Below are 115343 nucleotides of genomic sequence, written 5' to 3'. Positions count from 1 at the left end.
GTTTTAGTTGGTGGTGGTATTGGGATTACACCGTTAATTACCATGGCTTATGATTTATTGAATAAGAATAAGTCATTTGAATTGCATTATTGTGCAGCCTCTAAACAAACCGCTGCATTTGTAGATGAAATCAAGCAAGGTCCCTTAGCGAGTTATACAACTTTCCATTTTAAAGATGATGGTGCAAATCATCGTGAATTTTTTGATCACGCAATGAAAGATATTGCCAAAGATTCACATTTATATACCTGTGGTCCTAATGGATTTATGGATTGGATTATTAATCTTGCTGAGTCTAAGGGTTTTAGTTCCGATCAATTACATAAAGAATATTTTCAGGTAGATATTGATTTAGGTGGCGCTAGTTTTGAAGTTGTTGCACAACAAAGTGGTAAAACGATTCAAGTAGCTCCAGAGGAAACTATTCTGCAAGCTTTAGCGCGAGAAGGGATTAAAGTCGAGTTATCGTGCGAACAGGGCGTTTGTGGAACGTGTATGTGTGATGTACTTGAAGGTGAACCCGATCATCGAGACGTCTACTTTACTGACGAAGAAAAAGAAAGTAATGAGCAGATTTTAGTGTGCTGTTCTCGATCAAAAACACCAAGATTAGTTTTAGATATTTAATAGTTGAATTGCCATCATGGAAGGTCATTTTGGGATTCAGGAGAAGGGAATGAATAGTTATCAAAAATCGGAAGAACAAGCTATTGATCCGATGAAATTCCGCAGAGCACTCGGTAATTTTGCAACTGGGGTTACTATTATTACAGCGCAAAATGCGCAAGGTGAAAAAGTGGGTGTAACTGCCAATAGTTTTAACTCAGTTTCATTAGACCCACCTTTAATCTTGTGGAGTATTGATAAAAAATCGACCAGTTTTGAAGTTTTTAAAAACTCTAGTCATTTTGCAGTCAATATTTTATCTGGATCACAAATCGAGGTATCGAATAAATTTGCTAAACGCAATATTGATAAATTCGAAGGAGCAAACTACCGTTTAGGTGTAGGTAATGCTCCAGTTCTGGAAAATTGCTCTGCTGTTTTTGAATGTGAATTATTTCAAATTGTAGAAGGCGGGGATCACTGGATTATTATTGGAAAGGTCGTTAATTTTCAAGATGAAGGTCGTAGTCCATTAGTATATCACCAGGGTGCGTACTCAGCAGTAACACCACACCCAATGTTAAGAATTAAAGATTCAAATCCGGTCCAAACTGATGATTTGGGTCAACTATATCAAGGTAACTTATATAATAATGTTGCCTATCTCATGAGTCGAGCATTCAAGTTTTATCAAAATGATTACATCCCAAAGCAATTAGTCACAGGTTTTAGAACGAGTGAAGCTCGAATGCTTTTAGTGCTAGGCAGTGGTGCAAGTTCATGCAAAGATGATTTGCCACGTGATATAGCAATGCCTATGCGAGAAATAGAAAGAGCAGCGGAAATCCTTAAGAAAGATGAGCTACTAGTCGAAACAGAAGAATTCTACCAATTAACGGATAAAGGTAAAAAAACCGCACATTATTTATTTGATATAGCTGATGAGCATCAAAATGAAGTATTTGCAAAATACAGTGACCAAGAAAAGAATACTTTTATCACCATTCTAAAAGATATTGCGGGTATTCATTAAATCAAATTGGGCTAAATGTTAGAACATTTGGCCTTTTTTTCAATCTATAAAGATTTAAAAGGGATTTAATTATTAATTAAGGTATATAAATATACTTAAAAGAAAATTGAATTTTCTATGGAATTGGAAAAGAATTGGGTTGAATATATGAAATTTCATATAGCTGAATAGAAAAAATTAAACAGGGTTGAGTGAGAAAATCAGTAAAAAACTAAGGGGAAGTTGAGTGAAAAAGTTACCTACATTTGCAATACTAGCAATTTGCTGTAATACAGCAGTTTATGCGGACTTGGTAAAAGATAGTCAAACGACAATAAATTTAAGAAATTTCTTTATTGATCGAAATAACACAACACAGCCTGATGTTGGTAGTTGGTCACAAGCATTAGGTCTAAAGTTTAGTTCAGGTTATACCAATACACCCGTTCAGGTGGGTTTTGACGTGACTTCAAGTTACGCACTAAGATTATCAAATCATAATGCTGAAAGGTCTGATTCGATCTTACCATTTGATCCCATAAAAAATGAGCAAGAACGTAGTTATAATAAATTTGGTGCAACCTTAAAGCTGAAATATAAAGATTCTGAGCTATTAGTTGGGGAACTTTCGCCAAGAACACCTGTTGCATTTATTGATGATTCACGTCAGTTGGTGACAACATATGCTGGTGCGGCATTTGAAACGAAAGCGATTCAAAATTTAAAATTTTCAGCTGGAAGAATCACTCATATAAACGCGCGTAATGATGATGAATTTGAAAAACTAAGCTTGTTTGCACCAGGTAAAGCAAGAATAGAAAGTAATGGTTTAAGTTATGTTGGTTTAGACTATAATTTTAGCCCTAAAATTTCAGGCTCTTACTGGTTTGGTCAGCTCGAAGATATTTATAACCAACATTATTTAAATGCAGCATATAACACTCAAATTGGCGACTCTAAAATCAAATTAGATGCACGTTATTTCCATAACAGTGAAGCTGGTGACAAATACTATGGAAACATAGATAGCAAAACATTTGGCGTTCAGGCCAACATTCAAAATGGCTCACATAGTTTTGCTGCAGGTGTTCAAAAAAATTCCGGGGATACCAATTTTCCAACATTTGATGGATTCGCTCCTCAACCTTTCCTACATACTTGGTCAACTTTAGGTTTCATCAAACCTGAAGAACTTACTTATCATGCACTTTATTCTTATGACTTTAAAAATGTTGGTTTGCCGGGTTTAAGAACGACTTTGCGTTATTTATATGGTACGAACATAGAGCGTAATGGCCTACCAGATAATAAAGAAACTGAAGCTAATTTCATTGTCGGCTACACCGTTCCAGAAGGGTCTTTTAAAGGGTTGGGTATAGAATGGAGGTATATCGACACGACTACTAAATATGGTGCAGGAACAACCAATGGTAATGATTTTGTTGAAAATCGAATCATTACTACATATAGCTATAAATTCTAATTACATAAACAGTTAATGGACAAACTGGAGATTATATGATGTTTAAAAAATTATTATTATCAACAAGCTTAATCGCAATTGCCACTTATGCTCAAGCTGATATCACGATTGGAGTTGTGACATCATCATCCGGACCTGTAGCAATGGTAGGTATACCACAAAAAAATACAGTTGCTTTATTACCTAAAAAAATTGGTAATGAGAATGTTCGATATATTTCTCTTGATGATGCGAGTGATCCTACAGCATCTGTCAAAGCTGTCGAGAAACTAATTAAAGAAAACAAAGTTGATGCAATCATTGGTCCTTCTGGTTCACCAAATGCTTCTGCTGTGATTGGGACGATTGCTAAAGCGAAAGTACCTCTTCTTGCACCGGTTGGAACTTCTACGATAGTCATGCCAATGACGGATCAAAAAAAATGGGTGTTTAAGACCACTCAGAATGATGAAATCATCGCAGAAGCGCTTGTGCAAGATATGGTGAAGCGAAAAATTACAACTCTAGGATTTATCGGTACTGCTGATCCGTACGGAGAAAACTGGGGAAAAGTCTTAGCGAATTTAGCAAAGAAAAATGGGATTAAAATCGTTGCTCAAGAATCATTTCAACGTCAAGACACCTCTCTAACTGGTCAAGCGTTAAAACTCATAAGTAAAAAACCACAGGCAATTCTAGTTGCAGCACCAGGCAGTTCAGCAGTGCCCCCACAAACTGCTTTATATGATCGAGGCTATCGAGGGCAAATTTATCAAACGCATGGTGCGGCTTTAGATCAATATTTAAAAATGGGTGGCAAGAAAGTAGAAAATACGATTTTAGCTGCCAGTTTAATGCTTGTTTTAAATGAAGTATCTAATACACATCCTTCTAAGAAAATTGCTACTAAATATATCAATGATTATAAAGCAAAATATAAACAAACACCTGCAACCTTCGGGGCAAATGTGTATGACGCAGGTATTTTGCTTGAAAAAGCTGTACCGACTGCTTTGAAAAAAGCAAAGCCTGGCACCGTGCAATTCCGTGAAGCTCTACGTGATGCATTGGAATCTACAAAAGAAGTCGCAGGAACTCAAGGCGTGTATAACATGAGCCCATCTGATCATAGTGGATTTGACAAGCGTGGGCGTGAAATGATCATTGTTAAAAATGGTCAGTGGAAACTACTGAAGTAAATTTAGCTTTTCATAAATGAACTCAGAGCGATATGCATATATCGCTCTAGGTAAATTCATCCTCAAAAAAGGGTAGGAAGATGTTATGGATTTAAATATCGCGTTAATTTTGGGGCAGGATGGTATTACCAGTGGTGCTATTTATGCATTATTAGCGCTTTGTATCATTTTAGTTTTTACTGTCACTCGGATATTACTTATTCCATTGGGTGAATTTGCTGTGTTTGGTGCATTGACTTTGGCATCCATTCAAGCAGGTATTCCAAGCTTAATAGTTTGGCTGGTCGTTGCGTTTTTTATTGTCAATACAAGTCTGGATTTATACGCTAAATTTTTTAAAAATCAAATATTTAATATCAAAATTTTTATTGCATCAATAATTTATATTTCTTTGATCGTTATCGCGATGTACACACTACCTTTAGCGACGCTTCCAATGCCAATTCAAGTTTTATTGACTTTGGCTGTGATTACACCGCTTGGTCCTCAAATGTATCGCACTTTTTTTCAACCTTTAGTGGCAGCCAAACCTTTAGTCTTATTGATAGTGTCGATAGCGGTTCATGTGGCATTAGTCGGTTTAGGACTCGTGATATTCGGTCCAAATGGTGCTCAAACACAACCGTTTAGTGACAAAAGCTTTGAGATTGGAACTCTTGTTTTAAGTAGTCAAACTTTGATCATTATCGCTTCATTCTTTGTGATGATTTTAGTGCTTTGGTATTTCTTTGAAAAAACACTCTATGGCAAGGCTTTGCATGCAACCGCTGTCAATCGAATCGGTGCACAGCTCATGGGTATTTCTCCAATCTTTGCGGGCAAACTGACTTTTGTTTTAGCTACATTTATCGGAACCTTATCAGGCATTTTAATTGCACCGATCACAACCCTGTATTACGACTCAGGATTTATTTTAAGTCTGAAGGGATTTGTAGGGGCAATCATTGGAGGACTAATCAGCTTCCCAGTCGCAGCAATTGGTGCCGTGATTGTTGGTGTTATTGAGTCTTTCTCCATGTTTTGGGCAAGTGATTACAAAGAAATCATCGTCTTTACATTAATTATTCCTTTCTTACTTTGGAAATCACTCACAACTCGTCATGTTGAGGAGGATGAAGAATGAAATCAAAAACTTATTTCTTTATATTTGCGCTAATTGTATTCATCAGCCCATTTTTTTTACCGACCTATCAAGTCACGTTATTGAACTATATTGGTCTAAATGCATTAGTCGTGTTAGGTCTTGTATTGGTGACAGGCGTTGGAGGCATGACTACATTTGGTCAAGCAGCCTTAGTTGGAATTGGCGCATACGCAACTGCTTACTTAACTGTGACTGAACAATTACCAAGTTTCCTCGCATGGACAGGTGGTAATCCTTGGTTTGGACTTCTGCTCGGAATAGTCATTACAGTCGCATCTGCGATTTTGGTGGGTGGCTTAACACTTAAACTTTCAGGGCATTATCTGCCTTTAGGTACGATCGCTTGGGGCATTTCACTTTATTATTTCTTTTCGACCATTGAAACTTTAGGTGGGCATTCTGGAATTTCGAATATTCCATCTATTTCTATCGCAGGATTTGCCTTTGATAACGGCAACAAAATGTTCTACCTCATTTGGCTCATTGTATTTATTGCCATTATTTTGACAAAAAATCTTTTAAATTCTCGAGAGGGGCGAGCAATCCGTGCTTTGAAAGGCGGACAAGTAATGGCTGAGTCTATGGGAGTAAATACGTTTAGAGCAAAAATGATCATCTTTGTGATTGCTGCAATTTTTGCATCAATTTCAGGGTGGCTTTATGCACACACGCAAACTTTTATTAACCCGACACCTTTTGGACTCCAAATGGGTATCGACTACTTGTTTATGGCGTTGTTAGGCGGTGTCGGTAGTATTTGGGGTGCAATATTAGGTGCAGGCATATTCACCATGGTACGCCAATGGTTGCAAGACGCTTTGCCTATTATTTTTGGCGGACAAGGTCATTATGAAACAATCGTATTTGGATTAATCATTGTTGTATTGATGCAAAAAGCACCATCAGGGATTTGGTCATTTATTACTAAGTTGATCCCAAATAAATATAAGCCTGTAGATTTATATCCTTCAATCCACCCCATTCCTCAAATGGACAAAGTAGAAAATCAAATCAACAAGGGTGAATTGATATTAGATGCGAAGAACATCACGAAAAAATTTGGTGGCTTGGTTGCGAACAATGAAATGAATCTGAAAATTCACGCTGGAGAGGTTCTCGCTTTAATTGGTCCGAATGGTGCTGGTAAAAGTACCATGTTCAATCAAATATCAGGTGTAGATGTTCCAACAAGTGGTGAAGTTTTATTTAAAGGTAAAAAAATAAATGGCATACCATCCAGAGAAATTGCCAAATTAGGATTAAGTCGCACATTCCAACACGTAAAAATATTGCCTGAAATGACTGTATTAGAAAATACAGCCATAGGTGCACATTTGCGCGGAGAAAAAAGTGTCATCTCATCCATGTTACTTCTTGATCGAGTTGAAGAAAATGAACTTCTCAATGAGGCTAAATATCAACTAGAACGTGTAGGGCTTGGAGAATATTTGTATGTCGAAGCTGGCAGTTTAGCACTCGGGCAGCAACGTATTTTAGAAATTGCACGTGCTTTATGTGCGAACCCAAGCTTATTACTACTTGATGAGCCCGCAGCAGGATTAAGATTTAAAGAGAAACAAGCCTTAGCTGAACTTCTATCTAAATTACGTGCTGAAGGTATGGCAATTCTCTTGGTCGAGCATGATATGGACTTTGTCATGAATCTCGCAGACCGAATTGTGGTCATGGAGTTCGGTCAAAAAATTGCTGAAGGATTACCAGAAGAAATTCAAAAAAATGAAGCTGTATTGGAAGCTTATTTAGGAGGTGCTGCATGATCACAATGCTTGGAAATCAAGAGGGCACGCCTCTGCTAGAAGTAAATAATTTGAGTGTTGCTTACGGAAAAGTCGAAGCGCTTTCAAATTTTAATATGCGTGTTAATCAAGGCCAAATTGTTTCTGTTGTTGGTCCAAATGGTGCGGGTAAAACAACTTTATTGTCTGCAATTATGGGGGTGCTGGGTTCTAAAGGACACGTCGATTTCGATGGACATGTGGAGCAATGTCCACAGGTTGAGCAAATGGTCATTCGTGGGCTTGGATTAGTGCCTGAAAAACGAGAGTTATTTGGAACAATGTCTATTGAAGACAATCTTATGCTTGGCGCTTTTCAACGCTATCGCCAAAGAGACAAAGAGATTTTGAGCACTTTAGATGAAGTGTATGACATTTTTCCTCGTTTGAAAGAAAGACGATCACAGCAAGCAGGAACACTTTCTGGTGGTGAACGACAAATGCTTGCAGTGGGTCGTGCACTCATGGCTAAACCTAAATTGTTGATGCTAGACGAGCCGAGTTTGGGATTAGCGCCACTCATCACCCGAGAAATTTTTAAGGTGATTGACCAATTAAGAGGACATGGCGTGTCTATCTTGTTAGTTGAGCAGAATGCTAGAGCTGCTTTAAAACTTGCAGATTATGCTTATGTCTTAGAAATGGGAGAGCTTTCAATGGAAGGAAGGGGCTCTGATTTAGTTGAAGATCCAAGAATCATCGAAAGTTACTTAGGAATTAATAGTAAGCATCAAGACGTATTAGCTATTTAGAACATAACTACTCATACGCTTTTCAGGGATTTGAATGGATGTCAAAAAAAATTTTGGTATATGGTGCTGGAGCCATAGGCTGTGTAGTTGCTGCTAGATTAACGCTAGCAGGACACCAAGTCACTGTTCTCGCGCGAGGGGAAAAAGTCGAAACGCTAAAGCAAAAAGGGATTCACTTAAAAGATGTACTGGGTGAATTCCAAGTACATCCATCTCGAATTGTGGATACAGAAGAATGCATTGAAAAACAAGATTTTATCTTTATAGCAACGAAGTTTAACGCTTTATATGAAATTTCAACTCAGCTGAAGCGTTATATGCATAACGCGACAGTCATTGTCCCGTTAATGAATGGAATACCCTTTTGGTATTTTTACGGTTTAGAGAATAACTCTAAAAATTCAAGGATAAATTGTTTAGATCAACAGGGCGTTTTAAATGACCATTTTCCATTAGAACATTTAATTGGCGCTGTTGTATTTATTACAGCGCAAAGTGTCAATGAAAATGAGGTCAAATCAGACAATCCGTATTTGTTGATCTTTGGTGAGCCGAGTCATCAAATGACTGAACGATTAGATGCGCTTGTTGAATTGTTTGAAAATACAAGTATTGAAGCACGACCCGTAGAAAACATCCGAGATCAAATTTGGACCAAGGTTATGGCTAACTTGAGCTCCAATCCATTATCGGTTGTGGCTGATGCTCCGCTAAGTAAAATTTATGCTGATCAAAATTTAATTCGAATTACTCAACAAATTTTATATGAAGTTCGAGCTGTTGCGGCTTGCTATGGCGCTCGTATCAATATCGACCCAAACACATTTTTAAAGTTAGGTTCAGAGATGGGGGAAACATATACATCAATGTGGCATGACTACAAAAATCGTCGCCCTTTAGAGTTAGCACCCATAGCAGAAGCTGTATTTGAATTGGCAGATGCTTATGAATGTCCGATGCCGACATCCAAACTTATATATGAATTAACGGTCTATTTAAGCGAACAAGCCAGAACAAGGAATAATGAAGATGAAAAATAATGTATTGAATGTCTCTGAAGCTGAATGGGCGCTCAGAGTTAAATTAGCGAATTGTTATCACCTTATTGATTATTTTGGTTGGACGGAAACAATTTTTAATCATGTCTCAGCGCGCTTACCAGGAGCTGAACACTATTATTTAGTAAATCCTTTCGGCTTGAACTATACGGAAATCACACCCGAAAATTTATTAAAAGTAGATTTAAACGGTAATAAAGTGATTCATTCTGAATATGATGCCAATCCTGCAGGATTTGCTTTACATAGTGCTGTTCATGGTGCTCGTGATGATATTCGATGTTTAATACATACACATACCACACCAATCAGTGCTATTGCACAAAAGAAAGATGGCTTTAAAAATGACAATTTTTATGGTGCGCAGTTATATGGGCGGGTAGGTTATCACGCCTTTGAAGGCATTACTCTATTCGAAGAAGAAAAACAAAGAATGATCAAAAGTTTAGGTGATCATCACATTCTGGTACTTAGAAATCATGGTGTAGCTGTGGGAGAGAGTACGATTGAAAAAGCTTTTTTCCTACTCTGGACAGTTCAACGAGCCGCAGAAATACAATGCCAAGCGGATTCAATGCGTGGTGACGATGTTGAATTAGATCATATCGTAAAACAGAAGTGTGCAGACTTAACTCAAATGTTAATTCAAGAAAGTGCTTTCGCAGATAAATTTTTTAATGCAATGGTTCGAAAAATGCAGGAAAACAAACACTAGTTCAGGGATAGATTGCGATGAATACGATATTAAAAGAGAAAATCAGTCATAAGTCGGCATGGGTGGGCAAAGACCTAAAAAATCAGACAGATTGGACTTATTATTTAAGCGAAGAAATGCTTCATGAATTAAGCCAAAATTTGCAATTGATAGAACAACAAGATCTAGAAATTGATCAATTGAATAACACGCATTTAACGATTAATAATCCACAAGTTTTATCTGAATTTAAAAAATATGCCGATGAGCTTGAGAATGGATATGGTTTCTTTCTATTAAAAGGTTTGGATGTCTCTAAATTTAGTGAACGCCAATTGGCGATTATTTACTATTTAATAGGCATGTATATGGGTCAACCCGTTACCCAAAATCCTAAAGGCGATTTATTGGGTAAAGTAGAAAACGTTGGTGATCTTAACAACAAATCAACGCGAGTTTATGAAACAAACGCATATCTCCCTTACCACACTGACTTATCTGACGTAGTTGGATTGCTATCAATTAGAAAAGCAAAGAGTGGAGGATTGAGTAGTCTCGTCAGTGCTGCCACAGTCTACAATAGAATTTTAGAAAATTATCCTGAATATCTTGGTTATTATTATCATCCAACATATTGTGATCATTTGGGAGATCTAGAACCTACCTTGACACCAATTTTTAGTTATTATGAAAACAAATTAAGCTGTCGCTATTTAAGAGCTTATATTGAGCTTGGGCATGAGCGAAAAGGAATACCTTTATCCAAAGTTCAAGTCGATGCACTTGATATTTTCGATCAGTACATACAAGATCCTGATCTCAGACTAGATATGATGCTTGAACCGGGTGATATGCAGTTCTGTAATAACTATTGTGTAATGCATTCACGATCATCATTTATAGATGATGAAGACATCTCAAAGCGAAGAAAATTATTAAGATTATGGTTAAAAATGCCTAATGCTCGATCTTTAGCAAAGGATTTCCCAGGTAGAAATGGTATTCAAAAATTAAATCTTTCATAAAAAATGCTCAATATTTGACTATAACCTGACTCGGCCTTTTAAGGTCGAGTCTTTTTTTGCAATTACTCAAAGGTTTTAAGACGTGTCTGATTTAGAGCTGAGTATAAAAATAATTACAGTCTAATTCGATTGATCACCTAAACAATATTCTTTTTTTGTTAGCGCTATATGGTTCGGCATCATATCTTCAAACAATAATCACAATTTGAATGAGTTAAGTTAAATCAGCTTCTGGAAGTGAATTTTCCTTATTCAGCAGTCCTGAACGCATTTTAGTAAATTTGAGAGTGATTTCTATTCAAGTTGTTGAGGGAGAATAATCTGCTCTTCAAACGAAAAATGTTGAAAGCCTAGACCTAACAGGGGATACGTCGTTAATCTTTATTTAATCGGGCATCGTACATGGGTCATCATCATAATGCGGCTTTGGCTTGCAAGAAGTAGACGTTGATTATTTTTTTCTACATCTAGACTTTTCACAAAATGTTTACATCCTGTTTTGAGTAAAATAATAGTCAATAACGCTGAGAAACCACCTACGATTGAAATTGAATAACCCACCATGTTGGTATCCCCGAATACTTTATCGGTAATTAATGCGACTAAAGTTGCTCCAATACCTAAACCAATTAAGCTACTGATTAACAAGAAAATTGCAGAAATTTGAGCTCGTAATTGATTTGGAGCTAAAATTTGCATAGCTGCTGTTGAGGTTGGCATTGGGAAAGATGCAAAGAACATAGCCACTGTAAAAATAGCAACAGATAACCACAGTGAGTCTACTAATGTATAGCTAATAATCGGTAAGATAATTCCTAAACCACCTAAATAACCAGTATACATTGCAGCATCACGTCGACATTTACTTGTCAGATTAGTTAGTTAACCAGCCTACAAAGAAAACGCCAGATGTGTTTGCGATAGGTAGAATCATTCCTAATATATAACCTGTTTCAACAGGACTTAGACCAAAGTTACGCATATAAAATGCAGGTGACCAGCTCATGACACAAAACAATGCCATTGCATAGAATGTGAAGCCCATGTAGTGACAAGTAAATGTCTTAATATGCTTTTTTAAGAATTTAAACGAATCCGTAAATTTAACTTTTACGACATTACCTGAGGCATCGAGTTTCTGTCCTGTTCGTTGCGGATTTCTTACTGTTAAAATAAATAAAAGACCAATAAAAACGCCTGGCAATCCAACAAGAATAAAGGCAACTTGCCAAGCCTTTATCATGCCGAGTAGAGGAACATCAATAAACGTTGCATCTTTTAATAAGCTGATCACATAGCCGCCAACGAGAAAAGCCATCCCTCCACCGATAAAAGAACCAATGGAGTAAATATCAACGGCTTTACCTAATTTGTCTTTACTGAACATATCACTAAACATGGAATATGCTGCGGGTGATAATGCTGCTTCACCAATGCCAATCCCCATTCTTGAAAGAAAAAGTTGAATGAAGTTTTTACTTAGACCACAAGCCGCTGTTGCTAAGCTCCAAAAAATAATGCCAATTGCAATAATTTTTGGTCGGGAAAATCGGTCTGCTAAATAAGCGATTGGCAATCCCATAAATGCGTAAAATAGGGAAAAAGCTAAACCGTGCAATAGACTAAACTGAGTATCAGTTAAATTTAAATCTGCTTTGATGGGTTCAATCATCAAGACTAAAATTTGTCGATCAATATAAGAAAATATATAAGCCAACATACATAGTGTGACTACGTACCAAGCGTATCTCGTATTTTTTTTGACCGAAGCGGGTTCTTCAGCATTTAGAGTATTCTGCATTTTTGTGTCCTATATCCTTAAGGGTTTGATTTTTATTCCATTATTTTTGTAGTTGAACTGTGACTGGGTATTCAAATTTAAGCAGCATTAGTCATATATAATGCAAAGTTAAACTCAAATACTTTTTATCAGTATGCTGATAATATTTATGATTTTATAAAAGGGCAATAGGTATGTTTAAAAAAAATACGAATTCACCTGAAATATTTGATAATGAATCGGGTTACCTTGGATTTTTATTAAGAAAGACATCCCATGTATATCGTTTAAAAATGGAGCGTGTACTTGTTGAATATTCAATCACTCCACCACAGTTCACAATTTTGAAAATTATTTTGACTTACCCAGGTTTCACAAATGCGGAAATAGCACGTTTTGCTTCATTAACACCACAAACAGTAAATTTGATGATCTCAAAATTAGAAAAACAAAATATTCTCTACAAAACTTCTCATTCTACGAATAAGAAAATTCAATTAATTGAGATATCAGATTTAGGGAAAAAACTTATGGAAGATTGTGGTGATGCTATTGATCGTTTAGAAGATTCTTTAGTCGATGGTTTTAGTGAAAGTGAAATAAGAATCGTCAGGAAATGGATGAAAAAAATTAATGAAGAATAATTTTCTAAATTTTTTGGTTTTTGAACTTGCATAATTATCAGCACACTGATAATTTTTAAGTACATTAAAAAAACTGAATGGATTTAGAGGAAAACAAAATGATCAAACCTTATGGTGTAGTAGGATTAGTTCCAACAATATGGGGCACAAGTTGTAGAGCAGATATTATGAAAAATATCTCTCATTTAGAGGAACTTACATCCGGTGCATTATGGTTGAGTTCTTTAGATATTCCAGTAAGACTGTTGGTTCTCCCAGAGGGAGCATTACAGGGCTTCAACGATGAAGCACTCGATGTTGATATTCAAGAATTCTTAGATGATGGTGCGATCGATATACCAGGCCCTGAAACAGATCGTTTAGGTAAGTTAGCTAAAAAACATAATGTTTTTATCATGGCGCAAGCCAAAGCTAAAAATGAGGATTGGCCAGGCATTATGTTTAATGTCGGGTTTATTATAAATCCTCAAGGCGAAATTATTTTAAAACACCACAAAATGTCTGCTTTATTGCCATGCGAGCGTTCAGCATCACCTCATGATTTGTATGATGAGTGGGTAAAAAAATATGGCGAAGAGCTTCAATCATTTTGGCCAGTAGTTGATACGGAAATTGGTCGATTGGGCATAATGATGGCAATGGAAGGTAATTTTCCAGAAAATGGTCGAGGCCTAGCGATGAATGGTGCTGAAGTCGTCTATCGTGCATCTTTACCAGCTTCATTTACTGAAAATGATGTATTTGAAATCTCCAATCGTGCTCGTGCTTTAGAAAATAATATGTACGTAGTAGCACCTAATATTGGGGGGATGTATCTTGATGAAAATACATTAGCACCGATCGATTGTGGTGGTGGTCTTTCTATGATTGTGGACCATAAAGGTAAAATAGTGGGTAAACAGCATGATACCAATGGATCTACCTATGTGACTGGTGTAGTTGATATAGAGGCACTTCGTTATCATCGTACACACGCTCAGGTGACCAATTGGATGAAAGATATACGTGCAGAATGCGCACAATTAATTTATAAAAATAATATATATCCTAAAAATTTGTATTTGCAGCAAAAACAGGGACATCACGACGAATATAAAGCGGAAGTGATTGATAAGCAAATTCAGAAGCTTATTGATATGGGTGTCTGGAAAAAAAGCGCATATGATGAATCTTAATCAATGCACTAGCTTAAAAACCCAATAATGTATTGGGTTTTTTTGGGTATATATTTTTTAAATGATCTTTTTTTACATAAATCAAAGCGCCAGAAGCACCTGCTTTGAATTCAATACGATGTTGAGTCGGAAACCTCATCCACGAACCAGCTGAATAATTTCGTTCATTCATCACCAATTCACCTTCGATAATGAAAATTTCAATACCGTTATGATGTGTTGATTCTAAAACCTGTTGGCTTTCGAGTTTTTCGAGAAAGGTGTCTTCATACTCAGATTGAAATAGTTGGCAAATCTTTCTGTTGTTAAAATAGGTCCAGTTTCGCTCGTCACGAGTATCAATTCGTGTAGCTAATTTTTCTTCTTCAGACATTTGCATGAGTTTCACCAAGATCAGACATCCATCTAAGCTCGAGACAATATGTTTAGAAAGGTGAGGATTTCGCATATACCATCCAGATGGATAGTGCTGATGATCATCTTCAGTAAAAGTCCCGTTTAACACTAGAACTTCTTCACCGAAGGGGTGTTGATGCTCTGGGAACTGAGAATTTGAAGGGAACTCAACTAGGCTGGTTGCTCTTGCTTGTTCTAAGCCAACACGATCAAACATCATTCGTTTAACTTCGCCTCTTGGGGATTGAATCCATTGATAATCCTCTGGAGTAATTATTACAGGTTGAGAGAAGTCAGCATTTAATCTCATGCTTTTAGCCTAAAAAAGAGCATTAAAGTAATTAATATTATCAAAAAAAGCGTGAATTTAAGATGAAAACCTGTTCAAGTTCGAGAGTGATTGGGTGTGGAGCAACTTTGACTTTGGTCGGCTAGCTTCTCTTTTCTCTTTCGAATAATTTAATCTAGGTCGACTTTATTTGAGAATCTAAGTCAATAAAAAAAGCCTCAATCTTTCGACTGAAGCTTTTAAAATTTTGGAGCGGGAAACGAGACTCGAACTCGCGACCCCAACCTTGGCAAGGTTGTGCTCTACCAACTGAGCTATTCCCGCAATATGGTGTGAATTATAGTGATTTTGCACACCCTGTCAACACTTCCAAAACTTAATTGATGAATTAATCAGCACGTCGCCATAAAGTTCCTTGACGCGTATCTTCAAGTACAATGCCTTGATCAAGAAGATTTTGGCGAATCTCATCTGCACGTGCAAAGTTTTTCTCTTTTTTGGCATCTTTGCGTTGTTGAATGAGATCTTCAATTTCATCATTACTCAAAGATGAGCTTTCTTGACCAATATCTGATTTTAGGAATTCATCAACATTATGTTGAACAAGACCTAAGATATTGGTCAGATGGCGCAAGGTGGCATAATATATGGCCGCCTGTTCAGCAAGTTCGTCTTTTACGGCACGATTTAATTCTTTATTGATTTCAAAAAGTACGGCAATCGCTTCTGATGTGTTGAAATCATCCCGCATTGCTGCATTAAACTTTTCAACGAGTGCTTCATCGTATTGCGAATTAATTTCGGCACCATATATCTGTTGATATGCTTTAAATGAATGATAAAAACGACTTAATGTGTTTTTAGCTTCTTTAAGCGCAGTATCAGAAAAATTCACAGGGCTACGATAGTGTGATGAAACGATAAAGTAACGAATAACTTCAGGATGGAATTTTTCCATGACATCGCGAATCGTGAAAAAATTGCCTAAAGATTTAGACATTTTTTCACCATCGACATTGATAAAGCCTACGTGCATCCAATAGTTTACATATTGTTCGCCAGTTGCAGCTTCACTTTGTGCGATTTCATTTTCGTGATGGGGGAAGGTTAAGTCAGACCCACCACCATGAATATCAAAATGATTACCAAGGCAACATGTAGACATTGCTGAACATTCGATATGCCAACCTGGACGACCATTCCCCCAAGGAGATTTCCAAGAAGGTTCATTTTCTTTTGCATGCTTCCATAGCACAAAATCGAAAGGATGTTTCTTTTCAACTTCAACATCGACTCGTTCGGAAGCACCTGCTTGCATGTCTTCGAGTTTACGACCAGATAGACGCCCGTATTTTTTAAATTTTTCAACTTCGAAGTACACATCACCGTTTGACGCAGGATATGCAGTGCCATTATTGACCAAAGTACCAATCATATTTTGCATTTGATCGATGTACTCTGTCGCACGAGGTGCTTCATCAGGTGCCAAGCATCCTAAATTGGCAGCATCTTCATTCATTGCCTGAATAAAGCGATCAGTGAGTGCTGTAATGCTTTCACCATTTTCATTTGCACGTGCAATGATTTTGTCATCAATGTCAGTAATATTGCGAATATATTTAACTTTCCAACCTTGGCTACGAAGAAAACGAATAATATAGTCAAATGCAACCATAACCCGAGCATGACCGATATGACAGTAGTCGTAAACTGTCATCCCACAGACATACATATCAATATGTCCTTCTTTGCGTGGTACAAACTCAACTTTTTTTCGTTGCTCTGAGTTATATAGAACAAATGGTTGCATAGGTCTTCAAAAAGCTAAAAAAATGGTGGTTCATCTTAACCTAAGGCTTATCTTTCACAAAGTTTTATGCGTAAAAAATCTATGCAAATGAAATTTATACATTTAAGAAAAAGATACTTGCATGCTTATGTTAATATATGAAGAATAATTTAATGATTGAAATTGTGGCTGAATCCAGCCTCAAGGTGCCCAGATTTGAATTCTGAAAATACTACATATCCAATTGATTTTCAAAAGGTTGCAAAACAAACCTTGGAGATTGAACGTCAAGCTTTATCGGTACTATCTCATCAGATTGATGATCGCTTTTCCCAAGCATGTCAAATTATCCTACGGTGCCAAGGTCGTTTAGTGGTCACTGGTATGGGGAAATCTGGTCATATCGGTCGAAAAATGGCTGCAACATTTGCATCAACAGGAACTCCGTCTTTCTTTATGCATCCAGGTGAAGCTGGTCATGGTGATCTCGGGATGTTAGTCCGTGGAGATGTGCTGATCGCGATTTCGAACTCTGGTAAAAGTGATGAAATCATGATGTTAATGCCACTCATCAAACATTTGGGTGTGCCATTGATAACAATTTCAGGTGATGACCGTGGACCAATGCCACAGAACGCTGATGTTGCGCTTACACTTGGTCATATTCAAGAGGCATGCCCATTAGGTTTGGCACCAACTTCAAGCACGACAGCGACTTTAGCTTTAGGTGATGCTTTGGCTGTTGCTTTACTTGAAGCGCGTGGATTTACTGCAAATGATTTTGCCATGTCACATCCAGCTGGTGCACTCGGTAAGCGATTACTGTTGCATGTTAAACATCTGATGCACGTGGGTGACTCTCTACCAAAAGTTTCACCAGATACACCAATGAATAAAGTTTTATACGAAATATCAAACAAACGTCTCGGATTAACCACAATTGTGGATGAAAATGATGTTCTGTTAGGTATATTTACGGATGGTGACTTACGACGTCTCATTGATAAGCAACAAGGTTTTGATGTTAATCTTGCTGTATCAAAGGTTATGATTGAAAATCCTCAAACCATTTCACAAGAAGCAAGAGCGGTTGAAGCGCTAGAGCAAATGAATGCTAAAAAAATCAATCAATTTGTAGTAGTCAATGATGCCAAACAAGTGATTGGTGTGATTAGCATGCACGATTTAATTCAAGCTGGGGTAAATTAATTCATGGCATCTTATGTATTGTTAGAACAAGCACGACATATCGAAGCGTTGGTTTTGGATGTGGATGGTATTCTAAGTGATGGTTTTGTAACGTTGACGAACTCAGGTGATGAAATTAAGTCATTTGATATTCGTGATGGACTTGGGATGAAACTTGTTCAGCAAGCTGGAATTAAAGTTGTCATTATTACCGGTCGCCAAAGCAATATTGTGACAAAGCGTATGAATGATCTAGGTGTAGACTTAGTTTATCAGGGGCGTGAAGACAAAGGGACTGCCTTACAGCAAGCTTGTACGCAACTGGGTTTAAAACCAGAAGATTGCTTGTATATGGGGGATGATTGGCCAGATTTATCAGCTTTTGCGATTGCGGGAATGAAAGTAACAGTGCCAAATGGTCATGTTGAAGTTCGTCGTCGTGCAGACCTTGTAACCCAAGCTTATGGTGGTCGTGGCGCTGTGCGTGAAATTTGTGACATGTTATTGTTGTCAAAAGGGGTTTACCATGAACTTCTTGAAAAATATTTGGCTGTAACGCACTAATACGCAGTTGATATGAACGCTGAATATAGTTGATGATTTATGGATACTAAAGTTTTATATATTACTGCTGTTATTGTCGCTGCTATAAGTGGTGGCTATTATTATTACAGCGGTAAAGGGAAAAAATTAGAGGGTTCATCCGCTCAATCGATGACATATTCAGCAAAGAATATTAATCTTTTGCAAACTGATGAAAAAGGCATGCTTTATGTTAAGGCTACAGTGGATGAGCTGAACCAAGATATGAAACAGAAAACATCAAGCTTGCAGAATTTAAATGCCAGCATGTTTACTAATAATGTAGAAGACGCTACGTTTTATGCTAAACAAGCACATGGTTTCAATGACAATGAGAAGATTGTGTTATCTGGAGATGTTGTTGCAACCAAGCAAGGAGAAATGGGCAAAATGGTTTTTCGAACCGATGCGCTTACAGGATATCCAAAAACAAGAAAGCTTGAAACATCTGAGCAAGTTACTGTACAAACACCAAATGCAGATTTTGTCAGCCAAGGCTTAGAAGCAGATTTGAATGAAGGTCAGTACGATTTTAAAAATATTCGAGGAAAGTATGCACCAAACTAAACCTTCTTATTTATCAGGTTCAAAAATGCTTAAAGCAATAGCAATGGTGGCACTCAGTTCTATTTCTGTTATGGCATTTGCATTGCCAAGTGATCGTAATCAACCCATCATGCTTTTAGCTGATCGTGCGACCTATAATGACAAAACAGGTATAACGACCTATGTGGGGAATGTTTCTGTTGAACAAGGTACTTTCAAGTTAAATGCAGCCTCTATAGTTGCTAATCTCAATGCCAATCGCCAAATTAGCTCAGTAAATGCGTCAGGTTCCCCTGCAAAATTCCAACAGCAATTAGAGTCTAAACGTGGCATTGCACGTGGTGAAGCCTCTAAAATTGTATATAACGCTGATACAGGCATTATTACTTTGTCGGGTAATGCATACTTGTATCAAGATGGCGCAAGTATTCGTGGGAACACTTTGCGTTACAGTATGAATAAGGGTGATATCGAAGTTGTAGGCGGTGGCAGTAGTGGCACAGGCAGTTCGAAAGGTCGTGTACAAATTATCATTCCACCTTCTGCCTCAAAATCATTCTCTGGAGTACGTGATTAATGAGTGTCAATGAATCACAAATCCAAACATTAAAAATTAAACATCTTGCCAAAGTTTATAGTAAACGCTGGGTGGTGAAAGATGTTTCATTTAGCATGCAAAGTGGTCAAATTGTGGGTTTGCTTGGACCGAACGGGGCGGGAAAAACGACAAGCTTTTACATGGTAGTCGGACTGGTTCGAATGGATAAAGGTGAAATTCATTTAGATAATCTTGATCTTTCGGACCTTGCAATGCATGAGCGTGCTCGTCATGGAATTGGTTATTTGCCACAAGAGGCTTCAATTTTTCGTAAATTGAGTATTTCAGATAATATTATGGCGATTCTTGAAACGCGGAAGGATCTTAATAAGCAACAACGTAAAGAGAGACTTCAAGAGTTATTAGAAGACTTTAAAATTACACATATTAAAGATTCTTTGGGGATGAGTGTGTCAGGGGGGGAACGTCGCCGTGCTGAAATCGCTCGAGCATTAGCCGCCGATCCTAAGTTTATGCTCCTTGATGAGCCTTTTGCTGGGGTAGATCCAATTTCTGTAGGTGATATCAAAGATATCATTCGCAATTTAAAAGAACGTGGTATCGGTGTGCTCATTACAGACCATAACGTTCGCGAAACGCTCGCGATTTGTGAGCATGCTTATATTGTCAGCGAAGGATCTGTCATTGCGGAAGGAACACCAGATCAAGTACTTATGGATGAAACTGTCCGTAAAGTTTATTTAGGTGATGATTTCACAGTTTAAAAAAATAGTGTGATATCTATAAAATAATGTTGTTTTATAGATATTTAGACTGTAAATTAACTCAAACAAATCGTAAGTTTACAATTGACGCAGAAATAATATAAAAATCATTGTAGAATACGATTGATTTTATGTGACGTAGTTCACACTTTTTAATAGAGATTACAAGTGGCTAAACATCAATTAAGTCAGAAGGATATGGGGTATATCACGCTGTTTGCGATCAGTTTATGTACGACACAAGTACATGCTGAAGATGCAATCGCTCCTCTAGCAATTGACGATACCCAACGTGCACTATCAGCAGAATTACAAAAACCAAAAATCAACTTTAGTTTGGAAAAAAAGACTGTTGAAGATATACCTGAACAGCTTGAAAAGCCACGTTTTAAATTATTCCAATCGAAATCCAAAATCTCGAAAGAGCAAGTGAAAGAACAGGTTCTTGTTCCTAAAGTTATTGAACAAGTTCCTGATTTAGACGACATAGTCGAAAATGAAATTGCTCAAGTTAACACTATACCTTTATCTAATTCGCAGTCTCAGAATGAGTCGAAGGAAAAGACTCAAAAGAAATCTTTCTTTGCATTTGTTAAGCGTGAAAAAGCGGCATCTGAACCAAAAATATTGCTGCCAAAGGTAAAGCAGGTTATTGAAGAGGCTTCAGCGCCAAATGTTCTAAAACCTACTATTTCATCTACTGTACAACCCGCTACTAAAGACACTCGTCAGGTTTTAAAACCGCTTAAACCAAAGATCCAAAATCAACTAACAGAATCTTTAATTGACGCGCAACACGCAAAATTACTAGAAAATGAAACATCGGTTTCAGAAGACAAAACAGAAAAACCAAAAAGTAAACTCTTTACATTTATTGGGAATATAGGCAAAGATAAAACTAAGTTGGATGAGGGTCATCACCAAGCTACTGGCAATGTTTCAAATACAAAAGTTTTGACACCGACTTTACAAAAATCGGTGAGTGAATCTTCATTGAAAGTGTCTAGTACACCAAAACCGAAGATTGTTAATGATCAACAAATTAACAGCCAAAACAACTTGCTACAAGCTCCACCTTCAACTGTAGCGAAAGTTGAACATCGTCAAAGTCTTGTATCTAAAGCCAAAGCTTTTTGGCCTTTTAAATCAGGTTCTCATAATAAGTTAGAAACACAGAATGTAATTGAGCGTCCAAACTTGATCGTTCAGCAACCGACTAGTGCTTTGGCTGTAAATAAACCTACAATTGTTTATTCAAAACCAATAGAGCAGAAAGCGAAAATATCTGAACAATCGCAGTCGATTAAGCCAGTTGTAAATATTAAGCCTAAAGCTGATCAAGTCGTCTCAGAACAAAAATACAATACGGTGAATGCTGAAACTCAAGCAAAGAAAAAATTCAGTTTAACTGCATTAAAATCAAATATGGATCAGTTTTTTAAACCTAAAGCTGATGATGACTTTAGACAAGTTAAGTTAAATGAACTGAGTGATTTTAGCTTTGATCCTAAACAGGTCGAACAATTGCCTGTGATAACGACACAAGCTTCGCCTAGTGCTCCAGTATCTTTGATGCCACTTGTGAATGGTACGGCTGATAAACAAACGTTAAGCTTATACGATGCGATTAAGATTGCAGTAGCTAGACATCCTGAAGTGACACAAAGTGTTTCTTCACTCGCATCACAAAATGCATTTATTGATGTTGCTAAAGCCGGTTATTACCCACAGTTGAGTGCAGGTGTTTCAACTGGAGATATGACTTCAGGAGAAAGAGGGCGTCAATTATTTAATGTCAATGCGACACAACTACTTTTTGACTTTGGTAAACAAAAATCACTAGTGAGTACAGAAGAAGCCAAGTTGCAGTTTAGCCAAGCTCAAGTTCTTGTCACAATTGACCAAATTGCTCTTGAAGTGGCTTCTGCCATCGTAAATATTAAGCGATATGAAGAAATTACACGTATTGCACGTGAGCAAATTGCTGGTATATCACGAATCCGAGAAATTGCTAATTTACGTGCAGAGGCAGGTATCAGCAGTCAGGCCGATCCAATTCAAGCGCAATCATATTATGAATCTGCACAATCAAATTTAATTCTGCAAGAAACACAGCTCAATGTATTTAAACAACGTCTTAGAACTTTGATGGGAACAGATATATCAAAATATAACTGGGAGATACCTGAGAGTTTAATTAAGGCTTCAGATATTTATTCAGAGCCAAAGTTTAACGAAATTCCGAAAATGATGGCTGCCAAAGCAGAAGTTGATGTTGCAGAATTGGAAAAAAAACAAACTCAATTGAGTCGTTATCCTACGTTAAATGTTAAAGGTACATTGAGTCAAGCAGTCAACGGACGTAATCCGAATAACAATCAAGACGATGGAACAGATAGTTCTATTATGCTTGAAGCAAATAGTACTTTCTTCCAAGGTGGTGCAATTAGTTCACGCAGTCGTGCGGCATCGTTTGCAGAAGAAGCTGCTAAAGCAAAAGTAAATGCAGTTTATTTAGAAACAATTGATGAAATTCGTCGCGCTCAAGAACAAGTTGAAAATAAACAGCGACAAATGAAAGTATTAATTGATCAACAAGCGACATCAGTCAGAACAAAAGAGTTATATCAAGAACAATATAAACTTGGCACTCGTACAGCTGTTGATCTTTTAAATGCTGAGCAAGCGATTCACCGTTCAAATTCAGATATTGAAACGGCACGTTATGATATTTATGAAAACTTAGTTCAATATATTGCCGCTTCTGGTAAGAGCCGCGATGTATATCAACTTAATAATTTGACCATTCAAGGGGTAGAATTGAAACCATGAATACAAGAATAAATTATCAACCATGGTTACAAGGTGTCCTGACGGTTGCACGTCACTATCGAATTGAAACCTCTGCTGAACGTATTCGCTTAGAACTAAATTGGAATCAGAACCAGTCAGTCGATGACATCTTGGCAATTATGACACGCCAAGTAGGTTTGCATGTCCGTAAAGTGGATTTTAGCCCCGATATTTTAAATCCGTGGCGTTTACCGGTATTGGTCGGATTTAAAGATGGGCAAGTTGGCGTCATTGATCGTGCAGATACACAAGGTAACGCAAGTGTTCAACTGAGCGGTGATGAAGGGTTAGCACAGACATTTTCAGTAGATACATTATTAGATGTCATCGACTCAGTCTATATTTTAAGACCAGAAACCTCAGTACCTGATGCGCGTATTGACGAATACATTAAACCGTACGAAAAAAATTGGTTTTGGGAAATTGTATTACGCGATTGGAAACGCTATATCGATATTATGTTTGCATCATTGCTTGCAAACGTATTAGCACTCGCGACAATCGTATTCTCGATGAATGTGTATGACCGAGTTATTCCAGCACAATCTATTCCAACCTTGTGGGTATTGGCAGGTGGTGTATTACTTGCTGCAATCTTTGAATTCGCATTGAAATACTCACGATTAATTCTTTCAGATATGATTGGTAAGCGTGCGGATTTAAGAGTCTCAGATCGGGTCTTTGGTCATGCCTTACGTATTAAAAATAGTGAACGATCTAAATCCACGGGAACGTTTATTTCACAAATTCGTGAACTAGAAGGTGTACGTGAGCTTGTAACATCTACAACAATTACCGCCTTTGCTGATTTACCATTCTTCTTCCTGTTTCTTGGTATTTTTTGGCTCATTGGTGGCAATCTTTTCTGGGTAATTTTGGTGGTTGTACCGCTGATGATTATTCCAGGGCTTTTGGCGCAAAAAAAATTAGCGCAATTGGCTAAAGAGGGTATGCGTGAGTCATCAATACGAAATGCGATTCTTGTTGAAGCCGTTCAAGGTATTGAAGATATTAAACTGTTACGTGCAGAGTCTCGTTTTCAAAATCAGTGGAATCACATGAATGATGTTTCAGCTTCTATCAGCATGAAACAACGTAAAATAGTAGGCGTATTGAATCTCTGGACTCAAAAATTACAGGGGTTGACCTTTGCAATTGTAGTATTGGTGGGTTGTTTTGCGGTAATGGATGGAGAAATGACCACTGGTGCGTTAGTGGCATGTTCGATTCTATCTTCACGTATGTTAGCGCCAATTGCACAGGTAACTGGTGTTCTTGGTCGTTATCAGCAAGCCAAAACGGCGAAAGAAAGTCTTGATGAATTAATGAGTAAACAGGTTGACCATCCTGAGCGTTCACAATTGATTCAGCGATCAGTACTCAATGGTCATTATGAATTAAATGGTGTGGTCTTTAAATACGGCGAAGAAGATCCTAAACCAAGTGTTGTGATTCCTAAACTTGAAATTAAACCAGGTGAAAAAATTGCGATTCTTGGGCGTAACGGTGCAGGTAAATCGACCATTCTTCAATTACTTTCTGGTATGCAAACCGCAGTTCAAGGTAAAGTTCAATTAGATAATATTGATATTACCTTGTTGGACCCATCGGATGTTCGTCGTGACGTAGGTTTGTTGAATCAAAATGCGCACCTATTCTTTGGTACAGTCAGAGAAAATTTAACGTTAGGTGCACCATTAGCTACCGATGATGATTTATTAAAAGCACTTGCTGTAACAGGTGCACTCAACTTCATTCAAGAAAAGAAAGAAGGACTAGATCATATTATTTTAGAAGGTGGTGTCGGCTTCTCAGGTGGACAGCGTCAGGCACTTTTATTGTCAAGACTCCTCATTTGTCAGCCGAATATTCTGTTGTTAGATGAGCCTACAGCTGCGATTGATGATGTATCTGAAAAACAATTAATTGATCATATGAAGAACTGGCTTGGACATCGCACATTGGTTGTGGCAACCCACCGCCGTGCAGTTTTAGAGTTAGTGGATCGAATTATCGTGGTGAATGATGGTCGTATCGTTATGGATGGCCCACGTGATCAAATTTTAAATAATTCTGGCCAGCAACAAGCAAATTCAGGGGCTAAATCATGAGCGAAGAATTAAAACAACAACGTTCATTAAAAGTGTCTCAGTTAGAGCCACCATTACCGAAGGTCAGTATTACGATTTGGATTATTGGTCTGGGTTTGCTTGCACTCATTATTTGGGCAGCTATTTTCAAACTTGAAGAAGTTTCTAATGGTACAGGTAAAGTGGTTCCAACTTCTAAGGAACAAGTGATTCAATCTTTAGAGGGCGGGATTCTAACCAAACTTGAAGTTAAAGAAGGTGATATTGTTGAAAAAGGGCAAACCCTTGCTCAACTTGATCCGACACGATTTGCTTCAAATGTGGGTGAATCAGAATCGTTACTACTGTCATCGCAAGCAACAGCTGCGCGTTTACGTGCGGAAGTGAATGGTGGTCCACTGGTATTTCCAGAATCAGTTCAAAAAATTCCAAAATTGGTTGCTGAAGAAACTCAGCTTTATCATTCTAGACGTGCCAATATGGAAGAATCTATTGCTGGCTTAACGCAAGCACTTACGTTAGTTCAGCAAGAATTGAGAATGACAGAACCGCTTGTTGCCAAAGGTGCTGCGAGTGAAGTTGAAGTTTTACGTTTAAAACGTCAAGCAAATGAATTGACCAACCAAATTAACGATATTCGTAACCAGTACTATGTGCAGGCACGCGAAGAGTTATCTAAGGCGAGCACTGATGTCGAAACTCAACAACAAGTGATCAAAGGTAAATCTGATAGTCTGAATCGTACAATCTTTAAAGCACCAGTCCGCGGTGTGGTAAAAGAAATTGATGTGATGACTTTGGGTGGTGTTATTCCTCAGAATGGTAAGTTGATGACCATTGTCCCTTTAGATGAACAACTTTTAATTGAGGCGCGAATTTCACCGCGTGATATTGCATTTATTCATCCTGGACAGGAAGCTTTAGTTAAAATCACTGCTTACGATTATTCAATCTACGGTGGCTTGAAAGGAGAGGTAACAGTCATTTCTCCTGATACGCTACGTGATGAAGTTAAACAAGATCAATTCTATTATCGTGTGTATATTCGTACTGATTCAGACAAGCTTTATAACAAAGCTGGGCAAGCTTTCCCAATCACGCCGGGTATGGTATCAACGGTTGATATTAAGACAGGTCAAAAAACGATTCTTGAATACCTGTTGAAACCATTCAATAAGGCGAAAGAAGCGTTACGCGAACGATAATCTCTATTTTTTCAGTCTGTTTAAAACCCAATCAATGATGTTTTGATTGGGTTTTTTAATATGATTGAATCACGCATAATGTATTTGAGTTCAACCTTTGTAATTTACCATGCCATTTACTCTTGCTCAGACTTATATCTATGAAGAAGATATTAAGAAAAGCCGTTTTCAGGCGATCACCGCACCTGTGGAAAATGAACAGGATGTAAAAGAGTTTTTAAACCAGTATTTTGATGCCTCGACGACCCATCAATGCTGGGCATGGAAAATTGGGCATCAAGTCCGTTTTAATGATGATGGAGAACCTTCAGGAACAGCTGGAAGACCCATACTTGCAACGATTGAAGGGAATGAGCTCACTAATATTATTGTATTGGTAAACCGCTGGTATGGTGGTATCAAACTCGGAACTGGAGGCTTGGTACGAGCATACGGAGGTGTAGCAGGGCAATGCTTATTACAGGTCGAAAAAATTGAACTCATCGAAAAGAAAACTGTAAATTTTAAATGCCAATTTAATGAGTGGTCGATTTTTCAATACGAGCTAAATCAACAAAAAATTGAATATATTGAAGAATATGTTGACTCTGGAGTATTGATTACTGCACGTATGCAAATTCATGAAATTGAGCCGTTTAAACTGAAAATCCAAGATGTGACTCGTGGACGTGAACAATTGAATATAGAGGATGTCGAACGTGACGGAACATGATCCTTTACTCAAGTATCGAGAACAACATAAACATCGTTTGAATTACATGCCTTGGTTATATTGGTCACTCAAGGCAAAGCATCGTGAATGGGCTGAAGCTTGGCAAAAAGATTATCAAGCCTATTTAATGGACATGGAGACTGTTGAAATTGGAGAAAATTGTTTCATTTCCCCTTTAGCCCATATTTTTGCTGAGCGTGGTCGGAAGATCATTATTGGAGATAATACTTTTATTGCCGCGGATTGTACCTTGCATGGTCCTTTAGAAATTGGGTCTGAAGTCGCCGTTAATCATCATTGTATTTTAGATGGTGGACGCGTTGGGATTAAGATTCATGACCAAGTACGGATCGCAGCTTATTGTCATCTTTATGCATTTGACCATGGCATGAGTTTAGATCAACCTATTTACCAGCAAGCAGTACGCTCAAAAGGCATTGAGATTCATCGTGATGTTTGGTTAGGGGCGCATGTGGGCATTAAAGATGGCGTGACCATACATGAACAGGTGATTGTAGGTATGAATAGTATGGTTACTAAGGATATTCAGGCAAGAGAAGTTGTTGCAGGGAATCCAGCTCAATTTATACGAATGCGTGAATAATTCGTAACGCTAAAGATTGAATTAAATTACATAAACCATGTTCATTTGCCCGAAAGCTATGATAGTTTAAAGAAAAGAACAATCAGACATCATGTCAAAGTGAGGCAATCATGAACCGTGTAATTGCGTGTATTGATTCATCCCCATGTATTCATGCCTTAGCTGAAGCAGCAGCCTGGATTGCGGATCGAACTAAACGTGAGTTAGTCCTTTTACAGGTTTTAGATTACTATCCTGCAAGTTATCATCTGGGTGAAATTAGTGGTGTGATTGGATTTGAAAGTAATGCAATGCTCTTAAAAGAACTCGCGGAATTAGAACAAAAACAAAGTGAATTAGCCTTAGATTATAGTAATAATCTTCTTTCACATATTTCAGAAGTGATTGAAGAAAAATATGGTATTACGCCGATAAAAATTCAAGAAAAAGGTGATTTCCTCGAACAGAGTTTCAATGTTTTAAATGAAAATGACATTGCGATTATTGGTCGAGTGGGTGAGCGCTCCGCAGAAAAACACAAAAGTTTAGGGAGTAATGTAGAGAATTTTATTCGTGGTGCCCGTTGTACGGTTCTAACTGTTGGTGAAACCTTTAAGCCACCAACACGTTTTATTTTTGCCTATGAAGATTCTCAGACTTGTAAAGAAATGATGCATCGTGTTGCTAAAAGTGATTTATTAAGAACACTTCAGTGTCATTTGCTTTATGTGGGTGATCATCCCGAAATTCTTGATATCCCAGCTCAGTATTTACGTGAAGCTGGATTGGATGTGGTTGTTGAATACCGTTTTGGAGATGTCGCTGAGAATATTTTAGATTATCAGCAACAACATCAAATTCAATTAATTGTGCTAGGCGCTTATAGTCGCAGTAAAGTAAAACAATTTTTCTTGGGCAGTATTACGACTAATATATTTAGAAATTCAGTCGTTCCATTGTTGGTTGCTAAATGATCAATCAATTTTGATTAATTTTACTTGATAAATATTGGTTCAACTTTACTGGTAGAAGGTGGATAAATTTTTAGAACAGTAGGGTTTTATGGTTTGATTATTTTATAATCTTTTGATTAAAGCTTATGAAAATCAGGTGTTTGCCATAATATTTTATTTTTATCCACAGGAATACAAACAGGAATCGGGGATAACTTTTTCAGGGCTTTAGTGCAAGAAAAAGGAGTATTCAAATTGATGAATACTCCTTTAAGTGATACTAATGACTAGTATTAAGATTTATTTGACAATCGCCAGTGCAAAACCATCATGTCCTTTACTGCCGACGGTTTGTAAGGCTGTACTCGACAATAGTCGAGGATGATTCTGCATAAGGCGGTACATTTCACGAATACCTTCGATGCTTGGTTTGACATTTTTTTCATCCAAAATATCACCAGCGCGAATCACATTATCTAAAAAAATAATGGTACCTGAGCGTGAAAATTTAAGTGATAGTTCTAAATACTCTGGGTAACTTTGTTTATCAGCATCAATAAATATAAAGTCAAATGGCTCAAAATTTTCAGGTAAAGATTTGAGAATATCCGCAGCGCGACCAACTTTTAATTCAACCGTTTGCTTTAATTTCGCATTGTCGATATTTTCTTGACCGAGTGCTGCATGTGTATCACGACCCTCAATCGTGAGAATATATCCATCCTCAGGAAGAGCTCTTGCTAGCCACATGGTGCTATAAGCCGCAAAGGTTCCAAGCTCTAACACACGCTTACACTGATTCATTTGAATCAACATTTGTAATAACATGCCTTGGTTAGCAGCAACTGCTAGATGGTCAGGAAAACCCTTATCAGCTGTATTTTGTAGAGTCTGAGTTAAAATTGGATCTTCTGGCATCAGATGAGATTCAATATAAGCATCAATATCTGACCATTGTTGTTGCATAACTGAGTACCTGTAGGGAGTTCAGTGCATTGTAATCGTTTCGAGTGAATGTGCAAATTTCTGATGCTTTGATGCTGAAAAATCAGTCAAAAAAAAGAGGTCAAAGACCTCTTAATTAAATGTGATCATCTAAAATTAGTAATGGCATAAAGATGTATTTCGAGTCAGATCGGGTCCCCAAGTTCGGTAACCTTGAGTATCAATATGTATTTGACCAGTCGCATACAAACCTAAGCCCATATTTAAGCTTTGACCATAATTTTGCCAAAATTGGCACAATTTAAATTTAGAATTTTCGATGAATGCATAATCTTCAGCCTGAGGAAATTCAGGACCGATTCTGAAATCAATGGCTGAGTTATACAAGTGTCGAGACGAACCTGCGCCACCAGCACACTGATTTAATGGAAGGTCACGATATACAGATGTAACCTCAAAATCAGTTAAAATCCTTGCTGCAACGAGATATTTAAATACTTTCAGTGTTGGTAACTGATTCGACCATAGCTCACGGTTTGGAACCATATATTCAGATTTACCACATTTCTGCCAAGCACGTGCTGATTTAAATAATTCAAAACTTGGGATAATATTGCCAACATTATTACGTTCTAAGTATTGTTCATATTCTCGTGCTTGAGCTTGGTTATTACCTTGCATCAGCCAAACACGATAAGAATTCGGAATGACTTTTGGTCGCGTTGGACGTTCATAGGTTATTTTTTCTTGTGGAATATATATGCGTTGACCATCATTGGTGACGATTGTTCGTCCTTTTTGAGGGGAGGACGTACATCCAATCAATATCAACGATATTGCACTGATTGAGCACAAGCCCTTCAAAATTAATTTCATTATAAATAAATTTTACTAAAGCAAATAAGTTTCTATTTTATGCTAATTGATTATCAAGAATGCGTATAAATTGCAAATAAATGTACCAATTGGGTATAAAAAAGATCAGCCGAAGCTGATCTCTCATTGGATTATTTTTCTAAATATTGCAATTTATTTGGTTTGCCATTCCATTCTTCACGGTCAGCTGGCTGATCACCAATCTGAGTAATATTTGGCCATTTTTCTGCAAGTTCAGCATTGAGTTCGATAAAGACTTCTTGACCTTCAGGCAGTTCATCTTCCGAGAAAATGGCATTTGCAGGGCATTCAGGCTCACATAACGCGCAGTCAATACACTCATCTGGATTAATGACTAGAAAGTTTGGACCTTCATAGAAACAGTCAACTGGGCAAACTTCTACACAGTCTTGATACTTACATTTAATACAATTTTCAGTGACAACAAAGGTCATGGCGTCAGCTACCTAAAAAATATGGTTCTAATAACGAATGCTGTATTTTAGGCAAATTGAACGAAACTAACAATTCCTTTTCTTGATATTTAATATAGGGGATGCTACTAAATCAGTAATATTTATGATGAGACCTCTTGGATTTCCAATTTCTTAGGCATTTTGTCTCTGAATTTCAAAAATCATGAATAAAAAAAGCCAGCAGTTGACTGGCTTATTGATTGAGTGTGCTTGAACTAAGATTTTTGGAGTAATTGTTTGAGTTGGTAGAGTTGGTCTAAAGCCTGTCTTGGACTTAAGTCATCTACAATAATTTCTGAAAGAAGTTGTTCAACTTGAGAAGGTTGATGAATTTCAACCACTTTTTCAACTTCAATAATTTTTTCTACAGGGTTACTATTTGAAAATAAATCTTGAGAGAACAAATCTTTTTGCACAGGTTGGGTTTGCAGTTGGAGTTTCTCTAGTTTTTTAAGTTTAGCTTGAGCCTCTTTAATCACGTTTTGAGGAATACCTGCTAGTTTAGCGACCTGTAAACCATGACTTTGACTTGCAGGACCTTTTTGAACCTTATGCAATAAGATGAGATGACCATTCACTTCTTGCGCAGTGACATGATAATTATCAATACACGGATCCATGTCTAATTCTGTTAATTCAAAATAGTGCGTTGCAAAAAGACATAAACATTTAATGCGATGCGTCAAATCAAGAACACAAGCCCAAGCTAATGACAAACCATCATAAGTGCTTGTGCCACGACCTACTTCGTCCATCAATACCAAAGATTGTTGTGTGGCATGATGTAAAATTTGAGAAGTTTCCGTCATTTCCACCATAAATGTAGATTTGCCAGAAGAAAGATCGTCTGCTGAACCGATACGCGTAAAGATCCGATCAATAGGTCCCAATTTGGCAGATTTCGCTGGAACGAAACTACCGCAATATGCCAATAGCGTAATTAACGCCGTCTGACGCATGAATGTAGATTTACCACCCATATTTGGGCCTGTGATAATCGACATACGATGCTGCTCATCTAGATAAGTATCATTTGGGGTGTAAGGTGTTTTAATCAGTGATTCAACAACGGGATGGCGTCCTGCTTGAATGTGTATTCCAATTTCAGGGCTAAATTCCGGACGATTCCAATTATATAATCTTGATAGATGTGCGAAGTTTGTCAGTACATCCAGTTGAGCAATAGCACTCGCCATAATTTGAAGATTGGCAATATCTTGACGTAATTCATCCAATAACATTTCAAACAAAAGTTTTTCACGAGCCAATGCACGCGATTCACTTGAAAGCACTTTATCTTCGAAAGACTTCAATTCAGGGGTGATGTAACGTTCAGCATTTTTTAATGTTTGACGACGAATATAATGGGCAGGAGCTTGTTCTGCTTGCGCTCTGGTTAATTCAATATAATACCCACTCACTCGGTTATAACCGATTTTTAGTGTGTTTATACCTGTTGTTTCTCTTTCTTTGATCTCTAAATCAATTAAAAATTGTCCTGCATGATCGCGTATTTGACGGAGTTCATCTAACTCATGATCGAAACCATTTGCAATGACATTGCCATCTCTGAGTAGAACAGGAGGGTTTTCCACAATGGCTGACATGAGGCGATGATGTAAACCATTAAAGTCACCCAATTCCTCATTCAGTTGATTGATTAAAGTGGATTGCTGTGTTGAGGTCATTGGTGCTAATGCATGGCGTAAATACGGAATCTGAGCACAGGCTTGACGTAGTTGAACCAAATCACGCGGTCGTGCACTTCCTAATGCCACACGGCTGAGTACGCGTTCGATATCACTGATTTCTTTTAATAACAGACGAATCGGAGCTTCATGATAGCCAGATAATATGGTTTGTATCGCATCTAAACGCTGATCTAACAACGCAGTATCACGAATCGGTTGCATCAAGGTTCGACTCAGCAGTCGGCTACCCATAGCCGTTTGGCATTGGTTGGTCAAATCAAATAATGAAGTGCCATGCTCAAACAAAGGCTCAATAATCTCTAGATTCCGACGCGTTACAGGATCAAGAGCGATAAAATCGGAGCTTTGTTCAAGTCGAATTGAACGAATATGTGGCAACGCTGTCTTTTGGGTATCTTTAGCATAATGAATTAAAGCTGCCGCGGCTGCTTTCGCTAACTCAAGATGTTCAATTCCAAAGCCAGATAAAGTACTTACGGCAAATTGATCACATAAAGTTTTTTGCGCATTATTCAGATTGAAGTCTACATTTGGGCGGTTAGTAACGGGACAATCAAGAATTTGCTTAATCTGTTCAACCACTTCTGGATGCTTGAAATCTTCATCAATCAAAACTTCACTTGGCATAAGACGCGCAAGTTCCAGAGGAAGCTGTTCAGCTTGAAAACTTTGTTGTTGGACTTTAAAAATACCTGCACTGAGATCTAATAGGGCGATACCAATTTCATCAGATTTAATACAGATGGATACTAAATTTGAACTCTGATGGGCATTTAGCAATGCATCGTCTGTCAATGTACCCGGTGTAATAATTCTGACTACACCACGTTCGACAGGTCCTTTACCAGTGACTTCCCCAAGTTGTTCACAAATAACAACGGTTTCACCTTTTTTAACTAAACGCGCTAAGTATCCTTCTGCTGCATGATAAGGAACCCCAGCCATGGGTATCGGTTGTCCATTCGCTTTACCACGGTGGGTTAACGTAATCCCTAAAATTTTGGCGGCTTTATGCGCATCGTCAAAAAATAACTCGTAGAAATCACCCATACGATAGAACATTAACGAATGCGGGTGCTGTAATTTCACCGTCATGTATTGCTGCATCATTGGCGTCAATGTTGAAAGATCGATATTGGATTGATCTAAAGTCATCTTTGAAAAAAACCTGTAGTTAAATTTTGAAACGAAGAAGTACTGCTCAAGCTTAGCATGAGAAAAAATGCGTAAATCGATTATAAGATCTATTTTTAGCAAAAGATAAATGAGTCGAACCAATATTATAACCAACGACTCAATTTCGTTCATTGAATAATTAAATTCGATATCCATTTATGCAAATTCTTTGTGTAAAGAATCAGCAGTCTCTGGATAGTCTCCGCATTTTTTGGACAGTTTGTTATCGCATTTCATTTCATGATCAGATCATATTCGATGTCTTAGGGAAGAAAAAATGACAGGTCAAACGATTGAGATCACTACCAAATCAGGGAATCGCTATTCAGGGTATTTGGCAGTCCCAGAAGCGAAGAAAGGTCCAGGGATTGTATTGTGTCATGAAATATTTGGTATCAATGCAGCGATGCGAGCAAAAGCTGACTTTCTCGCAGAGGAAGGCTATACCGTTTTAGTCCCTGATCTATTTTGGCGTACTGCACCAAACATTGAGTTAGGTTATACACCTGAGGATTTTGAAAAAGCTTTTCAACTTTATCAACAATATGATGAAGATCAGGGTGTAAACGATATTCGTGAAAGTTTAGATTTTTTAACGACTTTAGATGCGTGTGACACGACTTCGGGTCAGTCAGTGGTGGGATATTGTCTTGGTGGAAAACTTGCATATTTGGCGGCATGCCGTATTGATAACTTAGCGTGTTCGGTTGCTTACTACGGTGTAGGCATTGAAAAAGCGCTCGATGAACTCTCGAATGCGAAGGGTAAGCTTGTGTTACACATGGCTGAACTTGATCAATTCTGTCAAGCAGAAGCGCGAAATCAAATTACTGAAGCATGCGCACAATTTAAACATGTTCATGCTTATGTTTATGAAGGTGTTGATCACGCATTTGCACGACCGAACAGCGATCATTATCACAAACCATCGGCGCGATTCGCCCATGAACGTACCGTAACAGCATTACATGAAACGGTTGGCCCTCACTATGACTTAGTTGCATTGTGGGAAGAGCATATCAGACATGAGTTCGACACGCGCGATGTACCAGCAACCATGGCAACGATGGTCGCTCAACCGTATGTGAATCACATTCCAACATTGACAGGTGGTGTGGGATATAGCCAGTTAGCGCGATTCTATCGATATCATTTTGTACATCAAAACCCTCAAGATATGAAAATCACCTCAATTTCTAGAACTGTGGGATCTACTCAGGTTGTGGATGAATTCATCATGAGTTTCACTCACGACACTGAAATTGATTGGTTATTACCAGGTGTAAAACCGACTGGAAAATATGTCGAAATTCCAATGTTGGGGGTCATTCAGTTTAGAGGTCCAAAACTTTGTCACGAACATATTTATTGGGATCAAGCTTCTGTACTTGTCCAAATCGGATTACTTAATCCAGAAGGATTGCCTGTCGCAGGCGTAGAAACAGCGAAAAAACTTTTAGATGAAGATATTCCTTCAAATGGCTTGATGCCAAGTTGGGAGTCAAGTGCTGGTAAGCCAATCGAATAATCAAAATATTTGGGGCAAAAAATGGAATTAAATATTAAAGATAAAGTTGCCATTGTCAGTGGTGGATCAACGTTGATTGGACAGGCTGTGGTTCAAAGTCTCGTGAATTTAGGGGCTAAAGTTGCCATTTTAGACATTGATGACTACGGAAAAACCATAGCTGCGCAACATCCTTATGAAGTGATGTTTATACAAACTGATCTAACTTCAGACATTGCAATTCAGGAAGCGGTGAACAGCATCAGAAATCATCTAGGTGAAGTCAGTTATTTGGTGAACTTGGCATGTACCTATCTTGATGATGGCTTCAAATCACCACGATCAGATTGGTTAAAAGCATTAGATATCAATTTGGTGTCTATTGTTGAGCTAACGCGTGCCGTATATGAAGATTTGCAAAAAAATAAAGGGTCAGTGGTGAATTTCACCTCGATTTCAGCGCAATGTGCTCAAACGGGACGTTGGTTATATCCAGTTTCTAAAGCGGCAATTTTACAACTGACCAAATCGATGGCAATGGATTTTGCGCCAGATGGTATCCGTGTCAACTCAGTTTCACCAGGTTGGACTTGGTCGAGAGTGATTTCTGAAGTGAGTGGACAAAATCGTGCGAAAGCTGATGCTGTAGCAAGTGATTATCATCTCTTGGGACGTTTGGGTAATCCGGCAGAAGTGGCAAATGTAGTGACATTCTTATTGTCGGATGCTGCAAGTTTTGTGACTGGCGCAGACTATGCAGTAGATGGTGGGTATTCAGTCATGGGGCCTGAAACGAATCAACCCGCAATACCACGTTTAGCAGAATAAATTAAATATTGGAGAATAAAGATGAGAAAAATTGCAATTGTTGGTGCAGGTCAGTCAGGACTTCAACTTGGATTAGGACTGCTGGATAAGGGATATGACATCACGATTTTATCGAATAAAACTCCTGATGAGATTCGTCAAGGTAAAGTCATGTCTAGTCAATGTATGTTCCATACTGCGTTACAGACTGAGCGTGATTTAGGATTAAATTTTTGGGAAGAGCATTGTCCAGCGGTAGAAGGTATTAGTTTTGCTTTGGTTGATCCAGCAAGTGGTGAAAGAGCATTTAAATGGAGTGCGCGATTAGAGCGTTATGCTCAATCTGTTGATCAACGTGTCAAGATGCCTTATTGGCTTGAAGAGTTTCAGCGCCGTGGAGGCAAGTTTGTTCTCCAAGACGTTGGTCTAAACGAATTAGAACATTTGGCTGACGAGTATGAATTAGTGCTCTTGGCTGCGGGTAAAGGTGAAGTGGTTAAAGAGTTTGTACGTGACGCAGAACGAAGTACTTTTGACAAACCTCAGCGTGCATTGGCTTTGACTTATGTGAATGGAATGAAGCCAATTTCGCCATACTCGAGAGTAAGCTTTAATATTATTCCTGGGGTGGGTGAGTATTTTTGTTTTCCTGCGCTTACAGTAAATGGTCCATGTGACATTATGGTTTTTGAAGGGATTCCTAATGGTCCTATGGATTGCTGGGCTGAAGTTAAAACACCAGAAGAACATTTAAATAAAAGCTTAGAAATTCTGAAACAACATTTGCCGTGGGAATATGAGCGTTGTAAAGACGTAACGCTGACAGATCATGGCGGATATTTAGCAGGACGTTTCCCACCAACGGTACGTAAACCTGTCATGACATTGGCTTCTGGTAAAAAAATATTTGGTATGGCAGATGCATTGGTGGTGAATGATCCAATCACAGGTCAAGGATCAAATAATGCAGCTAAGTGTAGCAAGGTTTATTTCGATGCGATCTTAGCACACGGTAATCAAGCGTTTACTGAAGATTGGATGGAGTCAACGTTTGAGAAATATTGGTCATATGCTGAAAAAGTCGTGAGCTGGACAAATAGTTTATTGGTTCCACCTCAACCTCATGTTGTTGAGCTACTGGGTGCAGCCTCTCAGAATCAAAATTTAGCTTCTCAGATCGTTAATAATTTTGATGATCCACGTAACTTTTCACCGTGGTGGTTTGACGAAAACGCAGCGAAAGAATTATTAGAAACAGATCAAGTTTCTCAAGTGGCTTGATGGAACTGAGGTGTTAAAAATGGATGTATTAGATAAAATTAATCTGCAAGAGATTGACATCAGTAATCCTCGCGAGATTCGTAATCTTCTTGGTCAGTTTGCCACAGGTGTTACCGTAATCACCACACGTGGAACGGATGGACGAAAAGTGGGTATGACAGCCAATTCATTTTCTTCGTTGTCATTAGATCCACCGCTTGTGTTGTGGAGCTTGTCGAAAACAGCACCAAGTTTGCCCGATTTTGTTGCAGCTGAGCACTTTGCAATTCATATGTTAACGAAGGAGCAGCATCAGCTTTCTACCCATTTTGCCCGTGGTGCACAAGATAAGTTTGCCACAGTTGATCATGGTGAATGTGATACAGGTGTTCCATTACTGAACGAAGCACTTGCTACACTTGTCTGTAAAAATGTACAGCAATACGAAGGTGGCGATCACTTGATTTTTATCGGTGAAATTCAAAAATATCAACAAACTGCTGGTGAGCCCTTAGTGTTTCATGCTGGTCGTTACCAAATTGCAGCGAGCCATCCAGACCTTTAATGATTGCTTTAAAAACCACGATGAACAATCGTGGTTTTTTATGGGAAATACACATGAAAAATAAAATTATATTAAGTGCTTTAACCTTGTTTACTACAGCAAATTCATCACATGTTTTTGCTTATGATTTACCGACTGTGAATTTGGGTATGACCAGCTTTCTAGATGGTGGACTACCAGCTGGAGCTGGTTGGTATTCGCAAACGTATTTTCAACATTATGACAGTGATAAGTTGAGAGATACGAGTGGACAAAAGCTTCCGCTGCCCAAAACAGATTTAAATTATCAAGTGATTGTCGAGCAATTAAGTTACATGTCGACCTATAAACCGACTGCTCATTCAAGTCTAGGTCTGAATTTACTTATCCCTTATTTAAGTAAAATCAGTGTTGACGATGGTTTAAATAATCAAGCTTTAAAAGCTAAAAGTGGATTTGGAGATTTGATGATTGGTCCATTTCTCCAGTTTGATCCAGTCATGGGTGAACAGGGACCAAAATTTGTCCATCGAATTGAATTACAGCTAAATCTGCCGACAGGGGAATATCAGCAAAACCGTGATATTAATCCGGGTAATAATGCATTTTCCTTCAATCCATATTGGGCTGCAACGTATTGGTTTAATCCGAAATGGACAGCTTCGACACGCGCTCATTATTTGTATAATTTTAAAAATGATGATCCAACTTATGGTTTTGGTGCTGCTGATGACATCCAAGCGGGGCAAGCAGTACACATTAACCTAGCATCTGAATATGCTGTACATGATCAGATTCGATTGGGTTTAAGTGGGTACTATTTAAAACAGCTTACCGATACTAAAGTTGATGGTGTAAAAGTCGATGGTCGCAAAGAAAGTGTGTGGGCAGTTGGACCTGGACTTATGTATAGTCACTCGCCAAAAAATCATGTCATCGCAAATGCATATTTCGAGCATGATGCAAAAAATAGAACTGAAGGCGATCGATTTCAAATTCGATACATTCATCATTTCTAATCAAATAAGCCTGTGATTTCACAGGCTTTTTTATTGACAGACATAAAATTAAGAGAAGAGTGAATTTTGTGTAATCTTACGCGTTGATGATGGCAGCTCGCCATAACGACGTTTGTACTCTTGTGAAAAACGACCTAAATGAGTAAAGCCCCACTTAAATGCAACATCAGTGACCGTGGCATGTTCATTATTCATCAGTTCAAGATGAGCTTGTTCAAAACGAAGCTCACGTAAATATGCCATAGGGGTAATGCCAAAATGGTTTTTGAATCCTGCAAAGAGTGTTCGTGCACTTACACCTGATTGTTCAGCCAAGACTTCTATGTTGAGTGGTTCATGTAAGTGGTGGTGAATGTATGCTTCAGCACGTTTGATAAAGTAGGGCGCTAATTTTTTCTTATGATGAGAATTTGCTTTAAAAAAAGCATTATTTGGTTGTCCATAAATTAGCGCATTAAATAGATTTGATTCAAACTGCTTAAATGCAAGTGGGTGGTGGAGAGGATGATGCTCACATTTAAGTGCATCCATCATGGTTCTCAAAAGTTGCAGAAAATATCCACCAGATTGGGTGGTAAAATCAAGTCGAGGATTAAAAATTACATTTTTTTGTTCAGATTTCACGATATGTTGCTGACAATGATGTGCAAAATCATCTTTTGAAATTTTGAGAATGAGTTGAGGGGAGTGAGCACGCCAGCGCATTCTGAGTGACTGGTCAGGTGAGATAATTGACGCTACTTCTGAGTATGAAATAAATTTATCTTGACCAAATTCAATTTCAGCATAGCCTCGAGTAGGAATCTGAATAAGATAAAACTTTTCAAGTTGATCTGGTTCGATCAATACATCTGCGCCATATTCCAAGCGGCTGATAGAAAGAGCCCCAGTTTGAACATGATGCATGCTTGCACTAAAATTTTTAGCTGATTTTAACACTTTTAGAGCATGAGGCTTAAAAATTTGCCCTACATTTTTACAAGTTTCGCTCAAATCTGCTTGATTGAAGACCAAGTTTTGACTGTTGAAAATTGATTCATTACTAAAATTTTGCCCAGTTAGCTGAGAGGAATGAAGCTGGTTCATTGTGAATCCTTTTGGCTCATTAGTAGTCCGTACCATGACAGTAGTGTTAAATTGATATCATGGAATGAGATTTACGATATAAATAAATGAAGCAATATTCAGACCAGAAATAATAATTTTAAAATTTAATAGCTATAGTGGTAATTGAAAAAAATTACATTTATTTATATCAGTCCTATCCTTAGGACGTTATTTAAAAATCTATCTCTATAATCGCTGAATGTCAAATAAAACCGAATTTTTTATCATTGTGATTTTAATATAAGTTAATGAAAAATAATAAAAAATTAAAATACCTATTAAGTAATATAAGATACCAAATTAGTATTTTTTAATTTACTAATCTATGTTCAAAAATATATTTAAATATTTAGTCGAAGCAAAGAGACTTTATTTCGACATTATTATTAAAAATGTTTTATAGTATTTATCATGATTCAAAATAGCTAGGTGAACAGGATGATCACACTCAGCCAACATAAGGATCTTAGTCACGCATCGCGTGAATTGAATGTTGCTCAACGATTAATGAGCCTTATTTGTGGTTCACATCAATTAGAAACTGCTCGTAAAGATCAGCTTGATTTTCATTATTCAGGTATACGCTTGCCGAGTAAAAAAATGGCAATTGGCTGTATCAGTTATGGCACAGATGTGTCTATTCAAATTCAGCAGCTAGGTGCATACAGTATCAGTTTGCCTATTCATGGACAGCAAACATTGCGTATGAATGGAGAAACTCATTTATCACACAGTAATAATGGAATCATTGTTTCTAGTCAGGATCAGCAAGAACTCATCATTCACCGTAATTGTAAAAAATTTCAAGTGGTGATTCCTGAAGAAAGTGTCAAATCTGTACTTTCCAATTTGCTTTCTAAACCTGTTAAAGAGCGGGTGATTTTTGAGCCAGATATGCCATTTAGTGAAGATAACTTCCTAAGATTGTGGTGGAATAATATTCAACAATGTTTATCGCTCAGGCAAGATTATTCTCGTTTTGATGGTTTAAATCTGCTTTCTCAAGATTATGAAAGTTTTTTGATTAAGGCTTTGCTTTTAACCCAGCACAATAATTATTCCAATGAATTAAGATCGCTCCAAGAGTATCAGCTTCCGAAGCCAGTCATGTTGGTCAGAGAGTTTATCCATCGTTTTGCTGATCAAGAGTTGGATGCATCAGATTTAGTCATGATATCGGGAACTTCAAAATCGACTTTATACCGTGAGTTTCAACAAGCGCTGCATATGAGTCCTATGGATTATTTAAAAAACTATAGACTTGAACAGATTCATCATGCTTTGCTGCAGAACAATGCAAATATTTCCATTTCGAGATTGGCTTATGACTGGGGATTCAGACATTTAGGACGATTTTCTCAAGAATACAAAGCCAAATATGGGGTTCTCCCGAGTGAAACACTTAAAATAATGGTTTAAAAAAAAGCCCCTTGATTGGGGCTTTTTAATGACTGAGTTGAGATTACTGCGTTACCTCTGCAGTTGCAGTATTGGCTGATTCAGGTTGTTTTAGTCCTTTTAATGCGAGCGCAATAAACGAAATAAATGTCGGAATTGCTAGGACATAGAAAATACCTGCAAGAGATAATTCAAAAGTAAAAATCAGTGATCCGTAGAACGCACCTAAGATCGCACCGATACGACCAATACCATGCATCCATGAAACACCTACACCGCGGCACACTGAAGGGTAGAACAGTGCTGTTAATGGAAGTAGTGATGATTGAGCACCCACTAATAATGCGCCAATTAAGAAAATTGCAATACCGAGTAAAACAATACTTTGGCTTACGAATGCTGCAACGAAGAACAATACAAATGCTGCGAGATAAGAATATTTAATCACAGTATTTGGATTAACTTTATCCATATACCACCCCATAAAGCATGCACCTATTACACCACCGAATGGGAAAATCGCTGCAATTAAACTAAACTGCTCTGTTGTAAATCCAGCGGTTTTAAGAATAGTTGGCATCCAGCTGGTTAACAGATAAAACACCATTAGGCTGGTAAAGCAACACAGCCAAAGCATTGCCGAACCCCAAAAGTATTTGCTAAACAAAATTTTAACAGGGCTTTGTTTAGGATCTAATACTTCTGCTTCAGGTAGAACAAATACAGTACTTTGATCAAATGTTTGACCGTGAATCTTCTCAAGAATTGGTTTTGCTTTTTCTTGACGATTTTGTTTGATGAGGTATTGAGGTGATTCAGGTAACTTGGTAATCAAAAATACCAATACAATGAGTGGGATTACACCGCCAATAATAATGACATTTGCCCACCCTTGATTCTCTAATAAGAACGCAGATAAGACACCGCCACTTGAGATCCCTAACATAAATCCGCAACCTGCTAATCCGGTCAGGAATGCTTTACGTTTTAGAGGCATGTATTCGGATACCATTGTGCTGATATTCGGCATAGCCGCACCAAGTCCGACCCCTGTAATAAAACGATAGATCATAAGTTCTTGTGTGTTAGAAGCAAATCCACACATGATGGTGAAAATTGAAAACAACAAAGTCGTCATTACGATGACACCCTTGCGTCCAAATTTATCAGATAATGGTCCTGAGATAATGGCGCCGATCGACATGCCTACTAAGGCCGCACTCAGCACAGGTGCTAGATCTGGTTTTGAAATCCCCCAATCATCTAACAATGCTGGTGCAATAAAGCCTAAGATGCCAGTGTCTAATCCATCACAGAAAAAAACCAAAAACCCCAGAAAGAAAACTGTCCATTGTAAAGGGGACATTTTTTCCCGATCAATAACGTCATTTACAATTATTTTTTGCATTTAAAATTTCCATATATTCAAACGTTAGAACAAAAAAGGACTATCGTTTGCAAAGAATATTAACGATAGTCCTTAGTGATTGTCATCAGCTCATTTAATTATCTAGAGCTATGACTTTGAATAAACTTCTCACTGTAAACACGTCCGTTGTCTATCTGGTGATCAGCTAACCAATTTTTGACAGCATCGATCATTGGTGGCGGACCACACAAATACATATCGAATGCTGATTCGCTTAATTGCGATTGATCTAAATGTTCGTGGATAAATCCTTTTTTTCCAGTCCAATCATTAGAAGGTTGTCCGATTACGGGATGATACTCAAAGTGTGGAATCTTAGCTGAGTATGCTTTTAACCTTTCTTGTTCACACAAATCTTGCTCTTTGTTTACACCATAATACAGATGTACTGGTGGAATTTGAGGTTGTTTCACAATTTGATCTAGCATTCCTAAAAATGCTGACAATCCAGTACCTCCTGCGACAAAGACTAATGGCTTTTCTTTTTCCACTTCGCGAAGATAAAAACTTCCTAAAGGTGCTTCGAGTAAAATTGTATCCCCAACTTTTGCTCGATCTCGCAGATAGTCACTCATGAGACCTTGCGGGAGTAAGCGAATTAAAAACTGTAATTGATTACCTTCATTGGGTAAATTGGCAAAGGAATAAGAACGCCAATCATTTGCACCAGGAATTTTTAATCGAGCATATTGACCCGGTAAATAATCAATTTTCTGCGTATGTTGACTGGCATCTACATGAATGATTGCCGTAGTTTCAGAGACTAATTCTACGTGAGTCACTTTGGTTTCGAGTTGAAGTGTTTCACCAGCATTACAGAAACTTGAGTCATGATCGAAATAGAATGCAGCATTCGATTGCACTCGTGTTTGACAAGCTAAAATTTTACGCTCTGCCAGATCACGTTCGGTTAATGCTTCTTCATCGACATAATCTTGAGTGTAATTGCCACTTTCACATTGCCCTTGACAGGTTGCGCAAACGCCTTCACGGCAGTCTAAAGGCAATGTGATACCTTGACGGAACGCAGCATCAAGTAAAAGCTCATCATTATTCACAGAGATAAAGAACGTTTTACCATCTGCAAAGTTGAGTGCAACAGAATGACTCATTCTTTTACTCCTTAAACGTGATAGAAGTCGAGCACAGAATCAATTTTGTCATTCAACAAAATGGTGTGCTGTTTACGAATGCGGAAAGTGTCTTCATGTTGACGAAGGATATAAGTGACATGCCCGTAAAAATAGCCTTCTAAACCTTGGCGGTTATAGAATGTCGACCAACCCGCTTTAACTTCTAATAATCCGTCTTCAAGTGTTTTTACACGGATGTTGTGAATCGCATGCATGAGACGCGGAAGGGGCGTAGCTGATGCAGCTTTACCAGTTCCTATACGGAATACGCGATCTTCAAGGCCAGCACGGTTTTCATAGTAGATATATGAAAGCCCTTGGTTTGGATCAGTGACGTATTCATGGTCACTAATCCATTGTGGAATGTGGTATTCGCTGTCTTCGTCATAGAGTTCTAGATATGCGTCCCATTCATAGTTGTCACAAAGCGCAGATTTTTCATATAAAAATTGAGAAACTTGATGTACAAGAGCTTGTGTCATGATTAAGCCTCCTCAGTTGTCGCTTGTGATGCAGGGCATTCGTGTGGTTCAAAAGTATCTTCAGTGAGTTTAAGTGCTTTATTTTTTAAGCCTTTTAACATGAGATCGCGCCAAACTTGGTGTTGATTGACATATAAACCTTCTTGAGTGATTTCAGTACCCGTGATGACTGGTTTGATCCCTAATGTTTGAGCATTCGGGCTGTCGCCATAATTCCACTTGTGATAACCGCGCGAAATGTCACTCCAGCGTTCTAAACGAGCTTGGAAACCACGCTGTTGTTCACGGAATTCGACTAAATCGTCAGGTGTGCCTAAGCCCGATACGTTGAAGAAATCTTCGAATTGACGAATACGGTTACGACGTGCTTCAGCCGACTCACCTTTAACACCAATACACTGGCTAATGACTTCAGTTTTATTCCACGCAACTGGACGAATAATACGAAGTTGCGAACTGATTTGATCCATAAAGAAAAGGCTTGGGTATAAGTTCAAGTTTCTGAGACGATGCATTGCCCATTCAGCACGTTTTTGACCATATTTTTCAACCAGATATGGCATCACAGTTGCGTAACCAGGACGTACAGTTGGGTTAGGCATGTCACTAAACAAAACGTTATGACCATTTTTAAATGAGAACCAACCATCATCAGTTGTGTCATCACCAGCACCTAATTTACTGTAATCAAGTGTGTCCTTTGGTCCTGTCCCTTTTTGTGCATTCAGTTGCTGACGATATTGAACTGTAGAGACATAGTTATAGTGAACAGTACTTACGTGGTAGCCATCTACACCATTTTCATTTTGTAGCTTCCAGTTTCCAGCAAAGGTATATGCTGATTTACCCGGTAAAACTTCTAATTCACCTGTAGGTGATTGTTCAACCATAAGATCAAGGAAAACACGTGTATCTCCTAAATAATCTTCTAAGGTGTCTGTAGCTGTTGTATCTAAACTAACGAAGACAAATCCTTTATAACTTGCAATACGTGCTTTTTTTAGACCTCGTGATGATTTATCAAAGTCATCACAATACTCACCAGGAGCTTTAACTTTTACGAGGCGACCATCCGATTTGTAACACCAAGCATGGAACGGGCAGGTAAATGTGGATTGATTACCTTTAGCAACTCGGGTCAATGTAGCACCACGGTGCTCGCAGGCATTGACCATTGCATTTAAATTACCTTGACCATCACGGTTAATGATGAGCGGTTGGCGACCAATTTGAACAGTGACAAAGTCATTTGGTTTTGGAATTTCACTTTCATGACACGCGTAGATCCACACCTTTTCAAAGATCAATTCCATTTCTAGATCAAAAAGTTCTGGTTCAGTAAACATGTCACGTGCGATACGATAGACGCCATCCTCTGGTCGAAAATCGATACATCCTTCAATAAAATCATGCCATTCGATGCTGCTACGAGATCCCATGGTCTAACTCCTTATATCACTTGATTTCATTTATCTTTGAATCTATTGAACAGTGATTAACGGAGTCAGGCTATCCAGTTTGTTCTAATCGTTATCCATTTTTTCTCAAATATTTTATGGAGAAGGTAGTTAAAATATGAGTGGGATTCAAAAGTCGTACTTTGGGACTATAAAAACAAAAAGCCGATGCATCTTTGATACATCGGCTGATAAAAGCTAAAGGAAATCGTTATTTGGCAATTCCAAGCTCTGTCAAATGAAGTCTTAGGATTCGTCTTAATTCCAAAACAGCTTCAGGCGTTTCCTGAATTGAGTGACCACCTTTGATAATAATCTCAGATTGTGCCCCTTTAAGATGCGCACTCTGATAAGGCACGATCCCATCTGACATAACAGTAGGATCTTTACTCTCAGTCACATTCCCCATGATGGAGTGAAATTTAAACCCTTTAACTGGCGTCACAGGTGAGGTTAATTTGGTGAAAGGAGAGTTGTGACTCAGATCACTCGGACCATTTTGAATCAATCCATGACCTAAGTCTTTGACAAAATGTTTAATATTAATATCTTTATCTGAGAGCGATTCAGCAAATGCACCCAAAAATGCACCTGGCAACTTGATCACTTTACGCGCAGCTCGTGTAAACCAACGATCAGCATAATCTGTACCTCGATGAGGTGCTGCTAAGAAAATAGCACGATTAAACTGCGGCACAGGTTTGATTTGTAAACGAGCTTTAAATAAAGGTTCATTCTTAAAGCGGCTAATTTGAGAATTTTTTAATTGAGACAATGCAGGTTGTGTTAAATCAGCTTGGCTCACCAATAATCTTGAAATAATACCACCCATACTATGTCCAATCAGAACTGCATCTTTAGCTGACGCCGTAGATTGATCAAGTGAATTAAATGCTTGTTGAATGATCGCATTCACCTGAAAGCGACTTTCTAAAATTGGCATATTGGTTGAGTAAAATACTTGCCAAACTTGATAATGCTCTCTTAGAACATTATCTCCCATAATGTCATTCGTTAATGCAATCCAAGCTTCTGGACTGCTTGCAAGTCCATGCACCAAAACAATAATTTTTTTGTTTGGATTATAGGGTTCGAGCATAAAGAGATGGGGCATTGTGATTGTATTGTCACGATCAATCAAACTCAAATATGCAGCAGCACCTAAGTTATTTTCGGCAAGCCACAAACCATAAGGTGCAGAGTAATTCGCAGCTAAAGGATAAACTTTTCCACCTACTTTTAATTGATCTAATCCATAAGGATCATAAATATTCAGGGTGAAATGCGGTTCATTCAGAATATCCTCTACATTAGTTTGACGCGCAGGCTCAGCGGTCATCGTGACTGAAAGATAACGTGGTGGATGAATATTAGGGTTACGACCATTTTTATAAGCGTGATTTAATGGATCTACAATATATTTACCTGAATCGCTATTTCGCTCTGGCGCTGGAAGCGTTGCGACAAATTCCGCACCGAAACCATCCCGACGGTTAATCGAACGCAAGCCACTAAAATTGAGGTTGTAGCTTGAAAGCAGGCTATCTAATTTTTGATTAGCAATCTGAGGGTAATGGTCATAGTTGATGGTATAAATGCTTTCACCAATTTTTATTTGTTTGGGAACTTTTTCACCCGTATAGCGCATACCATAGGTCATCACCATTTTCGCCAAGGCTTGATTGTAGAAATCTCGTATTTGAACTTGTCTATTATCGAAAATACGGTCGCTTGGTTGGCGTTTTGTCTTGAATAGATAGGCATAACTATAACGAATACTTTTATCAAGCATTGCTAACTGTTGGTCAAGACATTGACTATAGTTTTCTTGATGAATTTTTTTCTTTTCTTCTGACTGATATTTATTAATTAAACTGGTATTACAAGCAGAAGAATTACTGAGGGCTAATGCCCGTGTCAAATATGCTTCACTTGCAGTTGAATAAAGTTGTTCATCTTGAATTTGTTTAATTTTTTTTAGATCAAATACACATTTATCGGGATCATTAGAACAACTTTCAGCCTCACTGCCTGTCATTGAGAGAACATTCAGACTCGCTTCACTCATTTTTTTACGCGTTAATATGCTATCTCGTTCATTCGCGATCGAGACATTAAGCGCTTGATTTTTTACACTGACGACTTGGCAACCTGTCATAAATAGTGGTGTTGCGATCAGTAGGGAGCCAATGTATTTATTGTTCATCATAAACATATTTTCAACTGTCAGCATGAATCATTAACGCTGAGCATACGTTATTTTTTTGGATATAAAAATAAGCTCCAAAAAAAATAGACTGAATGATCAGTCTATTTTTTTTTAATAAGATTATGATTTCGCTGGATTGTTTAAAATTTGCCAAACATTGTAACGACCTTGTTTCTCAATTTCTTGAATCAAGCGGTCAGCAACTTCAGTTTCTTCAGGATATTTCACTTTGTAATTTTTTAAAGTTGTGATTGCATTTTTCTTTTGGCTCAATGCGAGGTAGTTATTAACAGCTACGAGATAAGCTTCTTGAACACCCGCTTTGATGGCCTTATCGATATATTGAATAGCTTCTTTTTGACCACCACCTTCAGACAAAGAGAAACCAAACCAGAAGTTAGCTTCAGCGTCTTCTTTGTTGATCTTAAGGATTTGTTGTGCATATTTTAATGATTTAGTGGTATAAGCAGAACCAAGATCAAGGTTACGACCCAATATACTTGCTTTAAATGCACGAATTAAAATATCGAATGACGCGTTATCTTTGGCTGCTAAAGTATCTAGTTGAGCTGAAACTTCACGTAATTTAGCTTCAAAACCACGACGTTCTTGACGATCTGTAAAGCGAGGAGGATAGTGACGTGCTTTACCTTCAACCATCTGGAGGAAGTCATCAATTTCTGTAATATCGATTTCATTTTGACCCGCTAAAACCGTGTATTTCATCGCACGTTGTGAACTATTCACAGTCGGTACGATTAATTTGTTTTGTTCGAGGATCATCTTTCTGTTTGGATTATTTGGATCAGTCACCTCAAGTTTTTGAAGTGGTGCAGCAGCAGCTTTTTTTAGTTCAAGCTCGAATACTGGAGGTTGGCTATAATTAAAAGGATTTAATGCATAAAATGGCGCACTTAAATCAGGCTCAGAAAAGACGATTGGATCGTTTGTTTTAGATTGTTTTTTAACTGCTGGAGAGCTACAAGCACTCAATAATGAAACAGCGATCATGGTGGCAATAAGGGGCTTAATCGTCATATTTTCTTCCAATATTATGTTTTTAAATTCTAGTTCAGGTTGTATCTGAGTCTATGAAAAGTCGAAACAACATGCAACTCAGATTCACCTAACTTAGTCAAACTTATACATTAAGCTTTTGATTGTGCAGTTTGAGCTTCGCACTCACGACGAACTTCGTCAATGATTTTTAACTCTTCAGCGCTAAATGGTTGTCCATTACTTTGAGCGTTATTAAATGTTGGATCAAGTAATGAAAGTCGCTGACATAGAGTGTTCATGCGCTTTTCATTGTGCTGTATACGATCCAACAATACCCGCATACCTTCTAACATAGGATCTGATTGATCTTGGGTTGTCGCATAAGGCTGAAAACCGATGCTTTCTGCATAATTGCGTCGTTCAGATTCTTTGTCCAAATCTTTTTGCTGATTTTTGATAATAAATCGCGCTGGGTTACCTACGGCAGTAGCACCTTCAGGGACTTCTTTAGTGACCACAGCATTTGAGCCTACTTTCGCATTCTTATGCACGGTGAATGGTCCCAAAATTTTCGCACCTGCGCCAACGACTACACCATCTTCTAAAGTTGGGTGACGTTTGCCTTTATTCCAAGTGGTGCCACCTAATGTCACGCCATGATAGAGCGTCACATCATCACCAATTTCAGCTGTTTCCCCAATGACCACACCCATACCGTGATCTATAAAAAAACGTTTGCCAATTTTGGCACCTGGGTGAATTTCGATACCAGTTGCAAAACGACTAAAAGAAGACAGCATGCGGGCTGAAGTTTTACACTCTTTTTTCCAAAGCTCATGCGCAACACGATGCATAATCAGTGCGTGAATTCCTGGATAAGTGGTTAAAACTTCAAATGTGTTGCGCGCCGCAGGATCGCGGGCAAACACAGCTTGAATATCTTCTTTAAGCTGTTTAAGCATCTTTTGATTTCTCTTTAGAATCTGACTTTTTCCATGTGCCATTGTTCAATGCCTGAACACGACTGAAAATACCTCTAAGAAGATGGTACTCCATACGATCTAATTGTATACGTCCGAATAAGCGACGCAAGCGTAAAGGCAATAATCGTGGGTTTTCTGGGTCTAAAAACTCGATTTCGTGCAACATTTTTTCAAAATGAGGATAAAATTGTTCCATCTGTTGATGTGTTACCAACGACTCATCCCAATGCATTGAATCTTCATCAGTCACTTTCATAACTGCTTGAGGATCTTCAACTTGTTCCATGAGAGCCGTGGTCGCCATTCGCATTTCATAGCAAATAATTTGAATGGCTTGAGCGACATTGAGTACCCCATAGTCTGTATTCACAGGGATGGTCACATGGTAATTCGCCAAAGCCAACTCTTCATTGGTTAATCCTCGATCTTCACGCCCAAATATTACGGCAATTTCTTGTTGTTCTTTGATCACCGCTTGCATCGATTTATCAGCAGCAGGCCGAGCATCTAATAAAGGCCATGGAATAGTTCGGCTACGAGCACTTGTACCAAAGACTAAATGGCAATCTGCGATGGCTTCTTCAAGCGTTTCTACAATCTGAATTTGATCAATTAAATCGGTTGCACCGGCTGCAAGTGCATCAATATCAGGATGAGGATAAGTTTTAGGTGCAACTAAAACCAATTTTGAAAGCCCCATGGTTTTCATTGCTCTAAGTGCGCTACCGATATTCGCAGGCAGGGTAGTATTCACCATGACAATACGCACATGAGACAAATGCGCTGAGACAGCAGCATTATCAATTAAATTCATAAATCTTCCAAAATTAAGAGTATTGACTGACTTCCGTCATGTATTGATCCATTGCTTCATCCATACTGATCTGGTCAGGTGGAGAGGCCTGTGATGTGATGACTGGTTCTGATTTTGGTTCTGCGGCGTGGGAACGTGCAGCTTTTGACTTGACATGATACTCCACATGTAAGGCCTCTTTACCAAAATAGTCGCGCAGTTTGAACAATAAGTCATCGAGTGGTGCGACATTCCATTGTGGTGGTAAATGAAAATCAGCCGTTGCATATGGAAAGTCGAGTTGTACTTGTAATGGCACATGCTGACACATATCTACATCACAAAATGGTTGAATGATCTGTGAAAGCTCTTGACCAAGATTTGGCTGAATATGCTCAGGTTGTAATTTGATGAGGATGTGATTCGCACGTTTTTGACGAATTTCGTTTAATGTAAACGCCTTAGTAAGGCGTCCCATCGGACGATCGAAGCCTTCACGTTCATATATTTCTCCTTCAATCACAATCACTCTTTCATTCACAATAATATCTTTAAAACGTTGGAAGCGTTCATGATTTGCTGAGACTTCAATTCGAGCAGTACCATCATCGAGTGTGATCATCATACGGTTAGGGAAATTTGCGACATCCACAACCAAGCCGGCAAATACTGTAGTCACACCACGACGTGTTGGAGTCAGCTCATTAATTTTGTTAGAAATAAACGCTTTTAACTCGGGGCGATACACATCAATCGGGTGTCCCGTTAAGTATAAACCTAAGGTGTCTTTTTCACCTTTTAAACGGACTTCATCAGACCAAGGTTTTACAGGTTTAGTGGGCTTACGTTGAACTTCTTCAACTTCACCAAATAAATCCATAATGCCTGTTTCGCGGTTTGAACGAGCTTGTTCGGCTGCTTGTACAGCTTCAGGCAATTGAGCCATTAAAGTCGCGCGTTCAAGGCCGAGACAATCTAATGCTCCTGAGCGAATCAAAGCTTCAAGTGTACGTTTATTGATTTTCTTCAGATCAATGCGATGGCAGAAATCAAATAAATCTTTATAAGGTCCAAGTTGCTTACGTGAATCAATCACAGATTGCATAGCTGCTTCACCAACACCCTTGATTGCACCTAGACCATATACAATGGTTTTTTCATCAATTGCATGGAATTGATAAATCGACATATTGACGGAAGGTGGTAACACGTCGAGACCATTGTTACGACAGTCATCAATCAAGAATACGATACTATCCGTGTTTTGCATTTCCGAAGTCAGTACAGCGGACATAAACTCAGAAGGATAGTGTGCTTTTAACCAAGCCGTCTGATAAGCCACTAATGCATAGGCTGCAGCATGTGATTTGTTGAAACCATAGCCTGCAAATTTTTCCATATAGTCGAAGATATGGTTCGCCGTTTGCTCATCGATATCTTTTTTTGCAGCACCTTCAATAAAGATTTGGCGTTGTTTAACCATCTCTTCAGGTTTCTTTTTACCCATCGCACGACGAAGTAAGTCCGCACCACCTAGACTATATCCAGCACAATACTGAGCTGCTTGCATAACCTGTTCTTGATATACCATAATCCCATAGGTAGGTTCTAAGACACCTTCTAATAGGGGATGTAAGTATTCGAACTCTCCACCATGCATACGATGAATAAAGTCTGGAATTAGATCCATTGGGCCCGGGCGGTATAATGACACGAAGGCAATAATTTCTTCAAATTTACTTGGGCGTGCTTCCTTGAGCATTTTTTTCATGCCCACGGATTCAAATTGGAATACCGCAGTGGTATTTGCTTCGGCAAATATCGAATATGCAGCTTTGTCATTTAGCGGAATATTCTCAATCTTTAGAGGTATATCAAACTTTAATCGTTGGTTAATGTGCTGAATAGCATCTTCAATTACAGTAAGATTTCGCAACCCCAAGAAGTCAAATTTAACAAGTCCTGCCGCCTCAACATCGTCTTTATCAAATTGAGCGACACGACCGGTACCATCTTCGTCACACAGTACAGCTGAGAAGTCCGTAATCTTGGTCGGTGCGATTACAACACCACCTGCGTGCTTACCAGTGTTACGCGTTATTCCTTCAAGTTTAAGCGCCATTTCCCAGATTTCTGATGCATCTTCATAATCTGGGTTGGATGGGTTGGTTACAATATCTTTAAGTTGTGGTTCGGCTTCTAAAGATTCTTCTAAACTTAAACCCAAAGGTTTAGTCGGGATCATTTTAGAAATACGATCTGCTAAGCCGTAAGACTTACCTAAAACTCGTGCAACATCTCGAATTGCACCTTTCGCTGCCATCGTACCAAATGTTGCAATTTGAGATACAGCGTCACGCCCATAAGTTCGTGCTACATAATCAATTACACGATCACGACCTGCGATACAAAAATCCACGTCAAAGTCTGGCATCGAAACACGTTCAGGGTTTAAGAAACGTTCGAAAAGAAGTCCGTATGGTAGTGGATCTAAATCTGTAATTTTTAAACTGTATGCAACTAATGAGCCTGCACCTGAACCACGGCCCGGGCCTACAGGTACGCCATTGTTCTTGGACCACTGAATGAAGTCCATGACAATCAAGAAGTAACCTGGGAATCCCATCGAGTTAATGATCTTGATTTCGAAATCTAATCGATCGTCATATTCTTTCCGAATTTCAGGCCAGTCTTCTCCACGTTTCTCCACAGGATAGAGGTGATTAAGACGTTCTTCTAATCCTTCTTTAGACAAATGGGCAAAGAAGGTATCAATTGTATGACCTTCAGGAATTGGATAGTCAGGTAAAAAGTATTTACCTAAGCGAAGTGTCACATTACAGCGTTTAGCAATTTCAACTGTATTTTGAATAGCACTGGGGATATCAGCAAATAACTCCACCATTTGCGCTGTTGTTTTGAAATATTGCTCAGGGCTGTAAGTACGTGGACGACGATTATCACCTAAAACATAGCCATCTGCGATGCAGACGCGCGCTTCATGGGCTTCAAAGTCTTCTTCTCTAATAAAATGAACATCATTATGAGCGACAACACCGATTTGATATTTTGCGGCTAATTTAACAGCTTCAATAATAAAATCTTCTTCTTGTGGGCGATTGGTGCGCGTGAGTGCTAAATAGACACGATTGCCAAATTTTTCTATCCAAGCTTCAAGTAAGGGTTCAGCTTTTTCAGGGCTACTTGAACACAGCATTTCTCCAACATCACTTTTAATCCCTAAAAGTGCAATCATGCCCGGCGCTTGTTCTAACACCCATTCTTTTTTTACACACGGGATACTGAGTCGTTGTCCTTCAATAAAGCCGCGCGATACTACTTCAGTTAAACTACGCCAACCCTCATTATTCATCGCCAGTAAAGTCATACGATGTGATTCATCATTCAAACGAATCACACTTCCTAAAATAGGTTTAATCCCTTTTTTAAGACACGAGGTATAAAACTTCACTGCTGCATGTAAGTTCGATAAATCTGTCATCGCGAGTGCAGGCATAGAATCCTGTACAGCAGACTTCATTAGATCAGGTATACGTACGATTGATTCAGTAATAGAAAATTCTGTATGAACACCGAGATGAACAAACTGCATAGATGAGTCCTTTACAAGAGCAGAGCGTATTTTATCATGCAAAGTGATTTAGAGCTGAGAATCCACGATATTTTATATGATTCGCACAAATTATCTTCGATTTGAATAAAGGCGATTTTATATCAATCAAAAAAAGTGCCATTCGGCACTTTTTTATAACATGAAAATTGGGCTTAATATTCCCAGAACATGCGTTGTATTTCTTTTGCATCTTTGGTTTTGGTTAAAGCAAGCGCGGTTAAAATTTTAGCTTTTTGAGGGTTGAAGTCATGTGCAACTACCCAACCATATTTGTCATCTGGCTGTTCGGCATTACGGAGAACGAATCCTTGTGGCACTCGTGAAGAACGTACAATTTGTATACCACTTTGCTGAAGTTGATTCAGCGTGGGAACAATATTTTTCGCGACTGAGCCGTTTCCTGTACCTGCATGGACAATGGCTTTAACCCCAGCCTTGGCATACGCTTGATAAGCATCAGGAATCATGTTGCCAGAGCCATAGACAATTTGAACTAATGGGAGTGTATCACCCTTAATATTCTCGATATTAAATTCTGACCGCTGATTAAATCGCTTAACAGAACTTCGGAACCAATAAGGTTTAGATTCTACCAACGTCCCTAAAGCTCCCCATTGGCTTACAAAGGCATTGGTATGAATATTAATGCCTTTAGTCACATCTCGAGCTGCAAAAATACTATCGTTCATAAGGATGAACACCCCCTTATTTTTTGCACTCGGGTCTGCTGCCAGAGCAACTGCACTATATAAATTTAGTGGGCCATCCGCAGATAAAGCCGTCGATGGGCGCATTGAGCCGACAACAACAATAGGTTTTTCCGTTTGTACGACTAGATTAAGAAAAAAAGCGGTTTCTTCTAAAGTATCTGTGCCATGTGTAATCACAACACCATTTACATCTGACTTTTTAACCAAATCATTGACTTGGCGGGCAAGGGAAAGTAATTCTTTGTCCGTAATACTTTCAGAAGCAACTTGCATTGCTTGTACGCCACTCACATTGGCTAAATCTTTAATTTGAGGGACGGCATTCAGTAAGTCATCCACTGGAACTTTTGCGGCAGTGTAAGTGGCGCTGTTGGTTGAACTAGCACCAGCACCAGCAATCGTTCCCCCAGTTGCAACGACGACAACGTTATTTTTAGCAAAGCTCGCTAGGGGTAATAACAAGCCAATCGATAGAGTCAGTGCGGTTAGCGTCTTTTTCATCTTTTTTCCTAAATGTTTTTTATAGTATTGTGCATGGATAATGCTTAATCACGATAAAGGAAAAGAGGGGTGCTTGTATATAATCAAAATGAAATTAATATCATGAAATAATCAAAATATTAAATATAAAACCCCCAGATTTCAATCTGGGGGTTTTAAATACATCATTCACATAAAACGACCGAATTAACGCATTTTCGCCAAGAATCTTCCTAAACGATTGATTGCTTCACGTAATTCATTTTCTGCAGGCAAGAACACCACACGGAAATGATCAGGGGTAGGCCAGTTGAATCCTGTGCCTTGTACCAATAACACTTTTTCTGCTTTGAGGAAGTCAAGCATAAACTGTTCATCATCCTGAATCGGATAAATTACAGGATCAAGTTTAGGGAAACAATACATTGCACCTTCAGGTTTAACGCAACTTACACCTGGGATTTCATTCAACATTTGCCAAGCAATATTGCGTTGCTCATACAAACGACCACCTGGACGAATTAAATCGTTGATAGACTGGTAGCCACCCAATGCAGTTTGAATAGCGTATTGAGCTTGATGGTTAGCACACAGGCGCATTGACGCGAGCATATCTAGACCTTCAATATAATCTGCCGCACGAGTCTTATCACCCGTAATTGCCATCCAGCCTGAACGGTATCCAGCAATTCGATAGGATTTAGATAATCCGTTAAATGAAATACATAGTTGATTACCCGCAAGGGCAGCGACCGATACATGTTCGATTCCATCGTAAACGATCTTATCGTAGATCTCATCAGCAAATAAAATCAGGTCATATTTTTTTGCAAGAGCGACAATTTTTTCTAAGACATGGCGTGGATAAACAGCACCCGTTGGGTTGTTCGGATTGATAATCACGATCCCACGAGTATTAGGCGTAATTTTGTTTTCCATATCCTGAATATCAGGATACCAATTATCTTCTTCATCACATTTATAATGAATTGCTGTACCACCAGAAAGATTAACGGCAGCAGTCCATAATGGATAATCTGGCATTGGTACCAGCATTTCATCGCCGTCATCTAACAGGCCTTGCATAGCCATTACAATCAGCTCAGAAACACCATTCCCAATATACACGTCATTGACATGCATATTGAAAATACCTTTTTGTTGATAATACTGACAAACCGCTTTGCGGGCAGGGAAAATCCCTTTTGAGTCTGTATAGCCGATTGCATTTGGTAAGTTCAACGCAACATCATTGATAATTTCTTGAGGTGCTTCAAAACCGAAGGGCGCTGGGTTGCCGATATTGAGTTTAATTATCTTATGTCCGGCTTCTTCCATTTCGTTGGCGGCGCGTAACACAGGTCCACGAATGTCATAGCATACATGCTCGAGCTTAGACGATTTCTTAATTTCGCGTGGAGTAGTGTTACCTAAAACGGACATATTCCCATCCAATTATTTTTGAGTGAATAAAAATAGATTACTAAATATCACAATCTATGTAGAAATTTAGCTAGAAATTTTTCAAGCTCTAGCGTAAATATGAAGGTACTGAAGCATGACATTGAATGTCAAAGATTTAAAGGAGTTAATCATGGGAAAACTCAATAAAACAGACCGAGAATGGCAAAGAGAGTTATCACCAGAGGAGTATCAAATTACCCGTCAAAAGGGAACTGAGCCTGCTTTCACAGGGCGATATTGGAATACCAAACAAGAAGGAACTTATGTTTGTCGTTGCTGTGGCGAACCTTTATTTACTTCAGAAACCAAATATGACAGTGGTTGTGGATGGCCTAGTTTTTATCGTCCAATCAACCAAACAGTCATTGAAGAACATGACGATCACTCACATGGTATGATTCGTACTGAGATTGTTTGTCATCATTGTGACGCACATCTAGGTCATGTTTTTGAGGATGGACCTGAACCTACAGGTCTTCGTTATTGTGTAAACTCAGCTTCATTAGAATTAAAAACCCAAGAAAAAAATGATGAGGAAACCTATCCATGACCAATATTTATCAATTTGAGGCAGAATTGCTAGAAGGGGAAAATAAGCAATTTTCGGATTATGAAGGTAAAGTGCTATTGATAGTCAATACAGCCAGCAAATGTGGATTTACGCCACAATTTGCAGGTTTGGAAGCGCTGTATGAAAAGTATAAAGATCAAGGTTTTGAGGTATTAGGATTTCCGTGTAATCAATTTGGTGGGCAAGATCCGGGTACGCACGAAGAAATTGGTAGTTTTTGCCAGAGAAATTACGGTGTATCCTTTCCGATGTTCGCTAAAGTGGATGTAAAAGGTCCTGAAGCCCATGTGATTTTTCGGTATCTCACCAACAACAGCAAAGGCATTTTAGGAAGTGGAATTAAGTGGAACTTTACCAAATTTTTGATTGGAAAAGATGGCAAAGTGCTTAATCGATATGCACCTACAACTAAACCAGAAAGCATTGAAGATGATATTCAAAAAGCGCTGGCTCAGTAAAAAAAATCAGCTCAATTGAGCTGATTTTTTTATTCATTTAATTCAAGAAACGGTAATCGGCTAGATTTGCATTTTTGGTTTCTAGCCAATACTTCCATGTATAACTCGGCCAAAGTGAAAAATTCTTTCCGCCTTCTTGCTGATACCAACTCACACAGCCAGATTGCCAAACTGTGCCTGCAAATTTTTCTTGGATTTTACGGTTGAATTCTTCTTGGACTACATCTTTGACCACGATTGCTTTGGTTTTGGATTTTTCTACAGCTTCAATCAGTTGTAGAATGTAATTCACTTGAGATTCGATCATAAAAATTACAGAGTTATGACCTAAAACAGTATTCGGGCCTAAAAGTTGAAAGAGATTTGGAAATCCTTTGGTAGAAATTCCATAGTAGCTTTCAGCACCCTCTTTCCATGCTTCTTTCAACTCAATACCATTTTCACCATAACATTTAAAATCTTTTAAATAAATTCGTGGATCAGTAATAAAACCAGTACCGTAAATTAAGCAATCTATTTCTCGTACTTGCCCATCTTTGGTAACAATCGCATTTTCAGTAATTTCTTGGATGCTGTCCGTCACGAGCTCTACATTCTTGCGATTAAATGTTGGGAAATATCGATTTGATACCAAAATTCTTTTACACCCCATGGTGTAATCTGGTGTCAATTTTTTTGCTATTTCTTTATCTTTGACTTGGAAGCGAATAAAAGCTTCTGCAAGTTTTTGACCCAGTCGCATCATTTGAGGTTTTACAATCGGAACTACGCGTGATTCATTTGACCAATACAAGCGCGCTCGATGCAATTTTCTAAACCAGTCGTATTGGGCAAACAGTTTTTTGTCTAAAGCATTATAAGCACGTTCATCGCGCGGTATTACCCATGCAGCAGTTCTTTGAAACACGTATAACTGTTTGGTTTTTGGTGCAATCTCAGGAATATATTGAATTGCACTTCCACCTGTGCCGATACTGGCTACACGTTTACCATTCAGGTCATAAGCATGATTCCAAGATGATGAGTGGAATACTTCGCCTTTAAATTTTTCGATACCTTTAATCTTTGGAATTTGAGGAATATGCAATGGACCAGAGGCAAAAATAAGGAATTGACTGCGTAGAGCACTTTGATTCTTGATGGAGATTTCCCACGCATGAGCTTGCTCATCGAAGCGTGTCGAAATGACTTCGGTATCATATTGAATAAATTTTTTTAAATCATATTCTTGAATAAGATCTTGAATATATTGAAAAATTTCAGGTGCTTCAGCATATCGTTTTGTCCAATCAGATTTAGGTGCAAAAGATAATGAATACATATGAGACTGCACATCACATGCAGCACCCGGGTATTGATTTTCACGCCAAGTACCACCTACATCTGTAGCTTTTTCAAGAATAACAAAATCTTTGATACCGCGTTTAAGAAGTTGAATAGCTGTGGCTAATCCTCCAAATCCGGCGCCGATAATCGCAATTTTAGTATTTTTCATGATGAGTTGCGTTTCAGTTAAGTCGACTGAATTTGTATCTAGCTGATCTGATGTAACTTCCATTTTAATACTCGTTTATATTATTTGAAGCTATCATAAGCAGTCTGGACTGAAACTGACATGATTTCATTGACATTTAATATTGATATTTTCGGCAATATTCTTTCCCTTTTTTTTAGGGTAAAACATATGCAACTTTAATTTTAAAATTCTGTTTTATGAAAAGGTCGATTCTCGGTTTGTTGTATCTCATACAGGGCATGCGACAGGTCGGAATAAATGTGGACGAAAGATTGGAAGCTGTCGGTTTAAAGGCGGATGCCTTAGATCCGAGTTCAACGATTCAACCTGAATTAGAACAAATCATTCAAAGAATTATTGCTAAAGGGGTTAACCCGCTGCTTGGTTTGGATGTCGGTCAACATTATGCGCTCGCAGGCTATGGTCCGCTTCTCATGCTGTTGGTCACAAGCTCGAATGTCGGTGCGGCTCTCACAAATGGAATACGCTATCAAGCGCTTACCCATTTATCGGGTAGGCTTACATTAGAGCAGACGAGTGTCTATGCGGCTTTATGTTATGAGCCACTCAATTTACAAAGTGAAGTTGATGAGTTCAGGGCTCAATGTGAAATTTCAGGTACGGTTAAATTCGTGCAAGATATCTACAAAATGATAGGATTGCCCTTTCCTGAAGTGCAGATTGAATTGCCGTTTTCACGACCGAAAGAATCCATTTTTTTGAACAAGTATTTGAATTATTTCGGTGAACAAGTTCGGTTTGAACAAGAGAAATTTCGACTGATTTTTGATGCTGAAATTTTAGAATTGAAGTTGCCTTCAGCTGATCAAATCACATTTAATGTCCATCAACAAAGATGTAATGCTGAAATCGAAAGATTGAATGCACAACAATTGAATCAACACCAGTTGATTCAAAGAATTCACGATTATTTGGATTTACAAACGGGGCAGATTCCAACAATGGCAGAAACTGCTCAAGCATTGAATATTCCAGAGCGTACTTTGCGACATCAGCTTAACCAACTGGATACAAGCTATAAGCAAATACGGGAGCAACTCATTCGAGAGAAAGCGCTTCGATTAATTGAGTACAAAGAGTATTCAATCGAAGTAATAGCTGAAATGCTTGGATATTCAGAACCTGCAGCATTTAACCATGCTTTTAAAAGATGGTTTGGACAAAGTCCACGACAGTATGGGAAATAACCTCAGCATGTATGCTCAAATGGTATATGCCAAAGTGTTATTTATCATTTTTTTAAATATTCGTTATACTTCCGACGGCCTAAAAAAGTAATCAATATCTATGTTCCATTCTCATTCTTCGCAAAATAGTTTAAGTCACACTCCGCAATCACCTGCAGAACGTTATGCTCACGCAATTTCGTCAGGACAATTTATGCCTGATGATGCTCAAGCTCAAGCTGTACATGAACTTAATCGTGTTTGGGAAGAACTGATCTTACGATATAAAGCTTCTAAAAAAGCGTTTCGACGTTTTCGCCGTCAAACAGCCCCGAAGGGTGTTTATATGTGGGGTGGTGTTGGGCGTGGAAAAACTTGGTTGATGGACCAGTTTTATGATGCGATACCATTCCGTCGTAAGACGCGTATGCATTTCCATCATTTTATGCAATATGTGCATAAAGAGTTAAATAAAAATTCAGGACAGCAAAATCCACTCGACATCGTTGCTGATCAAATTTACAAAGATGCGGTTGTGATCTGTTTTGATGAATTCTTTGTATCAAATGTCACGGATGCGATGATTTTAAGTGATTTATTCCAAAAGCTATTTGTTCGTGGAATTACACTTGTTGCGACATCAAACATTGCACCAGATGGTTTATACAAGAACGGTATTCATCGCGACCGCTTTATTCCAACGATTGAAATGGTAAAAAAGAATTGTGTCATTTTGAATGTGGATGCAGGTGTTGACTATCGTTTGCGTGTACTGAAACAAGCGCAATTGTTCAAATCACCTTTAAGCCATGATAATCAGGTATGGATGGCACAACGTTTTTCAGCATTAACCAGTGCTCAAAATGTGAGTGAAGAACCGATCATCATTAATGGACGTAATGTCGATACAATTGGTCATACTGAAGATGTATTATGGTGTGAGTTTTCTGAACTCTGTATGAAGCCACGAAGTCCTGCGGACTTTATCGAAATTGCGAACACTTATAACACTGTCCTAGTCAGTAATGTTCCCGATCTGAATGATTATTTATCAGAAGGAACACGCCGATTCATTTATTTAGTCGATGAGTTCTATGATCGTGGTGTTAAATTATTACTAACCTCACATGCCAGTATCATTAATATATATAGTGGCGAAAAATTAGCGTTTGAAATCGAACGCACACGTTCACGCTTACTCGAAATGCAATCAGATGACTATTTACAATCTGCGCATCGACAAATTGATATGCCTGCAGAATAAATGTGAAAATTCAAAAACGAACCCAAACAGATGATGTTTGGGTTTTTTTATTTGGAGTGGAATAAATTTGAAATCGTCGCTTAAAAGCGTAGAGAAAATAGACATATTGGTTTAAATTAAATCAGATTTGATGGAAATTGGCACTTAAGTCTAATTTCTACCTTTATAAAACTTTATACACTGTAATTAGATTGTTGAATTAAGACGACTCAATAAGTAATAGATCAAAAGTCTCAGCTGATTGGTGTCTATAATAAATGATCACTATTTAGCAATGTGATATTACTATTCAGCAATTTATAAATGGGTATACTAGATTCTCTTGTATAAAAAGTAGCAATATCAGGAAAGACAATGACTGCACGTATTCAGAAAGGCAAGTTAGCGATTGCTAAAGAACTCTACGATTTCATCGAAAATGAAGCACTACCAGGTTCTGGTTTAGACAGTGAAACTTACTGGAAAAACTTTGAACAAGTCGTTGTTGATCTTAGCCCAAAAAATAAAGCACTCTTGGCTAAGCGTGATGACATTCAAGCGAAAATTGATGAATGGCACCGCAATAATAAATTTGAATTAGGAGCTTACAAAGCTTTCCTGACAGAAATTGGCTACTTATTACCAGAAGTAGAAGATTTTCAAATTACAACTGAAAATGTAGATGAAGAAATCGCACTATTGGCGGGTGCACAATTGGTTGTGCCTGTACGTAATGCACGTTACTGCTTGAACGCTGCAAATGCTCGTTGGGGCTCTTTATATGACGCATTGTATGGTTTCGATGTTATCTCGGAAGAAGGTGGTGCGGAAAAAGGTAAGGGGTATAACCCTGTTCGTGGCGAAAAAGTTATCGCCTTTGCTAAAAATTTCTTAAATGAAACTTTCCCTTTAGCAAATGGATCACATGCGGATGCTACGAAATACGCTGTTGAAGCAAAAAAATTAGTGGTAACGCTTAAAGATGGCAGCACAACGAATTTGGCTAAAGAAGCTCAATTTGTAGGTTTTAATGGTGAAGAGTCTGCGCCGACAGAAATCGTTTTATTAAATAATGGTTTGCATGTCATCATTGAAATCGATGCGACAAGCCCAATTGGTCAAACGGATGCTGCTGGCGTAAAAGATCTTGTTTTAGAATCTGCGGTAACAACGATCCAAGATTTGGAAGACTCAATTGCTGCGGTTGATGCTGAAGAAAAAGTTGAAGGCTACCGTAACTGGTTAGGTTTGATGAAGGGTACTTTGGAAGAGAAAATCGAGAAAAATGGTAAAACCATTACTCGTGCTTTAAACAAAGACCGTACCCACAAGAATCTGATCGGTGGCGAAACAACTTTACACGGTCGTTCATTGATGCTTCTTCGTAACGTTGGTCATTTGATGACGAACCCGGCGATCCTTGTGGATGGTCAAGAAATCTATGAAGGTATCATGGATGCATTGATCACACCGTTGTTAACGTTTGCTGACATCAAAGGTCAAAACGAAATCAAGAATTCTCGTAAAGGTTCTATGTATATCGTTAAACCTAAGATGCATGGCCCTGAAGAAGTTGCATTTGCAGTTGAACTATTTGAGCGTGCTGAACAAGCTCTAGGTTTGCCAGCAAAAACGCTTAAAATCGGGATCATGGATGAAGAGCGCCGTACTTCTGTAAACTTGAAAAACTGTATTGCTCAAGCGAAAGATCGTACCATCTTCATTAACACAGGATTCATGGACCGTACAGGTGACGAAATCCATACCTTTATGGAAGCAGGTCCATTCGTTCGTAAGGGTGAAGTTAAATCTCAAATTTGGTTCCCTGCATATGAAAACCGTAACGTGATGGTTGGTTTACAAGCAGGCTTACGTGGCAAAGCACAAATTGGTAAAGGCATGTGGCCTAAACCAGATATGCTTTTAGATATGTATAAAACCAAAATTGAGCATCCTGAAGCTGGTGCGAGCTGTGCTTGGGTTCCATCACCATCTGGTGCTGTAATTCATGCGATTCACTATCACCAATGTAATGTTTCAGCGCGTCAACAAGAGTTGTTAAAAACTGAAGCATTACCTTTAGATGATTTATTAACTCCACCATTAGCGACTGATACGAATTGGACTGATGAAGAGAAAACCAAAGAGTTAGAAAATAACCTTCAGGGTATTCTTGGTTATGTTGTTCGTTGGGTTGATTTGGGTGTTGGTTGTTCTAAAGTTCCAGACATCAACAACGTTGGTTTGATGGAAGACCGTGCAACTTTACGTATTTCATCTCAACACGTTGCTAACTGGTTACGTCACGGTATCGTGACTAAAGAGCAAGTTGAAGAAGTAATGCAACGTATGGCTAAAATTGTAGATGAGCAAAATGCGAACGATCCAGCGTACACACCAATGGCGCCTGGGTTTGACGGTTATGCTTACCAAGCAGCATATGATTTAGTGTTTAAAGGTGCTGAACAACCATCAGGTTATACAGAACCATTACTTCATGCTTACCGCTTGAAGCTTAAAGGTTATACTGGTGACTAATTAAAATAAAAAAGCCTCTCCGGAGGCTTTTTTTACGACTGTGTAAAATAGTTGACCATTGGGTAAAAAGTGGCATGAAGAGGGACATAAAATGACGCGATATTCAAATTTAAATCAACAGTATATTAACGGTTCTTGGTTAAAAGGCTCTTCAGAGCGTGTCATACAAAATTTTAATCCATTTGATTTAAAAGAAATACACCAAATTCAAGCGGCGAATCAGTCTGATGTTGATCTCGCTTTTTCTGCAGCACAACAAGCATTTGATCTTGGCTTAATTACCTCTGCTATAGATCGCAAGAAAATCATTCAGAAGCTGCATGACATCATACAATTACGTAAAGACGAAATTATAGATTGGCTGATTACCGAGTCTGGAAGTACGCGTCTCAAGGCAAATATTGAAGTAGGTGCTGCGCTTGGTATTATCTCAGAATCATTCACTTTTCCTGATCAAATCCAAACTGTTCAGCTAGAAAGTAAAGATCCTGCGAGAAAAAGTTTTTATCAACGCAAAGCGTTGGGTGTTATTGCTGTCATTAGCCCTTGGAATTTTCCATTTCATTTGTCAATGCGATCGGTTGTTTGCGCAATCGCATGTGGAAATACAGTGGTACTAAAACCTGCGAGTGACACACCTGTTACAGGTGGAACATTATTAGGGAAATTGTTTGAAGAGGCGGGTGTGCCCGCTGGTGTACTGAATGTCATTGTGGGTAGTGGTAGTGAAATAGGGGATTATTTTGTCGAGCATCCTATCCCGAAGATGATTTCATTCACTGGCTCTACAGAAGTAGGACAAAATGTTGGTGCTAAAGCGATGGCCAGCTCTAGAATCAAACGACTTGCTTTAGAGCTTGGGGGGAATGCGCCATTATTAATTCTTAAAGATGCAGATTTAGATTTGGCAGTCGATTTGACGATCAAGGGGCGCTTCCTTCACCAAGGTCAAATCTGTATGAGCACTAATCGTGTCATCGTAGATCAATCGATTCACAATGAATATGTTCAAAAGCTTTTAAACAAAGTAAAAGATATTCCTGTGGGTGATCCTAATCTTGATGAGACGCTTATAGGACCTATTATTAATAATACACAAGTGAAACAGCATCAACGAATCATTGATCAGGCTCAAATAGAAGGTGCTAAGTTGGTCTATGCTGGGGGTATTGAGAATAATTTGGTTTCACCTCATGTGTTTATCGATGTATTGCCGACATATGCAATTGCTCAAGAGGAAAGCTTCGGACCAATTCTGCCGATCATCAGAGCAGATGATGAAGCACATGCAATTCAAATCGCCAATGACACACCGTTTGGTTTATCTGGTGCTGTATGTACATCTGATATTGAGCGCGGAGTAGAAATCGCTTCAAAACTCGATATTGGAATGACACATATTAATGGTATAAGTGTCGCGGACCATGCTAATGCACCATTCGGTGGAGAAAAGAACTCTGGATTAGGGCGCTTTAATGGGCATTGGATTATGGATGAATTCACGCGTACACACTGGATGACAGTACCAATATCATCATAATGAACTGAATTGGATCAGCTATAATAGCCTAAGTTTTTTATAGTATTGAAAATTATGCTATGTGTGCCAACTTTAAGCCAATACAAGCGCATCAAATCCAAGCATTAGAACTTCCACATATTTCATTTGAATATGTGGAAGAGGTTTATCCAAGCTACGAAACCCCGTTGTTATTTAAATCTGATCATAGCTACGAGTGGAGGTTAGTTAATTTTGGTTTTATACCAAAATGGGCAACTGATACAGAAATAGCGAAGAAAACCTATAATGCACGCAATGAAACATTAAGCGAAAAAAGAAGTTTTCAAGAAGCATTTGAAAAATGTAAATTTGGTGTAATTCCAGTAACTGAGTTTTATGAAGCAAAATATATTAATGGACGACCGCAACGATGGGGTGTGAGAAGAAAAGATGGTCAGGCATTTTTTATCGCAGCGTTGTATGAAATCACGAAAATTGATCAAATTATTTATCGTTCAGCAACGATGATTACCATGGATGCTATTCATCACGAAATGATGAAGGATTTTCATGAGCCTGGAGATGTTAAACGGTCAGTAATTATTATTCCGCACCATAAATTAGATCAGTGGTTGAGTTTAAAATCCCCCGACATTCAGAACTTTGTTGAAGGCTTTCCAGTAGGGGAATTTGAATGTTTTTATTGTCCAAAACCACGGCAGAACAATACAGCCCAACTCAATATGTTTGATGATGGGCTTTAATCTAAAGTTTAGGAAAATTAATGCGCTAAATTTTTGAAAATATGCTTTAAGCTTTCCATTAGTTTTTCAATTTGAAGTGGGGTTAATCCCTCAAATGTTTGTTCAAGAACCACACTCATCAGATCATTAATTTTTTTTGTCATTTCTAAACCTTTTGGTGTTAGTACCACACGCGTAATACGGGCATCGTTTTCACACGAGTAAGTGTCAACCATTCCTTCATCTTTTAAACGGTAAACGATTTTTGTAGTCGTCGACATTTTTGACACAATCATGTCAGAGAGTTCTGAAACACTTGCATCTGGTTTAGTAGACAATGCGACAAGCAAACGTCGACGAGAATTATCAACGCCATACTTTTTGAGCACATGGTCAACATTCAGTACATATTGAGAATGGACTTGAGTGATCCAATAGAATGGAAAATTTTCGAGTTCAAAATTTTCAGATGAAGGTAAAAATTTTGCATATTTTTTTGACATCGCTACGTCCTTGTCAGTGTAACTTAATTGTTTTTATTAATTTAAATATTACATGAAGCATAACCTATATTAAAAGAACTATGTTCAAATAATCAACTTATGTTCAAGCGCTTACCTTAAATCAGACAAAAGGTATGACACCTATTGACTTCAGTTTTATAAAACATATTTCAATGATCTGTAAATATCTTTATGTGTATCAAAACAGAAGATTCGAAAAATACAGCTATTCTGATCTTCATGATTATATCTTTATGTCAATTCCACGCTGACCAAATTCTATTGAAAAATATAGGAACTATAACTTGGCATTGATATTTTTTTTTGTGTCGAAAATGTCAAAGACTATTCAAGGATGGCAATTACGACTAAAGATATGATCTAAATTTACATAAAAAATTGTTTTGAACATAAAAAAAGTAATTACAAAATAAAATTCTTATGCATAATAGTTTCATCATTTCTGAAAAGGTAACTTTATATATGGACCCGTCGCCGTGTTGGCCTAATTTAGCTTCTTACATTATCTTAAATAATAAGAACCAGGAGATCTAATATGGAATTTTTATTGGATCCTGGCATTTGGATAGGGTTAATTACCCTTATCATTCTTGAAATCGTTTTAGGTATTGATAACTTAGTATTTATTGCGATACTTGCAGAAAAACTTCCTCCAGAACAACGTGATAGAGCCCGTGTAATCGGTTTATCCCTCGCATTATTAATGCGTCTAGGTCTACTTTTTGCGATCTCGTGGTTAGTGACTTTAACTCAACCATTGATTGAAATTTTTGGAAAAACATTCTCAGGTCGGGATTTGATATTACTGTTTGGTGGTCTATTCCTTGTGTATAAGGCTGTCAATGAACTCCATGAAAAAATGGAGGGTAAACCCGAGATTAAAACGAATAACAATGTCGTATACGCTGGTTTTGCTGCAGTTGTGGCTCAGATCGTCGTGCTTGATGCGGTATTTTCACTCGACTCAGTGATCACTGCGATTGGTATGGTGGATAATATTTACGTGATGATGGCTGCGATGATTGTGGCTATGGTTGTCATGTTAATTGCATCAAAACCGTTAACTACGTTTGTTAACCGTCATCCTACGGTGGTTATCCTTTGTTTAAGTTTCTTGTTATTGATCGGTGTAAGTCTAATCGCTGAAGGTTTTGGATTCCATATCCCTAAAGGTTATATTTATTCAGGTATTGGTGTTGCAATTCTAATTGAAGCATTCAATCAATTTTCGAATCGTAATCTTGAAAAAAATCAAGCGAAGATCCCGTTACGTCATCGAACTGCAGATTCAATTTTGAAATTGATGGGCAGTAAATTGGATGCCGATATTGCAACATCCAAAGAAGTTGAAGAAATTCAACAAGCTTTTGGTGATGAAGAGCGTTATATGGTTGGTGGTGTGCTATCACTTGCTGAACGTTCAGTTGCTTCAATTATGACACCTCGAAATCAAATTTCTTGGGTTAATATTGAGGACGATGCCGAAGCAATTCGTGAACAGGTATTAGCTGTACCTCATAGTCTTTTCCCAGTTTGTCGTGGACAATTGGATAAAGTCATCACGATTGTACGTGCAAAAGAATTGATTGATGCATTAGATGATCCAGATCAACTAAAAGATTTGATGAAACGTGTCCGTCCTATTTTCATTTATGAAAAAATGAAAGTGATTGATGCAATTAATACATTAAGAACTTCTAAAGGTTCATTGGTACTTGTTACAAATGAATATGGCAATATTCAAGGCTTAATCTCACCATTAGATGTTTTTGAAGCAATTGCTGGTGAATTCCCAGATGCTGATGAACAGCTTGAATTGGTTAAAATCGATGATACCACTTGGAAGGCGTCTGGTATGTTAGATTTATATCAATTAGAGCTGGCGCTCGATATATTAGATTTAGATCTGGTGCAAGAAGACTCAGGTTACTTTAGTGTTGCAGGACTGATTTTAGATAAAACGAGTGGAGCGGTTGAAGTTGGTATGTTGATTGAACACCAAGGGGTTAATTTCGAAATTCTAGAAATGGAAGATAATCGAATTAAAACCGTTAAAATCACGCTTTAAACTCTAATAAAAAAGCTCCTTATTGGAGCTTTTTTTTGCTTAAATTTCTATATAAGGTATGGAGTTAGCGAAGTCGTAGTATGAAATATGAGATAAGATGCTAAACATATTGCAATCTGTTTTATAGCGAAGGAATGTCAGATCATGATCGATCAAATGGAATTATCGGTAAGACTTGCTATTTTTTTTAGTGGTATTTTTTTATTCACCGGTATGCTTACTGGTGTATGGAAGTATGTGCAAATCAGCTTATCTAAACAAGCTCGAGCACATTATTATGTTGATATTGCGCATAGGAGTAGTTTGCTATATGCACCTGCAACGTTAATTCTAGCGGTTATGGCATATTTTTCAGCGTTGAATGAATCGACAAATTTGCTCTTTATTTTGATTAATATTTTCTTTTTTGCATTTTCAATTTTAAGTTATATTTTGCATGGCTTATTGAAAGATACGACAAATCAGTTCAAAGAACCACATCAATTAGGGCGTATTGAATTACCAAAATTGCTCATGAGAGGTGCGATGGTACTATTGGTCGTAGGTGAGGTTGGGGCGACCTTAGGTTTGCTTTATGGTTTATATGTTGGGTTATTCTAATAAGTAGAGCAGAATTGAAAAACTTGTTATTTTGATAGAGTGCTTTAAATGATGACATTGACTTTAAGATGGATGCTTTGGCATCCATCTCTTAGTCTAAATGTGCTTCTTGATCAGAAAGCTTTTGAGTACGATATTTCGTGTCAATAAAGGCCCACACGTAAAATGCTAGCGTCGCAGCAAGTGCATAAGCAAAATATTCAAGCTTCAACGTGCCTTGAATTGTACCTTGCACAACAAGTGTCAGCATGAGAGCAAACATTGTGCTTAAAAAAACGACAGCATTGTTGTTCGCTTTAAGAGTATTAATGAAGACTTGCTTGTTGAAATGTAATGATAACATCTCCATCCCTCCTGATAATTCATGACAAATCTGAATGATTTAGTCGACTTTGTTTACATACTTGTACAGGGGATTGAAGAATAAAGCAAGTTTTTAACACTCTATTATGTAAATAAATTATGACATTAATATGACAAAAGTCGAAATATTTGAAATTAAGATACTACGTGAGCTAAGTGCTAGAATTATTTCGATAAATCGTGATGAGATGAATAGAGTTTCTTGTAATTCTTTAATCTATTTACTTTTTAGCACCTTGCAAAACAAATAAATAGTAGCAAAAGTCATTCCAAATCAGACTGATGAGGTCAAAGTTAAGGTGGGTAAGCAATAATAGTCTGTTGGATAAACGAGACAATTATTGATTACAGAACAAATACGGCTTGGGTAAAACAATATTTATTGATAAATCACCTGAATTTACTTCTTCAGTCTATCCAGTATGTAGACAATGACAAATACAACTAAAGAAGGAATCAACCATGCTAAATTTTGTTCAGCCAATGGTAGATTGTTCATAAATGCTGGCAAGAAATGATCTAATTCTGCAACCTTAAGTCCATCAATAATACCGAATATGAAAGCAACCGCTGTAACAGGCGCAATGACGCGTGGAGCGGAATTAAAGAACTTCCACATAAATCCCATCATGATCACCACAATCGCTGGTGGGTAGATTGCACTTAATACAGGTACAGAGAAGGCGATTAACTTGGTTAAACCTAAGTTGGAAATGACAAATGAGAAACCAACAAGAATGAAAACCCATTTTTTGTAAGTAATCTTCGTGATTTGTGAGAAATATTCTGCACATGCACAAGTCAAACCAATTGCCGTAACCATGCATGCGATAAAAATCATCGCCCCTAGAAAATATGAGCCAAAGTCACCAAAGGCATGCTGAACATAGCCATGGAGAATAATGGCACCATTTGCAGCGTTAGGTGCAGCCTCGTGACTACTCAGTCCAAGTTTAAATAGGCTAATGTAAACCAGTGTAAGGCCAATACCTGAAATTAAACTTGCGATCACTGCATATTTGGTAATTAACTTTTGATCAGTTACACCACGTGAACGTATCGCATTAATAATGACAATACCAAATACTAAAGCTCCTAAAGTGTCCATGGTTAAATAACCATTAACAAAACCTTCTGAAACAGGACTATTGATATAGTTTCCAATAGGTGCAGGGATATAATCTGCAGAAACTAAAAAGGCACTACCACCTAAAATGATCAAAGAGAGAATTTTGAGTGGAGATAAAACATAGCCGACAGTATCCAAAATTTTATTCGGATAAAGTGAGATTAACGTTACAAATGCAAAATAAATTGCACTGTAGATCAACAAGGTCGATGAAGACGTTCCAAAATAACTCGAAAAACCAATTTCAAAAGAAACTGTAGCTGTCCGAGGTGTCGCGAAAAGTGGTCCAACAGCAAGATAGCATGCTACGGTTAAGATTAAACTTGCAATCTTACCCAGTGGAGAGCTTAAAAGTTGAATAGAGCCTTCAACACGCGATAGCGCAATGATCGTGATAACAGGAAGGCCAACAGCAGTAATTAAGAAGCCAAAAGCAGCTAACCAAACATGTTCACCCGCTTGTTGAGCAACAATAGGTGGGAAGATAATATTGCCTGCACCGATAAATAGTGCAAAGGTCATAAAACCTAAGGCAATAATGTCCCGTGTACGCAAATTGGTCATAAGGGAGATCGGTTCAAGAAAAAAGAAAGCGATTTTAGAGCAAATGTCAGTAAATAGGGAGGGCGGTCATCCATCGAATGGAATAGTAAAAAAGCAAGAAGCGAATAATTTTATTGGATGGGAAATTATGAGTTAAATTAAGTCTATGTATTTATAAAACTAATAAAATAAATTTATTTATTGAATTGAAATTAAGCAGAGCATAGATCTTGATTCGCAAAATAAAATAATGTACTGAATGGTTAAATAATAGTCGAAAATGATTAAGTTACAGATAGTCTATAGCGTTTGTGATCGACAAATGAAAGTCCTATAATGAATCCTGAATTAAAAAGGGGTTCATCATGAAGGCAACAGCTGTCACCATTAAAACTGAACAAGATATTGAAAAACTAAGAATATCGGGTCGGCTTGCGGCACAAGTGCTTGCGATGATTGGTGATTATGTGAAGCCAGGTGTGAGTACTGAGTATCTTGATGATATCTGTAATGATTACATCGTCAATACACTTAAGGTGACGCCAGCAAATGTCGGTTATTACGGATATACAAAAACAACCTGTATTTCGAAAAATGAAGTTGTATGTCATGGTATCCCTGCTTCCAATATTATCTTAGAGGATGGAGACATCATTAATATTGATGTTGCAATCATCAAGGATGGTTATTTTGGTGATACCAGTCGAATGTACTATGTGGGTACAATTAAACCTGAAGCAAAAAAATTAGTCGATACGACTTATGAAGCGATGCTTGCAGGTATTAAAACGGTTAAACCTGGCGCGACACTTGGTGACGTGGGTCATGCTATTCAACAAGTTGCGCAACGCGAAGGTTATACGATTGTACGTGAATATTGTGGTCACGGTATTGGAAAAACCTACCATGAGCAACCGAATGTATTGCATTACGGACAGCCTGGTCAGGGATTAGTATTAAGAAAAGGAATGGTGTTTACCATTGAGCCTATGGTGAATGCAGGCAAAGCCAAAGTTAAAGAATTAAAAGACGGATGGACAGTAGTTACAGCAGATAAATCTTGGTCTGCACAATGGGAACATATGGTTGCTGTTACTGATGAAGGATATGAATTATTGACACCTTGGCCTGAAGGTACGGGTGAATATCCTGTAATTTAATTCCCAAAAGCCTATTTTTTAAATAGGCTTTTTAATTTGTATACGCATCAAATGATAAATAATAAATCCAATAACCAAACCCCAAAAAGCAGATCCAATGCCCAAAAACTGAATTCCAGATGCAGACATTAAAAAAGTGATTAAAGCAGCATCACGATCTAAATCTTCTTTAAATGCGATACTGATGTTATGTCCAATCGTGGCAAAAAGCGCGATCGCCGCCAAAGTGGTAATCATTTCTCTAGGGAATGACAGTAACAATCCCGTTAGTGTCGCCGCAAAAATGCCCATAAAAATATAGAACACACCACAAGCCATACCTGCAATATAGCGTTTAGCAGGGTCTTGATGAGCTTGTTCATCTAGGCTCACAGCTGCACTAATTGCCGCGATATTGGTTGAAAATGCCCCGAACGGAGCGAATATTGCTTGAGCAATTCCTGTCCAACTCACTAATTGGTTGACATGAGGTTTGTAACCATAGGATCTGATCATTGCTAAACCAGGTAAATATTGCGAAGCCATATTGATGATCAAGAGGGGAATAGCTAAACCCAAAATACTTGACCAGTGAAATTCAGGCTGAATCCATACTGGATACGTCATTCCGTAGTGAATTTTGGTTGCTGTGTATTCAAAGAAAAAAGGTGTGGCAATAATGCAAGCTAACAATGTAATGACAATGGAGTGGCGTGGTAATGCTTTTTTACTTATAAAATATGTACTGATCAAGATTAAAACATAGATCAATTGGTCTTGCATGACCGTAAATAATGAAATGCCAAATTTTAATAACACTCCAGCTAACATGGCGCTTGTAAGAGATTGCGGTAAAAATTCAAGAATTCTTTGAAATATTCCAAAAAAACCCAATACAGCAGTCATAATTCCGCATATTAAAAATGCCCCTATCGCCTCATTCAAATTGTATCCTGAGCCTGTAGCGATAATCAGTGCTAGTCCTGCTGTTGACCATGATGTCGCAACTGGATATTTAAACTTCCAGCTTAAGATCAGTCCTGATAATCCTATACTCAGACCCAATGCCCAAAACCATGAGCTAATCTGTGCTTGATTTGCACCTAATACTTGTCCAGCTTGAATAACCAGTACAGATGAAACGCTAATGCCAATTAAAAATGTAATAAAGCCAGCGAAAACAGCAGGTAGACTTAAATCTTTTTTTATTCTTGTTATCACGTCTATGAGCATTTTTATATTATTTCCCTAATGATTCTGTGAAGTTAAGATTACATTGTTGATGTCGCAAGTTTGATCCCAAACAATCCAAATAAAATACCAATAGCGGCAACAGAAGCAGCTGCTAATTTATAATGCGTGTTGAAGTAATTTGAAATTTTGATACCTGTAAAGATCAACATACTTAAGTAGGCTATACTCATTAATTGTAAAATTACAGCAAGCATTAAAAAGCTTTGGGCTGGATAAGGATAAGCTGGATCTACAAATTGAACAAAAAACGATAAAAAGAACAGTATTGCCTTTGGGTTAATCAGACTAATGAGTAATGCGGTACGAAAAGGATGAAATTTTTCTTGTTTTTGTACAATAGAAACATTAGCTTGATCTTTACTTGGACGTTTCCAAGTTAAATAGGCTGCATATATTAAACGGATACCTAAATAACTAAGATATAAAGCACCAATAATTTTTAGGGCGAAAAAAATCCAGGGAAATTGATGCAATAATGTTGCGGCACCTAAGACAGTTAGCAAAATAAGGATGCTATCTCCACACAAAATACCGAAAGCACCTTGATAGCCCACTTTTATGCCAAAGCGAGTCGCAATAGACATGACATAGAGCGAGTTAGGTCCAGGTAATAAAATAATAAGTAATGTACCTATTAAATAGGTTGGAAGATCAGTTATACCAAACACTCATTTATCTCTTAAAAAATAATCGAGCTCCTAAGAGCTCGATTGAAAGAATGATGGATAGGTGCAATTAAGCTTTTATATCAGCATCTATGCCAAATGATTGTTTTAACAGAGAGCTGAGTTGATCTCTTGCCTTAATGAAGCCATCAATACCGCCTTGCAATAATTGCGATGCCATAAGATCTTTCTGAATTTGCTCTTTAAAATCTATTTCAGTGATTGGACTAAGCGATTCGATATTTGAGCTGTGTGCATTTGCATTTAACTGAATTTCAACTTGGCGATGATCTTGAGCCAATTCGTCAAGTAAATTCGGTGATACAGTTAAGAGGTCGCATCCAGCAAGTCCGAGAACCTGTTCTACGCTACGAAAGCTTGCACCCATAACTTCAGTTTTCACCTGATTTTGTTTGTAGAACTGGTAAATATGTTTAACGGATTGCACACCAGGATCTTGTTCAATTGGATAGTGATCCACATTTTCAGCTTTTTTATACCAATCGAGAATACGACCTACAAATGGTGAAATTAACGTGACCTGAGCATCCGCACATGCTTTTGCTTGATGTAAGCCAAACAACAAAGTTAAGTTGCAATGAATGCCTTCTGCTTCAAGAACCTTAGCAGCTTGAATACCTTCCCATGTTGAGGCGATTTTAATTAAAATTCGGTTTTGATCAACACCATACGTCGCATAGAGTGCGAGTAATTCTTTAGCTTTAGCAATTGTCGCGGCTGTATCGTATGAAAGTGCTGCATCAACTTCTGTTGATACTCGACCTTCAACTACTTTTAGAATTTCCACACCTAATTTGACAGTCAGGATATCAATTGTTCTATCGATTAACTCATCCGACCGATAACCCTCTGACTTTGCTTGATCAAATGCAGCTTCAATCAGTTCTTTGTTTTCAGGAAATGAAGCTGCTGCCGTGATGAGTGAAGGGTTAGTGGTAGCATCCAATGGCTTAAATTTTTTTATTGCGTTTAAGTCACCTGTGTCTGCAACAATTGTAGTGAAGTTTTTTAATTGAGATAAAGCTGTTTCAGTCATTGCGATCTAATTCTTTGTTTCATTACTTATATCATCTTTATAACACATGATTATTTTGAAACATGCTACAAAAGTTTTAAATCAAGTCATTTTCCTACATTTTTCTTTTATTTCTGATGTGATGAATTAAAAATTGAGCAGCTTTGCCCAGTGGTTGCTCTTTACTCCAGACTAGATCGATAAAATAATCAAATTTTGGGGTGAAATCTGAAAATCGTAGAACTTTAAGTTTTTTCTTTAATGTTGGTTGTTCGATAAGTATTTCAGTGGGTAAAACTCCCCATCCAAGTCCTTGTGAAATTAATCTACATGCAGAATGGTGATTGTCTGTACGCCATGCATCTTTGGAGAAGAGTAATTCAGGCTTAATGTTCCGATCGCGACTAGCGACTACAATCTGACGACTTTGAAAAATTTCTTCATAGCTCACTTTTTGATTTTGGCACAGCGGATGATGAACAGATGCAACTGGAATTAAACTTTCTTTCATTAATTCCACAAATTGTTCATTTGCCTCAATATGCTCACGCTCAAACATCAAGGCTAAATGAGCCTTACCCGTTAAAATCATTTGTTGAGCATCTTCTTGTGGTGCGCTGAATATATTGATTTGTAGTTGAGGAAATTGTTGTTCTAATAAAACAATATAATCAGTCCATCTACTATGTAGTAACTCTGATACCACCACAATATTTAATTCGGTTTCGATGCCGCTACTCAAACCAAACGCATGTTGTTTCCATTGATTCATTTCAATCAATAAATGATTAGTACGTTCATACAAAACTTTAGCTTGAAGCGTTGGTTGTGGTTCACGTCCTATTCTTTCAAACAGATGAAGATTCAGATCAATCTCTAAATTGGAAATCGCCATACTGACAGCAGACGGGACCTTGCCTAATTGACGTGCGGCTGCGGAAAAAGAACCTGTTTCCATCACCGTTTTAAAAACGACCAATTGTTCTTGATTAATATTCATCTTTGTTCTTTCAGAAATTTTGATAGATTCTAACTCGATCATTCAATATTATGAAAATAAAATGTGCTCATATAACAATGTTGATGAGTGAACCCATGTTTTTTTCAAAGAGAAGAATTATTCACGCAATAAGCTATGAAATCATTCTATTGGTGATCATCGCAATTTCTTTGAGTTTTATTTTCGAAGTTCCACTGGAGATTGCAGGTACATTAGGTGTGATTATGGCTGTACTTTCAGTGATCTGGAATATGATTTTCAATCATTATTTCGAAAAAATTGAAGCGCGCAATCAGTGGAAGCGTACTGTAAAAGTTCGTATATTGCATGCGCTAGGATTTGAAGGTGGCTTGATGTTAGTGACCATTCCAATTGTTGCATATATGATGGATATGACGCTCATACAAGCTTTTATCGTCGACTTAGGTTTGACGCTTAGTATTCTGGTGTATACATTTATATTTCAATGGTTCTATGATGGGATCGAAGCTAAACTGGGTTATGCACCTGAGGCTTTAAATCACTAAAACTCAAAATAAAAAAGCATCTCTATTGAGATGCTTTTTTGTTGTCATAGAAATTATTTTTCAATAATTGCCGTTACACCTTGACCACCTGCAGCACAGATCGACACAAGTACACGACCTGAACCTTTTTCATTTAAAATTTTTGCAGCAGTTGCGATAATACGACCACCCGTTGCGGCAAATGGGTGACCCGCAGCCAACGAAGAGCCTTTAACGTTTAACTTCGCACGATCAATTGAACCTAAAGGCGCATCTAAGCCTAGACGTTCTTTACAGAATTTAGGATCTTCCCAAGCTTTTAATGTAGAAAGAACTTGAGATGCAAATGCTTCATGAATTTCATAGTAGTCAAAATCTTGAAGTTTTAAATTAGCACGCTCGAGCATACGTGGAACTGCGTAAGCAGGAGCCATTAACAAACCTTCTTTTTTACCAATGAAATCTACAGCAGCAGTTTCAGAGAAACTTAAATACGCTAAAATTTCGTGACCATTTGCTTTAGCCCATTCTTCTGATGCTAATAATACACAAGAAGCACCATCGGTAAGTGGAGTAGAGTTACCAGCAGTCATTGTACGAGCATCACCTTTACCAAACGCTGGCTTAAGTTTTGCAAGCTTTTCTACAGTTGAATCAGGACGTAAGTTGTTGTCGCGCTCAAGGCCAAGGAATGGCGTCATTAAATCGTCAAAGAATCCTGCTTCATAAGCTGCAGCCATTTTCTGATGAGACGATGCAGCAAGTTCATCTTGAGCTTCACGAGAAATGCCCCACTCAAGTGTTGTGATCGCTTGGTGATCGCCCATAGATAAGCCAGTACGAGGTTCACCATTTTTAGGAGCATCTAGCAAATCTTTTACGTTAATTTTAGTTAACGCTTTAAGACGATCTTTACCTGTTTTTGCAACGTTGAGTTCTAAGAGGGCTTTACGTAATCCATCACCAAATGCGATAGGAGCATCTGAAGTGGTATCCACACCACCTGCAATACCCACCTCAATTTGACCAAGTGCAATTTTGTTCGCTACGAGGAAAGCGGCTTGAAGGCCAGTACCACAAGCTTGTTGGATATCGTAAGCTGGAGTTTCAGGTGCAAGCTCTGTGCTTAACACACATTCACGCGTCATATTGAAATCACGGCTGTGCTTCAGTACAGCACCAGCAACAACTTCACCTAGACGTTGACCTTGAAGATTAAAACGCTCAACTAGACCATTCAATGCTGCTGTAAGCATATCCGTATTTGTAGCTGTGAAATAAGCACCATTAGAACGTGCGAAAGGAATACGATTACCACCGATAATTGCAACACGGCGTACAGTATTTTGAGTCATAGTTTTTTCCTGTTCAGCGGAAGATTGAGTCGTAGTTGCTGAAGTTTGATTTTCAGCTTTAGTTTTATTTGTTGCTGCTGTTTTTTTGCGAGTCGTCGACGTACGAGGGCGAGTCGCTTTTGGAGTATTTGCGTTGTTGGCGCTGTTTGCATTACCACTACTCGCATTTGAACGAGCTTTTGATGTATTTGACACAGTCGCTTTCGCAGAATTCTCAGTTGTTGGATTTTCTTGAGTTGTTTTGCTCATAAGGCTTTTCCAAGCATATTTGGGATATTCTTGAGTGCTACATTAGCATAATCGCTAAGAGGTCGTATTGACTAAAATGACATTTAGCAATGCTTTCAGGTCAAGACATACATAGAGTAACTCAAGTATTATTTAACTGAAACGCAGGGATCGATTAATTTACTAAGTATCAGAGTTTGAACTGAACTTCATCTACATCATAGATCCTTCAAAAAATTATTCTATCGAGAGATCATATTCATGACTGACCAATATCAAGCTTTTGCAAAATCTCCAATTGGTAAATTTGTCATCAAAAATTTAGGTTTACCATCTCCAATTCACTTAGATCGCTTTGAATCAGCAACGCCTGTTGTTCAAGGCGCTGTTTTATTCGGTTCTGCGTCTAAAAGTCTTTTTAATGGTGAAATTGCGCAAGTTCTGAGTAATATTCATGCCAACAGCTATGCGGGAAACAATGCTGAGTTACAACAAGCTGCAGCTAAAGTAGGGTTGAACTTAGGTGCGTTTAATGAAGGCGATAAAGAGTCGAAATTCAAAGCAGTTGTGTTTGATGCTTCGGGTATTCAGGACTCTGAACAGTTAATTGAATTGTATAAATTCTTTAATCCAATTGCTCGCCAAATTCAAACTTCAGGTCGTGTAGTCGTCGTTGGCTTGACACCAGAATCAGCACCTACAGTGAAACAAGCGATTGCTCAACGTGCATTAGAAGGTTTCGTGAAATCTGTAGGTAAAGAATTTAAGAAAGGTATTGCTGCACAATTGGTTTATGTAGATCAAGATGCTGCTTTAAATCTTGAATCTACACTTCGTTTTGTACTTTCTCCGCGCTCAGCGTATGTATCAGGTCAAGTCATTCGTGTTTCAAAAGCAAATGTTGTTGATGTTGATTGGACTAAACCACTTGCGGGCAAAACTGCAGTGGTCACAGGTGCAAGTCGTGGTATTGGTGAAGCGATTGCGCATGTTTTGTCGCGTGATGGTGCTCATGTCATTTGCTTAGATGTACCACAACAACAAGCAGATCTTGATCGTGTTGCGAGTGAAATTGGTGGATCGACTTTAGCGATTGATATCACTGCACCAGATGCTGGAGAAAAAATCAAAGCTGCAGCGGCTGCTCAAGGCGGGCTAGATGTGATTGTCCATAATGCCGGTATTACACGTGATAAAACGCTTGCCAATATGAAGCCAGAGCTTTGGGATCTTGTGATTAACATTAACTTATCTGCGATTGAGCGTGTGAATGACTATTTGTTGTCTAATGAAGGCATCAATGAAAATGGTCGCATCGTTTGCGTATCTTCGATTTCAGGTATTGCGGGTAACCTCGGTCAAACGAACTACGCAGCTTCTAAAGCTGGTGTGATTGGTTTAGTGAAATTTACAGCACCAATTTTGAAAAATGGTGTAACGATTAATGCTGTTGCTCCTGGATTTATTGAAACTCAAATGACAGCAGCGATTCCATTCGCAATTCGTGAAGCGGGTCGCCGTATGAATTCGATGAGTCAAGGTGGTCAACCTGTTGATGTGGCAGAAACAATTGCATATTTTGCTTCATCTGCTTCAACGGGGCTGAATGGAAACATTTTACGTGTGTGCGGTCAAAGTTTATTAGGTGCTTAAGCTTTAGTGGTCATAGATTGTTAAATGAAAGAGAGTAATGTTCAGGCATTACTCTCTTTATTGCTCGTATGATTTGTTATGATCGTTTTGTTGAGCTGCAAACTGTAAATTTTTTATAAAGATAAATGGGAATTTTTAACATGAAAACACGTCACTTTAGTCAATTGCCAAAAGCTTATCTAGCTTATCCTAAAGTCATTAAAGGTTTAATTTTTAAAAAACCGAAAGGCGAGAAGACACTTCCGCAAGTGGATTACATCGTTGATGAATATCGTGTTGATCATGACCATTTAAAATCGTATAACGAAATTTGTGGTTATAAGAATAATGGATATGTACCATCGACTTACTTGGCAGTCATTTCTCAAAGTTTGCAGATGCAAATGATGACACAAGAACCTTTCCCATTTGCTTTGCTGGGTTTAGTTCATATTCGTAATCAAGTTAAGCAGTATCGCAAAATTGGAGTGAATGAAACCATCACGCTATCATGCAAATTTGGTGAGTTAAAACCACATGACAAAGGTTTGCAATTTGACTTCATTACCACTGCGAAAGTAGGTAATGATGTGGTGATGGAGGGTTTAACAACCTATCTTTCTCGTGAAAAAACAAATACTTCATCCTCTTCAAAGGCGAAAGAAGATCAGTTACCTGAATTTAAATCACAGGGTAATTGGAAAGTCGCTGAAAACACGGGTCGTCGCTATGCGCTCGTTTCAGGTGATTTTAACCTCATTCATATTCATGCAGTTACAGCAAAAGCATTTGGTTTTAAACAAGCGATTGCGCATGGCATGTGGAGTAAAGCTAAAGCATTAGCAAGTATTAGTTTACCGGATGCTTATGATGCTGATGTTTATTTTAAGTTGCCTATGTTTTTACCATCTGAGGTTGAATTTTTAACGGGTGAGCGAGATCAAGCGACATATTTGTTAGTTCGTAATGCAAAATCACAAAAACCTCATGTTTCTGGTGTTGTGAAACCACTTTAATAGATGCTCTAGGCCTAACATGTTTGTTAGGCTTTTTTATAACTATAAATCAAGGATAGAAGATGAAAATTCTAAAAGATTTAATTTACGCTGACACACATAATTATAAGGGTATCGTTCACCATCAGTTTGCAGATTTGGCACATTTATTTAGTCGTTTACAAGACTCTCGTACTGAACAAGGTGGTGCATCATTGGCTGTATATTATGGTCAAGAAAAAGTGGTTGATATTTATGTTGGAAAAAAGTCTTCGAGTGAAGAGTGGTCAGAAGACACGATGGCGATGTGCTATTCCACCGGAAAGGGGATCTTAGCGACTTTGTCGCATATTCTAGTGAGTGAAGGGAAATTAGACTATCGTCAACCCATAGCTGATTATTGGCCAGAATTTGCTGAACATGGAAAATCTAAGATTACTTTGGCTGACGTATTAAGTCACCGTAGTGGTTTATATGATGTTAGAAATGTCATTGCTCAAGCATCTGAAATGGCAGACTGGGATCACATGCTCAATGTGATGGCTAGCGCGACACCACGTTTTAAACCCAATTCAAATTATGCATATCAAGCACTTACGTATGGCTGGTTATTAGGAGGGCTGATTGAAAAAGCGACTCAGCAAAATCTTTCTGAGCTGATGAATCAATATTTAGTAGAACCACTGCAATTAGATGGTGCCTATTTTGGTGTCCCTCAGGATCAACTTTCAAGAATAGCCAAACCTCTAGAAAAAACAAATATTGAAAAAAAGTCATCAACTACTCAAGTTGCACAACAAAAGAAGAAAAAACAGAAAGTTTCATTTTCGGATCGTATCATTCAATATTCTGGTCAAAATCCTGATGATTTTATAGATGCAATGATTCCAAAGGGAATGAAGGGGTTTAGCTTTTTTGATGATCGTGTTCTGACTCAACCCATTCCTGCTGCTAATGGTGTCTTTACAGCCAGAAGTTTAGCGAAAATCTATGCCATGATGGCGCACTATGGTCAGTTCGAATCAAGACAATTTATCAAGCCACTTGTATTCAAACAACTTTCGCAAATTCAAAGCTATGATCGAGACAAGGTGATGCCAATACCTATGCATTGGCGTTTGGGTTATCACAGAGTTATCACGCTGGGTAAAAGTGCAAAAAATGGATTTGGTCATATGGGCTACAACGGATCAGGGGCTTGGTGTGATCCTGAAAGAAAATTAAGCTTTGCCTATACCCATAATTATCCTGTTGGGTCAATTACAGGGGATTATCGTTTGTGGAGTTTATCGCAAGAGGCATTAAGATGTGTGGATCACATTAATAATGGTAAAAAGGGATGGTTTTAACATTTACAAAGGAGAATTTGTATTTATAATGTATACTAACTTTAACTAAAATAAACAAATAGTGACATGATGAATAAAAAAATTACCTTTTTACTAATGGGTTGTTTGATGAGTGGTGTTGTGGCAAGTACAGTACTTACACCAAACCAAAATCAGCAAAGCGGGCAGATTCCGAGCGGTTATGCTGAATTAGAATTCGAATTGCGTGATGGAAATTGGACGAAACAAATCTATCTGCCAAACAATCCAAAAAATAATGACAAGATTAGAATTTCCTCATCGGCGGGATATGCGGCATATCTAGATACTTCCAATATTGATATTCCCCTTGAATCAATTCAAATCAATAAAGGAAACACATTCGACTTTATTTATAGTGAATCTTTAAAAAAATGGCGAATCAACAGTACACCCAGTGTCATTTTAGATAATTCAAGTGTACAAAATATTATATCTAATCAACAAACAATACAGCGAGTTCATCTAAAAGATGGCGCTTGGGCAAAGAAAATAGTATTGCCGAGCGATGTTGCTAACAATACGGTAATGTTGATTGAATCTGATGCAGGCAGGGATTCATCAATTGATACAACAAATCTTCTTTTTTCGAGTAATTTTAATTTAAAAAAAGGAGATCGCTATTGGTTTGTATTTAATCAAAATCTAAAAAAATGGGTGCCTGAATATATCAAGCCGAGACAACTAAATGTTAGTTCAGTGGGTACTCAGTTAAATAAAACAGATAGCCCTTTAACTGAAATTATTTTTGGTGATGGAAACTGGGTGTCACAATTCACATTACCAAGTTCAGCATATGACCGTGATCGTGTGATCGTGAAGTCGACTGCAACATGGCAAGCTACTATTTCAAATCAGAATATCAATACCTCAGCAACTTTAAAACTAAATAGAGGTGAACGATATGAATTTATGTTTGTAAAAGAATTAGCGAAGTGGATTTTAGTTTCTGCACCAGAACGTGTGATACAAGCGAAAGATTTAAATAATCAAAAAGTTCCTGATCCTAAACAACCAGTGACACGTGTTAAGTTGGCAAATGGAAATTGGCAATCAGTAATTAATTTACCTGATCGCGCTCAAATCAATGACAAGATAATCATAAGTTCTGGAGCGGCGTGGAGCAGCACAATTCAGGCATCCAATAATTTACGACAAACGATTCAAACTGGTGAAACGCAACGTTTTGTCTATACATCTCAAGGATGGCAAGCTGATAGTGCAACCATTGACATGCTTTTGGTGAGTAGTCCTGCTGTTGCAGAGAAATTAGGTGCAAATGCAGCGAAAATGAGGTTGATTGAAGGCTTTGATCTAACCAATGTGTCTGCAGAGAATTCAAATGCCAAGTTTTATCTGCGCAACGTTGGTTATCTGCAATATAAAACACCAGGTTCTAAAACATTAAACAATGTCCTTGATATTGGTCGTGTGGACAAAGTTATTCAGAATGAGCGTAATCGCTTAAAAGCTGATGCTGTATATTATGAAGGTGATGAAGAAGGCTGTGGTTTAGCTTACTTGCTTGAAAACCCTAACTCTAATTATATGATCGGTAGTGGAAGTATTAACTGTGGAATCACGGTTTTACGTCATGAATTCGGTCATAATATGGGGGTGAATCATGATGATACCGCTGGACCAGCACGTGGTTTGGAGCATCCATTGGGTGGTACGATTATGGGAGGTAATAGTATCTCTTATTTCTCAAGCCCAGATTTATTCCATCCAAAGTATGGATACCAATTAGGGGGTACGAATGATCGTGATGCTGTCACTATGATTAATAAAAATGCTAAAGCAGTGTCGCTATTCAAATAACGTATGAAAGTAATTTATATTTTATTGGGTGTAGCAGTTTTTGTGACTGCTACATTTACGTTATATCTAAAACCCGAAAAAGACAAATCATCTGCAAGCTTACAGCAGCATCAAGTTGAAAATGAACTGGGTCAAAATGTTAATGCTCATGACGAACGGCTTGAAAATAAGAATGAATCATCGAGTTCTCATCTGATGCCTGAGCTTATGCCTGTACTAGAACAAAATGTTGAACGGCATATGATTCTTCCAGAAAGTTTTCAGCATCGGGCTGACTCGGGTTATTTATTTAAGTTTAATCCTGATCAAGTGGCGAGCATGAAAGAGGGCAGTAAATTTCCCTTGAAACTTTTGCAATTTGGTATCAACCGTGTGGCTGAAATTACTGAGATTGAACAAGTTGAGGATGGAATTGTGCGATACAAGGGGCAATTTGAGGATTATCCTGCTGATCTAAACTATTTTACGATTACTCAAAGTATTGAAGATCAATATGCAATTATTAAAGTTTATACAGATAAAGGGTCATATTTTGCTGAAGTAATTAAAGGGATTGGACTCGCTTACCCTGATCAAGTTTTACATGATGATGGGGTTCACGTGCACCAACATACGCATTGATTCATTTGCAGACTTGAGATATGGTAATTTTCACAAAATTGTTAAAATTGATTTGTGATTATGCGCCGTAGTACTGTCATCCCATTGGTTTTGATATCGTCGATTCATATGGCTTCTTGCGATCAGTCCACGCAATCAAATCAACTCTTGAAACAGAATGATTCAATAAAAAATCAAGTAACACCTCAATATATTGGTTTGTATCAAGGTACTACGCCATGTATGGGGTGTTTTTCGCGTTGTGAGGATTGTCCTGGTATGGCTGTTGATTTACAACTTAACGCAGACCAAACGTATGTGTTGTCACGATTAAGTCTAAGCGGTCATAACCAAGCAGAAGAAATCAAAGGTCAGTTCAAATTCATTAATACTGAAAAGTCTTTGATTCAATTAAACGGTGTCCCAACCAGAAATATCATTCTTGTCGATTTGGTCAACAAAATGCTCGAAATTCGTATCGATGGGACTGGTGAGGAATACGAAAATTTCGATGATTTTAGTTTGAATTTAACAGGTTAAATTTTCCCAAGAAAAAAGAGTTGGATTTAAATTGCTTTTTGAATGTATGAATGATCTGTAACGCATTCACTCTTGCCAAAAAAAACAGTATGCTTAGTCCTGTAATTAGGGAGCATTCATGTATCAGGTTCTTGCGCGTAAATATCGTCCACGTAATTTTTTAGAATTGGTTGGTCAAAACCATGTGTCGCGTGCATTAACCAGTGCTTTAGAGCGTGGTCGACTGCATCATGCTTATCTTTTTACGGGGACGCGTGGCGTTGGTAAAACAACGATTGCAAGGATTCTTGCTAAATGTCTGAACTGTGAAACAGGTGTAACATCTACACCGTGTGAAGTATGCCCAACGTGTACCGCAGTCAATGAAGGTCGATTTATAGACTTAATTGAAATTGACGCAGCCTCCCGAACCAAAGTTGAGGATACACGAGAATTATTGGATAACGTACCTTATGCACCAACGCAAGGTCGTTTTAAAGTGTATCTCATTGATGAAGTACACATGCTGTCCACACATTCTTTCAATGCTTTACTCAAGACGCTTGAAGAACCGCCTGAACATGTCAAATTTTTATTTGCGACGACAGATCCTCAAAAACTTCCAATTACGGTTATTTCACGTTGTTTGCAATTTACTTTACGCCCATTGGCGGTTGATGAAATCACTTCACATCTCACACAAATTTTAACTAAAGAATCAATTAATGCGGAAGCTGATGCGATTTGGCAGATCGCTGAGTCAGCACAAGGTTCTTTACGTGATGCACTGTCGCTAACAGATCAAGCAATTGCATATGGGCAAGGTGCGATTCACCACCAAGATGTGAAAGAAATGCTGGGTTTGATTGATCGCACGATTATTTTCGACCTTATTTTGGCGATACATCAAAATCAACGTGCTAAAGTCAGTGCTTTATTACTCCAATTCCGTCAACAAGCACTTGATGTTTCTTTGGTGTTGGATCAACTCATTTCAACTTTACATGAGTTGGCTTTACTCCAATACTTACCAGACTTGAGTTTAAAATATAGTGCTGAGATTAATCAGAAAATTATGCAGCTTTCGAGCATGATTTCTGCTCAAGATCTACAATTGTATTATCAAATTGCATGTAAAGGTCGTGCTGAATTACAAATTGCAGTGACTCAAGAGCAAGGCTTTGAAATGTGTGTGCTCAGGTTGTTGGCATTCCGCCCGATGGCGAATAATGAGCAGCTGACCACTCAAGCACCTCCAGAACAATCAAATGTCTTAAAAGAAGCTGAAAATTTCAATCAGATTTCGACAGAGAATTCAGAATCTATATCGGCTGATCATCAAGAAGCAGGATCGAAAATCAGTTCGCCTGAGAATAATACGAGTTCGATTCAGCGTAGTCGCGATGTAAATGATGAGGAAAATACGGATCTAATCTTATTTCAGCAGATGATGGCATCTGATGATGAGGCTGTTCCTACGGAGTCAGTTCATCCTGAAAAATCTGAATCTGAAAGCTTGCATTCAACAGAATTAAATCATGCGGATGATGTCGGTCAGTCTGTATCTGTTGAAGTGAAACAAGAGAATTTAACCAACTCTGTGGTAGGCAGTGGGGAGATTGAGCTGACTTCATTTGGAGCAAGCTTTAATTCAGAGCCTGTTGAATCTTCTATTGTTGATCAAGACAATATTTTCTTTTTAGAGCCTAAGCCAAGTGAACATTCTGCTGAAAGCGCTGAATTGTCAGTTCAAGAAGAAGGATCATCGAATGGCACTCATTGCCCAAGTCTAGATCTACTTGATGAGAATAAAAATGTTGTCGCAGATGCTGGCTTAAAAGGTTTAATGCCTCAAGATATTTTAAGGCTTGAGCCTGTCGAATTGGTAGGTGAATGGGATACTCAAAAGTGGGAATATTGGTTCAGAAATAGTCCATTAACACCTGCGGTACAAGAATTAGCACAACAAGGTCTTATGCAAGGTCAAATTGATGGAACATGTGAATTCTATATCCCTGCAAAATACGAAGCTTTATTGCACTCACTCATTCCGAGTTTAGAAGCAGCACTCAAGCAATCATTTTCAAAATCTCAATTAATCGTAAAATACAACGAACCAAACGGTGAGACGCCTTTCGATCTGCAGGAAAAGCGTAAGCAAAAGGCATATCGACGTGCTGAAGAATTGATTCATCAAGAACCCGTCGTGGAAGACTTGTTAAAAATTTTCGGCGGTGAGCTACATAATATTCAGCTTAAGTCTTAAGTTGATTTCGTCATAAACGTAGTTAAGGCTTCGCGTATTGAGTTTGGTAATTCAATACTTTTACGAGAGTCACGGTCGACAAATACATGCACAAAATAACCTTGAGCAGCAGGCTCTGATTGATTTTTCTTAAATATTGAAATGCTATACGTCACTGAAGATCGTCCAATCTTTTCGATAGCGACAGCAACATCAATCACTTCGGGGTAGGATAGTTCAGAAAAATATGTACATTTTGATTCAATAACGAGTCCAATGATAGGCGAAGTTTTAAAGTCAAATAGTGCGTGTTGAATAAGTAGCGCATTTGCGGCGGTGTCAAAGTAGCTGTAATAAGTGACGTTATTGACATGCCCATACACGTCATTATCAGCCCAACGGGTTTGGATGGGAAAAAAGAATTGATAGTCTGCTCTAGTTTTTTTTGAAATAGTTGTCATATTTTATTCAGAAAGTTGATTAAAGATTTCGAGTCATTTAATGATAAATTGCTTGGTAGATGCTTAAAGCATCAGCATAGCTTAGAGCTCTAGGATTGTTTTGTAAGAGGCGCGTTTGTTGCATCGCATCATTAGCTAACATCTCTAAATCTGATTCTTGTACACCTAGCTCATTGAGTTTTAAGCTCAACCCACTCTGGCTAACATGCCTTTCCATATGATCAATAAATAAATCACATAAGCCATCAGTATTGCCTTTGCTATATGGGTCAATCCATTGCATCAGTTCAGCATAGTATTTCTTCGCTTGAGGTGCATTGAATTTCAGTGTTTCAACAAGCACGATTGCATTGGTATGACCATGCGATAAGTGATAATGCCCGCCCAAAGGATAGGCAAGCGCATGAACAGCTCCAACAGGAGCATTTGCAAATGCTTGTCCAGCCAACATAGAGCCTAAGAGCATTTTTTGGCGCGCTTCTAGGTTTTGGGGTTGCTCTAGAACAAGTTTTAAATTTTGATTCAATAAATCCAATGCTTGTTTAGCGAGCAAATCAGAATAGAAATTTTTCTTTAGTTTTGAGGTGTAGGCTTCAATTGCATGCACCATTGCATCAATTCCTGTTGCTGCAGTGATGTGAGCCGGAAGACCTTGAGTAAAAGTTGCATCTAAAATGGCAGTATCCGCATACAGAACGGGTGAAACAATTCCTGTTTTTGTTGTTTTGCCTGTAGTGACAATAGAGATTGGTGTAACTTCAGAACCCGTACCTGCAGTTGTAGGCACTAAGATGAGTGGTAATCGTGGCGATTGAGCTTGATTGACGCCATATAACTCAGAAATCGTTTGGGTTTGATTGGGGTGTGAAAGTATGGCAATAATTTTTGCCACGTCTAAGGAGCTACCACCGCCAAAACCAATGACTGCATCAATCTGTAAACGTTTTGCTTCATCTACTGCATTTAAGATGACATCTTCTGGAGGGTCTGCAACGACATCGGAAAAAATACTGAACTCAGTACCAGTAGCGTTGAAAATGTGAAGAATAGGTTGGTGGAGGTGGTGATCAATCATCCCTTGATCTGTGACGAGAAGAACTTTATTAAATCGATGTTGTTTTAAAATTGAGCCAAGCTGTTGAATACTCCCTAAACCAGAAATAATATTCCCGACAGTTTGAAATTGAAATTGGCTCATCACACATCCTTTTTGCGCTTTAAATAAGATTATTGTTTTACAGTTCTATAGGATTCACTCCTTAAATAACTTAACATATGCACTGCGAAAGTATATGTATTTTTGAGGCGAAGATGACGACGAAAATGCCATACAAAATTTTATGTGTATGTTTAGGAAATATTTGTCGTTCCCCAACAGCAGAAGTGGTAATGAAACACTTTGCGGATTTAGAAAAATTAAATATTCAAGTTGATTCAGCTGGAACCAGTAATTATCACCCAAACAAAGCGCCTGATTATAGAAGTCAAAAGCACGCATTGAAACGAGGATATGATTTATCTTCATTACGTGCGAGACAGATTCGTATTGAAGACTTTAAGGAATTTGATTTAATCTTGGCGATGGATCATGAAAATCTAGTCAATATTCAGAAACTGCAAGTTGAAGCAGCGCAAATATTTCAAAACCATGAACTGCGAGCAAAAATAGAGCTCATGAGTGCCAAAGATCCTTCATATTTAAATCAACCAGTACCTGATCCTTACTATGGTGGAGATGATGGCTTTGAGTTGGTCTTAGATCAATGTGAGTCGAACAGTAAAGCATGGATTAGTTACTTAAAACCAATGTTGCAGCAGTCAAACGTTGAGTAAGATAAAAATATGATTGATATTCAAACTAATATACAACTCCAGTCTTTCAATACGTTGAATTTAAATGCTGTTGCATCTCATTATTGTATTGTTCGATCTCTTCAAGATTTGCGTGAAGCAATTGAATTCGCTGAGCAAGCTCAATTAAACATGATGATACTTTCAGGGGGGAGTAATATGCTGCTCCCTGAGCATCTAGATGCTTTGGTTGTTCAATTACATTTAGATGATCTTGTCCTGCTTGCTGAAGATGATACCAATGTAACAATTCGAGTAGGTGCTGGACGTCACTGGCATGAGTTCGTGCTATGGACAACAGAGCAAGGTTTCTATGGATTGCAAAATCTCGCATTGATTCCAGGGTGGGTGGGTGCTGCACCTGTTCAGAACATTGGTGCCTATGGCGTTGAAGTCGGTGAATTTATTGAATTTGTAGAGGCTTTTGATCGTACTAAAAATGAAATCGTTCAAATCCAAGCGAGTGATTGTCATTTTTCATATCGACACAGCATTTTTAAAGATCAGCCTGAGCGGTTTGTTATTACTGCGGTCATCTTTAAATTACTTAAACAGCCACAACTCAAAATGAATTATGGAGATTTAAAAGCTGCGATGGGCGATGACATTACGCCATATAATTTACAGCAACAAGTGATCAAAATTCGTCAAAGTAAACTCCCAGATCCTGCAGAATATCCAAATGCAGGGAGCTTTTTTAAAAATCCGATTTTAATTAAAACGAAATTTGAGGAAGTTTTACAGCTTCATCCCACGATTCCACACTATCCTCAAGCAGATGGTTCTGTAAAAGTTGCAGCTGGTTGGTTGATTGACCAAGCAGGCTGGAAAGGAAAAAAATTAGGAAAAGTGGGAATGTTTGATCGACAGGCTTTAGTTTTAGTCAATTACGCCGATGCATCTCTCACAGATGTGCAGGCAACCTATCGCTCTGTGCAGCAAGATGTGTTAAATAAGTTTGGTATTTTATTAGAACCTGAGCCTGTTTTGTTCGATCAAAAAGGTTCTATTCAATCTCATTTGGTTTAAAAAGGACAGTATGTCTAGAAAACATTGGATGGTGGCAACGGTGCGTATGATGGCGATCATATTCGCACTTTTGGGCTGTCTCATGGTTTTCTGGTATACACCATTTTATTCAGCACTTGTTGTGAAATCACTTCACGCATTTGTCCCTATCAAAGTTGACGAAATTGCGGCCAAGAGCCAGCAAATGGCAGCGTTAACTGATAAGGAGGATTTGGAGCCTGGTTCAAGGCTGTGGATTGCAAGACAAGCTTATCTCAAACTTATTGAAGAACAATTGAATGATCAAGGGGCTGAACAGCTTGCTGAAATTCAAACTCGCTATGTGTTATTAAAACAAAAAATTAAAGATGAATTGCTTACAGATATAAATACAAAGAATGAAACTAAAGAGGATGTTGTCTTCGCAATTGATCAGCCTGATTTTGCCAGTGATGTTGCCATAAGCCAAACTGATTCAACAAATTCATCCATCAATGAAGAAAAAAATCAGCGCTTGGCTTTAATGGAAAAATATGAATTTTTCCTTAGAAATCATCCCTTAGAAGAAGATGAGGTTCAAACATTAGATCCGCAAATCTATAAAGATATCGCGTTGATTCAAAATGAAAATAAAACTTTATCAAATCAGAAAGATAAACCTTATGCGATAGTTGTGTTGGGTGGTGGGTTGACGCTAGGAGATAATAAAATTGATATTGTAGTTAATGATTACACACGCTCTAGACTAGAAAAAACACTTGAGATTGAGAAGCAAACGGATTTACCTATTGTGTTGAGTGGTGTTGAAGCACCGTACATGCAAGCGTGGTTAGCATCGCGTGGGGTAGAAGCGAATCTATTAGAGCAACGCAGCATGAATACCTGTGAGAATACACGCTTTAGTTCATTATTATTACAAAAAAAAGGAGGAGCGCCGACAGTGATTTTGATTACCGATCGTTATCATATGACACGTACACGACGTCTTTTTGCTTTGAACGGTATCAAAACAATTCCTGTTGAAGCGCCCATGCCTACAATGCTGACAACATGGCGTCCTAGCCAATTAAATTACGATCACAGTCGTCGTGCAAATTATGAATTACTTGCCACGATCAGAGATGTAATGTTTGGCTCTAGCGGTTGTCGGGAGGTGCCATAATGTCTGATATTCCGTTTCTGAATCCAAATGTGTTGAAACAACTCGATTTACCCATTCCGAATCGAGAACAAACACCATTAAGATTAGAACCATTAAATTTAAATCGACCTTATTCTCCTTCGAAAGAGATTCAAGCTTATCGTCATCTTTACGCACTTGATCGTCTTGAAGCGAATTATTGGCAGGGTTATATCAAAATGCCTTTGTTCAAACTTCATGTGCAGGTGTATCAACCTCGCATAGAGCAGGTGAAAGGTACTGTATTCTTATTGCATGGCTATTTGGAACACAGTGGAATTTACCAACCAATTATTGGTGAATTGCTGGATCAAGGGTTTAGTGTTTTAACTTATGACTTGCCTGGACATGGGTTAAGTGATGGCAATGCTGCCAGCATTCAGAACTTTGATCATTATCAGCAAGTACTCCATGCGGTTCACCAATATGTAAAACAAGCTGATCAATTGCCTAAACCATGGCTAGGTATCGGACAGAGTACTGGTGGTGCAATTTGGATGCATCATTTGTTGGAGTTTGCTGAACAACGTAAAAATCCAATTGTAGAACGCGTATTACTCTTGTCGCCATTAGTCAGACCTGCAAAAACAGCATGGTGGCATAATCCAGTAGGCTTGGGCATCATTCGCCGTATCAAACGTGAAGTTCCAAGACATTTTAAACGCAATAATCACAATCCTGAATTTTTAAGATTTGTACGTCTAAAAGATCCACTACAACCGCGCATGATGGGGATGGATTGGATATTAGCAATGTCAAAGTGGATGTTGGAAATGGAAAATCGACCTGCATGCCGAATTCCAGTTTGGCTCGCTCAAGGTGCCCAAGATCAAACTGTAGACTGGCGTTATAATATCGAATTTATACGCAGAAAGTTTCGCCTTCAGACCTTGCTCATGTTAGAGGAGGGATCTCATCAGTTGATCAATGAGCGTGCGGATATACGGGCAGCATTAACGGGTTTAATCCCAGCATTCTTACATGCGCAAAGTCATAAAGGATACTTTTAAAATAAAGGTGCTGATTTCAGCACCTTTTTGATGAAACTAGAATTTGCTGGCATCTGCCAAATTCCACATTCTGAAATAGAAATTTTCTTCATCTCTATCTTTACAGTTTAATAATTGACCTGATTCTAACCAAAAATGTAATTGAGCATAATTTTTGATTTCACGATCATTTATACGTTGCGCGAGATGATGAGCTTTAATTTCGCTCGGATGATTTAAACCTGCAGCTGCTATCATTTCCGCCAGTGCATGCAATGTATTTTTGTGGAAATTATAAACACGTTCTGCTTTCGTTGGTACATGGACTGCTTTTTGGCGCTCAGCATCTTGTGTTGCTACCCCAACTGGACACTGATTGGTATGGCAACTTTGAGCTTGGATACAACCGACAGCAAACATAAATCCACGAGCTGAATTCACCCAATCTGCACCTAAGGCAAAGGTACTCGCAATATCAAAAGCACTGATGATTTTACCACTTGCGCCAATTTTTACTTTATCTCTTAATCCAGCACCTACTAAGGTATTGTGTGCAAATAAGAGCGCTTCACGCAGTGGCGTTCCGATATTATCGCTAAATTCAATCGGTGCAGCACCGGTTCCACCTTCTGATCCATCTACGACGATAAAATCAGGAACAATATTGGTTTCAAGCATCGCTTTGACAATACTCATAAATTGCCAAGGCTGTCCGATACATAATTTGAATCCAACAGGTTTACCACCTGATAGTTCACGTAACTTTTGAATAAAATGCATCATTTCAATCGGTGTATTAAAGCTAGGGTGGCTTGGCGGGGAAATACAATCGCGATCACGAGGAACACCACGAATCTTCGAAATTTCTTCTGTAATCTTATGTTTGGGTAAAATACCGCCGTGACCTGGTTTTGCACCTTGAGACAGTTTTAGCTCAATCATTTTGATATTGGGATGTTTGGCTTGAGCTTTAAATTTTTCAGGATCAAATAGACCGTCTTCAGTTCGACAACCAAAATATCCACTGGCGATTTGCCAAACAATATCTCCATTATTTTCAAGATGGTAGGGGCTTAGGCTTCCTTCGCCAGTATCATGATAGAACTGACCCATGTGGGCACCGAGATTAAGTGCGCGTATTGCATTAGCACTTAAACTCCCAAAACTCATTGCTGAGATATTCATGATTGATGCACTATAAGGTTGAGCGCACTGATCATTACCCACTTTAATACGGAAGGTGCTGGTATCAGCTGGGAGTTTCGGTGCAAGAGAGTGAGTAATGAAACGATAGTCATCTTGATATACATCAATAATTGAACCAAAAGGCTTATCAGCATTTTCATTCTTTGCACGCTGATAAACTAAGCTACGTTGCATTCTTGAAAAGGGTAAAGCGTCTTGGTCTGATTCAATAAAATATTGACGAATTTCGGGTCTGAAATCTTCAAATAAGAAGCGAAAATGCCCCATGATTGGGTAGTTCTTTAAAATCGAATGTTTATTTTGAAGTACATCATATAGGCCTAAGACACTGAGTAAACTGGTCAGTAGCCAAATAATATTAATGACACTGTCGGATAGAAAATAATAAATATAATGGGGGCTGTAAAATAGCCTAAGCCATGTAATACTCAGGGCGATGATAATACATGCGAACCATACAGAATGCCTTGAAAAAAAAGTGTTCAGTAATTTATGTCTTATTGCTTGAGCAGGACTTGCCATTTTTATTTTCCATCGTTCTTTACTGCAATTACCATACGAACTTCTATGGAATCAGACAAGTAGTGAATTGTTAGCTTACAGCTGTAAGCTAACAATTTATATTTATGGGTTTAGTTTTCTTCCGAAGGAAGCAACATAATGATCGAATTATTCAAGAGTTCCGCGAGATCTTCAAGAATGTGTTGATCATATAAATTTTCATCCAAAGCGATCATTTCACCATCAGCGATACGTTTTAAATGAGGTTTAAATTCTTCGGAGATACATAAGCGCTCTCCATTTGCCCAAAAGTTAAGTTCATCATTGAAGTTGCTATAAAGCAAACGTGAAGCAGGTTCGATTTTTAATAAATAACCTTCTTCAAGTGCTTCTTCTAAATCACCTGTTCCAATTTCGTCATTTTCTGGAATATTGTTAGGATAACCAGGTTGCGAAGCGAGACACATGATGGCTTCATTTAGCATCTCAGGATTTTGCAGTTGAGCTAAAAGTTGTTCGCGCAAATAGCTAAGCTCATGATCTGAAATTTCGCCGACAGCAGCGCTGACAGAGCGTGTGATATCTAATAATGGTTTTTTCAGTTGCTCTTGTTCTGAAAAAGAATCACCAAGACTATCCATCATGTCTGAGATATTTGGCATGCGGAACCCGAAAGAATAGGTTAAACACTCATCTTCAGCTACGCCATAATGAGAAAGACCTGGTGGGACGTATAGTAAATCGCCCGGCGCCAAAACTTCATCAAAATGAACTTCCATTTCTTGCAAAAGTTTTAAAGGCTGACCTGCAACGAGTGCTGTCTGTTCATCACACATTTGCCCTAATTGCCAACGGCGATGTCCGTAACCTTGAACTAAAAATACATCATAAAAATCGAAGTGTTTGCCGACAGAACCACCTTGTGGTGCGTAAGACACCATAATATCTTCACGACGCCATTGAGGAATAAAAGGAAATTTTTTCCATAATTCAGCAAGATCAAACGAATAGTGATCGACCGCTTGAACGAGTAGTGTCCATAATTTTGGCATTTTTTGGAAGTCTGCTTTGAGCAGTGGTGATGACTTCACATTCCATTGATTAGGGTCACGATCTTTTTGTTTGATCAAACGTGCAGCCACGTTTTCATCGAGTGCAAGCTCCATAACATCATTGGGTTCAAGTAAACCCACAATTTCAGGAACTGCATTACGAACGAGGAGCGGTTTTTTTTGCCAATATTCCGTAAGGAATTGTTCAGCGCTAATACCGCCGAGAACGTCTAAAGTTTGGGACATAATAAGGACTACAATTTAGTTTGGCTTATTGTCCCTTGAACGATGCAAGTTCTGCAAGTGACACGGCTTTAAAAGCGCATGTTTTCTTGCTTATGGATGATACAAATGAATATGAAAAAAATGAATATAGCTATTTTAAAGAAATAATTAATTTACACTTTGAGGGGAATTTCATATCGTATAACAGCCATTATGTTAAATGAGGCAGATTTATTGAATCAAATATTAACTAAACTAATCATCATCAAAAGGGCTTTCAGCACCAAAACTATTTATACAAGCTTTGGATGTATATAGAAGCCCACCTCCTGAAGAATGAATGCTGACCAAGAAGTCTTTTGTTTCGAAAATTTCAGGAGGGGGTATAAGGTATATTTTTTCTTGAACTACAAATCTGTAGACTAAGTTAAGTAAAAAAAGTGCGCTAGCTGAGTCTAATAGATTTTTTAAGTTCGCGAGATTTCTATTAATCTCACGATCATGCTTAATTTTATTATGGTGATTCCACCATAAAATTGTTTCATCGCTATCTATCTTATCAAATGGAGTGAATTTTAAAGATGTATATTTAATTTTTACGTCAGACTTTAAGAGAGATAGACTTTGTAGTTGTGTTTCATCTTTATAGTATTCACGAAAATCTCTAGAGTTGAATGAATTACCAATATTAGATGTACAAGCTTTAAAAAATTGCTTCAATTTCTGAACAAATTGTAAGATACAAATTCATTATTTCTATAGAAAAAGTTTCATTGTTTCTAATGTCAAAATCTAAGTGAGTACTAAATTCTTTTAGTTTTTTTTCTATATGTAGAAATCTATTCCAGAAGTTATCATGCATATGTATCCCCCTAAAGATAGTATCCAAAATTGAAAAAAACTTTAACAATGATAACTTAAACTAAGATAATGGATGTTATACAAAGTTTCTTAACTTGTTCATGTAATTCATATTCTTAACTTGAAATGAACAACCCAAATATGATCATTTGAACTTTTTTACAATTTCTATGTTTTGAGATCGCTTATCGATCAATTTTCCACAGCTTTGTGTATATAAATTAATTTAGCTCAGTTGTAATTATTTGAGCTAAAAATAGGGTATTTATTTCATTCTTCAGTTGCTAGTAACAAATAATTCCAAAAAAACCGAGTTATTGAACTCGGTCTTATTTATTAATATGCAACGTATCAAGGCACTAGAATTTTCAATTCACGTAAAATTTTACACAATTGAATCATCGGCATGCCCATCAACGTGGTTTGGTCTTGCCCAATCATTTCTTCAAATAAGCTGATGCCCAAACTTTCGCATTTGAAACTTCCAGCACACTGTAAAGGTTGTTCAAGTGCGACATAACGCTGAATTTCTTCCAGATTCAAATGCCTAAATTTGACCTTATAATGTTCAACAATGGTTTCTTCAAACCCAGATGAAGCGTGTTGAACACTTAATGCCGTACTGAAATAAACAATTTTTCCTGAATTTGCTTGAAGTTGTTTGATTGCTTTTTCAGGAGATAAAGGTTTTCCAATAAATATGTCAGGTGCGCCTTCACGCCAAGCCACCTGATCAGAACCGATAACGATCGCATCTGGATCTTTCTCAGCAAAATATTTTGCTTTTTCATATGCGAGTCGATAGGCAAGATCATCGGCATGGCTTTCCCCACGCGGAGTCTCATCGATATCGGGTGATATTTGTTCAAAATCGATATGTAATCGATTAAGTAGTTCCTTACGTGTTTGACTGCCAGAAGCTAAAATAATTCTTGCTGACGTTGAAGCAACATGATGATTCATTACACTGAGAATTCCATTAAAATGTCGATCGGGACATAAGCAAGTACTGATTGATGACAAGCCTGAAGTTTTAAATTCGGTGCCATATCATTCTGATAAGCTTCAACCCAGCGCGTCACACAAATACACCAGAAATCACCAGGCTTTAAACCGGGAAAACCAACTTCGGGTAGTGGTGTTGTCAAATCATTCCCAATTCGTTGCGAGAAACTTAAGAATTCAGACGTCATTTCGGCACAGACTGTATGTTGACCTAAATCAGAGGGTGCAGTGTGGCAAAAACCATTTCTGAAATATCCTGTAATAGGATCAAAACAACAACTGGCGAGCGGTTCGCCGAAAACATTTAAACGATTAATACTTGGATCTGGATGGATAGACATAGCAACACTTTGTGGTTCGACTCCATCTATCATAATCAAATCTAAAGATTTCTACAGCTTTTCTGAAATTTTACTCACCTTTTTTAGCATAATCATTTAGAATCTATGCGGTTTTGATATCTATAAAGTGAGCTATACATGAACTTTCAGCGTATGACTGACCTCGATTTAGCAGGTAAACGTGTTCTGATCCGTGAAGACTTAAACGTTCCTGTTAAAAATGGTGTGATTACGAGTGATGCACGTTTACGCGCTGCATTACCAACAATTAAAGCCGCTCTTGAAAAAGGCGCAGCAGTAATGGTTTATTCTCACCTTGGTCGTCCAGTTGAAGGTGAGCCTAAAGCTGAACAATCACTTGCACCTGTTGCTGCCTACTTAACTGAAGCATTGGGTCAAGAAGTTAAATTACTCACTGAATATTTGGATGGTGTTGAAGTTGCGCCAGGCCAAGTTGTGTTACTTGAAAACTGTCGCTTTAACACAGGCGAAAAGAAAAATAATCCAGAGTTAGCAGCAAAATATGCAGCACTTTGTGATGTGTTTGTTATGGATGCATTTGGTACTGCACATCGTGCAGAAGCATCGACAGAAGGTGTGGCTCGTCTTGCTAAAGTTGCAGCAGCAGGTCCATTACTTGCCGCTGAATTAGACGCACTCGGTCGTGCGCTTCAGACGCCTGAAAAACCAATGGTTGCTATCGTAGCGGGTTCAAAAGTATCGACTAAACTGGATGTTTTAACATCGTTATCAGATATTTGTGATCAGCTCATTGTCGGTGGCGGTATTGCGAATACATTCTTAGCAGCTGCGGGCTATAACGTTGGTAAATCACTTTGTGAAAATGACTTAATCGATACAGCTAAAGCAATTGCTGCGAAAGTATCGGTTCCATTGCCAACAGATGTTGTTGTTGCTGACGCATCAGAAATTAACTTTGATGACTTCCTTGGCTCATTAGCGGCAGCAAAAGCCGTAGTGAAAAAAGTTGAAGATGTTGCTGACAATGACATGATTCTTGATGTTGGTCCAGAAACAGCTCAAGCATTTGCTGAAATTTTAAAAACTTCAAAAACAATCCTTTGGAATGGTCCAGTAGGCGTATTTGAGGTTGATCAATTTGGTGAGGGCACGAAAGCGCTATCTTTAGCGATTGCAGAATCTGAAGGTTTCTCTATCGCCGGTGGTGGTGATACTTTAGCTGCGATTGATAAGTATGAAGTTGCTGACAAAATTGGTTATATCTCAACGGGTGGTGGTGCTTTCCTTGAATTTGTAGAAGGCAAGACATTACCAGCAGTCGCTGTTCTACTTGAACGCGCTTAATTGGATTTAAGAAAAAAGACCTTCTAAGAAGGTCTTTTTTTATGACTAATTTTCGTCATGAAAATGAAATAATTTTGAAATATTATGATCATAATCTGATTTATCATGCGGAATAACATCATGAAATTACAATTAGGCGTAATTGCACTATTGACTGCTACTCTTGCAATGACGGCTTGTTCTAAACAAGAAAGTGCACCAGCGGCAGATCAAACATCAACATCAGAAGTTGCTGTTGAAGCATCAGATATTAGTGCTGAACAACAAGCGGCTATCGATGCTATTGATCAGCCATTACAAGATGAAAATAATACTGATGTTCCTGAAGAAGTTGCAAATGCACCTGCTGATCAAGCAACGGCGGAGTGATTTTCTACTTCAATAAGTATTAAATTGAAAATCTCCCTGCAATTGCAGGGATTTTTTATGAAATACTGTCAATTGTTGCTGAATTGAAACACAGGTCAGGTTAGAATATGGAGCATTACCTGGGAGGAAATTATGGCTCTTATTTCAATGCGCCAGCTCTTGGATCACGCCGCAGAACATAGTTACGGCGTACCAGCGTTTAACGTAAACAACTTAGAACAAATGCGCGCGATTATGTTAGCCGCAGATGAAACAAATTCACCTGTTATTGTTCAAGCATCTGCTGGTGCTCGTAAATATGCTGGTGCTCCATTCTTACGCCATCTTATTTTGGCTGCAATCGAAGAATGGCCACACATTCCGGTTGTGATGCACCAAGACCATGGTACTGATCCTGACGTTTGCCAACGCTCAATCCAATTGGGCTTTTCATCTGTAATGATGGATGGTTCATTAGCTGCAGATGGTAAAACACCAACAACTTATGATTACAACGTAGATGTAACTCGTCGTGTTGTTCAAATGGCACATGCGTGTGGTGTATCTGTAGAAGGTGAGATTGGTTGCCTAGGTAGCCTTGAAACTGGTTTGGCTGGTGAAGAGGATGGTGTTGGCGCTGAAGGCGTTCTAGATCATTCACAACTCCTTACTTCGGTTGAGGAAGCGACTCAATTTGTCGCTGATACTAACGTTGATGCGTTAGCAATTGCGGTTGGTACTTCACACGGCGCTTATAAATTTACGCGTCCACCTACAGGTGATATTTTAGCGATTGATCGTATTAAAGAGATCCACGCTGCACTTCCAAATACTCATCTTGTAATGCATGGTTCAAGTTCAGTTCCACAAGAATGGTTAGCGATTATTAACCAATACGGTGGTGACATCAAAGAAACTTACGGTGTTCCTGTTGAGCAGTTAGTTGAAGCAATTAAACACGGTGTACGTAAAATCAATATCGACACTGACTTACGTTTAGCTTCAACAGGTGCTATGCGTCGTATGATGGCTGAAAAACCAAGCGAATTTGATCCACGTAAATTCTTTGCTCAAACTGTTGAAGCAATGAAGCAAATCTGTGTAGATCGTTATACTGCATTTGGTACAGCAGGTCATGCTGACAAGATTCGCCCTATTTCTTTAGAGAAAATGGTAGATCGTTATAAATAATTAATAAAATTATTTATAATTTTAAAAAGCCCACAGTGATTGTGGGCTTTTTCTTGAATAAAAAACAAGAGCAAATTATGGAACTGATTTTTTCAGCAGCTTTGTGCAGCGTACTAGTATCGATTTTATTGAAGTTTAGTAAGTCTCGTGGATTTGATGTCATGCAAATGATTGCATGGAATTATGCTATCGCCACGATACTCTGTTTTTTTGGGTTTAAGCCAGACCTCAACCAAATATCATTAACCTCCACACCTTGGTGGCTTATTGGGTTGTTGGGGATAGCATTACCCTCAATATTCTTGCTGCTCTCCAAATCACTTGATCAAGCTGGAATTATTAGAACTGAAATCGCGCAAAGATTATCCGTTGTTCTTTCATTGTTGGCAGCCTATTTTCTTTTCCAAGAAAAATTTAGCACCCTGAAATTGATTGGTATTGCATTGGGTTTGAGTGCAATTGTTTTGATCATTTTTTCTAAAACATCGAAACCAACATTGCAAACAAAAAAAGCAGGAATGTATTTGCTCGCAGTTTGGCTTGGCTATGCACTCGTAGATGTTCTGTTAAAATACAGTACAAGTTTAGGGTTAAAATTTGCAGTCAGTTTAAACTTGATGTTTGTGTTTGCTTTCATTATTTCCATGGGATATTTGTCCCTGCGTCAAACATCATGGACAGTGCAAAATTTTCTTGCTGGACTAAGTTTAGGTGTATTGAATTTTGCCAATATTGCACTTTATGTGAACGCACATATGTTGTTAAAGGATTCACCTGCAATCGTATTCGCTGGTATGAATATTCTAGTCGTAGTGTTAGGTGTGATCGCAGGTATATTAGTTTTTAAAGAAAAAATAACCCTAAAAAACAGCTTAGGTATTCTGTTAGCGATCACGGGAGTGTTGTGTTTAGCATTCGCAATTTAACTGTGAACTTGCATACACTCTGTTTAATCATATAGTCGATAGATTCCACTAAAGCGCTCACAGCCTGTTTGCTCAGTTGAGACAATCAGTAATGATTTTTGATATTTGAGTTTGTACTGACAATCATGCTCATTATCAATAATTTCGTGTTTGCTTTGAGTGGTTGTATAAGCCAATAATGGGATGGTCTGGGTTTCTATGCGATTGTTAGGGCTACGATAAGCAATACCTTCAATTTTAACGCGATCCTTGCTTAATTGATGAATCTTAAGGTGTACAGGTTGCGCTGCAATTTTACCTTGTTCAAACTTAATGTAATGTTGAGTGAGCGTTTGATTCATCGACATGTAAAAGTTTAAATCATCAATGCGTTGATTGATTTGTGATGACACACAATTTTTATTTTTACACTGCTGCAGTCGATTCAGCCAAAGCTGTTGTGTATCTTGAATTAATCGAGTTGGTGCATCAGTAACTAAGTAGGATGTTAAAAAGCGTTCATTCAATTCATCTCTCAAAGATGAAAAATCAACAGCACAAATCATGGAATTTTTAAAACTTGATTGAGGCTTATCGCATTGAATAAGTTGTGCCTGTGCGACAGAAACACTGCTTAATCCAATGAAAAAGATAGAAATTAAAGGTTTCATCCAACTTGATACGCTTTTTGACAACATCATCGCTTATACTTTCAAATGTTTGCGCATCTACTATAGCGAACAAGAATCAAAGAATACAAGATTTCATTTTCAAAAACTGTGTAAAGGAGTTCAATGTGAGCTTAGCTATTCGTATAGGTCAAGGTATTGATGTTCATGCTTTTGAGGAAGGCGATTATGTCACATTGGCTGGTATTCGTATTCCGCATACACATGGTTTGAAAGCACACTCTGATGGAGATGTAGTTTTACATGCACTTTGTGATGCATTGTTGGGTGCTTTAGCGCTCGGTGATATTGGACAGCACTTTCCAGATACTGATGAACAGTTCAAAGGCGCGGACAGTAAGGTTTTATTAAAGCATGTTTATCAGTTGATATGGGATCGTGGTTATCAACTGAATAACGCGGATATTACAGTGGCTTGTGAGCGTCCAAAATTAGCGAAACATAATTTAGATATGCGTCAAAGTATTGCAGATGTACTTGATGTGGATATCAATCAGATTAGTATTAAAGCCACTACCACTGAAAAATTAGGGTTTACTGGTCGTCAGGAAGGAATCCTGTCTACAGCGACCGTATTAATTAGTCATCAATGAGCAATTTCGATCATTCAAAGTTTTGCGCTTTCATCAAAGAGGCTTGCAGTTCCTGAGTAGCTTTACGTCCTTGCAACTGTAAGCCGACCGCGTGCATTAAGCCAGTCCAAGTGTTGTTGGGTTCCCATACTTGGTGTAATAGCTCATGTGCAGTAGGTAAATCCATATTCATATAATGTAGTCGGTACAGATAGATTAATGAACTACATTGATGATTTTCGGTGCAATGTATCCAGACCATTTTCTCTTTAACGAGATGGTCGATCAGATCCAGCACAAATAAACATTGATCGTCATGTGGAAATTCTGGATCAATAGGGACTTGGATGTAGTTAAGACCAATTTCAGCACTTAAGCGATCTTCATGATTTAAGTTCGGTGTAGCATCATTAAAAGCGAGATTAACGATGGTATCGATACCATAGGCTTTAATTGATTTAAGTTGTTCTTCGTTTGGCTGACCTGAGCTAAACAAATGCTCATGAACAAATTGAAAATGGGGGATTGAGCTTAGTTCTTTTTCGAGTTGATCCATGATTTAACCTTATAAAAAAACGCCATCGTGTGATGGCGTTTAATCTGATTAACGTTGTGGTAGAACGTCTTTCAAAGCTGCATCCATTTCCAACAAAACTTTTTCAGTTGTTTCCCAATCGATGCATCCATCTGTAACAGACTTACCATACTCTAAATCGCAAAGATTTGCAGGAATATCTTGGCGGCCACCTTTTAAATGACTTTCAACCATAATACCTACGATCGATTTATTGCCATCTAAAATTTGTTCAGTGATATTTTTTAGAACCAATGGCTGAAGGTATGGGTCTTTATTAGAATTGGCATGACTCGCATCAATCATGATCTTGTTGCTTACTTTTGCTTTCGCCAATGCATTTTCAGCTTCTGCTACAGAGCCAGCATCATAATTCGGTTTGCCATTACCACCACGCAACACGACATGGGCATATTGGTTGCCTTTAGTACGAATGACCGAAACTTGACCTTGGTCATTTAAGCCAAGGAAACTATGGCCATGTTTTACAGATTGCATCGCATTGGTCGCAACAGTGAGACCACCATCCGTACCATTTTTAAAGCCGACTGGAGATGATAAACCTGAAGACATCTCTCGGTGTGTTTGGCTCTCTGTTGTACGTGCACCGATTGCTGACCAAGAAATTAAGTCTTGGTAGTACTGTGGAGAGTTTGGATCAAGCGCTTCAGTTGCGCATGGCAAACCTTTTTCATTGAGTTCAAGCAATAATTTACGACCTAAACGTAAACCTTTTTCAATGTTGAAAGAGTCATTCATGTCAGGGTCATTAATTAAGCCTTTCCAACCCACTGTTGTACGAGGCTTCTCGAAATACACGCGCATGATGATATAAAGCGTGTCTTTCACTTTTTCGCTTAAAACTTTTAAACGATCAGCATAATCATGAGCTGCTGCAGGATCGTGAATAGAGCACGGTCCAATGACTACGAATAAACGTTTGTCGTTGCCATCTAAGATATTACGTACAGTTTCACGACCTTTTAGGACTGTTTGGTATGCATTATCAGTTAACGGTAATTCTGTTTTTAATTCAGCAGGAGTAACAAGAGGCTGAATGCTTTGTACATTCACGTCATCAATGTCGTTTTGGGTGATAGAATTTGACTGTAAAGTATTCATTGCCGTCACTGGTTCGTTTTTACAAGAAAATGTTCAATCTATTGAATATAGCATGATTCAGTAGATCATTTGTTATCAAAAAGTTGAATGGATTTAATAAAAAAAAGTAATGAAATTGTCTTTTTGGTATTAATCAGAGTTTCTACTTGTATTGTATAGAATGATTTAATTTTTGAAAATTATTAAATTTAATAAATCATTTAATTTCACCTCAGTGAAATATACAGCTTCACTGAGGTTATAGTTTGAACATGATATTAAATTAAGACTGGGCTTGAGTTGAGGATTCAATAACTGCCTCAGGTGCGGTCACAGGTTTTGCTTTGACTGGATTAAGCATGAAGTTAACACCAATGGCAAATAAGGTGATACCCAGTACCTTGCGAATAATTTTTTCTGGTAAATGGGAGCTCACCAACGTACCAACGATGATTGCAGGAATCGATCCGACTAAAAGCCACATTAATAAATTGAAATCAACATTTCCTGAATTCATATGCCCCATACCTGCCACGAGCGTCAGTAAAACTGCATGGACAACATCAGAACCAATAATTCTAATCATAGGTAAATTAGGGAACATGATGATCAGCGCCATAATGCCGAATGCACCCGCGCCAACTGAAGATAAGGTCACAAAAATACCCAATACAATACCCATTAAAGCTATATATAAACGCTTCTGCTTTAATTTTTCTCGAGTTAATTCAACTTCCTCTTCAGTAACTTCTTTGGAAAATTTCTTGAAGAATTTTTCTACCTGGGTACGGAATACAATTGAAATACCAGTAATGGTCAGCATAAAGCCTAAGACCATCGTGAGAATGGCTTTGTAATGTGTAGATTGACTCAAATAGTTGTCTAAAACCCAAGTTGTGGCTAAAGAGGCTGGAATACTTCCGATCGCAAGCCAAATGACGATGGGCCAAACAATATTAAGCTTTTTTGCATGTACAAAAGAGCCGCAAAACTTAGAAATCGCGGCATAAAGTAGATCTGTACCAATTGCAATATGTGGTTCAATTTTAAATAAACCAATTAAGATAGGAGTCATAAGTGAGCCGCCACCTACGCCAGTAACCCCTACACAGAATCCAACTAAAACACCTGCTAAAATATATTCAATAGAACCGTACATCGTTTATGCTACTTATCAGAAAACCGGCATATCTTATGATTTTTGAATATAAGCTGTTGTCTTGATTATTCATTTACTTATTCAAAAATAAGATAAAGCATTGCTAAGTTAAGATATTTCAAGAACTCAATCTGTTATGAGCTGCTTATGTTAAGATACTTGTAGAGCATGAGAGAGGATATTCATTTGCAAAATCGAAAACTTAGAATTGGCATTGTGGTTGGTGAAGTTTCAGGTGATACCTTAGGCGCCAAATTAATACGTCGTTTTCGAGAGCAGGGAATTGATGCTGAATTTGAAGGAATTGGCGGTCCTCAAATGATTGCAGAGGGTTTTAAAAGCTATTATGCGATGGATATTCTATCGGTGATGGGAATTGTTGAAGTATTAAAAGATATTAAAAAACTTTTTGCGGTTCGAGATGGCTTGGTTGATCAATGGACTAAACAACCTGTTGATATTTTTATAGGGATTGACGCACCAGATTTTAACTTACGCTTAGCAAAAAAAATAAAGCAAAAATCGTTGCCAATTAAGACTGTTCAATATGTGAGTCCTTCAGTTTGGGCATGGCGTCAAGGTCGTGTTCATGGGATTAAAGCCTCAATTGACTTGGTGCTTTGCCTATTCCCATTCGAAAAAACTTTTTATGATCGATTTAATGTGCCAGCGGTATTTGTTGGACATCCTCTCGCTAATCAATTACCGCTGGAAAATCCTATACTCGATGCAAAGCAGGCGCTTGGTTTAAATCCTGCACAAAAACATATCGCATTACTGCCTGGAAGTCGTCGTGGTGAAGTTGATAAGTTAGGGCCGCTTGTATTAGATGCAGCGAAGATTGTCCATCAAAAATATCCTGAGTATCAATTTTTAATTCCAGCCATCAATGAGGCTCGTAAACAACAAATTGAGCAGATCTTAATAGGTTACCCAGATAGGCTCAGAGATAATATCAAGTTAATGGAAAATATTGATGCGGAATCTAAAATAGGTCGGATGGTCATGGATGCCAGTGATATTGTGGCGTTGGCATCGGGTACTGCAACACTTGAGGCGATGTTATTGCATCGTCCCATGGTGACTTTTTATAAATTAAATAGTTTGACCTACTGGATTGCGAAACTTTTAGTGAAAATTCCTTATTATTCTTTACCTAATATTATTGCAGGTAAAAAAGTAATTCAGGAGTTAATCCAGAATGATGCAACTCCCGAAAACTTAGCACATGAGATTGAGTTGTTGATGAATATCGAAAACTCAAAAATACAATCTATGCAATTGTTGACGATGCACAAGCAACTATTGTCGGATCAAAATGAAGATCCAGTGCACGCAATTCTATCTATCCTTTAAAAAAAAGCCTCATATTGAGGCTTTATTGATTTAGCATTATGAATCAGCACGAATTTTTAATTCATAACCCGTATATTTGCGTATATTGATTACACCTGTGTCCATAATCAGATATTGTCCTTTGATACCGTGCAGTTTTCCACGTATGACTGGCGTTTTGTCTAAGTTATGCGATTTAATTTTTTCAGGATATTGATCGACAGGATAAATGAATTCATGAGGAAGTTCGTTTTCTAAAATTTCTACATTTTCATTGAAATCTAGGCTCATGCTGAACTCATCTCGAATAGTTTCAATTTGAGGTTCAAACTCGGTGAGCAATTCATCTCTGATCTCTAACAAATTTACCTTTTCCGCTTCACCTTTCAGCAATTTTCTCCAGTCTGTTTTATCAGCGACTTGCGTACCAAACATGACTTCAAGTTGTCCTGATAACCGACGAGAGCCCACTTTCATAATAGGTAAAGCTTGGGTAGCCCCTTGATCTAGCCAACGTGTTGGCATTTGACCTAAACGGGTAATGCCAACCTTTAATGCACTTGAATTGGCAAGATAGACAATATGGGGTTGAAAGCATACTTCTTGAGCAAAGCTTTCTTCACGACAAGTCCCTAAATGGTAATGGCATGTTTCTGGCTTCATAATACACATATCACAGGCTGCTTTCGTTTTCATGCATTTAAAGCAGTGACCTTGGGAGTATGATTTTGGTGTTTTATTCCCACAGGAAACACAGTAAATTTTGCCGGTCCATTCAATTTCAATTTCTTGACCTAAGTTGAACGGGAGATTGATTTCTGAACGATCTAAAATAAATTTATATTCAACATTTGCCTGTTGTGTTTGTTGTTCAGTTACACTTAGGTTGGTTAAACCAGCGTGCATTTTATGACAAATGCCCTGTAATTCCATGCTTTAATCTCACTCAAATAAGGTGCAGCTCATGGCTGAGAAAAATGTCATCACGTCAATGCTAGACGATTTATCTAAAGAACAGCCAATTCAAACTGCCGTATGTCTTGGTCAGGATCTCAGCCAAGACTATGCTCAAACAATCCAATGGAATCATTTTAACGTAACTGAATTTTTAATGCTTCCTTTTCAGCAACGCTATGATCTAGGTGTTGTGATTTTAAATAATGAACAGATGGATACACTATCAACCCATCATAAATCACAAATGCTGGTAAAACTGCGTGATTTAATGGCAAAAAGAATCGTCGTGTTGAGTCATATTGCAGATGAACAATTATTAAGAAGTCTGGGATTCACGCAGCTCATTGAGCAAAAAAATACAGAACAAGATTTCGCCTTATGGCAATTCAATATTTTGAATTATAAGCATGTGCCAGATTGGTTTAATTCTAAGTTTTGGGCTAATCCAGAAAATTGGAATAAGTTTCGATGGTAATAGCAAACTTTGAGTTTATCAAAACACAACAATTTCAATGTACAAAGCCATGTTTTTAACGATATGCTGATCAATGAAAATAAGAATGTAAAGGTGTCTTGATGACAAATTTAAGTAATATCGTTGAAGTTTTAGCGAAACAGGCTTTAGGTGGTAATCCACAATCTAATCAATCGGGATTGGGTGGTGTACTTGGTTCGGTACTCGGGAGTTTAACGGGACAAAATAATCAGACCAATCAAAACCAACAACAAGGTGGATTGGGAGGGATTTTGGGATCTGTACTTGGTGGTTTATCGGGTAGTCAATCTGGTGGTGTAGGCAAATCATCAGGTCTAAACGCTCAAACCTTATTAATCGCAGTAGTTCCTTTAATTCTCAATTGGATTCAAAAAAATGGCGGTTTGCAAGGTGCACTTGATCAACTGAAAGGTCAGGGTCTGACGAGTCAAGTGGATGATTGGGTTTCAACTGGTCCTGGCGAAAATGCCAATGTCAGCACGCAACAGGTTCAAAATTTATTTGATCAGCAAGATGTAGAGCAAGTTGCACAAGAAGCGCAAGTTCCTAAACAGGATGTATACAGTGCGATTTCTTCAGTCTTACCACAAATTATTGATTCGCTTACACCTCAAGCAAATAAGACCGATCCACAAGAAGCGAATTCAGATATACAAAATGTGTTGAATCTTGTATCAGGATTTTTAAAGAAATAAAGTGAAATTAATTTGAGTTAAAAGCCGGATGTGACATACATTCGGCTTTTTTTATGCAATCGATCAAAGGATGTATGTGGAATAAAATTTAAACGATTGATATATTTCATAAAGAAGCATAGGACATGCTGAATAAAACAAAATTCATTGAGGGAGAAATTCATGATCCGTAAGGAGCATTTAATCACTGCTTCGTTGTCCTCGATTAAGGCAACCTATCAACAACTTTCATCCGCGCCACTTGCCATGAGACAAGGAGAATATAAGGCTCAGTTTATTGGTCCTTGGTGGTTAAGAGTGTCTGCAGCACCGAGTTTATTTTTAAGTGGATTGGGGGGATGGTTTGGGAAAAAATTCATCAATCAAAATTTAGTCACTAATATTTTACTCAATCGCGGGCAGAGAAGTGAAAAGCTTCAAATGGAGTGTCTAGAAGAGGCGTCTTTGATTGATGGAAAACAAACGATCGCCTTGTATTATGGCAAGACAGCACCAATTCCATGGCGTTGGGTGGTTGATGAGTTAAGACAGCTTGATGAACATACGATGTTATGTATGACTATCATTAATCTTCCTTTTTTAAAGCATTTTTCATTTCCATTTATTCTAAGTCGTGATGTATGAAATCAAAATTTGAATATGATGTCATTATTGTAGGTTCAGGCTTTGGTGGAAGTGTAGCTGCGCTAAGATTGTCTGAGCTTGGATTAAAAGTAGCTGTGCTAGAGCAGGGAAGAAGGCTCACTGAAGATGATTTACATCGAGCAAGTCGGAGTTCTAAATACTTAAATTGGGCACCGACGTTAGGGATGAAGGGTTTTCTTGCACAAGACGTATTCCAACATATGGGTGTGGTTCGAGGGGTTGCCGTTGGTGGTGGCAGTGTTGTTTATGCTGCTGTGTTGTTAAAACCAGGTCAAAAGTTTTATCGTGATCCAACTTGGAGTCATTTGTCAGAAGACTGGGAGAGGGAATTACAACCGCACTATCAGATGGCTCAGTCCATGCTAGGTGTAAGTTTAAATCCATATAAAGGTCAGCAAGATGAGTGGTTAAAACAAACAGCAGAAAAAATGGGTTCTGGAGATAGTTTTGACACTGTACCACAGGGAATTTACTTTGGTGATCCTCATCAATGGGTGAGTGATCCACTTTTGAATGGTCAAGGTCCCGAACGAATAGGCTGTAATCAGTGCGGAAATTGTATAACGGGGTGTGCGCAGGGTGCGAAGAATAGTTTGGATAAAAACTATTTATATCTTGCAGAGAACAATGGAGTTGAGATTATTCCAGAAACCAAAGTGACTCATCTTTCACATGTTGATGGAAAATATATTATTCATACATATCAGTCATTTAACTCCAAAGAAAAACAAGATTACTCTGCGAAACAGGTCATTTTATCCGCAGGTGTTATAGGAACCGTTGAAATTCTGTTTGCTTCAAGAGAAGTGTACAAAACCTTACCGAATATTTCTGGTCAGTTAGGTGAGCATATTCGAACCAATAGTGAGGCGATTGTTGCAATCTCTAATAATGATAAAACAATAGATTTAACGAGAGGGACGACCATTTCCAGTCATTTTCATGCAGATGACAAAACACATATTACTCAGAATCGATTTCCAGCAAGTTATGAGTTTATGAAGTTTTATATGGGACCACTGGTCAATGGCGATCACCCTGTAAAACGTGCACTCCATGTTTTAAAGCATTTTTTTCTGCACCCCTTTGTTTCAACTCGATCATGGCGTTCTAAAAACTGGCATAAACGTGTCACTGTATTAACCGTCATGCAACAGGCAGACAATCAACTACGATTTGTATATGGACGTACTGCACTCAGAGGTTTTAGGCGTTTTTTGAAAACGCAGGTTTCAGTTGGAGAAAGAGCGCCGTCTTTTATACCGTTAGCAAATGAAGCTGCGGAAAAATTTGCTGAAGTAAGTGGTGGTCAAGCACAGAATAATATATTGGAAAGTATGGGGCACTTATCTGTTACAGCGCATATATTGGGTGGTGCAGTTATGGCTGAAGATTCCTCTAAAGGTGTGATTGACTCTAATCATCAGGTTTTTGGCTATCAAGGCTTATATGTGGTTGATGGAAGTGCGATTCCTGTGAATGTTGGTGTTAATCCGAGTTTGACCATTACGGCATTAGCTGAGCGATTTGCGGAAAAATATAAAATCAGTCATTTCGATAAAGTGTCATAAATCCACCATCATAATGTCATATCTTCGTTGAATACTCTTGGTTTAAAAAAGGAGTATTCAAATGAAGAACAAGAAAAAAATAACAGCTCTTCTCTTAACGACATCGTTATTGCTAAGTAGTTGTGGTGGAGATGACCAAAAATCTAATCCTAATATTACACAACCCTCAGAGTTAAAAATTCTTCATATTAATGACCATCACTCCCATTTAGATGGTGAAGAGCTTAGCTTTAATTTCGATTTAGGTCATGGTGAAGAACCACTAGTCGTTTCACGTGGTGGATTTTCTCGTGTAGCAACATTTATGAATCTAATGGCAGAAAATCATCAGAATGTAGTGAAAATTCATGCTGGTGATGCGATAACAGGAGATTTGTATTACAACCTCTCAAATGGAAAAGCTGATGCTGAAATGATGAATACAGTGTGTTTTGATACTTTCACCTTGGGAAATCATGAATTTGATGCAAAAGATCGAGGCTTAAAAGATTTTATTGGTTTTTTAGACGAAGGACAGTGTAAAGAGCGAACAGAGATTCTTTCTGCAAATGTTGAATTTGGGGTGAGTTCACCTTTATATCAGACAGATCGGATTCAAAAATCTATTGTTCTTGAGCGGGATGGGGAAAAATATGGGGTTGTGGGGCTCACCATTGCATCAAAAACTAAAAACTCCTCTCAACCAAATCAAGACACATTATTCCGAGATGAAATTACAGTAGCTCAAAATGAGATTAATCAACTCAAAAAACAGGGAATTAAAAAAATTATTTTACAAACACATGTAGGCTATGAACTTGATCAAAAATTAGCACAAGAACTTACGGATGTGGATGTGATAATTGGAGGCGACTCTCACACATTGTTTGGACCTCATATATTAGAAAAGTATGGTATGTCTCCTGTCGCTACCTACCCATTACAATTGAAAAATAAAAATGGCGAATCTGTTTGTGTTGCTCAAGCATGGCAATACAGTTATGTGGTTGGTGAACTTAACGTAAAATTTAATGCAGATGGTGCGGTTCAAAGTTGTGTGGGTAAACCGCATGTGTTAATTGGCGATGATTTTAAACGTAAGCAAAATAATGAAAGAGTCAGTGATCAAGAAAAAAAATATATAGAACATCAATTCGAAAAAGAACGAGCTCCTTTTTCTATTATTAAAGAAGATCAAAATATTTTGAGTGTCTTAGAGCCCTATAAGCAATCTAAAAAATTATTTGCAGTCAAAGTTGTTGGGCAGGCAGTTGATAATTTATGTTCAAGACGTGTGCCGGGAACTCAATTTGATCGCTCACGATCATCTTTAGGTGATGTGTGTAATTTAAATGCGCATGTCGATGCCCATGGTGGTGATATTCAACAAATGGTTGCCGAAGCATTTCTTAATCAAGGCAAAGAATATTTTAATGCTGATATTTCATTTCAGAATGCAGGTGGAGTAAGAGTTGATTTGGCGAAAGGAAATATCACTGTAGCAGATGTCTACCAAGTCTTACCTTTCAAAAATACGCTCGTTCAATTGAATATGACTGGTCAAGAAATTAAAGATACGCTTGAAGATGCCATTTCAGGCGTGATTGAACAAAAAAATACTGGAAGTTATCCATATACGGCTGGATTAACTTGGCAAGTTGATATGACGCAGCCTATTGGAAAGCGTATTACAAATATTCAAGTCAGAAATGGGTCTGACCAGCTTGTGCCATTAGATTTAAATCAGTTATATAAAATTGTAACCATCAATTTTTTAGCTGATGGTGCTGATTACTATCATACATTGAAAAAAATTACAGGTGAGCGTCGAATAGAAGTTGGATTGGACTATGCAGAAGCATTCTTAAATTACTTAAATTCAATAGATGGTGATCAAGAAATGAAAACAATTCGAAAATTATCTACTTCATATTATAGTACTCAAAAATACATAGAATAAGATTTAGAGCTTTTTGATCTGAAAATTCCCAATTTAATTGGGGTTTTTTAATTTAATTAATCGTTTTTGTCTATTTTTTAGTGTAAAAAACGTAAATTTGCTTAAAAAATAAACATGCATGAGTTTTTGTTAAAATAAGGGGTTGCAATGATTTCGAAATGCTCTAGAATGCACCCCATACCGACGAGATACACGGAAACGAGCGAAGCAGGTTGCTGAGTTGTTAAGTGTTTCGAGTCCAGCTTCTAGCATTGACGAGATGTTAGAAAGATCATTAAGAGATTATGAAGAACAACTTGTGTGGATTTTTACTGGTTGATTGATCGATATATATTATCATTAATAATTGGTAGAAATT

General features: G+C 38.0%; 101 protein-coding genes, 1 tRNA gene and 1 pseudogene (1 of these 103 running past the window's edge). 62 read left to right on the top strand and 41 right to left on the bottom strand.

Annotated elements, in window-relative coordinates:
* The 10 genes from AC1M9H_RS11440 to AC1M9H_RS11395 all read left to right on the top strand — a co-directional run.
* Positions 1 to 627: the 3' portion of a PDR/VanB family oxidoreductase gene (locus AC1M9H_RS11440; RefSeq protein WP_481592082.1), read on the top strand. It extends 327 nt beyond the left edge of the window; the window shows 627 of its 954 coding nt (coding positions 328-954); its start codon lies beyond the left edge, outside the window; the stop codon is at positions 625 to 627.
* A 49-nt stretch (positions 628 to 676) separates the two neighbouring features.
* Entirely contained in the window at positions 677 to 1639 is a 963-nt protein-coding gene (locus tag AC1M9H_RS11435) for a p-hydroxyphenylacetate 3-hydroxylase reductase component (RefSeq protein ID WP_180028234.1), read from the top strand.
* 226 nt (positions 1640 to 1865) lie between these two features.
* Positions 1866 to 3101, top strand: a complete 1236-nt coding sequence (locus AC1M9H_RS11430) for an OprD family outer membrane porin (RefSeq protein WP_035266345.1) — start codon at positions 1866 to 1868, stop codon at positions 3099 to 3101.
* A gap of 35 nt (positions 3102 to 3136) precedes the next feature.
* Positions 3137 to 4279 carry an ABC transporter substrate-binding protein gene (locus AC1M9H_RS11425; protein ID WP_180028233.1) on the top strand — a complete coding sequence of 381 codons (1143 nt, stop codon included), beginning with the start codon at positions 3137 to 3139 and terminating at the stop codon, positions 4277 to 4279.
* Positions 4280 to 4364: 85 nt separating this feature from the next.
* Entirely contained in the window at positions 4365 to 5402 is a 1038-nt protein-coding gene (locus tag AC1M9H_RS11420) for a branched-chain amino acid ABC transporter permease (protein WP_481597782.1), read from the top strand.
* Positions 5399 to 7201, top strand: a complete 1803-nt coding sequence (locus tag AC1M9H_RS11415; protein ID WP_092767697.1) for a branched-chain amino acid ABC transporter ATP-binding protein/permease — start codon at positions 5399 to 5401, stop codon at positions 7199 to 7201. Before AC1M9H_RS11420 ends, AC1M9H_RS11415 begins: the two co-directional genes overlap by 4 nt.
* Positions 7198 to 7971, top strand: a complete 774-nt coding sequence (locus AC1M9H_RS11410) for an ABC transporter ATP-binding protein (protein WP_481592085.1) — start codon at positions 7198 to 7200, stop codon at positions 7969 to 7971. Before AC1M9H_RS11415 ends, AC1M9H_RS11410 begins: the two co-directional genes overlap by 4 nt.
* A 38-nt stretch (positions 7972 to 8009) precedes the next feature.
* On the top strand, positions 8010 to 9011 hold the full coding sequence (locus tag AC1M9H_RS11405; protein WP_481592086.1) for a ketopantoate reductase family protein: 1002 nt from the start codon (positions 8010 to 8012) through the stop codon (positions 9009 to 9011).
* On the top strand, positions 9001 to 9744 hold the full coding sequence (locus AC1M9H_RS11400) for a class II aldolase/adducin family protein (protein ID WP_228143120.1): 744 nt from the start codon (positions 9001 to 9003) through the stop codon (positions 9742 to 9744). Before AC1M9H_RS11405 ends, AC1M9H_RS11400 begins: the two co-directional genes overlap by 11 nt.
* A 17-nt stretch (positions 9745 to 9761) precedes the next feature.
* Complete coding sequence (locus tag AC1M9H_RS11395; RefSeq protein ID WP_481613423.1) at positions 9762 to 10748, top strand: TauD/TfdA family dioxygenase; 987 nt, start codon at positions 9762 to 9764, stop codon at positions 10746 to 10748.
* A gap of 456 nt (positions 10749 to 11204) precedes the next feature.
* On the opposite strand, the pseudogene AC1M9H_RS11390 reads toward AC1M9H_RS11395, so the two are convergent.
* Positions 11205 to 12549, bottom strand: a pseudogene (locus tag AC1M9H_RS11390) (spinster family MFS transporter); the annotation flags it as partial.
* Between the two features lie 173 nt (positions 12550 to 12722).
* Between AC1M9H_RS11390 and AC1M9H_RS11385 the strand changes: the two are divergent.
* Both AC1M9H_RS11385 and AC1M9H_RS11380 read left to right on the top strand, forming a co-directional pair.
* Positions 12723 to 13172 (top strand): MarR family winged helix-turn-helix transcriptional regulator, encoded by a 450-nt coding sequence (locus tag AC1M9H_RS11385; RefSeq protein ID WP_481613422.1) that lies wholly within the window; start codon positions 12723 to 12725, stop codon positions 13170 to 13172.
* Positions 13173 to 13270: 98 nt separating this feature from the next.
* On the top strand, positions 13271 to 14347 hold the full coding sequence (locus tag AC1M9H_RS11380) for a nitrilase-related carbon-nitrogen hydrolase (RefSeq protein ID WP_481609107.1): 1077 nt from the start codon (positions 13271 to 13273) through the stop codon (positions 14345 to 14347).
* Positions 14348 to 14360: 13 nt separating this feature from the next.
* On the opposite strand, the gene AC1M9H_RS11375 is transcribed toward AC1M9H_RS11380, so the two are convergent.
* From AC1M9H_RS11375 to cysS, 3 genes are all read right to left on the bottom strand, one after another.
* Positions 14361 to 15053, bottom strand: a complete 693-nt coding sequence (locus AC1M9H_RS11375; RefSeq protein WP_481613421.1) for a cupin domain-containing protein — start codon at positions 15051 to 15053, stop codon at positions 14361 to 14363.
* Between the two features lie 227 nt (positions 15054 to 15280).
* Positions 15281 to 15356 (bottom strand) — tRNA-Gly (locus AC1M9H_RS11370).
* A 64-nt stretch (positions 15357 to 15420) separates the two neighbouring features.
* The gene (gene cysS, locus AC1M9H_RS11365; protein ID WP_481593663.1) at positions 15421 to 16842 is read right to left on the bottom strand and encodes a cysteine--tRNA ligase; all 1422 of its coding nucleotides are present in this window, start codon (positions 16840 to 16842) and stop codon (positions 15421 to 15423) included.
* Positions 16843 to 17037: 195 nt separating this feature from the next.
* Here cysS and AC1M9H_RS11360 point away from each other — a divergent pair, with 195 nt between their 5' ends.
* The 11 genes from AC1M9H_RS11360 (at position 17038) to AC1M9H_RS11310 (ending at position 28877) form a co-directional block, all read left to right on the top strand.
* The gene (locus AC1M9H_RS11360) at positions 17038 to 18030 is read left to right on the top strand and encodes a KpsF/GutQ family sugar-phosphate isomerase (RefSeq protein WP_481613420.1); all 993 of its coding nucleotides are present in this window, start codon (positions 17038 to 17040) and stop codon (positions 18028 to 18030) included.
* 3 nt (positions 18031 to 18033) lie between these two features.
* Entirely contained in the window at positions 18034 to 18573 is a 540-nt protein-coding gene (locus AC1M9H_RS11355; RefSeq protein ID WP_035266365.1) for a KdsC family phosphatase, read from the top strand.
* Between the two features lie 39 nt (positions 18574 to 18612).
* On the top strand, positions 18613 to 19158 hold the full coding sequence (gene lptC, locus AC1M9H_RS11350) for an LPS export ABC transporter periplasmic protein LptC (protein WP_180028221.1): 546 nt from the start codon (positions 18613 to 18615) through the stop codon (positions 19156 to 19158).
* Between the two features lie 25 nt (positions 19159 to 19183).
* Positions 19184 to 19714, top strand: coding sequence for a lipopolysaccharide transport periplasmic protein LptA (gene lptA, locus AC1M9H_RS11345; RefSeq protein ID WP_373683313.1), 531 nt, complete (start codon positions 19184 to 19186; stop codon positions 19712 to 19714).
* Positions 19714 to 20460 carry an LPS export ABC transporter ATP-binding protein gene (gene lptB, locus AC1M9H_RS11340; RefSeq protein WP_481589320.1) on the top strand — a complete coding sequence of 249 codons (747 nt, stop codon included), beginning with the start codon at positions 19714 to 19716 and terminating at the stop codon, positions 20458 to 20460. Before lptA ends, lptB begins: the two co-directional genes overlap by 1 nt.
* Before the next feature lie 1425 nt (positions 20461 to 21885).
* Positions 21886 to 23292 (top strand): TolC family outer membrane protein, encoded by a 1407-nt coding sequence (locus tag AC1M9H_RS11335; RefSeq protein WP_481587693.1) that lies wholly within the window; start codon positions 21886 to 21888, stop codon positions 23290 to 23292.
* Positions 23289 to 25424 carry a type I secretion system permease/ATPase gene (locus tag AC1M9H_RS11330; protein ID WP_481613419.1) on the top strand — a complete coding sequence of 712 codons (2136 nt, stop codon included), beginning with the start codon at positions 23289 to 23291 and terminating at the stop codon, positions 25422 to 25424. The genes AC1M9H_RS11335 and AC1M9H_RS11330 overlap by 4 nt, the downstream gene beginning before the upstream one ends.
* Complete coding sequence (locus AC1M9H_RS11325) at positions 25421 to 26608, top strand: HlyD family type I secretion periplasmic adaptor subunit (protein WP_481613418.1); 1188 nt, start codon at positions 25421 to 25423, stop codon at positions 26606 to 26608. Before AC1M9H_RS11330 ends, AC1M9H_RS11325 begins: the two co-directional genes overlap by 4 nt.
* Before the next feature lie 109 nt (positions 26609 to 26717).
* Positions 26718 to 27320, top strand: coding sequence for an IMPACT family protein (locus AC1M9H_RS11320; RefSeq protein ID WP_481609111.1), 603 nt, complete (start codon positions 26718 to 26720; stop codon positions 27318 to 27320).
* Positions 27307 to 27924, top strand: a complete 618-nt coding sequence (locus AC1M9H_RS11315) for a DapH/DapD/GlmU-related protein (protein WP_092767727.1) — start codon at positions 27307 to 27309, stop codon at positions 27922 to 27924. The genes AC1M9H_RS11320 and AC1M9H_RS11315 overlap by 14 nt, the downstream gene beginning before the upstream one ends.
* Before the next feature lie 110 nt (positions 27925 to 28034).
* On the top strand, positions 28035 to 28877 hold the full coding sequence (locus AC1M9H_RS11310) for a universal stress protein (RefSeq protein WP_035266378.1): 843 nt from the start codon (positions 28035 to 28037) through the stop codon (positions 28875 to 28877).
* Positions 28878 to 29156: 279 nt separating this feature from the next.
* On the opposite strand, the gene AC1M9H_RS11305 is transcribed toward AC1M9H_RS11310, so the two are convergent.
* The 4 genes from AC1M9H_RS11305 to mutS form a co-directional block, all read right to left on the bottom strand.
* Positions 29157 to 29822 carry an O-methyltransferase gene (locus tag AC1M9H_RS11305; protein ID WP_035266381.1) on the bottom strand — a complete coding sequence of 222 codons (666 nt, stop codon included), beginning with the start codon at positions 29820 to 29822 and terminating at the stop codon, positions 29157 to 29159.
* Between the two features lie 135 nt (positions 29823 to 29957).
* Positions 29958 to 30677 carry a peptidase M15 gene (locus AC1M9H_RS11300; protein WP_481613417.1) on the bottom strand — a complete coding sequence of 240 codons (720 nt, stop codon included), beginning with the start codon at positions 30675 to 30677 and terminating at the stop codon, positions 29958 to 29960.
* 131 nt (positions 30678 to 30808) lie between these two features.
* Positions 30809 to 31132 carry a ferredoxin FdxA gene (fdxA, locus tag AC1M9H_RS11295; protein WP_035266386.1) on the bottom strand — a complete coding sequence of 108 codons (324 nt, stop codon included), beginning with the start codon at positions 31130 to 31132 and terminating at the stop codon, positions 30809 to 30811.
* 236 nt (positions 31133 to 31368) lie between these two features.
* On the bottom strand, positions 31369 to 34020 hold the full coding sequence (gene mutS, locus AC1M9H_RS11290; protein ID WP_481613416.1) for a DNA mismatch repair protein MutS: 2652 nt from the start codon (positions 34018 to 34020) through the stop codon (positions 31369 to 31371).
* A gap of 298 nt (positions 34021 to 34318) precedes the next feature.
* Here mutS and AC1M9H_RS11285 point away from each other — a divergent pair, with 298 nt between their 5' ends.
* Genes AC1M9H_RS11285 through AC1M9H_RS11265 form a run of 5 tightly spaced genes read left to right on the top strand, consistent with a single transcriptional unit; the run spans position 34319 to position 39178 of the window.
* Positions 34319 to 35569: a dienelactone hydrolase family protein gene (locus AC1M9H_RS11285; RefSeq protein WP_481613415.1), complete on the top strand. Its 1251-nt coding sequence runs from the start codon at positions 34319 to 34321 to the stop codon at positions 35567 to 35569.
* Positions 35570 to 35590: 21 nt separating this feature from the next.
* Positions 35591 to 36376, top strand: a complete 786-nt coding sequence (locus AC1M9H_RS11280) for an SDR family oxidoreductase (protein ID WP_092767734.1) — start codon at positions 35591 to 35593, stop codon at positions 36374 to 36376.
* Positions 36377 to 36397: 21 nt separating this feature from the next.
* The gene (locus AC1M9H_RS11275) at positions 36398 to 37636 is read left to right on the top strand and encodes a styrene monooxygenase/indole monooxygenase family protein (RefSeq protein ID WP_481596388.1); all 1239 of its coding nucleotides are present in this window, start codon (positions 36398 to 36400) and stop codon (positions 37634 to 37636) included.
* A gap of 19 nt (positions 37637 to 37655) precedes the next feature.
* Entirely contained in the window at positions 37656 to 38180 is a 525-nt protein-coding gene (locus AC1M9H_RS11270) for a flavin reductase family protein (RefSeq protein WP_035266396.1), read from the top strand.
* Positions 38181 to 38233: 53 nt separating this feature from the next.
* Complete coding sequence (locus AC1M9H_RS11265; RefSeq protein WP_481613414.1) at positions 38234 to 39178, top strand: SphA family protein; 945 nt, start codon at positions 38234 to 38236, stop codon at positions 39176 to 39178.
* 48 nt (positions 39179 to 39226) lie between these two features.
* Here the strand turns inward: AC1M9H_RS11265 and AC1M9H_RS11260 are convergent, their stop codons facing one another.
* Positions 39227 to 40264, bottom strand: a complete 1038-nt coding sequence (locus tag AC1M9H_RS11260; protein ID WP_481613413.1) for an AraC family transcriptional regulator — start codon at positions 40262 to 40264, stop codon at positions 39227 to 39229.
* A 459-nt stretch (positions 40265 to 40723) separates the two neighbouring features.
* Here AC1M9H_RS11260 and AC1M9H_RS11255 point away from each other — a divergent pair, with 459 nt between their 5' ends.
* Positions 40724 to 41704, top strand: a complete 981-nt coding sequence (locus tag AC1M9H_RS11255) for an AraC family transcriptional regulator (RefSeq protein WP_092767745.1) — start codon at positions 40724 to 40726, stop codon at positions 41702 to 41704.
* 43 nt (positions 41705 to 41747) lie between these two features.
* Here AC1M9H_RS11255 and AC1M9H_RS11250 read toward each other — a convergent pair whose 3' ends face one another.
* From AC1M9H_RS11250 to AC1M9H_RS11200, 11 genes are all read right to left on the bottom strand, one after another.
* Positions 41748 to 43091, bottom strand: coding sequence for an MFS transporter (locus AC1M9H_RS11250; RefSeq protein ID WP_092767747.1), 1344 nt, complete (start codon positions 43089 to 43091; stop codon positions 41748 to 41750).
* A 98-nt stretch (positions 43092 to 43189) separates the two neighbouring features.
* The gene (antC, locus tag AC1M9H_RS11245; RefSeq protein WP_180028207.1) at positions 43190 to 44224 is read right to left on the bottom strand and encodes an anthranilate 1,2-dioxygenase electron transfer component AntC; all 1035 of its coding nucleotides are present in this window, start codon (positions 44222 to 44224) and stop codon (positions 43190 to 43192) included.
* A gap of 11 nt (positions 44225 to 44235) precedes the next feature.
* A complete protein-coding gene (gene antB / locus AC1M9H_RS11240; RefSeq protein ID WP_035266119.1) occupies positions 44236 to 44727 on the bottom strand; it encodes an anthranilate 1,2-dioxygenase small subunit in 492 nt (163 codons plus the stop codon).
* Positions 44728 to 44729: 2 nt separating this feature from the next.
* Positions 44730 to 46166, bottom strand: a complete 1437-nt coding sequence (gene antA / locus AC1M9H_RS11235; protein WP_481613412.1) for an anthranilate 1,2-dioxygenase large subunit — start codon at positions 46164 to 46166, stop codon at positions 44730 to 44732.
* A gap of 229 nt (positions 46167 to 46395) precedes the next feature.
* The gene (locus AC1M9H_RS11230; RefSeq protein WP_481613433.1) at positions 46396 to 48399 is read right to left on the bottom strand and encodes an esterase/lipase family protein; all 2004 of its coding nucleotides are present in this window, start codon (positions 48397 to 48399) and stop codon (positions 46396 to 46398) included.
* 114 nt (positions 48400 to 48513) lie between these two features.
* Positions 48514 to 49431, bottom strand: coding sequence for an ABUW_2363 family tetratricopeptide repeat lipoprotein (locus tag AC1M9H_RS11225; protein WP_481613411.1), 918 nt, complete (start codon positions 49429 to 49431; stop codon positions 48514 to 48516).
* 110 nt (positions 49432 to 49541) lie between these two features.
* The gene (gene cysE / locus AC1M9H_RS11220) at positions 49542 to 50354 is read right to left on the bottom strand and encodes a serine O-acetyltransferase (protein WP_035266113.1); all 813 of its coding nucleotides are present in this window, start codon (positions 50352 to 50354) and stop codon (positions 49542 to 49544) included.
* Positions 50347 to 51189: an RNA methyltransferase gene (locus tag AC1M9H_RS11215; protein WP_481613410.1), complete on the bottom strand. Its 843-nt coding sequence runs from the start codon at positions 51187 to 51189 to the stop codon at positions 50347 to 50349. The genes cysE and AC1M9H_RS11215 overlap by 8 nt, the downstream gene beginning before the upstream one ends.
* 13 nt (positions 51190 to 51202) lie before the next feature.
* Positions 51203 to 54781: a DNA polymerase III subunit alpha gene (gene dnaE, locus AC1M9H_RS11210; protein ID WP_481613409.1), complete on the bottom strand. Its 3579-nt coding sequence runs from the start codon at positions 54779 to 54781 to the stop codon at positions 51203 to 51205.
* A gap of 173 nt (positions 54782 to 54954) precedes the next feature.
* Complete coding sequence (locus AC1M9H_RS11205) at positions 54955 to 56013, bottom strand: type II asparaginase (protein ID WP_481613408.1); 1059 nt, start codon at positions 56011 to 56013, stop codon at positions 54955 to 54957.
* Positions 56014 to 56199: 186 nt separating this feature from the next.
* On the bottom strand, positions 56200 to 57435 hold the full coding sequence (locus AC1M9H_RS11200) for a pyridoxal phosphate-dependent aminotransferase (protein WP_092767759.1): 1236 nt from the start codon (positions 57433 to 57435) through the stop codon (positions 56200 to 56202).
* A 151-nt stretch (positions 57436 to 57586) separates the two neighbouring features.
* Between AC1M9H_RS11200 and msrB the strand changes: the two genes are divergently transcribed.
* Positions 57587 to 58006, top strand: a complete 420-nt coding sequence (gene msrB, locus AC1M9H_RS11195) for a peptide-methionine (R)-S-oxide reductase MsrB (protein ID WP_481613407.1) — start codon at positions 57587 to 57589, stop codon at positions 58004 to 58006.
* A complete protein-coding gene (locus AC1M9H_RS11190) occupies positions 58003 to 58485 on the top strand; it encodes a glutathione peroxidase (protein ID WP_035266096.1) in 483 nt (160 codons plus the stop codon). Before msrB ends, AC1M9H_RS11190 begins: the two co-directional genes overlap by 4 nt.
* Before the next feature lie 37 nt (positions 58486 to 58522).
* On the opposite strand, the gene AC1M9H_RS11185 is transcribed toward AC1M9H_RS11190, so the two are convergent.
* Complete coding sequence (locus AC1M9H_RS11185; RefSeq protein WP_481613432.1) at positions 58523 to 59980, bottom strand: flavin-containing monooxygenase; 1458 nt, start codon at positions 59978 to 59980, stop codon at positions 58523 to 58525.
* Between the two features lie 218 nt (positions 59981 to 60198).
* On the opposite strand from AC1M9H_RS11185, the gene AC1M9H_RS11180 reads away from it, so the two are divergent.
* From AC1M9H_RS11180 to AC1M9H_RS11160, 5 genes are all read left to right on the top strand, one after another.
* The gene (locus AC1M9H_RS11180; protein ID WP_481592100.1) at positions 60199 to 61209 is read left to right on the top strand and encodes an AraC family transcriptional regulator; all 1011 of its coding nucleotides are present in this window, start codon (positions 60199 to 60201) and stop codon (positions 61207 to 61209) included.
* A 100-nt stretch (positions 61210 to 61309) separates the two neighbouring features.
* Positions 61310 to 62452 carry a cell division protein ZapE gene (gene zapE / locus AC1M9H_RS11175; RefSeq protein ID WP_481613406.1) on the top strand — a complete coding sequence of 381 codons (1143 nt, stop codon included), beginning with the start codon at positions 61310 to 61312 and terminating at the stop codon, positions 62450 to 62452.
* A gap of 354 nt (positions 62453 to 62806) precedes the next feature.
* Entirely contained in the window at positions 62807 to 64969 is a 2163-nt protein-coding gene (locus AC1M9H_RS11170; RefSeq protein ID WP_092767767.1) for a malate synthase G, read from the top strand.
* Positions 64970 to 65060: 91 nt separating this feature from the next.
* On the top strand, positions 65061 to 66509 hold the full coding sequence (locus AC1M9H_RS11165) for an aldehyde dehydrogenase family protein (protein ID WP_481613405.1): 1449 nt from the start codon (positions 65061 to 65063) through the stop codon (positions 66507 to 66509).
* A 59-nt stretch (positions 66510 to 66568) separates the two neighbouring features.
* A complete protein-coding gene (locus tag AC1M9H_RS11160; RefSeq protein ID WP_481592103.1) occupies positions 66569 to 67234 on the top strand; it encodes an SOS response-associated peptidase in 666 nt (221 codons plus the stop codon).
* Positions 67235 to 67251: 17 nt separating this feature from the next.
* Here the strand turns inward: AC1M9H_RS11160 and AC1M9H_RS11155 are convergent, their stop codons facing one another.
* Complete coding sequence (locus AC1M9H_RS11155) at positions 67252 to 67716, bottom strand: MarR family winged helix-turn-helix transcriptional regulator (protein WP_035266085.1); 465 nt, start codon at positions 67714 to 67716, stop codon at positions 67252 to 67254.
* 556 nt (positions 67717 to 68272) lie between these two features.
* Between AC1M9H_RS11155 and AC1M9H_RS11150 the strand changes: the two genes are divergently transcribed.
* Together AC1M9H_RS11150 and AC1M9H_RS11145 are read left to right on the top strand one after the other, a co-directional pair.
* A complete protein-coding gene (locus AC1M9H_RS11150) occupies positions 68273 to 69805 on the top strand; it encodes a TerC family protein (protein WP_481613404.1) in 1533 nt (510 codons plus the stop codon).
* A gap of 144 nt (positions 69806 to 69949) precedes the next feature.
* Entirely contained in the window at positions 69950 to 70405 is a 456-nt protein-coding gene (locus AC1M9H_RS11145) for a hypothetical protein (RefSeq protein ID WP_481613403.1), read from the top strand.
* Positions 70406 to 70496: 91 nt separating this feature from the next.
* Here AC1M9H_RS11145 and AC1M9H_RS11140 read toward each other — a convergent pair whose 3' ends face one another.
* Together AC1M9H_RS11140 and brnQ are read right to left on the bottom strand one after the other, a co-directional pair.
* Positions 70497 to 70748 (bottom strand): hypothetical protein, encoded by a 252-nt coding sequence (locus AC1M9H_RS11140; protein ID WP_035266079.1) that lies wholly within the window; start codon positions 70746 to 70748, stop codon positions 70497 to 70499.
* A 420-nt stretch (positions 70749 to 71168) separates the two neighbouring features.
* Positions 71169 to 72461 (bottom strand): branched-chain amino acid transport system II carrier protein, encoded by a 1293-nt coding sequence (brnQ, locus tag AC1M9H_RS11135; RefSeq protein ID WP_481597801.1) that lies wholly within the window; start codon positions 72459 to 72461, stop codon positions 71169 to 71171.
* 344 nt (positions 72462 to 72805) lie between these two features.
* On the opposite strand from brnQ, the gene map reads away from it, so the two are divergent.
* Entirely contained in the window at positions 72806 to 73600 is a 795-nt protein-coding gene (gene map, locus AC1M9H_RS11130; protein WP_035266073.1) for a type I methionyl aminopeptidase, read from the top strand.
* A gap of 18 nt (positions 73601 to 73618) precedes the next feature.
* On the opposite strand, the gene AC1M9H_RS11125 is transcribed toward map, so the two are convergent.
* The 4 genes from AC1M9H_RS11125 to aceR all read right to left on the bottom strand — a co-directional run bounded on the left by AC1M9H_RS11125 (position 73619) and on the right by aceR (position 77534).
* A complete protein-coding gene (locus AC1M9H_RS11125; RefSeq protein WP_481613431.1) occupies positions 73619 to 74797 on the bottom strand; it encodes a benzoate/H(+) symporter BenE family transporter in 1179 nt (392 codons plus the stop codon).
* A gap of 53 nt (positions 74798 to 74850) precedes the next feature.
* Positions 74851 to 75501, bottom strand: coding sequence for a leucine efflux protein LeuE (gene leuE / locus AC1M9H_RS11120; RefSeq protein ID WP_481587646.1), 651 nt, complete (start codon positions 75499 to 75501; stop codon positions 74851 to 74853).
* A 67-nt stretch (positions 75502 to 75568) separates the two neighbouring features.
* Positions 75569 to 76555, bottom strand: coding sequence for a transaldolase (gene tal / locus AC1M9H_RS11115; RefSeq protein ID WP_481613402.1), 987 nt, complete (start codon positions 76553 to 76555; stop codon positions 75569 to 75571).
* 94 nt (positions 76556 to 76649) lie between these two features.
* Positions 76650 to 77534, bottom strand: coding sequence for an HTH-type transcriptional regulator AceR (gene aceR, locus AC1M9H_RS11110; RefSeq protein WP_481613401.1), 885 nt, complete (start codon positions 77532 to 77534; stop codon positions 76650 to 76652).
* A 95-nt stretch (positions 77535 to 77629) separates the two neighbouring features.
* Here aceR and aceI point away from each other — a divergent pair, with 95 nt between their 5' ends.
* Positions 77630 to 78061 carry a chlorhexidine efflux PACE transporter AceI gene (gene aceI / locus AC1M9H_RS11105; protein ID WP_481613400.1) on the top strand — a complete coding sequence of 144 codons (432 nt, stop codon included), beginning with the start codon at positions 77630 to 77632 and terminating at the stop codon, positions 78059 to 78061.
* Between the two features lie 53 nt (positions 78062 to 78114).
* Here the strand turns inward: aceI and AC1M9H_RS11100 are convergent, their stop codons facing one another.
* Positions 78115 to 79644: an acetyl-CoA C-acetyltransferase gene (locus tag AC1M9H_RS11100; RefSeq protein ID WP_180028195.1), complete on the bottom strand. Its 1530-nt coding sequence runs from the start codon at positions 79642 to 79644 to the stop codon at positions 78115 to 78117.
* Positions 79645 to 79884: 240 nt separating this feature from the next.
* Between AC1M9H_RS11100 and AC1M9H_RS11095 the strand changes: the two genes are divergently transcribed.
* From AC1M9H_RS11095 to dnaX, 7 genes are all read left to right on the top strand, one after another.
* Positions 79885 to 81276, top strand: a complete 1392-nt coding sequence (locus tag AC1M9H_RS11095; protein WP_481613399.1) for a 3-oxoacyl-ACP reductase — start codon at positions 79885 to 79887, stop codon at positions 81274 to 81276.
* A gap of 140 nt (positions 81277 to 81416) precedes the next feature.
* On the top strand, positions 81417 to 82271 hold the full coding sequence (locus tag AC1M9H_RS11090; RefSeq protein WP_481597806.1) for a MaoC family dehydratase: 855 nt from the start codon (positions 81417 to 81419) through the stop codon (positions 82269 to 82271).
* 68 nt (positions 82272 to 82339) lie between these two features.
* On the top strand, positions 82340 to 83599 hold the full coding sequence (locus tag AC1M9H_RS11085) for a serine hydrolase domain-containing protein (RefSeq protein ID WP_481597824.1): 1260 nt from the start codon (positions 82340 to 82342) through the stop codon (positions 83597 to 83599).
* A 108-nt stretch (positions 83600 to 83707) separates the two neighbouring features.
* Complete coding sequence (cpaA, locus tag AC1M9H_RS11080) at positions 83708 to 85438, top strand: metalloendopeptidase CpaA (protein ID WP_481613398.1); 1731 nt, start codon at positions 83708 to 83710, stop codon at positions 85436 to 85438.
* A 3-nt stretch (positions 85439 to 85441) separates the two neighbouring features.
* Positions 85442 to 86059 (top strand): metalloprotease secretion chaperone CpaB, encoded by a 618-nt coding sequence (cpaB, locus tag AC1M9H_RS11075; protein WP_481613397.1) that lies wholly within the window; start codon positions 85442 to 85444, stop codon positions 86057 to 86059.
* Positions 86060 to 86119: 60 nt separating this feature from the next.
* The gene (locus tag AC1M9H_RS11070) at positions 86120 to 86578 is read left to right on the top strand and encodes a copper resistance protein NlpE N-terminal domain-containing protein (protein WP_481613396.1); all 459 of its coding nucleotides are present in this window, start codon (positions 86120 to 86122) and stop codon (positions 86576 to 86578) included.
* Between the two features lie 118 nt (positions 86579 to 86696).
* Positions 86697 to 88823 (top strand): DNA polymerase III subunit gamma/tau, encoded by a 2127-nt coding sequence (dnaX, locus tag AC1M9H_RS11065; RefSeq protein ID WP_481613395.1) that lies wholly within the window; start codon positions 86697 to 86699, stop codon positions 88821 to 88823.
* Here dnaX and AC1M9H_RS11060 read toward each other — a convergent pair.
* Together AC1M9H_RS11060 and AC1M9H_RS11055 are read right to left on the bottom strand one after the other, a co-directional pair.
* The gene (locus tag AC1M9H_RS11060) at positions 88820 to 89263 is read right to left on the bottom strand and encodes an acyl-CoA thioesterase (RefSeq protein WP_481597809.1); all 444 of its coding nucleotides are present in this window, start codon (positions 89261 to 89263) and stop codon (positions 88820 to 88822) included. The two genes, dnaX and AC1M9H_RS11060, sit on opposite strands and share 4 nt — an antisense overlap.
* Positions 89264 to 89300: 37 nt before the next feature.
* A complete protein-coding gene (locus AC1M9H_RS11055; protein ID WP_481613394.1) occupies positions 89301 to 90461 on the bottom strand; it encodes an iron-containing alcohol dehydrogenase in 1161 nt (386 codons plus the stop codon).
* 113 nt (positions 90462 to 90574) lie between these two features.
* On the opposite strand from AC1M9H_RS11055, the gene AC1M9H_RS11050 reads away from it, so the two are divergent.
* The 4 genes from AC1M9H_RS11050 to AC1M9H_RS11035 are packed head-to-tail and all read left to right on the top strand — an operon-like array spanning position 90575 to position 94312.
* Positions 90575 to 91096: a low molecular weight protein-tyrosine-phosphatase gene (locus AC1M9H_RS11050; RefSeq protein WP_481592115.1), complete on the top strand. Its 522-nt coding sequence runs from the start codon at positions 90575 to 90577 to the stop codon at positions 91094 to 91096.
* Positions 91097 to 91108: 12 nt separating this feature from the next.
* Entirely contained in the window at positions 91109 to 92143 is a 1035-nt protein-coding gene (gene murB / locus AC1M9H_RS11045; protein ID WP_481613430.1) for a UDP-N-acetylmuramate dehydrogenase, read from the top strand.
* Positions 92144 to 92153: 10 nt separating this feature from the next.
* Positions 92154 to 93284, top strand: a complete 1131-nt coding sequence (locus AC1M9H_RS11040) for a YdcF family protein (RefSeq protein ID WP_481610276.1) — start codon at positions 92154 to 92156, stop codon at positions 93282 to 93284.
* Positions 93284 to 94312, top strand: coding sequence for an alpha/beta hydrolase (locus AC1M9H_RS11035; RefSeq protein WP_035266046.1), 1029 nt, complete (start codon positions 93284 to 93286; stop codon positions 94310 to 94312). The genes AC1M9H_RS11040 and AC1M9H_RS11035 overlap by 1 nt, the downstream gene beginning before the upstream one ends.
* A gap of 36 nt (positions 94313 to 94348) precedes the next feature.
* Here AC1M9H_RS11035 and AC1M9H_RS11030 read toward each other — a convergent pair whose 3' ends face one another.
* The 5 genes from AC1M9H_RS11030 to AC1M9H_RS11010 form a co-directional block, all read right to left on the bottom strand.
* Positions 94349 to 96019, bottom strand: coding sequence for an FMN-binding glutamate synthase family protein (locus AC1M9H_RS11030; RefSeq protein ID WP_481589291.1), 1671 nt, complete (start codon positions 96017 to 96019; stop codon positions 94349 to 94351).
* Between the two features lie 110 nt (positions 96020 to 96129).
* Positions 96130 to 97296, bottom strand: a complete 1167-nt coding sequence (locus AC1M9H_RS11025) for a ribosomal protein uL16 3-hydroxylase (RefSeq protein WP_481613393.1) — start codon at positions 97294 to 97296, stop codon at positions 96130 to 96132.
* A 234-nt stretch (positions 97297 to 97530) separates the two neighbouring features.
* On the bottom strand, positions 97531 to 97995 hold the full coding sequence (locus AC1M9H_RS11020) for a hypothetical protein (RefSeq protein ID WP_481613392.1): 465 nt from the start codon (positions 97993 to 97995) through the stop codon (positions 97531 to 97533).
* Positions 97996 to 98487: 492 nt separating this feature from the next.
* Positions 98488 to 99099, bottom strand: coding sequence for a Maf family protein (locus AC1M9H_RS11015; RefSeq protein ID WP_481592480.1), 612 nt, complete (start codon positions 99097 to 99099; stop codon positions 98488 to 98490).
* Complete coding sequence (locus tag AC1M9H_RS11010) at positions 99099 to 99482, bottom strand: DUF2237 family protein (protein WP_035269188.1); 384 nt, start codon at positions 99480 to 99482, stop codon at positions 99099 to 99101. The genes AC1M9H_RS11015 and AC1M9H_RS11010 overlap by 1 nt, the downstream gene beginning before the upstream one ends.
* A 138-nt stretch (positions 99483 to 99620) precedes the next feature.
* On the opposite strand from AC1M9H_RS11010, the gene AC1M9H_RS11005 reads away from it, so the two are divergent.
* From AC1M9H_RS11005 to AC1M9H_RS10990, 4 genes are all read left to right on the top strand, one after another.
* Positions 99621 to 100808 carry a phosphoglycerate kinase gene (locus AC1M9H_RS11005; RefSeq protein WP_035269172.1) on the top strand — a complete coding sequence of 396 codons (1188 nt, stop codon included), beginning with the start codon at positions 99621 to 99623 and terminating at the stop codon, positions 100806 to 100808.
* 120 nt (positions 100809 to 100928) lie between these two features.
* Positions 100929 to 101177 carry a hypothetical protein gene (locus AC1M9H_RS11000; protein ID WP_481592481.1) on the top strand — a complete coding sequence of 83 codons (249 nt, stop codon included), beginning with the start codon at positions 100929 to 100931 and terminating at the stop codon, positions 101175 to 101177.
* Between the two features lie 132 nt (positions 101178 to 101309).
* Positions 101310 to 102347: a class II fructose-bisphosphate aldolase gene (gene fba, locus AC1M9H_RS10995; protein ID WP_481592482.1), complete on the top strand. Its 1038-nt coding sequence runs from the start codon at positions 101310 to 101312 to the stop codon at positions 102345 to 102347.
* 77 nt (positions 102348 to 102424) lie between these two features.
* On the top strand, positions 102425 to 103273 hold the full coding sequence (locus AC1M9H_RS10990) for an EamA family transporter (protein ID WP_481613391.1): 849 nt from the start codon (positions 102425 to 102427) through the stop codon (positions 103271 to 103273).
* A gap of 23 nt (positions 103274 to 103296) precedes the next feature.
* Here AC1M9H_RS10990 and AC1M9H_RS10985 read toward each other — a convergent pair whose 3' ends face one another.
* Positions 103297 to 103950, bottom strand: coding sequence for an A1S_1983 family putative colistin resistance protein (locus AC1M9H_RS10985; RefSeq protein WP_481613429.1), 654 nt, complete (start codon positions 103948 to 103950; stop codon positions 103297 to 103299).
* Positions 103951 to 104048: 98 nt separating this feature from the next.
* Between AC1M9H_RS10985 and ispF the strand changes: the two genes are divergently transcribed.
* Positions 104049 to 104534, top strand: coding sequence for a 2-C-methyl-D-erythritol 2,4-cyclodiphosphate synthase (gene ispF / locus AC1M9H_RS10980; RefSeq protein WP_481613390.1), 486 nt, complete (start codon positions 104049 to 104051; stop codon positions 104532 to 104534).
* Positions 104535 to 104544: 10 nt separating this feature from the next.
* Here the strand turns inward: ispF and AC1M9H_RS10975 are convergent, their stop codons facing one another.
* The 3 genes from AC1M9H_RS10975 to AC1M9H_RS10965 all read right to left on the bottom strand — a co-directional run bounded on the left by AC1M9H_RS10975 (position 104545) and on the right by AC1M9H_RS10965 (position 107347).
* Positions 104545 to 105069 carry a phosphatase domain-containing putative toxin gene (locus AC1M9H_RS10975; RefSeq protein WP_092767824.1) on the bottom strand — a complete coding sequence of 175 codons (525 nt, stop codon included), beginning with the start codon at positions 105067 to 105069 and terminating at the stop codon, positions 104545 to 104547.
* Positions 105070 to 105117: 48 nt separating this feature from the next.
* On the bottom strand, positions 105118 to 106209 hold the full coding sequence (locus AC1M9H_RS10970) for a 3-deoxy-7-phosphoheptulonate synthase (RefSeq protein ID WP_051586615.1): 1092 nt from the start codon (positions 106207 to 106209) through the stop codon (positions 105118 to 105120).
* 262 nt (positions 106210 to 106471) lie between these two features.
* Entirely contained in the window at positions 106472 to 107347 is an 876-nt protein-coding gene (locus AC1M9H_RS10965) for a sulfite exporter TauE/SafE family protein (RefSeq protein ID WP_481597818.1), read from the bottom strand.
* A gap of 186 nt (positions 107348 to 107533) precedes the next feature.
* Here AC1M9H_RS10965 and lpxB point away from each other — a divergent pair, with 186 nt between their 5' ends.
* Positions 107534 to 108703, top strand: coding sequence for a lipid-A-disaccharide synthase (gene lpxB / locus AC1M9H_RS10960; protein ID WP_481597819.1), 1170 nt, complete (start codon positions 107534 to 107536; stop codon positions 108701 to 108703).
* Between the two features lie 36 nt (positions 108704 to 108739).
* Here lpxB and AC1M9H_RS10955 read toward each other — a convergent pair whose 3' ends face one another.
* Entirely contained in the window at positions 108740 to 109615 is an 876-nt protein-coding gene (locus AC1M9H_RS10955) for a DUF2797 domain-containing protein (protein ID WP_481609135.1), read from the bottom strand.
* A 31-nt stretch (positions 109616 to 109646) separates the two neighbouring features.
* Between AC1M9H_RS10955 and AC1M9H_RS10950 the strand changes: the two genes are divergently transcribed.
* The 5 genes from AC1M9H_RS10950 to AC1M9H_RS10930 all read left to right on the top strand — a co-directional run bounded on the left by AC1M9H_RS10950 (position 109647) and on the right by AC1M9H_RS10930 (position 114985).
* The gene (locus tag AC1M9H_RS10950; protein ID WP_092767830.1) at positions 109647 to 110114 is read left to right on the top strand and encodes a DUF6231 family protein; all 468 of its coding nucleotides are present in this window, start codon (positions 109647 to 109649) and stop codon (positions 110112 to 110114) included.
* A gap of 101 nt (positions 110115 to 110215) precedes the next feature.
* Entirely contained in the window at positions 110216 to 110830 is a 615-nt protein-coding gene (locus AC1M9H_RS10945) for a YidB family protein (RefSeq protein ID WP_481593701.1), read from the top strand.
* Between the two features lie 162 nt (positions 110831 to 110992).
* Positions 110993 to 111454, top strand: a complete 462-nt coding sequence (locus AC1M9H_RS10940; protein ID WP_481593702.1) for a hypothetical protein — start codon at positions 110993 to 110995, stop codon at positions 111452 to 111454.
* Entirely contained in the window at positions 111451 to 113046 is a 1596-nt protein-coding gene (locus tag AC1M9H_RS10935) for an FAD-dependent oxidoreductase (protein ID WP_481613389.1), read from the top strand. The genes AC1M9H_RS10940 and AC1M9H_RS10935 overlap by 4 nt, the downstream gene beginning before the upstream one ends.
* Before the next feature lie 61 nt (positions 113047 to 113107).
* Positions 113108 to 114985: a 5'-nucleotidase C-terminal domain-containing protein gene (locus AC1M9H_RS10930; RefSeq protein ID WP_481613388.1), complete on the top strand. Its 1878-nt coding sequence runs from the start codon at positions 113108 to 113110 to the stop codon at positions 114983 to 114985.
* The last annotated feature ends 358 nt before the right edge of the window (positions 114986 to 115343 follow it).

This window comes from Acinetobacter sp. ANC_7512 (assembly GCF_056779935.1).
Note: the sequence above shows the minus strand (reverse complement) of the source record. Positions and strands in the feature narration are given on the sequence as shown.

What these genes read in the sequence shown, in the direction of transcription:
- AC1M9H_RS11435 (WP_180028234.1), top strand. Translation starts at nt 677, where the DNA reads ATGAATAGTTATCAAAAATCGGAAGAACAAGCTATTGATCCGATGAAA.
- AC1M9H_RS11425 (WP_180028233.1), top strand. Translation starts at nt 3,137, where the DNA reads ATGATGTTTAAAAAATTATTATTATCAACAAGCTTAATCGCAATTGCC.
- AC1M9H_RS11420 (WP_481597782.1), top strand. Translation starts at nt 4,365, where the DNA reads ATGGATTTAAATATCGCGTTAATTTTGGGGCAGGATGGTATTACCAGT.
- AC1M9H_RS11415 (WP_092767697.1), top strand. Translation starts at nt 5,399, where the DNA reads ATGAAATCAAAAACTTATTTCTTTATATTTGCGCTAATTGTATTCATC.
- AC1M9H_RS11410 (WP_481592085.1), top strand. Translation starts at nt 7,198, where the DNA reads ATGATCACAATGCTTGGAAATCAAGAGGGCACGCCTCTGCTAGAAGTA.
- AC1M9H_RS11405 (WP_481592086.1), top strand. Translation starts at nt 8,010, where the DNA reads ATGTCAAAAAAAATTTTGGTATATGGTGCTGGAGCCATAGGCTGTGTA.
- AC1M9H_RS11400 (WP_228143120.1), top strand. Translation starts at nt 9,001, where the DNA reads ATGAAAAATAATGTATTGAATGTCTCTGAAGCTGAATGGGCGCTCAGA.
- AC1M9H_RS11395 (WP_481613423.1), top strand. Translation starts at nt 9,762, where the DNA reads ATGAATACGATATTAAAAGAGAAAATCAGTCATAAGTCGGCATGGGTG.
- AC1M9H_RS11385 (WP_481613422.1), top strand. Translation starts at nt 12,723, where the DNA reads ATGTTTAAAAAAAATACGAATTCACCTGAAATATTTGATAATGAATCG.
- AC1M9H_RS11380 (WP_481609107.1), top strand. Translation starts at nt 13,271, where the DNA reads ATGATCAAACCTTATGGTGTAGTAGGATTAGTTCCAACAATATGGGGC.
- AC1M9H_RS11375 (WP_481613421.1), bottom strand. Translation starts at nt 15,053, where the DNA reads ATGAGATTAAATGCTGACTTCTCTCAACCTGTAATAATTACTCCAGAG.
- cysS (WP_481593663.1), bottom strand. Translation starts at nt 16,842, where the DNA reads ATGCAACCATTTGTTCTATATAACTCAGAGCAACGAAAAAAAGTTGAG.
- AC1M9H_RS11355 (WP_035266365.1), top strand. Translation starts at nt 18,034, where the DNA reads ATGGCATCTTATGTATTGTTAGAACAAGCACGACATATCGAAGCGTTG.
- lptC (WP_180028221.1), top strand. Translation starts at nt 18,613, where the DNA reads ATGGATACTAAAGTTTTATATATTACTGCTGTTATTGTCGCTGCTATA.
- lptA (WP_373683313.1), top strand. Translation starts at nt 19,184, where the DNA reads ATGCTTAAAGCAATAGCAATGGTGGCACTCAGTTCTATTTCTGTTATG.
- lptB (WP_481589320.1), top strand. Translation starts at nt 19,714, where the DNA reads ATGAGTGTCAATGAATCACAAATCCAAACATTAAAAATTAAACATCTT.
- AC1M9H_RS11335 (WP_481587693.1), top strand. Translation starts at nt 21,886, where the DNA reads ATGGATCAGTTTTTTAAACCTAAAGCTGATGATGACTTTAGACAAGTT.
- AC1M9H_RS11330 (WP_481613419.1), top strand. Translation starts at nt 23,289, where the DNA reads ATGAATACAAGAATAAATTATCAACCATGGTTACAAGGTGTCCTGACG.
- AC1M9H_RS11325 (WP_481613418.1), top strand. Translation starts at nt 25,421, where the DNA reads ATGAGCGAAGAATTAAAACAACAACGTTCATTAAAAGTGTCTCAGTTA.
- AC1M9H_RS11320 (WP_481609111.1), top strand. Translation starts at nt 26,718, where the DNA reads ATGCCATTTACTCTTGCTCAGACTTATATCTATGAAGAAGATATTAAG.
- AC1M9H_RS11310 (WP_035266378.1), top strand. Translation starts at nt 28,035, where the DNA reads ATGAACCGTGTAATTGCGTGTATTGATTCATCCCCATGTATTCATGCC.
- AC1M9H_RS11305 (WP_035266381.1), bottom strand. Translation starts at nt 29,822, where the DNA reads ATGCAACAACAATGGTCAGATATTGATGCTTATATTGAATCTCATCTG.
- AC1M9H_RS11300 (WP_481613417.1), bottom strand. Translation starts at nt 30,677, where the DNA reads ATGAAATTAATTTTGAAGGGCTTGTGCTCAATCAGTGCAATATCGTTG.
- fdxA (WP_035266386.1), bottom strand. Translation starts at nt 31,132, where the DNA reads ATGACCTTTGTTGTCACTGAAAATTGTATTAAATGTAAGTATCAAGAC.
- mutS (WP_481613416.1), bottom strand. Translation starts at nt 34,020, where the DNA reads ATGACTTTAGATCAATCCAATATCGATCTTTCAACATTGACGCCAATG.
- AC1M9H_RS11285 (WP_481613415.1), top strand. Translation starts at nt 34,319, where the DNA reads ATGACAGGTCAAACGATTGAGATCACTACCAAATCAGGGAATCGCTAT.
- AC1M9H_RS11280 (WP_092767734.1), top strand. Translation starts at nt 35,591, where the DNA reads ATGGAATTAAATATTAAAGATAAAGTTGCCATTGTCAGTGGTGGATCA.
- AC1M9H_RS11275 (WP_481596388.1), top strand. Translation starts at nt 36,398, where the DNA reads ATGAGAAAAATTGCAATTGTTGGTGCAGGTCAGTCAGGACTTCAACTT.
- AC1M9H_RS11270 (WP_035266396.1), top strand. Translation starts at nt 37,656, where the DNA reads ATGGATGTATTAGATAAAATTAATCTGCAAGAGATTGACATCAGTAAT.
- AC1M9H_RS11265 (WP_481613414.1), top strand. Translation starts at nt 38,234, where the DNA reads ATGAAAAATAAAATTATATTAAGTGCTTTAACCTTGTTTACTACAGCA.
- AC1M9H_RS11260 (WP_481613413.1), bottom strand. Translation starts at nt 40,264, where the DNA reads ATGAACCAGCTTCATTCCTCTCAGCTAACTGGGCAAAATTTTAGTAAT.
- AC1M9H_RS11255 (WP_092767745.1), top strand. Translation starts at nt 40,724, where the DNA reads ATGATCACACTCAGCCAACATAAGGATCTTAGTCACGCATCGCGTGAA.
- AC1M9H_RS11250 (WP_092767747.1), bottom strand. Translation starts at nt 43,091, where the DNA reads ATGCAAAAAATAATTGTAAATGACGTTATTGATCGGGAAAAAATGTCC.
- antC (WP_180028207.1), bottom strand. Translation starts at nt 44,224, where the DNA reads ATGAGTCATTCTGTTGCACTCAACTTTGCAGATGGTAAAACGTTCTTT.
- antB (WP_035266119.1), bottom strand. Translation starts at nt 44,727, where the DNA reads ATGACACAAGCTCTTGTACATCAAGTTTCTCAATTTTTATATGAAAAA.
- antA (WP_481613412.1), bottom strand. Translation starts at nt 46,166, where the DNA reads ATGGGATCTCGTAGCAGCATCGAATGGCATGATTTTATTGAAGGATGT.
- AC1M9H_RS11230 (WP_481613433.1), bottom strand. Translation starts at nt 48,399, where the DNA reads ATGTTTATGATGAACAATAAATACATTGGCTCCCTACTGATCGCAACA.
- AC1M9H_RS11225 (WP_481613411.1), bottom strand. Translation starts at nt 49,431, where the DNA reads ATGACGATTAAGCCCCTTATTGCCACCATGATCGCTGTTTCATTATTG.
- cysE (WP_035266113.1), bottom strand. Translation starts at nt 50,354, where the DNA reads ATGCTTAAACAGCTTAAAGAAGATATTCAAGCTGTGTTTGCCCGCGAT.
- AC1M9H_RS11215 (WP_481613410.1), bottom strand. Translation starts at nt 51,189, where the DNA reads ATGAATTTAATTGATAATGCTGCTGTCTCAGCGCATTTGTCTCATGTG.
- dnaE (WP_481613409.1), bottom strand. Translation starts at nt 54,781, where the DNA reads ATGCAGTTTGTTCATCTCGGTGTTCATACAGAATTTTCTATTACTGAA.
- AC1M9H_RS11205 (WP_481613408.1), bottom strand. Translation starts at nt 56,013, where the DNA reads ATGAAAAAGACGCTAACCGCACTGACTCTATCGATTGGCTTGTTATTA.
- AC1M9H_RS11200 (WP_092767759.1), bottom strand. Translation starts at nt 57,435, where the DNA reads ATGTCCGTTTTAGGTAACACTACTCCACGCGAAATTAAGAAATCGTCT.
- msrB (WP_481613407.1), top strand. Translation starts at nt 57,587, where the DNA reads ATGGGAAAACTCAATAAAACAGACCGAGAATGGCAAAGAGAGTTATCA.
- AC1M9H_RS11190 (WP_035266096.1), top strand. Translation starts at nt 58,003, where the DNA reads ATGACCAATATTTATCAATTTGAGGCAGAATTGCTAGAAGGGGAAAAT.
- AC1M9H_RS11185 (WP_481613432.1), bottom strand. Translation starts at nt 59,980, where the DNA reads ATGAAAAATACTAAAATTGCGATTATCGGCGCCGGATTTGGAGGATTA.
- AC1M9H_RS11180 (WP_481592100.1), top strand. Translation starts at nt 60,199, where the DNA reads ATGAAAAGGTCGATTCTCGGTTTGTTGTATCTCATACAGGGCATGCGA.
- zapE (WP_481613406.1), top strand. Translation starts at nt 61,310, where the DNA reads ATGTTCCATTCTCATTCTTCGCAAAATAGTTTAAGTCACACTCCGCAA.
- AC1M9H_RS11170 (WP_092767767.1), top strand. Translation starts at nt 62,807, where the DNA reads ATGACTGCACGTATTCAGAAAGGCAAGTTAGCGATTGCTAAAGAACTC.
- AC1M9H_RS11165 (WP_481613405.1), top strand. Translation starts at nt 65,061, where the DNA reads ATGACGCGATATTCAAATTTAAATCAACAGTATATTAACGGTTCTTGG.
- AC1M9H_RS11160 (WP_481592103.1), top strand. Translation starts at nt 66,569, where the DNA reads ATGTGTGCCAACTTTAAGCCAATACAAGCGCATCAAATCCAAGCATTA.
- AC1M9H_RS11155 (WP_035266085.1), bottom strand. Translation starts at nt 67,716, where the DNA reads ATGTCAAAAAAATATGCAAAATTTTTACCTTCATCTGAAAATTTTGAA.
- AC1M9H_RS11150 (WP_481613404.1), top strand. Translation starts at nt 68,273, where the DNA reads ATGGAATTTTTATTGGATCCTGGCATTTGGATAGGGTTAATTACCCTT.
- AC1M9H_RS11145 (WP_481613403.1), top strand. Translation starts at nt 69,950, where the DNA reads ATGATCGATCAAATGGAATTATCGGTAAGACTTGCTATTTTTTTTAGT.
- AC1M9H_RS11140 (WP_035266079.1), bottom strand. Translation starts at nt 70,748, where the DNA reads ATGTTATCATTACATTTCAACAAGCAAGTCTTCATTAATACTCTTAAA.
- brnQ (WP_481597801.1), bottom strand. Translation starts at nt 72,461, where the DNA reads ATGACCAATTTGCGTACACGGGACATTATTGCCTTAGGTTTTATGACC.
- map (WP_035266073.1), top strand. Translation starts at nt 72,806, where the DNA reads ATGAAGGCAACAGCTGTCACCATTAAAACTGAACAAGATATTGAAAAA.
- tal (WP_481613402.1), bottom strand. Translation starts at nt 76,555, where the DNA reads ATGACTGAAACAGCTTTATCTCAATTAAAAAACTTCACTACAATTGTT.
- aceR (WP_481613401.1), bottom strand. Translation starts at nt 77,534, where the DNA reads ATGAATATTAATCAAGAACAATTGGTCGTTTTTAAAACGGTGATGGAA.
- aceI (WP_481613400.1), top strand. Translation starts at nt 77,630, where the DNA reads ATGTTTTTTTCAAAGAGAAGAATTATTCACGCAATAAGCTATGAAATC.
- AC1M9H_RS11100 (WP_180028195.1), bottom strand. Translation starts at nt 79,644, where the DNA reads ATGAGCAAAACAACTCAAGAAAATCCAACAACTGAGAATTCTGCGAAA.
- AC1M9H_RS11095 (WP_481613399.1), top strand. Translation starts at nt 79,885, where the DNA reads ATGACTGACCAATATCAAGCTTTTGCAAAATCTCCAATTGGTAAATTT.
- AC1M9H_RS11090 (WP_481597806.1), top strand. Translation starts at nt 81,417, where the DNA reads ATGAAAACACGTCACTTTAGTCAATTGCCAAAAGCTTATCTAGCTTAT.
- cpaA (WP_481613398.1), top strand. Translation starts at nt 83,708, where the DNA reads ATGAGTGGTGTTGTGGCAAGTACAGTACTTACACCAAACCAAAATCAG.
- cpaB (WP_481613397.1), top strand. Translation starts at nt 85,442, where the DNA reads ATGAAAGTAATTTATATTTTATTGGGTGTAGCAGTTTTTGTGACTGCT.
- AC1M9H_RS11070 (WP_481613396.1), top strand. Translation starts at nt 86,120, where the DNA reads ATGCGCCGTAGTACTGTCATCCCATTGGTTTTGATATCGTCGATTCAT.
- dnaX (WP_481613395.1), top strand. Translation starts at nt 86,697, where the DNA reads ATGTATCAGGTTCTTGCGCGTAAATATCGTCCACGTAATTTTTTAGAA.
- AC1M9H_RS11060 (WP_481597809.1), bottom strand. Translation starts at nt 89,263, where the DNA reads ATGACAACTATTTCAAAAAAAACTAGAGCAGACTATCAATTCTTTTTT.
- AC1M9H_RS11055 (WP_481613394.1), bottom strand. Translation starts at nt 90,461, where the DNA reads ATGAGCCAATTTCAATTTCAAACTGTCGGGAATATTATTTCTGGTTTA.
- AC1M9H_RS11050 (WP_481592115.1), top strand. Translation starts at nt 90,575, where the DNA reads ATGACGACGAAAATGCCATACAAAATTTTATGTGTATGTTTAGGAAAT.
- AC1M9H_RS11040 (WP_481610276.1), top strand. Translation starts at nt 92,154, where the DNA reads ATGTCTAGAAAACATTGGATGGTGGCAACGGTGCGTATGATGGCGATC.
- AC1M9H_RS11035 (WP_035266046.1), top strand. Translation starts at nt 93,284, where the DNA reads ATGTCTGATATTCCGTTTCTGAATCCAAATGTGTTGAAACAACTCGAT.
- AC1M9H_RS11030 (WP_481589291.1), bottom strand. Translation starts at nt 96,019, where the DNA reads ATGGCAAGTCCTGCTCAAGCAATAAGACATAAATTACTGAACACTTTT.
- AC1M9H_RS11025 (WP_481613393.1), bottom strand. Translation starts at nt 97,296, where the DNA reads ATGTCCCAAACTTTAGACGTTCTCGGCGGTATTAGCGCTGAACAATTC.
- AC1M9H_RS11015 (WP_481592480.1), bottom strand. Translation starts at nt 99,099, where the DNA reads ATGAATCATCATGTTGCTTCAACGTCAGCAAGAATTATTTTAGCTTCT.
- AC1M9H_RS11010 (WP_035269188.1), bottom strand. Translation starts at nt 99,482, where the DNA reads ATGTCTATCCATCCAGATCCAAGTATTAATCGTTTAAATGTTTTCGGC.
- AC1M9H_RS11005 (WP_035269172.1), top strand. Translation starts at nt 99,621, where the DNA reads ATGAACTTTCAGCGTATGACTGACCTCGATTTAGCAGGTAAACGTGTT.
- AC1M9H_RS11000 (WP_481592481.1), top strand. Translation starts at nt 100,929, where the DNA reads ATGAAATTACAATTAGGCGTAATTGCACTATTGACTGCTACTCTTGCA.
- fba (WP_481592482.1), top strand. Translation starts at nt 101,310, where the DNA reads ATGGCTCTTATTTCAATGCGCCAGCTCTTGGATCACGCCGCAGAACAT.
- AC1M9H_RS10990 (WP_481613391.1), top strand. Translation starts at nt 102,425, where the DNA reads ATGGAACTGATTTTTTCAGCAGCTTTGTGCAGCGTACTAGTATCGATT.
- AC1M9H_RS10985 (WP_481613429.1), bottom strand. Translation starts at nt 103,950, where the DNA reads ATGTTGTCAAAAAGCGTATCAAGTTGGATGAAACCTTTAATTTCTATC.
- AC1M9H_RS10975 (WP_092767824.1), bottom strand. Translation starts at nt 105,069, where the DNA reads ATGGATCAACTCGAAAAAGAACTAAGCTCAATCCCCCATTTTCAATTT.
- AC1M9H_RS10970 (WP_051586615.1), bottom strand. Translation starts at nt 106,209, where the DNA reads ATGAATACTTTACAGTCAAATTCTATCACCCAAAACGACATTGATGAC.
- AC1M9H_RS10965 (WP_481597818.1), bottom strand. Translation starts at nt 107,347, where the DNA reads ATGTACGGTTCTATTGAATATATTTTAGCAGGTGTTTTAGTTGGATTC.
- AC1M9H_RS10955 (WP_481609135.1), bottom strand. Translation starts at nt 109,615, where the DNA reads ATGGAATTACAGGGCATTTGTCATAAAATGCACGCTGGTTTAACCAAC.
- AC1M9H_RS10950 (WP_092767830.1), top strand. Translation starts at nt 109,647, where the DNA reads ATGGCTGAGAAAAATGTCATCACGTCAATGCTAGACGATTTATCTAAA.
- AC1M9H_RS10945 (WP_481593701.1), top strand. Translation starts at nt 110,216, where the DNA reads ATGACAAATTTAAGTAATATCGTTGAAGTTTTAGCGAAACAGGCTTTA.
- AC1M9H_RS10940 (WP_481593702.1), top strand. Translation starts at nt 110,993, where the DNA reads ATGATCCGTAAGGAGCATTTAATCACTGCTTCGTTGTCCTCGATTAAG.
- AC1M9H_RS10935 (WP_481613389.1), top strand. Translation starts at nt 111,451, where the DNA reads ATGAAATCAAAATTTGAATATGATGTCATTATTGTAGGTTCAGGCTTT.
- AC1M9H_RS10930 (WP_481613388.1), top strand. Translation starts at nt 113,108, where the DNA reads ATGAAGAACAAGAAAAAAATAACAGCTCTTCTCTTAACGACATCGTTA.